Here is a 110,134-nt window from a genome sequence, read left to right on the forward strand (position 1 = left end):
GTCTGCGCCGCGGGTTTCGACGAACACCACCCGATCGAGCAGCAGTGCGCTGCCGGCGTCGTCCCATGAGCTGGACGCCGATTCGGTGAGGAACTGCCGGGCCGCCAGGTGCCGGTTCGCGGGATCGGCCGTGGCCTTGAGGAATTCACGCAGCAGCACGTCAGGGTCCATGCCCGGCGCCGGTTTGGGCAGGTTCGGTGGTGCCGGTCTGTCGACGGTGCCGATCGCTTGCGGGGAGGACGAATTCGGAATTCCCGCGCATCCGGACACCAGAACTACCAGACCGACGATCACCACCGTCAGCAGGCGCTTCACACGTTCTCCTCCGCATGCTCCCGGTCGGGACGCTGCCGCGACTTTTGTTGCTGCGAAACAGGTTTCAAAGGCAGCGGGCTGGTGGTCACCTTGTGTCCGCGCACCAGCGGCAGCGTCAGGCGGAAGCACGCTCCCTTGCCGGGTTCACCCCAGGCTTCCAACCGGCCCTGGTGCAGGCGCGCGTCCTCGATGCTGATGGCCAGGCCCAGTCCGGTGCCGCCGGAGCGGCGTACCCGCGACGGGTCGGACCGCCAGAACCGGCTGAACACCAGCTTTTCCTCACCGGGACGCAGGCCGACACCGTAATCGCGCACGGTGACGGCGACGGTGTCCTCGTCTGCAGCCATTCGGATGCGGACCGGTTTACGTTCGGCGTGATCGATGGCGTTGGCGATGAGGTTGCGCAGGATGCGTTCCACGCGGCGCGGATCCACCTCGGCGATCACCTCGTCGTTGGGCGTGTTGACGTCGAGCTCGACCTCGGCGTCGGCCGCCAGGTGCCCGACATTGTTCAATGCGCTCTGCACCGTGGTCCGCAGGTCCACCGACTCCACCGACAGCTCGGCCACGCCGGCGTCGTGGCGGGAGATCTCCAGCAGATCGGCCAGCAGGGTCTCGAACCGGTCGAGTTCGTTGACCATCAGCTCGGTGGACCGGCGCAGCGCGGGGTCGAGGTCCTCGCTGTGATCGTGGATCAGGTCGGCGGCCATACGCACCGTGGTCAGCGGGGTACGCAGTTCATGGCTGACGTCGGAGGTGAAGCGGCGCTGCAGATTACCGAATTCCTCGAGCTGCTGGATCTGGCGCGACAGGCTCTCGGCCATGTCGTTGAACGACACCGCCAGCCGGGCCATGTCGTCCTCGCCGCGCACCGGCATCCGCTCGGTCAGGTGGCCTTCGGCGAACCGCTCGGCGATGCGTGAGGCCGACCGCACCGGCTGCACGATCTGGCGGGCCACCACCAGGGAGATCGCCGCCAGCAGACCCAACAGCACCACGCCGCCGGTCGCCATCGTGCCGCGCACCAGGGAGATGGTGCTTTCCTCGTTGTTCAGCGGAAAGATCAGGTACAGCTCAAGATTGGGCACAGACGAGGACGCCGGGCTGCCGACGATCAGCGCAGGCCCGGAGAACGCATCGGTCGCGACCGTGGTGTATTGGTAGCTGACCTGCCCGGCCTTGACGAAGTCACGCAGGGCCTTGGGCACCTGTTGCACCGGCCCAGCCGCAGCGGCTTCGCGTGGCCCGTCGCCGGGAACCATGAGCACCGCGTCGAACGCGCCGGCCACATCCGCGCGGGCGTCGGCCTTGCGATCGATCAGGGTGTTCCGGGCCAACTGCAGGCTGCTGTCGAGCGAACGGCTCTCCTCACCACCGACGATGCCGCCGACCGTGACCCGGGCCCGTTCCACCTCCTCGGTGGCGGCCTTGACCTTGACCTCAAGGATCCGGTCCGTGATCTGGCTGGTCAGCACGAAACCGAGCACCAGGATGACGGCGAGCGAGAGCCCCAGTGTCAGCGTCACGACCCGTAGTTGCAGCGAACGACGCCACACCAGGCTGACCGCCCGACCAAGCGTCCCCAATCCGCGCAACAGCGGGCCGGATCCTCCCCAGCGACCACGAATGCGCCGTCTGGAGCTGAAGATCACGGGGGTCCGGCCTTGTATCCCACTCCTCGAACGGTCAACACCACCTGCGGGTTCTCCGGGTCTTTCTCAACCTTGGCCCGCAACCGCTGGACATGCACGTTCACCAAACGGGTGTCAGCGGGGTGGCGATATCCCCACACCTGTTCGAGCAGCACATCACGAGTAAACACCTGGCGTGGTTTGCGTGCCAGCGCCACCAGCAGGTCGAACTCCAGCGGTGTCAGCGAAATCTGCTCGCCCTGACGGGTCACCTTGTGGGCCGGCACGTCGATCTCGACATCGTTGATCGACAGCAGCTCGGCAGGCTCGTCCTCGTTGCGGCGCAGCCGCGCACGCACCCGGGCCACCAGCTCCTTGGGCTTGAACGGCTTCATCACATAGTCGTCGGCGCCGGATTCCAGCCCCAGCACCACGTCGACGGTGTCGGTCTTGGCGGTCAGCATGACGATCGGGACACCGGAGTCGGCACGCAGCACCCGGCACACGTCGATCCCGTTCATGCCGGGCAACATCAGGTCCAGCAGCACCAGATCAGGCCGCAATTCGCGGACCGCGGTGAGCGCCTGGCTGCCATCGCCGATGACGGCGGTGTCGAATCCCTCGCCACGCAAGACGATGGTGAGCATCTCGGCCAGCGATGGGTCGTCATCGACGACAAGGATCCTTTGCCTCATGGTGTCCATGGTGTCACCCGATCGCGATAAAACCGGGGTACCACACGCGGGTTTCTCGGCTTTATCTGCTGCTTAGCCGACCTGCCAGGGCTGCCGGGTCCACATCCGGGCCCGCGACCGCCCATCGACCGCACCAGTCGGCGGCCGCCAGCGAGGCATACACCGCTCCGGTGCGCTGCTGTAGCCCGCCGTCGCGCTCGTAAACGTCCTTGGCGCGGTCGGCCTCGGTGTTGGCGCGATGCTCGGCCCGCTGAGCGGCCAGCTCGGTCGGGACGTCGAGCAGTACCTGCCAATCCGGACTGGGGAGTTTGAGGCGGTCGAACTCGAGCTCACGCACCCAGCCCACCGCCTCACCGTCGGCACCCTGGTGCAGCCTCGCCGCGCTGTAGGCGGCATTGGAGGCGACGTAACGGTCCAGGATGACGACGTCGTAGGCGCCCTGCAGATGTTGGATCTCCTCCCGGGCGCCGGCGCGGTCGAGCGCGAACAGGGCGGCCATCGCATAGACGGAGTCGGCCAGATCGCCGTGGGCGCCGTGCAGCGCCTCGGCGGCCAGGTCCGCGGGCACCGACCGGTGGTAGCGCGGAAATGCCAGGCTGCCGACGGACCTGTGATCGGCCTCGAACGCCGCCCGCAGGCCGTTGGTCAACGTACGCTTGCCTGCGCCGTCGACACCTTCGATCGCAATGAGCACGCCGCGAGCCTATCCCTGAGGCCGGGCCCTGGCGTGACGACTATCGCTGCGAGGATGGCCGTTGTGCCGGCGGTACGTAGCCCGGTGTGAATCCACGTTCCTGCACAATCAGATTCAGGTCGCCGAGCGAGCATTCCTCGATGTCGTCGAAGGCGATGTCCGGTTTCAGTTCGGTGTGGAAGATCGGGTGCCCGTCGGCGTCGTAGCCGCCGTAGCCCTTGTCGGCGTAGACGTCGACGTACTTCACGATCCCCATCGCATCGGCGGCCCGACGTGCATAACCCTCACCGCCCCCGGACCAGAGCATGATCCGGGTGTTCTTCATGCTCGCCAGCGTGATCAGCAGTGTGCGGATGCGCTCGTTGGCCACATAGCCATCGGTGATCGTGTTGTCCCGCAACGTCCCGTCGATGTCGAAGGCGATCGTCACCTGCTTCATTGCCTATCCCCCTATTGACCGCTCAGCCAGCCGTAAACCCTCAGACTCACGGCCCCGAACAACAGCAACGGCCCCGAGACATCTGTCAACGGAGTCGATCCCACCACCACGGTGGCCACTCCGGCGACGATCGCGAACACCAGGAACAGTAGCCGGACGGCCAGGAAGGTTCGCTCGCGTAGCACCGCACGCAGTGTCGGGCGCGGCACGCTGCGCACCAGCCAGACGATCACCGCCACCAACCCGAGCGTCAGCAAGGCGGTGAAAATCCTTTGTACCACGGCCGGTTCGGAATCTTCGTGCATGGAGACGCGCAGTACCCGGATCCAGCCGGCCCGCCCCGAGGAATCCGTTGATCGACGTCGTCAACTCGCCCCACTTCAGCCTGGTGACCTGCATTCCTCCGGCCGCCAAGCCAGGGGGTGACACCACCAGGCCGACGTGCGTGCCGGTCCCGGCGGCACTTCTACTATCGTCTTATGAAGCGCGAGCAGCTCAGCGATTTCCTGCGAACTCGCCGTGCCCGGCTCAAGCCGGCCGACGTGGGGTTGGTGGTCGGCGGCCGGCGACGGACCCCGGGACTGCGCCGCGAGGAGGTCGCTCTACTGGCCGGTGTCGGAACCTCCTGGTACACGTGGCTCGAACAGGGCCGCGACATCAACGTGTCGTCGAGCGTGCTGGACGCGATCGGCACCGCCCTGCAGCTCTCGCAGCCCGAACGCTCGCACCTGTATTCGCTGTCGGGGATGAATCCCCCGCCTGCTGGTGAGCGCACGACCGAAGTCACTCCCGAACTTCTCCATCTGCTCGAGGCATGGTCGCCGCGACCGGCGATGCTGCAGGACCAGTACTGGAATCTGCTCGCGGTCAACGAAGCGACCCGGCTGGTGTTCGGCTACGGCAGCACCGATCGCAATTGCCTCGTCACGTTCTTCACCAACAGGCGCTACCGCGACATGTACCTCCACTGGGCAGCGGCCGCGCCGGGGGTGGTGTCCGCGTTCCGCGCCGACGCGGCACGGTATCCAGACGATGTCCGGTTCGCCGAGATCGTCGAAGATCTCGGCACGGTCAGCCCTGAGTTCGTCGAGCTGTGGGGACGGCACGACGTGGGTCGCCATTCACAGGCGATAAAGGCCGTGCTTCATCCTCAGACCGGCGAGCTGGTGTTCGACAAGACCACCCTGGCCGTCACCGATCATCCGGGCTGGCACCTGGTGCTGTACAACCCGAGACCCGGGACCGGTACCGACGAACGGCTCGACACCCTGATGCGGGCTCAGTCGCGGAACGGCCTGGTCAGCTCGGCAAGTTCGTCGAGATAGCGCAACGCCTCGGTCTCCGCGGCTGCGGCGTCGCGGAAGAACACGCAATGATCGACGCCGCCTTCGGCCAACACCTCGAGCTCGCGGTGGGTCAACGGCGTGATCGTGCTCTGCCGGTCGGGCCCCAGGTAGCCACGTCGGTCGGCACCGATCAGTGTCACCGGAATCCGGTCGCGTCCGCGCTCGTCGCCCCGGCGCCGAAGATCCTTCACCCGGGTCACCAATTCCTCGGGTGTGCCAACCAGATTCGGTGCCCACTGGTCACCGTATTCGAGTACCCGTTCCAACACGGTGGGACCGTTGCCGCCGACGAGCACCGGCAGATGGGGCCGCTGGACCGGTTTGGGCCATGAGTACATCGGGTCGAAATCGACGAACTCGCCGTGGAACTCGGCTTTCTCGGCGGTCCAGATCTCTTTCATCGCCAGCACCCGCTCGCGCATCAACGCCAGCCGGGTCCTCGGTTCGGTGCCGTGATTGCGCATCTCCTCACGCAACCAGCCGGCGCCGACGCCGAGCAGGAAACGACCGCCGGAGAGGTGGTCCACGCTCGCCGCTTCCTTGGCGAGCGTGATCGGATCCCGTTGCACCACCAAGGCAATCCCGGTACCGAGGAGCAGTCGATCGGTGACGACGGCCGCCGCCGACAGTGCCACGAAGGGGTCCAGCGACCGGTAGTAATCGTGCGGCGGCAGGTCGCCTTCGGGCGGTACCGGCCCGGCCACCGGCAGATGAGTGTGCTCGGCGACGAAAAGTGAGTCGAACCCCCGCTCCTCAAGGGCTATCGCCAGTTTCGTGGGCGCCAGGCCCCGGTCAGTGAGGAATGTGCTGACTCCGAACTTCATACCTCCACCGTGCCGCTCGGTCGCCGAGCCGAAAAGGGCGCAGTCAACCTGGGACCGGCACCACCACCTTCGGCGCCAGAACTGCCCGCAGTCGGGTGTGGTCGGTAATCCGTCCCCCCAACGCAAAAGCCCCCGACATCCATGGATGACGGGGACTTTCGCATCTGCTCGCGCAGAAGGGGAACTCAGTAGCGGTAGTGCTCCGGCTTGTACGGACCGTCGACGTCCACGCCGATGTACTCGGCCTGCTCCTTGGTGAGCTTGGTCAACGCGCCACCGAGCGCCTCGACGTGGATGCGGGCGACCTTCTCATCGAGGTGCTTGGCCAGCCGGTAGACCTCGTTGTCGTACTCGTCGTTCTTGGTCCACAGTTCGATCTGGGCGATCACCTGGTTCGAGAAGCTGTTGCTCATCACGAATGACGGGTGCCCCGTGGCGTTTCCGAGGTTGAGCAGTCGGCCCTCGCTCAGCACGATGATCGACTTGCCCGAGTCACCGAAGGTCCACTGGTCGACCTGCGGCTTGATGTTCAGCCGCACCGCGCCCGACTTCTCCAGTGCCGCCATGTCGATCTCGTTGTCGAAGTGGCCGATGTTGCCCAGGATCGCGTGGTCCTTCATCGCCTTCATGTGCTCGAGCAGGATGATGTCGAAGTTGCCGGTTGCCGTCACCACGATGTCGGCGTTGCCGATCGCGTCCTCGACGGTCACCACGTCGTAACCGTCCATCAGCGCCTGCAGGGCGTTGATCGGGTCGATCTCGGTGACCTGCACGCGCGCACCCTGACCGGCCAGCGACTCCGCGCAGCCCTTGCCCACGTCGCCGTAACCGCAGATCAGCACCTTCTTGCCGCCGATCAGCGCGTCGGTGCCGCGGTTGATGCCGTCGACCAGCGAGTGCCGGGTGCCGTACTTGTTGTCGAACTTGCTCTTCGTGACCGAGTCGTTGACGTTGATGGCCGGGAACGCCAGCTCACCCGCGGCGGCGAACTGGTACAGCCGCAGCACGCCGGTGGTGGTCTCCTCGGTGACGCCCTTGACCGACGCGGCGATCTTGGTCCATTTGTCCTTCTCGGTCTCGAAGCGCTTGCGCACCAGGGACAGGAAGACCTTCCACTCGGCCGAGTCGTCCTCGTCGGCGGGCGGGACCACGCCGGCCTTTTCGTACTCGGCGCCACGCAGCACGAGCATGGTGGCGTCGCCGCCGTCGTCGAGGATCATGTTCGCCGGCTCACCTTCCCAGGTGAGCATCTGCTCGGCGGCCCACCAGTACTCCTCGAGCGTCTCGCCCTTCCAGGCGAAGACCGGGGTGCCCTTGGGCTCCTCGGGGGTTCCGTGCGGACCGACGACGATGGCCGCGGCGGCGTGATCCTGGGTGGAGAAGATGTTGCAGGAAGCCCAACGAACTTCGGCGCCGAGAGCAACCAGCGTCTCGATCAGCACGGCGGTCTGCACGGTCATGTGCAGCGAGCCGGAGATACGGGCGCCCTTGAGCGGCTGCACGTCGTGGTATTCGCGACGCAGCGCCATCAGGCCGGGCATCTCGTGCTCGGCGAGGCGGATCTCCTTGCGGCCGAACTCGGCCAGCGACAGGTCAGCAACCTTGAAGTCGATGCCGTTTCGGATGTCGGCCTTCAACTCGGTCATGTAGAGCCCTCTTTCAGTCGTGATTGCTTGCTAGCGCACGTGGGCGCCCAGCGGCGACGCCACATGCAGATACCTCTAGCCTGCGGGCTCGCGGGACAGGCGCTCATGCGATCAAACAGCTGCGGCGCTCTGACAGCTACGGGGTATCTATGACACCGTAGCGCTCGGCGAATGGCGTCATCAGTCGGGCCAGGTCACCGGCCACATCGTGATCCGCCTCGGGCGGCATCGACACGTAACTCATCGCCAGCCGCACGATCGCCCGGGCCAGCACACCGGCGTCCTGATCGCTGGCCTTCATCCAACTGTTCTGAAAGGTTCCGGTCAGCCGCGCCGAGCATCTGGAGATGATCGGCCCGCTGCCGGTGGTGATGATCTGCAGCAGGTCGGGCTTGGACGCGCCGGTGAGCAACGAGATCACCAGGGGGTCGGCGGCAGATTCAAGGAAGAACGCCCGGAAGCCCTCCAGGAACGCCGCGTGCACCTCGCCGACGTTGTTGATGATCGCCGCGTCGACCGCGTCGACCAGCCGATCCGCCAGGCGCATCGCGTATCCCTCGGCCAGCCCCTGCCGAGAACCGAACTCGTTGTAGATCGTCTGACGGCTGATCCCTGCGACCTCGGCCACGTGCGAGAGCGTGATGGCCGACCAATCGCGGGTCAACAGCAGTTCCCGCATGCCGTCGAGAATCGAATCGCGCAGCAGCACCCTGGATGCCTCCGCATACGGGATGCGCTGTTTGTCTCGCGGCCGACTCACACGGGCGACAATATCGCTTTCCGGGCGGGTTTCGAGCGCGTCGCTCGAAGCGGTCAAGGCCGTGCGACCTCGACCATCTCGAAATCGGTCTTCGCTGCGCCGCAATCCGGGCAGCTCCAGTCCTCCGGGATGTCGTCCCATCGGGTGCCCGGGGCGATGCCGTCCTCGGGCCAGCCCTTGGCCTCGTCGTACTCGAATCCGCACTGCACGCAGACGAACAATTTGTACGGCTCGCTCATTTCACTACTCCTATCGACTCGAAATCGACCTTTTCCCGCACCGCGCAGTCCGGGCAGCACCAGTCGTCGGGTACCTGGTCCCACGATGTTCCGGCCGGGAACCCTTCTCGCGGAGCACCTTTGGCCTCGTCATAGATGTAGCCGCACCCGGGGCACTCGTAGGCACTCATGCGGCATCACCTGCGCCGTAGCGGGCCAGCATCTTCGCCCGCAGCCGCGGCTGGATGTTCACCCTGGTGATGTCACCGTCGTAGTGCTCCAGTACCCGGTGGTCCATCAGCTTGCGCCACAACGGCGGCAGGTAGGTGAGCCCGATCAGCGACGCGTACCCGCTGGGCAAGTTGGGCGCGCCGTCGATGCTGCGCAGAGTCTGGTACCGGCGGGTCGGGTTGGCGTGGTGATCGCTGTGCCGCTGAAGGTGATACAGGAACAGGTTGGTCACGATGTGGTCGGAGTTCCAGCTGTGTACGGGCGCGCAGCGCTCGTAGCGACCGTTCTCGTTCTTCTGCCGCAGCAGCCCGTAGTGCTCGAGGTAGTTCACCGATTCCAACAGGCTGAAGCCGTAGATGGCCTGGATGACGATGAACGGGATCAGTGCGGGACCGAACACCGCGATCAGGATGCCGAAGAACACGAACGACATTGCCCACGCGTTGAGTACGTCGTTGGACCAGTGCCACGGCGACTTGTCCTGCCGGCGCAACCGCTGGGCCTCCAGCTCCCAGGACGAGCGCAGGCTGCCGAACACGCTGCGCGGCAGGAACTCCCAGAATGTTTCGCCGAAGCGGGCGGATGCGGGATCCTCGGGGGTGGCGACGCGGACGTGGTGGCCGCGGTTGTGCTCGATGTAGAAGTGGCCGTACCAGGTCTGGGCCAGGGTGATCTTGGACAGCCACCGCTCCAGCGAGTCACGCTTGTGTCCCATCTCGTGGGCGGTGTTGATTCCCACCCCTCCGAGCACACCCACCGACAGCGCGATACCGATCTTGGCCGGCCAGCCCAGGCCACCGTCGAACCCGAGCCAGCTGAGGTCGGATGCGGTGAACAGATACGCGCCCATGATGACGCTCGCGTACTGGAACGGGATGTAGACGTAGGTGCAGTAGCGGTAGTACTTGTCGTTCTCCAGCTGCTCCATCACCTCGTCGGGCGGGTTCTGGCCGTCCGGACCGAATCGCAGGTCCAACAGCGGCAGCAGCACGTAGAGCAGGATCGGCCCGATCCACAACGGCGCCTGGGCTGCGGTGTGCCAGCCGAGCTGGTTGAGCGCCCAGACCAGCGGCAGCATCACGAAGATCGCTGTCGGGGCGATCAGTCCCATCAGCCACAGATGCCGCTTCTTGTCCCGCCACTGTCCGACATCTGCGACGTCCGGTCCATTCGAGAGTTCCGCCACCACGATGAGCCTCCTTATGTGAGAGCTGTCACTGCAATGACTTGACTATAAGTGTGCCTATGTCTCTTGTCTAGACATTAACCCGTGTTTTGTAAAGTAATCCGGGCATGAGAGGTCCACGATGGGCCGAACACCGATTTCAGCTACTGCTGCGTCTGCGCCGCCGCGACTTCTTTACCTGCCAGCGCGGAATGAGTCCGGCCGTACGCGGCGTACACCACCACACCGATCACCATCCAGACCAGGAACCGGATCCAGGTCAGCCCGGTCAGGTTGAGCATCAACCACAGGCACGCCAGGATCGCGGCGATCGGCAACACCGGCACCCACGGCACGCGGAATCCGCGCGGTAGGTCAGGCCGGGTCCGCCGCAGCACGATCACCCCGGCCGAAACGAGCACGAACGCGAACAGCGTGCCGATGTTGACCATCTCCTCGAGTCGGCCCATCGGGAACACCGAGGCAGCGATCGCCACCAGAACACCAACGATCAAGGTGATCCGGACCGGTGTGCCGTGGCTGCCGGTGACGGCGAGCCGCCGCGGCAGCAGACCATCACGCGACATCGCAAACAACACCCGGGTCTGCCCCAGCATCAGCACGATCACCACCGTCGTGAGCCCCGCAAGCGCGCCGATGGAGATGACCTTCGCCGCCCAGTGCACACCGTTGGCGTCGAATGCCGTGGCCAGGTTGGCGTGGCCGTCGGGCGCATCGCGCAGCACGGTGTAGGACACCATGCCCGACAGCACCACCGACACCGCGACGTACAGCACGGTGACGATGCCGAGTGAGGCCAGGATGCCGCGGGGCACATCGCGCTGCGGATCGCGGGTCTCCTCGGCGGTGGTCGCGACGACGTCGAAGCCGATGAACGCGAAGAACACGATCGAGGCGCCGGCCAGCACGCCGTACCAGCCGTAGTGGCTACCCGCCGCCCCGGTCAACAACGAGAACAGCGACTGGTCGGCCCCGGTGGCGCCCTCCCCGGCCTCGTTCGGCGGAATGAACGGGGTGTAGTTGGCGGCGTTGATGTAGAACGCACCGACGACTACCACCAACAACACGACCGACACCTTGATGATCGTGATCACCAGACTGAAGTGCGCCGACAACTTGGTGCCCACCACCAGCAGGATCGTCACCAGCACGATGATCACCAACGCGCCCCAGTCGACCGCCAGGCCGCCAAAATCTGCTATTCCGCCGCCGAACCCGAACACCGTCCCGAGGTAGCTCGACCACCCCTTGGCCACCACCGCGGACGCGACGGCGAACTCCAGGATCAGATCCCATCCGATGATCCACGCCGTGAATTCACCGAACGTGGCATAGGAGAAGGTGTACGCGCTGCCGGCCACCGGCACCGTCGAGGCGAACTCGGCGTAGCACAAGGCGGCCAAACCGCACGCCACGGCAGCGATCAGGAAGGCGATCGAGATCGCGGGCCCGGTCAAGTTCCCCGCCGTCGAGGCGGTGATGGTGAAAATGCCCGCGCCGATCACGACCGACACACCGAAAACCGTGAGGTCCCACCACGTGAGGTCCTTGCGGAGCCGGGTCGACGGCTCATCGGTGTCGGCAATCGACTGCTCGACAGATTTGATTCGCCGAAGGGCAGACATAATCGGTTTGCCTCTCATCCTGGCCGGGGTCACGCAATGTTCCCACCACGGTGGCCGCGAACTGAGTAGGACGCACAAAGTTTCCGTCGGAACGATCCCGTCGCGCCCACGTGGGGCCTACGTCACAGTCAATGCCGATCGTGATACGGTCCGCGCATGGCTGAGCTCCCCTACTTTGACCTGCTGATCGATGAACGGCAGGGCGGTGGCGAAACCGGTCAGCTGTGGGAAAACCAGGTGCACTGGGGTTACTGGGAAAACCCCAAGACCGCCAAGGGCACCCGGGCTGACTACATCGCCGCCATGGAGCAGATGGACCACGTGCTGTTCGCCGCCGGAGAGGTTGCTGACGGACAGAAGGTGCTGGACGCCGGCTGCGGGTTCGGCGGCACCATCCAGCAGATCAACGGCACCTACTCCAACATGGACCTCACCGGCCTGAACATCGATCCGCGTCAGCTCGCGGCGGCCGAGGCCCAGACCAAGCCGGTCAACGGCAACAAGATCGGCTGGGTCGAGGCCGACGCCTGCCAGCTGCCGTTCGAGGACAACTCCTTCGACCGCGTCCTGGCCGTCGAATGCATCTTCCATTTCCCGTCCCGTGAGAAGTTCCTCGCGGAAGCGGAGCGGGTGCTCAAGCCGGGCGGCTACCTGGCCGTGTCCGACTTCGTGCCGACCCTGATGTTCTTCGGCAAGACCCCGATCTGGATGGCGATCCGCCCCCGGATCGCAAAGTCCTACGGAACGCTCGGAAACGTCCCCCTGCGGGGCTACAAGTCCATGGGCAAGCGTGCGGGGCTCAAGCTCGCCGCGAAACGCAACATCCGGAAGAACACCTTGCCGACGTATCCCTTCCTGCTCAAGTTCTTCCGCGAGCAGGGGTCAGCGGATGCCCAGAAGACGATGATCGTCGGCACCCGGTGGATGAAGTGGCTGTCCAAGGTCGGCCTCATCCAGTACCGGGTGTACACGTTCCAAAAGCCTGCCTGACGGTAACTACCTCCCCCGAAGCCCCTGACCCGCGCGGCGCTCGTCGCCGACGTGGTCATCGGGGTGTGGTCGGGCGTGCCTACAGCGCGTGCGACGTTGAGAGGCCGCCGATTCGAGGTGGCCGGGTCACCACATCCGGCGCGAGGACTTGACGTCCGGTCACATGGTGGGCATGAATTCGGCAAGCGCCAGGATCATGAACACCACCAAGGCGAGGCCGATCAGCCCGCCCGCGGGAATCATGGCCACGCACACGGCAACCCACACGAAAAGCCGCGGCCATTCAAAGGGCTGGTTCCCCATCACGCCACCACGGCGTTCCCGGAGAGCGTGGTACGCCGCCCACACACCCGCACCGGCAGCGGCACACGCGATGATCTTCAGTCCGTCCGGTGCCACCAGCAGGGCCACACTCGCCATGACCGCCACACCCGTGAGGCGCGCCGCCACCGAGTTGCGGAGCGCGGCCACCCGTGCGACCGCAGAACCCCGGTCCGGCTCACCGCGGTATCGCGGCAGCCGCCCATCGATACCCAACATTCGCCAGATCCAGCGTGACCATGCCGTACGCAGGCCCAGATCCTCGGCTACCCGCCGAACGTCGGCCGCCGATTCCGCCATCATCTGACGCGACTGGGCACTACGCCAGAAGGCGGCCTTGAAGACCTGCCGTGGAACCCCGAACTGCCGGGCAAAAGTGCGCGGCGGACCCATCATCTCCCCGATCAACCACCGGAGAAAGAACGGGAAGAGAATTGCGTACCACGCCCGCTTGAATCGGCTGACGGTTTTGACCCGCTGAGCCAGAAGGTCGTCGGCAAACGATATGTGACGGGCTTCCTCGGCCAGGTGAATGTAGGTGATCTTGTTCAGCAGCGGAGGCACGTGCGCCGCGCCACGGTGCTGCAGCGTCTGTTGAAAGTGCAGTGGCTGTTCGCCACACAGCACCCCGATGAAATGGATGATGTTGGCGTAGCCGCCGATGAAGCCCAAGATCGGCCCGATCATCCGGGAGCCTCGCCGCATTCCCGGCACATCCTCACCGGTGCGGTTGACGAACTCCTGGAACATCTGGATGTGATTGCACTCGTCGATCAGTTCGTGGAGAAGGTACTGGAACACCGGCGAACCATTCGGCATCTTGCCGGCGTAATGCACCACGCCGCGGATGAGCATCATCTCGAACTGGAGCGTGACCTTGAGGGTGTTCGCGGTTACCCAGCGGCCCATGTCGATACGGCGCTGCAACGGCTGTTGGGCATACCAGTCGGTCGCCGCGAGCGGAGCGCTCTCCGGATCCAGCTGCCACCGCGGATCGTCGTCTTCCAACGCGTTCTCGGGCGCGTCCCAGTCGATGTCAACGTGGGGATCGAAGCGTCGTCGGACCGTCGCACGAGAGAGGGCCTCCACCCTGTCGAAATAGAGGTCCCCTGATGCTGCGGCGCCCGAGTCGCTGACCGTTGTCATTGCCCTATCCGTTGATTCTGTGAGGTTCCTTGCAGAGGGTATCAATCTGAGAGCCGAATCACGCCTCTAGCCACGGCATTGTGCCATGAGTTGTTGCACGTTCGTTAGACGTACGGCACCAAGCAAACTCAGGCAGCCCGTCGCCCGGTCGCGGTAGCCGATCCGCCCGCAGGTGAATGGCGCGGGGCCCCGATGCTGCGAGTGGCCTGGCAACCCCCGGATGCCCGGGCCCTCGCGGCGTTGGCCGCACGGCGAGTACGCGACGTACCCTGGCGAGGTCCTAAGAATTCTTCTCATTTCACGGACACCGTAATGGAACGCGGCGTACGCGGGACCAAAATGAGGGCAACGTAAATTTATTCCGGCCAGCGGAACGAGGGGTTGACAACAGAGGGGTCCCAAGGGACCCGACGCCGGGACCCGGTGGGGCCGACTAGATCCCGATGGTGACGCGGAACAGTTTCGTCGGCTCGGCGGCGGTCAACCGGATCGGGCCGTCCTCGGCTGCCACCCAGGCCGCCATGCCGCGCTCAACGGTCAGCTTGTCGTCATCGGCATAGATCACCGCGGCGCCTTCGATACACAGCAGCAACTGCGGACCATCGTGGTGGGAGTGCACGTCGATCTCGTCGCCGATGCGTTCGCCGTCGACGGTCAGCACCGACACCGCGAATTCCTGCGCGGGCGTCCGATAGATCGTTTCCGTTCCGTCCGTGACGGTTTCCGGGCGCAGCCGATCTTCAGGAGTCGGGGTGAAGTCCAGCACCCGCAGCAGTTCCGGAACGTCGACGTGCTTCGGGGTCAGCCCACCACGCAGCACGTTGTCGGAGTTGGCCATCACCTCGACACCGACACCGTGCAGATACGCGTGCAGATTGCCGGCGGGAAGGTAGATGCCCTCCCCCGGCCGCAGGCTGATGCGGTTGAGCAACAGGGAGGCCAATACACCGGCATCACCGGGATATCGCTCGCCGAGTTCCAGCACCGTCTTGACCTCGGCCGCGAATTTCTTTGCCCCGGAACGAATGTAGTGGACCGCCCCGTCGAGAACAGCCGGCACCAACACGTCGAGATCGGGCTGGGGCGCGGTGATCCAGGTGGTAAACAGGGCCCGTAACCCGTCGGCATCGGATTGATCCGACAACAGGTTGATGAACGGGTCAAGATCCGAGACCGCCAGCGCCCGCATCAACTCGACCGTGCGGTCAACCGTGCGGAATCCGGCTAGCGCATCGAAATGTCCTAGCGCAACCAGTAATTCGGGCTTGTGGCTGCGGTCACGGTAATTGCGAACGGGTGAGTTCACCGGAATGTCGAGCCGGTCCTCGCGGTCGAAGCCCTCCCTCGCCTGCACGGCACTGGGATGGGCCTGCAACGACAACGGTTCATCGGCGGCCAGAACCTTGACGAGGAAGGGCAGTGCGTCGCCGAATCTGCCGATCGCCACGCTGCCCAGTTGCCCCTCGGGGTCATCCTGGACCGCCTGCAGCAGCGACTCTTCACCGTGTTCGGTCAGCAGCCAGGCCGGGTCGCCCGGGTGCGCACCGAGCCACAACTCGGCCTCCGGATGGATTGTCGGACTCGGCCTTCCGGTGAACTCAGCGATTGCAGTACGCGAACCCCAGGCATAGGTCCGCACCGCTCCCCGTAGCAGATGCACTTCTTATCCTCGAACCAGTTTCATATAAACGGCCGTCATCTCCATGCGGACAGCCAGAACCGCCAGTTGTTGTTCCGGGCGCCCGACCGGCAGGGTCGTCCCAGCCTGGTCCGGTACGTCCTCGGCGCCGATCACCGCGATGTCGTCAAAGCCGCTGACCCTTGCCCCCACCAGTTGTCGTTCGGTGTCGGTGATCAAGGCGAACGTACGCATGCGGCGCGGCAGCGGTCCGTCGATCTCTTCGTCGTGGAACAGAGATCGGGCCGCGGGCAGCCCGACCGCTCCGCTGCCGATCGCGGCGAGGACGTCACCGAGTCCGGCGGCGGCCACCACTTCCCCGGCCAGGCGCAGCATCACCGTCGCCCCGTGCCGGGCCAGCGCCAGCGTGGCCGGATTGTCGCCGGCCAGCACGACGGCGCTGTCCGACATCCGTTCGGCCAGGGTCTTGGCCGGGTTGGTGAACAGTTCTCGCCCCACGCTGTTGCGCAGCGCCTCGGCGTCCAATTCGTCTGCCATCGCGGCCAGATCCACTCGCATACCGGGATCCACCAGCTGGAGCGCGGCCAGGCCGGCGGCCAGATATCGGGTCAGTCCGAAATCATCGGGGACCCACAGTCGGGGTGCCAATACCACCGCGCGCCCAGCCGCGATATCACGCAACGGACCCTCGTTCGGTGCCACGATCAACACCCGGGCACCGCGCCGCACACCGGTGGCCGCCGCGTTCACCAGAGCCGGATCGCCCGGATCGTCACCGGCCACGATCACCACGTCGAGTGCGCCCAGCCACGGCGGAGTCTCGGCGGCCACCACGATGGGGGCTGCGATCGATGCGCTCAGTGCACCGGCCAACATGGCGCCCGCATCCTCGGCGGCGCCGCGGCCGGCAACCCAAATCACTGTGCGCGGTGGGTGATCGGCGTGCAGCGGATCGAGCAAGCCTTCCGCCAGGGCCGCGGCGGTAGCCCGAACCTGGGCACCCGCCATGGCCGCCGCCCGCAGCAGACCGTTGCGATCAGCGGCGAGAAGTCCGTCGCCGTCGTCCAGGTCGACCGTGGCGTCCACGGCGTTCACGGCACCGGCTCGCTCACCCCACGGATCTGTGCCGAAACTCTGTCGACGAGGGCGGCGACGTCCTCGGCAGTGCGCGCTTCCACGTTCAGCCGCAGCAGCGGTTCGGTATTCGACGTGCGCAGGTTGAACCAACTGCCATCGCCGAGGTCCACCGTGACGCCGTCGAGGTGGTCGATGGACTGGATCGAGCTGCCGAACGATTTCAGTACGGCCTCCACACATGCCGGTGCATCGCTGACGGTGAAGTTGATCTCGCCGGACGCCTCGTACCGCTGATAGTCCGCCATGAACTCCGAGAGCGGGCGGTCCTGCTCGCCCAGTGCGGCCAGCACGTGCAGCGCCGCGAGCATGCCCGAATCGGCGCCCCAGAAGTCACGAAAGTAGTAGTGCGCCGAGTGTTCGCCGCCGAAGATGGCGCCGGTCTCGGCCATCAGCCCCTTGATGTAGGAATGCCCGACGCGGGACCGCACAGGAGTGCCGCCGCGCTCGATCACCAGCTCTGGAACCGCGCGCGAGGTGATCAGGTTGTGGATCACCGTGGCGCCGATCTCCCGGTTGAGCTCGCGGGCGGCCACCAATGCGGTTACCGCCGACGGCGATATCGGGCGCCCGAGTTCGTCGACGACGAAGCAGCGGTCGGCGTCACCGTCGAACGCCAGGCCGATGTCGGCGCCGCTGGCCAGTACGTGGGCCTGCAGGTCGATGAGGTTGGCCGGATTCAGCGGATTGGCCTCGTGATTGGGGAAGCTGCCGTCGAGTTCGAAGAACAGCGGGAGGATGGTGGCGCCAGGGATCGGCCCGAGAACCGCGGGTGTGGTGTGGCCGGCCATGCCGTTGCCCGCATCCACGGCGATACGCAGCGGACGCAGCGTGCTGAGATCGACCAGGGAGCGCAGGAAGGTGCCGTAGTCGACCAGCACGTCACGGTCGGAGATCACGCCGGCCGGGCCGTCATGGGCCGGCACCCCGGCGATCACCTCGTCGGAGATGACGGACAGTCCGGTGTCCTTGCCCACCGGCTTGGCCCCGGCGCGGCACAGTTTGATCCCGTTGTAGGCGGCCGGGTTGTGACTGGCGGTGAACATCGCTCCGGGGCAGTCCAACTGACCCGAGGCGAAGTACAGCTGATCGGTGGAGGCCAGCCCGATGCGAACCACGTCCAGGCCCTGGGCCGTCACGCCGTCGGCGAAGGCAGCTGCCAGCGTTGGCGAACTCTCCCGCATGTCATAGCCGATCACGACCTGTGCGGCGCCTTCGGCGCGGACCAGACGAGCGAACGCACCGCCGACCTCGGCCACGAACGCCTCATCGATCTGGCTACCGACCAGACCACGGACGTCATAGGCCTTGATGACATCGTGAACAGCCGCCGCTGGCCTAGACATATAGCTCCTTGTGAAACGGGATCGTTGGCGCCAGCTTAACCGCCGGGCGGCGTCGACACGTTCACTACTCTTGGGCCGGTCGTCGTCTAATCAGGTCTTAATCGGTGGGATCCGGCAACACCCGCAGGTGCCCGCGACGGCGACCGTTGGTCTCGGCGGGACGTACCTGCGGCGCCATCACCGCGCTGGTGCCCACACCGGTGGAGGGATCGGAGAATCCGGCCACCACCCCGCCGCGGGGAACCGCGCCGGGCTGGCCTTCCCGGACCGCGTCGGCCAGGGCCACCAGATCGTCCTCGTCGGGATGGGTGGGCAACGGACCGGCATGACGGACCAGCTCCCAGCCTCTGGGCGCGGTGATGCGGCCGGCGTGGCCGACACACAGGTCCCAGGAGTGGGGTTCAGACACCGTGGCCAGGGGTCCGACTACCGCCGTGGAGTCGGAGTAGACAAAGGTCAACGTCGCCACGGCATAGTGCGGGCACCCGGGCCGGCAGCAGCGACGGGGAACATTCACGCGACTGACATTACTTTGGACGATCGCTGTGCGGTGCCGGACACGCGCAGCCGTCGGGTCCCCGATCTCGAACCGTTACGATCATCGCCGTGGCCCAGCGCAACCCATGGCGATCGCGTCGCGGCCGCGATATGCGCGGACCGCTGCTTCCGCGCTCGGTTCCCGGCTGGCGTAGCCGCGCCGAGCGGTTCGACATGGCTGTGCTGGAAGCCTATGAGCCGATCGAGCGGCGGTGGGCGTCGCGGATCAAAGAACTCGATGTCGCCGTCGATGAGATTCCGCGGATGTCCCCGAAGGATCCCGACAGTGTGCAATGGCCACCCGAGGTCATCGCCGATGGCCCGATCGCGTTGGCGCGGCTGATACCTGCTGGGGTTGACGTCAGAGGAAATGCGACCCGGGCTCGAATTGTCTTGTTCCGCAAGCCCATCGAGCGCCGGGTCAAAGGATCCGATGAGCTAGCTGACCTGCTGCATGAAATCCTGGTGGCTCAGGTGGCCACCTATCTGGGAGTTGAACCGTCAGTCATCGACCCGACGATCGACGACGACTGACGTCGAGCGCTGCATCGTGTGATGAGCGCTCCGTCGGGGAGCGTCAGATGATGCCGCGTTTGAGCCGGCGACGCTCCCGTTCGGACAATCCTCCCCAGATGCCGAAGCGCTCATCGTGCGCGAGCGCGTAATCAAGGCAGGCATCCTTGACTTCGCAGCCTTGGCAGATGCGCTTGGCCTCGCGGGTAGACCCGCCCTTTTCCGGAAAGAACGCCTCCGGGTCGGTCTGTGCGCAGAGCGCACGTTCCTGCCATTGGTCGTCTTCGTCTTCCGGATCAACATCAATGTGTTCGGGTACTGAACTCACCGGAACCAGACTCAGTTGAGGACGTCCGGCCGCCCCCATCGGTGTCGTTCCCGTGTTGATGTGCGGTGCGTTGTCTACCGAGCCGAGTAGCCGATCGTCAAACCGGACCACATGATCGAAATCGCCGCTCTCATAAGACATTATCCCCCGCCTCCTCACTCGGTCTCGTAGATCCTAAGTGGAGCCCCACTATTGCGATGCGCGGTCACCCCATTCGAACAGTTGATCGAATCTCGGTCCGCGACACCGGAATCGGTCACCAACCGGGAAATGACACAACTGTGATTACACACGTGTTAGCTGCCGGGGTCAAGCGCCAGAGCGCGATTTCATACCATCTCGTTATGTCAAATCGGCGCGTCGCGACATCGGCGTGTCCTGGCCGTGACGACGTCGTTTCCATCCGCACGCACTCAACGCCTAGGGTCGGACGTTGTGAAGATCACCGTTCTGGTCGGCGGCGTCGGAGGCGCCCGGTTTTTGCTGGGGGTACAGCACCTGTTGGGCCTCGGCCAGTTCTCGGAGACCGACAGCAAGCATGAACTCACCGCGATCGTGAACGTGGGTGACGACGCCTGGATGCACGGCGTCCGGATCTGCCCGGACCTCGACACCTGCATGTACACCCTGGGCGGCGGTATCGATCCCGAGCGCGGCTGGGGCCACCGCGACGAGACCTGGCACGCCAAGGAGGAACTTGCCGCGTACGGCGTGCAACCCGACTGGTTCGGCCTGGGCGACCGGGACCTGGCCACGCACCTGGTCCGCACCCAGATGCTCCGCGCCGGCTACCCGCTGTCGCAGGTCACCGAGGCGCTGTGTAAGCGCTGGTCACCAGGTGCGCGACTGTTGCCCGTCACCGACGACCGCAGTGAGACCCACGTGGTGATCACCGACCCGGAAGACGGTTCACGACGAGCCATCCATTTCCAGGAGTGGTGGGTGCGCTACCGCGCGCAGGTGCCCTCGCACAGCTTTGCGTTCGTCGGTGCGGAACAGGCAACCGCGGCACCGGGTGTCGCCGAGGCGATCGCCGATGCGGACGTGGTGTTGCTGGCACCGTCGAATCCGGTCGTGAGCATCGGGCCGATCCTGCAGATCCCCGGCGTCCGCGGCGCACTGCGCTCGACCAAGGCGCCGGTGGTCGGCTACTCCCCCATCATCGACGGAAAACCGTTGCGCGGCATGGCCGATGAGTGCCTGTCCATCATCGGTGTGGAATCCACCTCACAGGCCGTCGGCCGGCACTTCGGCGCCCGGTCGGGCACCGGAATCCTGGACGGCTGGTTGGTACACGAGGGCGATGAAGCCGAGGTCGAGGGCGTTCAGGTGCGCGCGGTGCCATTGCTGATGACGGATCCGCCGACCACCGCCGAGATGGTGCGGGCCGGCCTGGACCTGGCCGGCGTTCCGCTGTGAGCACCGGAGTGAACGGCGATGTGAGCACGGAGCACGGATCGGCCGACCGGGTCGAGATCCTTCCCGTACCAGGGCTTCCCGAGTTCCGACCCGGAGATGATCTGGCCGCGGCCCTCGCCGAGGCGGCACCATGGTTGAGCGACGGTGACGTGCTGGTGGTCACCAGCAAGATCGTCTCCAAGTGCGAAGGCCGCATCGTCACCGCCCCGTCCGATCCCGACGAGCGGGACGCCATGCGGCGCAAGCTGATCGACGGCGAGGCGGTTCGCGTACTGGCACGCAAGGGTCGAACCCTGATCACCGAGAACGCCATCGGACTGGTCCAGGCCGCCGCGGGAGTCGACGGCTCCAATGTCGACTCGAACGAGTTGGCGCTGTTGCCAACCGATCCCGACAGCAGCGCGCAGGCGTTGCGCGAAGGCCTGCGTGAGCGACTCGGCGTCACCGTCGCTGTCGTGATCACTGACACCATGGGCCGCGCCTGGCGCAATGGCCAAGCCGATTTCGCGATCGGCGCGTCCGGGCTCACCGTGCTGCACGGTTACGCGGGCGCACACGACCGGCACGGCAACGAACTGCTGGTCACCGAAGTCGCGGTGGCCGACGAGATCGCCGCTGCAGCCGATCTGGTGAAGGGCAAGCTCACCGCGATCCCCGTCGCGGTGGTACGCGGGCTGGATCTGACCGATGACGGGTCGAACGCCCGCACGCTGTTGCGCTCCGGCGAGGACGACCTGTTCTGGCTCGGGACGGCCGAGGCGATCCAGATGGGGCGCAGCCAAGCTCAGCTTCTGCGTCGTTCGGTGCGCGCATTCTCCGATGAACCGGTCGATCACGCACTCATCGAAGCCGCCATCGGCGAGGCACTCACCGCGCCCGCACCGCATCACACCCGCCCGGTGCGCTTCGTCTGGGTGCAGGACGGTGCCACCCGACGGCGACTGCTGGACCGGATGAAGGACCAGTGGCGCGCCGATCTCACCGGGGACGGCCGAGATCCCGAGTCCGTCGAGCGACGCCTGAATCGCGGCCAGATCCTGTACGACGCTCCGGAACTGGTGATTCCCTTCATGGTTCCCGACGGAGCCCACAGCTATCCCGACGACGCCCGCACCCAGGCCGAGCACACCATGTTCACGGTCGCCGTGGGCGCGGCGGTGCAGGCCCTACTGGTGGCGCTGGCGGTGCGTGAGGTGGGCAGCTGCTGGATCGGCTCCACGATCTTCGCCGGCGATCTGGTCCGTTCCGAGCTCGATCTTCCGTCGGATTGGGAGCCCTTGGGGGCCATCGCGATCGGACACGCCGCCGATCCGCAGCCGCCCCGCGACCCGGTACCCACCGACGGCCTGCTGGTGGTGAAGTGAGCGCCGAAAGCCTGCACGCCTCCGCCGTCGAGGTGCTCACGCATTGGCAGACAGCCGATCCCGGTCAGGACACACTGCGGCATGCGGTGCTGTCATTTCTGGCTGCCCGCCCCGATGCCTGCCTTCGGGCGTGCGTGCCCGGTCACATCACCGCCTCGGCACTGGTTGTCGACCACACCGGCACCCGGACGTTGCTCACGCTGCATCCTCGCTTCGGCCGCTGGCTGCAACTCGGCGGGCATTGTGAGGAAACGGATTCCGACATTCGCGCCGCCGCGTTGCGCGAGGCCACCGAGGAGTCCGGGATCACCGGGCTCACCATCGAACCGCAACTGGCCGCCCTGCACGTGCATCCGGTGACGTGCTCGCTGGGGGTTCCGACCCGACACCTCGACATGCAGTTCGTGGTGCGGGCACCGGAAGGTGCCGAGATCGCCTGCAGTGACGAGTCTTTGGATCTCCGGTGGTGGCCGTTGGATGCGCTCCCCGAGGACACCGACTTCGGGCTGACCCAACTCGCCGGCTCCGTGACCGGATTCGCCTAGCCCGGAGCCTGCGTGCAGTACGCCCGGCGGGCAGCGCGCAGCGCAACCGCGGTTTGATCCGGGGTGGCACCGTACTGGCCCGCCATCTGGTCAATGACCGCCTGCGCCGGCGTACCGGTGTAGAGCTGGCGACACATCTCCCTGCCGACCAGCAGCAACTGATCGTCGTCGCCGGGGAACACGCCGCGCGTGGCCTTGAGATAGGTGTTGTCTTCCCAGGTCAGCGGGATGGGCCAGGCACCCGCCTCTGGCACGGTGGCCCCCAAACCCGCTCCGAGCACCACCAGAGCCGCGAGCGGCGCCACCGCTCTGCGCCGTAGTCCGTTGAATATGCCTTTGGACATGACCCCTCCCCTTCTGCCGATTGAAGCCTAAGGCTCAACAAGGGCCGGCAAACGCACTTTTTCAGCGCGAGATGCCTGCATAAGACCGGCTGAGCACCACCGAGACGACGCTTTCTGCCGCGATTCGCGCCGATTCTCGCCAAAACCCGTAGTTTCGGCGCGAATCCGGGTGTCAGACGTCGGTGGAGTACCGGATGCCGCCGTCCGGGATGGACACCCCGGGCCATACCCTGGCGCCGCGCAACAGTTCGCAGCGCGCACCGATGTCCGCGCCGTCACCGATCACGCCGTCGCGGATCAGCGCCCGCGGACCGATACGGGCACCGAAGCCGATGATCGAACGTTCAATCACCGCACCGGCTTCCACGCGAACCCCATCGAAGATCACCGCGCCGTCGAGGCGTGCGCCGGCACCGATCTCGGCGCCGCGGCCCACCACGGTGCCACCGATCAGCAATGCGCCCGGAGCGACCGCCGCGCCTTCGTGGACCAGCGACTCACCGCGCTGACCGTTGAGCGCCGGCGACGGTGCGATGCCGCGGACCAGATCAGCGGAGCCGCGGACGAAATCCTCGGGTGTGCCCATATCGCGCCAGTAGGAGGCGTCGACATATCCGCACACCTTCAGTCCGTCGGTGAGCAGGCCCGGGAACACCTCGCGTTCGACCGACACCGGCCGGCCCTTCGGAATCTGGTCGATGACATGCTTCTTGAACACATAGCAGCCGGCGTTGATCTGGTCGGTCGGCGGGTCCTGGGTCTTTTCCAGGAATGCCGTCACGCGACCGTCGGCATCGGTGGGCACACAGCCGAACGCACGCGGATCGCTGACGCGCACCAGATGCAGGGTGAGGTCGGCCTGGTGCGTGTGATGTGACTCCAGCAACGCGCCGAGGTCGGCCGCCGACAGCACGTCACCGTTGAACACCATGGCCGTGTCGTAGCGCAGCTTGTCCGCCACGTTGGCGATGGCACCACCGGTTCCGAGTGCCTCGGTCTCGGTGACGTATTCGATCTCGAGCCCCAGATCGGAGCCGTTCCCGAATGCTTCCTCGAATACCTCGGCCTTGTACGAGGTGCCCATCACGACGTGCTTGATGCCGGCCACCGAGATCCGGGCCAGCAGATGGGTCAGGAACGGGACGCCGGCCGTCGGCAGCATCGGCTTGGGCGCCGAGAGGGTCAGGGGCCGCAACCTGGTGCCTCGTCCACCGACGAGGACGACAGCGTCCACCTCCGCGGGATTGATCACGTCAGTGCCCTTTCGCCTGTTTACGTCGAGAACTACCGACCACCAGGCCCGCACGTGCTGCCAGCGCGCCCCGAATTGTCCACCGTAACGGCGCCTGCCAGGCCGCCGGGTATCGATCAGCCAAGAAAGTGTAGGTACTGCGGTGATGGGCGGCCAAGTTGCGCGCCGGGTCACGGCCGGTGGAGTGCCCCTTGTGGTGCAGCACCTCCGCCGACGGCACGTAGACGTTCTGCCAGCCGGCCCGGGCGACCCGGTCGCCGAGGTCGACGTCCTCCATATACATGAAGTAGCGCTCGTCGAACCCGCCCACAGCGTCGAAGGCGTCCCGGCGCATCAGCAGGCACGAACCGGACAGCCAGCCCACCTCACGCTCACTCGGCTGTTGCCGGTCCTGCCGGTAGGCCGCCGTCCACGGATTCGATTTCCAGAACGGGCCCACCACGGCATGCATGCCACCGCGGATCAGGCTGGGCTGGTGCCGCGCCGACGGGTAGACCGATCCATCGGGATCGTGGATCAGCGGTCCGAATGCCCCGGCCTGCGGCCACCGGCGGGCGGCGTCGAGCAGCAGGTCGATCGAATGGGGACCCCACTGCACATCGGGGTTGGCGATGATAAAAAATTCCGAGCACTCCGCATCCGTTATCTGGGTCGCGCCGCGGTTGACCGCACTGCCGTAACCCAGATTGCCCCCGGTGCGCAGGAGTTGGACGTTCGGGTAGTGCTTTTCGGCCCGTTCAGGCGCGCCGTCCGTCGAGCCGTTGTCGGCCATGATGACCTTCACCGGCCGCTCGGTGGCCAACGCCAGCGATGCCAGGAAACGGTCAAGATGTGGGCCCGGCGAGTATGTCACCGTCACCACCACGAGCGGGCGGACCGCATCCTCAGTCACGGCGTAGAGGGTAGCGGGCCGGACGGGTGCTCATTTCCAACCGCTGCCACCAGGGCTTCTCGCCAATCCCGCAGCGGGGCCAGCCCGGCCTCGGCGGATCGCAGGGCCGACAGCACGGTGTAGGCCGGGCGCGGCGCGGGGCGCGGATGGCGGTCACTATCGACCGGACGGACCCGCTCGGGATCCGCTCCGACGGCGGCGAACGTCTGTCGCGCCAGATCGAACCGGCTGGCCGGTCCGGTGTTGACGGCATGCAGCACGCCGGGCCGCACACCGCCGTCGGCGATCTGCAGCAGAGCCGTCACCAGGTCACCGGTGTAGGTCGGCGACCCGACCTGGTCGGCGACCACATCCACCGGGCCGTCTCCGGCCGCCAGCCGGCGCATGGTGGCCACGAAGTCTTTCCCGTCGCCGCCCCGGTACACCCAGGCGGTGCGGACGACGTGCGCGTCCGGCTTGGCGGCCAGCACCGCGTGTTCCCCGGCCAGTTTGGTGTGGCCGTAGACGTTGACCGGGCCGGTCACGTCGTCGATCTCATACGGCGTACGGCGCTCACGGGACGCGCCGAATACGTAATCGGTGGAGATGTGCACCAGACGGGCTCCGACGTGCGCGCACACCGTGGCGACGTTGCCCGGACCGACGGCGTTGACTGCGTTGGCCCGCACCTGGCCCGTCTCGGCGGCGTCCACCTGCGTATATGCCGCGCAGTTGATCACCACATCGCCGGGTTCGACGAATTGCCGGACCGAGTCGGGGTTGGTGATGTCACATTCCGCGGAGGTCAGGGCCAGCACGTCACGGCCCTGACGACGTCCCTGATCAGCCAATACCCGGCCGACCATGCCTCCGGCCCCGGTGATCACAATCCGTTGCGCCATGCGCCGAGTCTGGCACGCCGGTCGGCGTTACCCGGCTCACGTCCGAGCCGCAAGTAGCCTGGGCAGGTGCATATCCCCCTCCTTCGCTCCCTTGCTGTCGCCACGGCGTCGGCCGTGGTGCTCGGAACAGGGGTGGCCTGGACCCAGATCCGCTCGTTCGAATCCGGCATCAACCACATCAGCTCGGCGGCCCTCGGCGGAGGTGGCGACGACGGCGCCATCGACATCCTGCTGGTCGGGATGGACAGTCGCACCGATGCCCACGGCAACCCGCTGTCGGCCGAGGAGCTGCAGACGCTGCGCGCCGGCGACGACGTCTCGACCAATACCGACACCATCATCCTGGTGCGCATCCCGAACAACGGGAAGTCGGCCACCGCCATCTCCATCCCCCGCGACTCGTACGTCCAGGCGCCGGGCCGGGGAAAGATGAAAATCAACGGCGTGTTCGGCGATGTGAAGCTCGAAGAGATGAAACAGCTGGTCGAGGTCGAGGGTGAAGATCCGGCTGTCGCCGAGCCCAAGGCCACCGAGGCCGCCCGCGAGGAGCTGATCGAGACCGTCGCCGCACTCACCGGCGTCACGGTGGACCACTACGCCGAGATCGGGCTGCTCGGCTTCGCACTGATCACCGATGCCCTGGGTGGGGTCAATGTCTGCCTCAAAGATGCTGTGTACGAACCCCTCTCGGGCGCCGATTTCCCGGCCGGCTGGCAGAAGCTCGACGGTCCGCAGGCGCTGAGCTTCGTTCGGCAGCGCCATGACCTGCCGCGAGGTGACCTGGACCGGGTGACCCGCCAGCAGTCGGTGATGGCGTCACTGGCCCATGACGTGATCTCCAGTAAAACCCTGTCCAGCCCCAGCACCCTCGGCAAGCTGCGCGACGCCGTGCAGCGCTCAATGGTGATCTCCGAGGGCTGGGACATCATGGATTTCGTCCAACAGCTGCAGAAGCTGGCGGGCGGCAGCGTGGCGTTCGCCACCATCCCGGTCCTGCGTGAGGACGGCTGGAGCGACGACGGCATGCAGAGCGTCGTCCGGGTGGATCCGAACGAGGTCCACCAGTGGGTGTCGAGCCTGCTGCAAGACCAGGACGCGGGCAAGACCGAACAACTCAGCTACTCACCGGAAAACACCACCGTCGAGGTGGTCAACGGCACCGACATCAACGGCCTGGCCGCCGCGGTGTCACAGGTGCTGAGCAATAAGGGATTCGCGCCGGGTGCCACCGGGAATCACGACGGTGCGCCGCCGACGTCCAGCCAGGTGTTGGCCGCCAAGTCCGACGACCTCGGCGCCCAGGCGGTGTCGAAGGATCTCGGAGGGTTGCCGGTGAACGAGGATTCGTCGCTGCCGCCCGGCGCGGTGCGAGTGGTGTTGGCCGCCGACTACACCGGGCCCGGCTCCGACGGCATGGATCCGTCCGCGGGCATCGTGGATCCGGCCGCAGTCGGGGATACCTACAGCGATACCGGTGAGCAGAGCCCACCACCACCGCCGTCGCCGATCCTCAACGCGGGTTCGGACGATCCCAAGTGTGTGAACTGATCGTCCTCGAGTAAAACCAGAGGTTATGAGCACAGTCAGCGCTGCGGTCTTGGACCCGTTGTTGGCCGCGGACCCGGCCGGGCCGCGGATCACCTTTTACGACGACGCCACTGGTGAGCGGATCGAGCTGTCGACGGTAACCATGGCCAACTGGGCCGCCAAGACCGCCAACCTGTTGCGCGACGAGATGGGGGCCGGCCCGGGCACCCGGGTGGCGGTGCTGCTGCCCGCGCACTGGCAGACCGCAGCGGTGCTGTTCGGGATCTGGTGGATCGGAAGTGAAGTAGTGCTCGACGGGGACGCCGACATGGCACTGTGCACGCGGGATCGGCTCGATGAGGCCGATGACGCGGTGTCCGGAGGCGAGGTCGCGGTGCTGTCACTGGACCCGTTCGGCAAGCCGGCGCCGGATCTGCCGATCGGAGTCACCGACTACGCCACCGCGGTGCGGGTACACGGCGATCAGATCGTGCCCGAGCGGGTTCCTGGCCCAGCCCTGGCCGGAAGATCGGTGTCGGAGGTGCTTGAGGCGGCCCAGAATACCGCTGCCGCACAGGGTTTCACCGACCGTGACCGGGTGCTCTCCACCGCTTCATGGGCCACCCCGGATGAGCTGATCGCAAATCTGGTCGCGACCTTCGTCGCGGGCGCGTCGCTCGTTCAGGTCGCCAATCCCGACGCGGGCGCACAGGAGCGGCGTCGCACGACCGAGAAGGTCACCCGCGGCTAACGCCGCGATCCGCAGAACGCAAATGTGCCCGGCCTCCTCGGAGACCGGGCACATTCACGTTTACTCGTGGAGCTACTTGAGCAGGGCGCGGCTCATCACCACACGCTGAATCTGGTTGGTGCCCTCGTAGATCTGGGTGATCTTGGCGTCACGCATCATCCGCTCGACCGGGAAGTCCACCGTGTAGCCGGCGCCGCCGAACAGCTGCACCGCATCGGTGGTGACCTCCATGGCCACGTCCGAGGCCAGGCACTTGCTCGCCGCCGAGATGAATCCGAGGTTGCCCTCGCCACGCTCGGCACGCGCCGCGGCCGAGTACACCATCAACCGGGCGGCCTCGACCTTCATCGCCATGTCGGCGAGCATGAACTGCACGCCCTGGTTGTCGCTGACCGGACGGCCGAACTGCTTGCGGTCCTTGGTGTATGCGATCGCCGCGTCCAGCGCACCCTGAGCGATACCGACGGCCTGCGCACCGATCGTCGGACGCGTGTGATCCAGCGTCGCCAACGCGGTCTTGAACCCGGTGCCGGGATCGCCGATGATCCGGTCCCCCGGGATGCGGCAGTTCTCGAAATACAACTCGGTGGTCGGGCTGCCCTTGATGCCGAGCTTGCGCTCCTTGGGCCCGACGACGAAGCCCTCATCGTCCTTGTGGACCATGAACGCCGAAATACCGTTGGCACCCTTGTCGGGATCGGTCACCGCCATGACGGTGTACCAGGTCGACTTGCCGCCGTTGGTGATCCAGCACTTCGTGCCGTTCAGAAGCCAGCCGTCACCATCGGCCTTGGCGCGGGTACGCATGCCCGCCGCGTCGCTGCCCGCCTCACGCTCGGACAGCGCATAGGAGGCCATCGCCTCACCATCGGCGATCGATGGCAGCACCTGCTGCTTGAGCTCGTCGCTGCCACGCAGGATCAGGCCCATGGTGCCCAGCTTGTTGACGGCCGGAATCAGCGACGCCGAACAGTCCACGCGCGCAACCTCTTCGATCACGATGCATGCCGCGACCGAATCCGCTCCCTGGCCGCCGTACTCCTCGGGCACGTGCACCGCGTTGAAACCCGACGCGTTCAGCGCATCCAGGGCTTCCTGCGGAAAGCGTGCGTTCTCGTCGACGTCTGCAGCGTGCGGGGCAATTTCCTTCTCCGCCAGCGCCCTGATCGCCGCCCGAAGCTCCTGGTGCTCCTCCGGCAGCTGAAACAGATCAAAAGATGGGTTACCGGCCCAACCAGCCATGATCTTCTCCTTCGCTTTCAGCTCTTGGTTCCATCGTTGCCCGGACTGCACATCGAGTACATCGCCCTGCTACTTTTGGTACTCAGTACCATAGCATCGGAACTCAGTACCCGAGAAAGGTGCACCCAATGCCCGGCCTACCGAGCACTCGAGAGCGTCTGGTGAGCGCGGCATTCGACCTGTTCGAAGAACGGGGGTACGAGGGCACCAGCGTCGATGACATCGCGGCACGGGCGCAGGTGGGACGCACCACTGCGTTTCGTCAGTTCGGATCGAAAGAGGCGTTGATCTTTCCCGATCACGAGGCGTTGCTGCGCCGCGCCGACGAGAGGCTGTCGGCGGCGCCGGCCGAATCGCTGCCTGCCGAAGTCATTGCGGTGGCAACAACCTCGGTATTCGAGAACTATCTCGCCGAGGGCGAGCGTGCCCGGACGCGCTACCGGCTCACCCGCTCGGTACCTGCCCTGCGCGACTTCGAAACGGCCGTGGTGTCGCGGTATGTCCGGCTGTTCACCAAACACCTGCGGACCGCACAAACCGAGGATTGGACGGCGGACCTGCGTGCCGAACTATTCGCCAACGCCGTGGTCGCCGCACACAACCATGTTCTGCGCCGATGGCTACGCGGCGACGTGACCAACCCGCGGTCGGACCTGGCCGAGGCGCTGGCCGCGACGTGGCCGATCTACCGGGGCGGTGGCAGCCGCACCGCAGTTGTGGTGATGTCGACCGACGAACCGATCGAGTCCCTGACACCCCGCATTCGCGGGCTCATCGGCGATTGACTCAGCCGTCGCCCAACAGGCGGTCGCGCAGGGCGGCGTCCTTCTCCAGCACCATGGCTTCCAGGTCGGCCTGGAACTTCACCATCCGGGCCCGCAGCGCGGTATCGGACGAGCCCAGAATCCGCACGGCCAGCAGGCCCGCATTGCGTGCTCCGCCAATCGAAACCGTGGCCACCGGTACCCCGGCGGGCATCTGCACGATCGACAGCAACGAGTCCATGCCGTCCAGCCGGGCCAGCGGCACCGGCACCCCGATCACCGGGAGCGGTGTGGCAGACGCCACCATACCGGGCAGGTGTGCGGCGCCTCCCGCCCCGGCGATGATCACCTCGATCCCCCGGTCTGCGGCGGTCTTGGCATAGTCGAGCATCCGCTGCGGGGTGCGGTGCGCCGAGACCACTCCGACCTCGAACGGCACCTCAAATTCCGCCAGCGCGGTGGCCGCGTCGGACATCACCGACCAGTCGCTGTCGCTGCCCATGATCAGGCCGACCCGTGCACTAGGCATGTTCATCCCATCCGTCGGTCCACTCGCCGTGTGACAACCAGTGCGCCGCCCGCACCGCACGCTCGCGAAGTTCATCCACATCCGCGCCGATGATGTTGACGTGCCCGAGCTTGCGTCCGGGCCGTTCACCCTTGCCGTACAGATGCACCTTCGCGTCAGGGATCCGCGCGAAAAGGTGATGCAGCCGCTCGTCCATCGACATCGTCGGCGTCTGCGGCGCCCCGAGCACGTTGGCCATCACCGCGGCCGGCGCGACGGCCGAGGTGTCGCCCAGCGGGTAGTCCAGCACGGCCCGCAGATGCTGCTCGAACTGGCTGGTTACCGCGCCGTCCATGGTCCAGTGTCCGGAATTGTGCGGACGCATCGCCAACTCGTTGACCAGCAGCGTGCCATCGACCGTCTCGAACAACTCGACCGCCAGCACCCCGACCACGCCCAGCTCGTTCGCCACCCGCAGGCCGAGTTCCTGTGCAGCCGAGCCGAGTTCGTCGGACAGTCCGGGCGCCGGGGCGTACACCTCGACGCAGATGCCGTCGCGCTGAACCGTTTCCACCACGGGCCAGGCCGCGCCCTGCCCGAACGGCGAGCGCGCCACCAGCGCGGCGAGTTCCCGGCGCATCGCGACACGTTCCTCGGCCAGCACCGCCACCCCGTCGGCCAGGTAACCGGCCACGGTCTCGCGTGCGAAGGCCAGATCGTCGGCCATCACCACGCCCTTGCCGTCGTAGCCGCCGCGCACGGTCTTGATCACCACCGGACCGTCGATCTGCTGCACGAACGCCTCGATGTCGGAGATCGAGGTGATCTCGGCGAAGCGCGGCACCGGGACACCCAGGCTGTGCAGCTTGCGTCGCATCAGCAGCTTGTCCTGGGCGTGCACCAGAGCCTCTGGCGGCGGGTTGACCGTGACCCCTTCGGCCACGAGCGTCTCGAGGTGTTCGGTCGGCACGTGCTCGTGGTCGAACGTCAGCACCGACGCACCGGCAGCCGCCCGCCGCAGCGCGTCCAGGTCGGTGTGGGAGCCGATCACGAGGTCGGGAGTGACCTGCGCGGCGGATTCGTCCGGCCCGGCGGACAGCACCCGCAGGGTCTGCCCCAACGCGATGGCCGCCTGGTGGGTCATCCTCGCGAGCTGGCCGCCGCCGATCATCGCCACTACAGGTGACGCCCCGCTCGCGGGGGAAGGCGACGCCCCGCTCGCGGGGGAAGACGACGCCCCGCTCGCGGGGGAAGACGGCTTCTTGGGAGTTGTCGGCACGCCCTCTATGGTGTCATGCGCGAATTCATGACTTCGTCATGACCGGAGCATTGACCTGCGGTTAAGGTCCGGGGCCCGCAACGATGCGGCATCTAACGGTGCATTTACGTACACTGCCTAGTTGTGTCCTTTGCCGATGCGACAATCGCTCGATTGCCGCGGTTCGTCCGTCCCTATGCCGAGCAGCATCACGAGCTGATCAAGTTCGCGATCGTCGGCGCGACGACGTTTGTCATCGATTCGGCGATCTTCTACACCCTCAAGCTCACGGTGCTGGAACCCAAGCCGGTCACCGCCAAGATCATCGCCGGCATCGTCGCGGTCATCGCCTCCTACATCCTCAACCGGGAATGGAGCTTCCAGAACCGCGGCGGCCGCGAGCGCCACCATGAGGCACTGTTGTTCTTCGGGGTCAGCGGCGTGGGCGTGCTGCTGTCCATGGCACCGCTGTACTTCTCCAGCTATGTGCTGGGTCTGCGCGTTCCCGAGGTGTCGTTGATGGCGGAGAACATCGCCGACTTCGTCTCGGCCTACATCCTGGGCAATCTCCTGCAGATGGCCTTCCGGTTCTGGGCGTTCCGCCGCTGGGTGTTCCCCGACGAGGTTGTCGACAAGCCCGACCTGGCGCTGGAGTCCACGCTCACCGGTGGCGGCTTCGCCGAAGCGCTGGAGAATCACGCCGAGCTCCACAAGTCCGCGACCGTGACGCCCCTGCGGCGGCCGAGTCGCCGCTCGAAAGCGCGTCAGCTGGGCGATGATTCGAACGCGGTGTCGAAAAGCTCCTGACTTCTCAACCCCATCGGCACGCCGATCATCGGCGGTCGAGTTGCGGGAAGAGCGTCTCACGCACCAGTAGCAGGATGGCCGCAGCTATCGGGATGGCACCTGGACGGTCCGCCCGATGATCCGCGGCACCAGCAGATAATCCTCGACCGGTCGCAGCGCGGTTGAACCGCGGCCCCGCCTCGCCCAGCGGGTGGGCCGGTGAGCTGATCTGCGCCGCGTCTTTCTCCGCAGCGACGATCAGGGCGCCCTCGGCCTCCGCGTGGGGTCAGTCCTTGAAGGCGTCCTTGATCTTCTCCCCGGCCTGCTTCAGGTTGCCCTTGGCCTGGTCCTTGTGACCCTCGGCCTCGGTGTCCCTGTCGCCCGTTGCCTGCCCGACCTTCTCCTTGGCCTTTCCTGCCAACTCTTCGGCCTTGTTCTTGGCCTTGTCGACGGCGCTCATGTGCTTCTCCTTCAAACTGGTTTGGCCACGGGTTCGCGGCACGGGAATGACATAGCGCGGGAACGAGATTCGCCACGCAGTCACGCATCGGATACCCAACCCGGCGATATCTAACCCTTCTCGGGAGATCCACGCCGCCGGGTCAACCAGCTCCTGGCACCCCATTGCGCGCGGCGACGGATGCAGCGCTGTGGGTGTCGAAAACTTCGATGACCACATCGCGGTCACGGTAACCGCCGATCGAAATGAGCCCCGGCGTCGCCGCGATGACCCGGTTGGCCTGATCACCGCTGAGCGGATAGTCGGCCACCTCATGACGCCAGTGCGCCGCTACCACCGTCGCACCGCGGGCCAACTGCGGACACTCCCGGCGGAGTATCTCGGCCAGCAACGCCTCGTCTAGGTAGTACGCCACTTCAGAGAGCACAAGTAGGTCGAAAGGCCCTGGCGGCCAAGGATCGTCGAGAGACCCACGCGACAGGGTGACACGGTCCCGCATCCCGTCACGGCAGCCATCGGCACGCAGTCGGACGTCGGCGATCTCCAACGCGGCGCCGGCCACATCCATTGCGGTGACGTGATCGCAGCGGCCGGCGAGCAGCGCGGTGAGGGTGCCGATCGAGCAACCCGGCTCGAAAGCATGCCGATAGCGCCGCTGCGGCAGCATCGACAGCGTGATCGCGTACTTGCGTTGCTCATACCAGCGGGTCGCCAGCTGCCAGGGATCGGCCGAGTTCGCGTACATGCGGTCGAAATATGAGTCGGGCAGGCGCGCCGTCACCGGAACACCATCTCCCCGACCGCGAGCAGCCGAGGCAACACGAACGGTGGCAGTACTGGGCCCACACCAGGTGCCAGCGGGTGGAACTGACTGCGGAAGCATTGCGCGGCAACCTGCTTGAGTCCCACGGCGGAGGTCGTCAATGGCACCGTAAGCGCCCGATCCCAGGGCACTGCGGAATCTCCCGGCCTGGCCCAGTGCCACATCCAGACCGGGTACTCGAGCAGGACCGCGGCGGTGCGGTGCACAGCCGTGGCGGCGGCCCGTCCGACGGCCTCGTGATCGGGGTGCCCGTCACCGCGCCACGTTGTTGCACACCAGGTGCCGGGCGGGCAAGCCTGGAGTATCCCGGTCAGCAGATCGGTGATCGAGTCCTGGTGGCCGGCAAGTTCGCCGTCAGGAAATGCGAGGCTGATCGGCTCGACCACGCCGAGAACCCTTGCCGCCTTCCTCAACTCGGCGCTCCTGGTGCGTTCCAGTCGGAATCGGTCGAATGGGGTGAGATCGCCTTGGGCGGCCCCGCCGTCACTGACCGACACCACCTGGACGTCGATACCCCGCTCCGCCAGCAGCGCCATGGTCGCCCCGAAGCCAAGGGTCTCGTCGTCTGGATGCGGTGCGACCACCACCAGCGCAGGACATGTTCTGAGGTCCAGCTCGCCGAAGGAGCGGCCCCAGCTGGTCCAGACGTGACCGGGGGTGCCGCCGCAGCTCAGTGGCCGCGACCCGAACCGCGGTGCGTTGCCGCACGATTCAGCGGACTCCGCGGCAGTCATTGGTGCTCCCCCGCCAGCCTTCCGAGCGCGGCGAGGTCACGCTCGGCGTGGCTCTGCCGCACGTAGATCGTCAGATCCGCGACGCGACGTGCGTGTTGGGCATCCTGGCACAGCGGCGCGGGCCCGAGTGCGCGGCCAGTGCGGGTAATCACCGCGTCGACAGCGGTCTCGGTGACGGCGCGGGTCCGCCTGGCCAGCAACTGGGCGGACCCGGACCGGTCGAACGGGTCAGCGTCGGTCGCCGCAGCCGCCGCGGCCAACATCGCTTCGGCGGCCGCGATCGCAGCGTCGACAGCGCCGAGGTGGGCCAGCGCGTGCTCGTCGGCATCTCCGCGGGCGACGCGGGCGTACAAGGGCGCGGCGACCGCTCGGGCGGCACCGAGCCAACACGCCGCGACGCCGATCGCGCCATGCCAGAAGCCGGGACGATCCAGATAGTCGCCGGGATCGCCGACGGGTACACCGAGCGCGTCGGCGAATTGGACTGAGCGGGTGTCACTGGCCGCCATGCCGGCATTCCTCCAGGTACTGGGCAAGGGCTGTACCCCTGCGCTGCCAGTCGCCACCGCGTACAGCGCGCGTCGGCCGTCGTCGCGGCGAGCTGTCACCAACGCGTGTGTGCAGAGCCCCGCCCCCGAGCACCACGTTTTGGTGCCCGAAAGCCTCACTGTGTCTGTTTCGCGGTCTCCAGTGGTGTGGGCGTTGAGTACAGCGTCCGGGTCTTCGGCGGCCCACACCGCCCACAGCTCGCCTGGCGCAGGCGGTTTTGCACCAAGCTCGTCGAGGATCGCAACTGCGTCGACGTGAGCTTCCGCGAGTCGGCCGGCGACGACGTCGATCTCCGTCAGCTCCGCAAGCCGCTGCCAGCGCCGCGCCGTCGCACCGGAACCCGGCAGTGGCAACTCCAACCGGCGTGACTCCAACCAGCTCCGAACCAAGCCCGCCGTCATACGGAATCCCGTTCGGCCGAGGGAAATACGGATCGCGATAAATCGCGGAGGTATCCGGCGAAGCCGCCGGGAGCCCGGCCGTTCCGGCGCGCTGACGTGGTGACCGACAGCGACGGGTCCCGTCGTATCCGGTAGCCGGCGGTCTCGAACCTTTCGACCAATTCGACATCCTCGCCGTTGGTCAGGGGGCGGAAGCCGCCGAGCCGCCAGTACGCGTCGGCACGAAAACCCATATTGGCGCCGTGGATGTGGTTGTGACCGTTGATGCCCCGCGTATCGGACTCGTATGCATGCAGGTAGCGCTGGACCAGTGCGGCGGGGTGATGCCGCCAGTCGGCCACCCTCACCACGCCCAGCACCATGTCGACAGCGGGCGCGGTCTGACGCAACAGCCAGTCGGGGTCCACTCGGCTGTCGGCGTCGGTGGTGGCGTACCAGGCGCGGGAGTCGTCGACGTGGTTGCTCAGCGAGCGTGCATAGGTGAAACCGGCGGCCCGGCTCGCGCCGACGTTGCCCGCCTCGACACTGACGAAGTGGACGTCGTGGCCGAACTGGCCCGCCAACTCGGCGCTGCTGTCGTCACAGGAATCAAGGACGACAACGACCAGCACCGGCATCCGCCAACATGCCGCGGCGGTGGTGACCCCGCGAAGGCAGCGAGGCAACAATGCGGCTTCGTTGTGGGCCGGTATCACCACTATGGCCTGATCGAAGGCGGTCTCTAAGTGGTTCAGCCGTGCGGTCATGGCTGATAGATAGCCATTTCCACCGGATTCCACACCCACTGGCCCGAGCGGCGGCGGCAACCGGCCGGGCCGCCGCGCGAAAACGCGTCAGCTGGGCGACTCTTCAGATCCCAGAGTGTCGAAGACTTCGTGATACAGCAGTGAATGCACCTGCTCCACGCGCGGTATGTCGTGGAATTCCAGGGGATCCTGCGACGCCGATTCGATGATCAACGTGCCGGTGCGCATCAGCCGGTCGATCAGGCCATGCCGGAATTCGACGCTGTTGATCCGGGCGAGCGGGATGTCGATTCCCGAGCGGGTCAGTAGACCGTGCCGGAACATCACCCGCCGGTCGGTGATGACGAAGTGCGTGGTCCACCAGTTCAGGAACGGCCAGACCGTCAGCCAACCGACCACGATCAGCCAGATCGCGCCGATCACGATGAACAGGACGTTCTTGGCGGTGGCCTGCCAGTCCATGGTGTTGACCACGGCTGCGACGAACGCCGAGGCTGCGGTGACCAGGACGAGGACGAGGGCCGGACCGATCAGGCGTTTCCAGTGGGGGTGCCTATGCAGCACCACCTGCTCGTCCTCGGCCAGCACATTCTCCGGGTAACCCACGGCAGAACTCTACGACTCCTCAGGGCGCAGATGCGTGATGTCGCCCGCCGACAACGTGACCTGTTCGGTTGCGGTGTCGATGATCAGGCGCCCGAGGTCGTCGACGTCAGCGGCAGTGCCCACCAAGGTGTCGTCCCCCGGCAGGATCGCGCGTACCCGGCCGCCGATGGTGACGCTGCGGGCCCGGTAGTCAGCGGCGAGCGAGGGATCATCGTTGCGCCAGCCGGTGATACGGGCATCTAGATGCCGCAGCAGGGCCCGCGCCAGGGGCGCGCGGTCCACGGTCGCCGTGCCGAGCTGGGTGAGCGAGGTGGCACGCGGATCGGGCGCTTCCTCGGCGGTCATCGTCACATTCAGGCCGAGGCCGACAACGATGACCGGAGCGGGCGAGGCCACCTCGGCGAGGATGCCGGCCAGTTTTCCGCCGCCGGGGCCGACGAGGACGTCGTTGGGCCATTTCAGGCCGACCCGCGTCCCGGTGACCTCCCCGACCGCATCGACGATCGCCAGGCCCGTGGCCAACGGCAGCCACCCCCAACGGTTCGGGGGCACCTCCGACCCGTCGACGCCGAAGGACACGATCACCTGTGAGCGTGGCGGTGCCGACCAGTGCCTGCCGTGCCGGCCGCGGCCGGCGTTCTGGTGTTCGGCGAACAACACCGCACCGACGATGTCCTCGCCTGCCGCCGCCCGCGCCAGCAGGTCGGCGTTGGTGGATCCGGTCTCCTCGACAATGTCGACGCGCCGCCACGACAGGGCGTCGAGCCCGTCGCGCAAGGTCGTCACGTCCAGCGCTGGCCTTGTGTTCATCGCGGCCAGCTTACGGGGGTGCAGTGGCCGGCGGCCGCGTCGTCGGCCTCTGCGTCAGTGGGAGGCTTGAGCGGTTTTGAGCGCCGCCAGGTTGTCGGCGACCTCCTGATGCCAGAGCTCGTTGGCGTGCGTGGTGTCGACCTCCTGCTCGAAGCGGTCGGTCATCTCCGGTGTGACGTCGGCGAGATCGACGTAGAACTGTTCGTACCACCGGCGATGGTGGTAGACCGGTCCGTCCTCCTCGGTCAGCAGAGGGTTGTCGATGCGGGCCTTGTGTTTCCAGATCTCGACGTCCTCCATGAAGCCGTCCCCGAAACTCCGGCTCATCGTCGACGCGAGTTTCGCGGCCTTCTCCGCGGGCAGCCCGGGATTCTGCTGGACCGCGACTCCCCACTGCAGCACGAACGAATTGTGCGTCACCGGGTAGTGGCAGTTGATCAGGGCGATCTCGACGGTGAAATCGGGGGCGAGGTCGTTGTGCAGCCAGTTGATCATGTACGCCGGGCCGAAATACGTTGCCTCCGAACGCAGATAGGTGCCGTCCCAGAGTTCTCTGGTGGCGTAGTCGGGACGCGGTTTGGACTCCATGAACTGGCTCGCGGTGTGGCCTTCGATGACGTTCTTGAAGAACGTCGGGTAGGCGTGATGGATGTAGAAGAAGTGCGCCATGTCGACGTTGTTGTCGACGATCTCGCGGCAGTGCGACCCCTCGATCAGGATCGAATTCCATTGCCACGGTGACCAGATGCCGTCGTCGTAGCCCTCGATCGTGGGTGGGGTCAGCTCGGCCGGCGGGATCGAGCCTTCCGGATCGTGCCAGACCAGCAGCTGACCGTTGACCTCACAGGTTTGCCATTTGCGAGTGCGCGCCAACCGCGGGGTGCGCTTGGCGTATGGGACGAGCTTGCATTTTCCGTCGCCACCCCAGCGCCAGTCGTGGAACGGGCAGGCGAGGTTGTCGTCCTTGACCGATCCCATCGACAGGTCGCCGCCCATGTGCCGGCAATAGGAATCGAGCACGTGCAGTTCACCGGCGGAGTCGGCATAGACGACGAGCTTGGTGTCGAAAGCTTCGATGCCGTGCGGCTGCCCGTCACGGAACGTTTCAGCGAGCCCGACGCAGTGCCAGCCTCGGGCGAACCGCGTCATCTCCACGCCGGCGTCGATTTCCCGGATGTCGCTCATACATTCCTCCCTAGCATGTCTTTGATCGCCAGGTGGCTGAACAGCATGCTGGTTCCGATCGGATTTCCGCCGCCCGGATACGCGGTGCCACTGGGAGCGGCCATGGTGTTGCCCGCGGCATACAGACCGGCGATCGCCTGCCCGTCGACGTCGAGTACCCGGGCCGCGGTGTCGGTACGCAACCCGCCCTTGGTGCCGAGGTCGGAGATGCCGAAAGCGGCGGCGTGGAAGGGCCCCTTCTCGATCGCGACGAGTGGGGATGCGCCGCCGGAGAAGGCGCGGTCGTAGGCCTCGTCGCCGCGGCCGAAATCCTCGTCCGATCCGGATGCGACGAAGGTGTTGAAGCGCGCCACAGTGTCGGTGAGGTTCTCGGCCGGGACGCCGATCTTGGCGGCCAACTCTTCCAGGGTGTCGGCGGTGTGCCACAACCCGGCATCGACGTATTGCTGCGTGTCGACCATCGAGACGTTGGTGGCCTTGACGGGCGGCACCTCACCCTCACGGTCGTCGTAGATCATCCAGTACGGCAGCATCATCGAACCATCGGCCAGCCGCGGCAGGATCGCGCGGCCGATGCGGTCGTAGGCCGCCGACTCGTTGACGAAACGCTGTCCGTTCTGGTCGACGAAGATGCCGCCGGTGAACCACAGCGCGAACGCCGAGCGCCCGTCGGGGTGCGTCAGGCCCGGGGACCACCAGGCCTGCTCCATGAGGTCGACGTCGGCGCCGACGGCCATCCCCGCCTGATGCGCACGGCCAAGGTTGGCCGGTGGTCCCATGGTGTCGCGGGCGACGCCCGGCACGCCGTATTCACGGCGCAGTTCGTCGTTGCCTTCGAAGCCGCCCGCGGCGAGCAGTACGCCGCGTCGGGCCCGGATCGCGTGGCGCTCACCGTCGGATTCGACGATCGCACCGGTCACGGCCCCGTCCTCGACGACCAACTCCACCAGCGGGGTGTTGAGCCGCAGCGAGGTATTCGGGTACTGCTCAATGGCTTTCAGGAACCGGGCGATCAATGCCCGGCCTCCGATGAAGTAGTCATCGGGCTGTTCGGCGCCGAGCCGGTCGGCGTCCAGCGGCCCGCGCACCAGCTCGCGCAGGTGCGGGGCCTTTTCCACCTTGAGCGGCCGGGCGGCGATGTGGCGTTGCCCGTCGGTCCGTGCCTTGGGCGCCTTACCGAAGTAGTCGGGCCACGGCATCGGCGCGAACTTCAAGTTGTCGTCGGCTTCGAGGTACTCGATCAGTCCGGCGCCACCGCGGACGTAGGTGTCCTGCAGTTCCCGCGGCGTGCGGTCGCCGACGACGGCGTGGTAGTACTCCAGCGCGTCCTCGATGGTGTCGTCGGTACCTGCCCGGGTGAGCACCGGGTTGCACGGGAACCACACCCCGCCGCCACCGGAATATGCTGTGGTACCGCCGAATTTGTCGCTGGCCTCCACCAGGATCACCGACAGACCTTCGCGGGCTGCGGTGTAGGCGCCGGCCACACCGCCGCCGCCGGATCCCGCGACCAGGACGTCACACTCGTCGACCCAATTCATAGATAACGCTGCCTCCCGTACTGCGTGAACTCGGCGTCCAGCGACTTCTTGTCATCGTCGCCCATGGCCCGATACCCCGGTTCTCCGCGTCCCGCCCACCGGTACACCACCTCGACGGTGTGCCAGCGTTCCTGCTGCAGTTCGCGTTTGAGCACCTTGTTGGACCCGGTGACCGGCAGGTTCTTCGACACCCGCAGGAACCGCGGAATTGCCTTGGTACCCAGGTCATCCTGGTCGGTCAGGTAGGACACGAACGCTGCGGCGTCGAAGCCCGCGGGATCGGATACCTCGATCGCGGCCATCACCTGGTCGCCCGAGCGCGGATCGGGCACCGCGTAGACACCGGCCGCCACCACTTCGGGATGACGCCGCAGCACCCGCTCGATGTTGAGCGCCGAGGTGTTCTCACCGTCTACCCGGATCCAGTCGCCACGGCGGCCGGCGAAGTAGATGAAACCCTGCTCGTCGAGGTAGCCGAGATCACCCGTCCAGTACCAGCCGTTACGGATGCGTTCGGCGTTGGCCTCGTCGTTCTTGTAGTACCCCTCGAAGGTGCGGGTGCCGAACTTGTCGACGATCTCCCCGACCGCATCATCGGGGTTGAGCACCCGGCCGTGCTCATCGAAAACCGCCGGCACACAGTCACTCAGCGATTCGGGGTCGACGATCGCCACGCCTTGATGCGCGGGACGGCCCAGTGCGCCCGGCGGCATGTGGGGGGCCAGCACCACTGCCCCACCGCCTTCGCTGGAGCCGTAGCCCTCGAACAGTTCGGCGTCGAACCGGCGCCGGAACTCGTTCTGGTCGTCGGGTGACGCCTCGGTACCGAAGCCGCGGACCAGCGGGTTCTCGGCATCGTCGGCTTGTTCGGCGGTGGCCATCAGGTAGCCGAGCGCCTTGCCCACGTAGGTGAAGAAAGTGGCACCGAAATACCGCACGTCCGGCAGGAATCCGGACGCCGAGAACGACGGCGTCAGACAGACGGTGGCACCGACCGACAGCGCCGGCGCCCACAACGCCATGATGGCGTTGCCGTGGAACAGCGGCATGCAGCAGTACTCCACGTCTTCGCGCACGTGGCCGAACTTCTCGGCGGCCGCGTAGGCGATCCGGGCCAGCCGGCCCTGACTGCAGATGACCGCCTTGGAGGCTCCCGTCGTTCCCGAGGTGAACAGCAGCAGCATCAGGGAGTCCTCATTGACCCCGGGCGAGGCGACGGGGGTGACGCGATGCGCGTCGAGCTGCGCCGCGTAGTCCGGGCCGTCGACCACCAGGAACCGGTCAGGCGCCAGCCCGAGGTCGAGGTCACGCAGACGCTCGGCACCCGCGGTGTCGGTGACGATCAATTGGCAGTCGGCAAGCCGGATTTCGGCGGCCAACTCCGTGGCACCGCGGGTCGGGTTGATGCCCACGACGGTCGCCCCGACCAATGCGGCACCGCCCAGCCAGAACAGGAAGTCCGGCACATTGTCCAGCAGCACGCCGATGTGCAACGGGCCGTCCACCCGCATCGCCTGTGCCAGCGCGCCACGTGCGGCGGACTCGGCGACCACCTCGTCCCACGTCCAGTCCCGGTCGCGGGTGCGCAGGCCGAGGTGTTGGTCGCCGACCCGGTCGAGCAGCAGCGACGCGATGTCAGTCCGAGCGTCAGGCATGGGCTTCGGCGGCGGCGCGCTTCTGGTCGATGTAGGCCTGCGGCAGGTCTTCCTGGCTCAGCAGGGTCACGCTGACCGGGCCGGTCTGGTAGGCGTCCTCCCCGATGATCAGGCCGTCGGCGTCGATCGGCCAGTTGATGAGCTGACGGAACAGCAGCAGGTAGTCGCCGTCCGGGTCGTCGACGTCGACGCCGATCGCCTGGGCGGCCGCGCCCGGGTAGATCATCTTCATCCAGCCTTCGGTCATCACCAGATCATCGTCGACGGCAAGGCGATCGATCTCGAAAACGAGGTGGTTGGCACCGCTGGCCACGAATGCCTCGTAATAGGCGCGCACACCCTCGGTGGTCTTGGGGCCCATATCGGTATTGGCGTACCAGAAGTGGTAGTCCGGGTTCGGAGCCAAGGTCGCCATCAGGCGTTCCATATCGGGCTCAGCCTCGGCCTTCATGTGCTCGAGAACGACGCCGAGCACCTGACGGTGCCGCTCGTTGGTGGTGACGGCGAGACGCTCTTCCACGGGAACCCAGGTCTTGGTCGGGTCGATGATGGCCATGTCGGCCTCCTTATGTCGGTCTGCTTGCAGTGAGCTGGTTTGGGGGGCTGTTGTGAGCTGCACCGCAATCTTTGGCCAAAGAGGTGATGGCGGTCACCCGCCGTACGTCGATCTATTTCACCAATTCACCCGACAACTGTCGGGGTCCTCCACGTTCCGGATGCCGAAAGCAACGCCATGGTCGTTCATCGGCGCCCCGAACAGCCGTAGCGTTGTTTTCGAGGCCTGCGGGAGCCGAATTGCGGCGGTTTGCGTCCAACAAATGTGCGCGTTCCGTTCGTCGGTAGTGAGGCCGTGGCGGCCGGTCATCTCACCAGGAGCCAGCTGCGCACCCGGTATCGGCCGATCTATCGCGACGTCTACGTTCCTCGCGAGCATCCGATATGCCTGCGCGACAGGGTTGCCGGCATTGGTCTCGCATCGCCCGGCGCCGTGATCGCCGGCCTGGCCGCCTCCGCGATGCATGGCGCGCGATGGATCCACGACACCGCTCCGGTCGAGCTCATCGCGACCATCCGGCGGCAGCGGGGGTTGATCGTCCGCCGGGAGACCTTGCATGAGGACGAGGTCATGACCGTCGCGGGCATTCGTGTCACCACGCCCGCTCGCACGGTCTTCGACCTCGGCCGTCACCTGTCCAGGGATCGGGCGGTCGAACGAATGGACGCACTGATGAATGCCTGCCCGGTCGACCTTGAGGACGTCGCGCTCATCGCGAAGCGCCACGCGGGCACCCGTGGCCTGCGTCGGCTGCGGGTGGCGCTGCCACTGGCTGACGCGGGAGCCGAGTCCCCACCGGAAACGCGGCTGCGATTGTTATTGATCGCCGCTGGGCTTCCCCGTCCCACAACGCAATTCGTGATCTGTGACGAGTCTGGGCACTATGTCCGCCGGATAGACATGTGCTGGGAGCAGTACAAGGTCGGCGCCGAGTATGACGGGGAGCAGCACCTCACCAGCCGGCATCAGTATGTGCTCGACGTCCGGGTGAACCGGGTGCTGCAGCGGCTGGGCTGGCACGTCGTACACGTCATCAAGGAGGACCGGGGCGACGACATCATCGCGCAGGTGCGTGCAGCCCTGGCGTCGCGGGGTTGGCAACCCGATCCACGAAAGCAACGCTATGGCTGCTTGCCCGCGCTATGAGCGACCACAGCGTTGATCTGGAGCAGCCTCAGGCCCCTTACAGCAGGTCGGCGTCGGCGAGTTCTGCCGACGACATCGCGATCCGCCGGACCATGAGCACCAGCGTGCCAAGAAAGCGGTCCACCGGGTTCTCGAAATCCCACCCCATCGCGGCCTCCACGCGCGCCAACCGGGCGGCCACCGTGCTGTGGTGCACGTGCAGTTCGGCAGCGGTCCGCCGCAGCGAGCCATAGACGAAGAACGCCTCGGTGGTCCGCACGTCGAGATCCCCGGCATGCGTTGACGCAATCTCGTTGATACGGGCCACATCTCGATTACGTCGCACCCGGTCGATCGGGAGGTCGGCCAGAAGTTCCAGCGAGCTCAGCCGCTCGTAGGCCACCACGCGTCTGCCGAATCCGGTCGATGAGGCAAACCGCAACGCGCGCACGGCTTCATGCCATGAGGTCGATGCACTGAAGGCGTTGCCCACCGATCCGATTCCGACCCATGGTCCCGACGCGGTGCCGATGTTCACCACCGTCGGGAACTGCTCGACGATGACACGCTCCAGACGATCCGAGAACTCACGCATGTCGAACGACCCCTGGCACACAATGGCTGTCGCGTTACCGATGACCGCGGACCGCACCGCCGGCGCGGGCAGTTCACCGGTGATGAGGCGCACCGTCTCCCGCGGCGAATGCCCGGATGCCGCCAGCACACACGTCGGCCTGGTCTCGTCGAGCCCCAACAGCCGGATGGCCCGGGCCCGGTCTTCGCGATGCTCCTTGGCCGACAGCACGACCTCAAGCAGTGCCGGGTCGCCGAGGTGCGGAGTCCCGCTCACCCCGGTCCGCACGGCAACCCGCCCCAACACGCGTCGGAGCCGGTCGAGCAGTACTTCGTCCAGCGGGTGCCCGGATCCGTCACGTTCCACCCAGACGACCGTCTCGTGGCGATCCGATGTCGGCGCCGTGGCGTCATCGACCGGATCGAGGCGTCCGGAAGCGTCGTACCGGACGACGGTGCCCCCGGGCCATCGGACACCGACCGGGCACCCCGCCGTCAACGCGGCAAACCGCACGGCGGCGTCGGCGTTGACTTCCTGCTCCTCCAGCGCATCGAATTGCGCGATCAGCCGCAGCACCGATGCGGGATCGGTGCCCAGTTCGGACAGCACAAGCGGCCCGGTGGTCATGGTCGAGAGCGTAGGCCCAAGGCCCGGGCCGGCGTCGGTCCACAGCACACAAGGCGTAGCGGAGTGACGCGCGCCACGTCCACCTCTCTTAGACCAGTCTTATGGTTACCGATAGCATCGTGACTCATGACGAGCGTTACCGAGCCGTCCGCCGAGCACCAGGTGGACATCCACACCACTGCAGGCAAGCTGGCTGATCTCAAGAGGCGGGCCGAGGAGACGCTGCATCCCGTCGGCGAGGCCGCCGTGGAAAAGGTGCACGCCAAGGGCAAGCTGACCGCCCGCGAGCGCATCCTTGCCCTGCTCGACGAGGGGTCGTTCGTCGAACTCGACGCGCTGGCCAAGCACCGCAGCACCAACTTCGGCCTGGAGAACAACCGCCCGCTGGGCGACGGCGTGATCACCGGCTACGGCACCATCGACGGGCGCGACGTCTGCATCTTCAGCCAGGACGCCACGGTGTTCGGCGGCAGCCTCGGCGAGGTCTACGGCGAGAAGATCGTCAAGGTCCAAGAGCTGGCCATCAAGACCGGCCGCCCGCTGATCGGCATCAACGACGGCGCCGGCGCCCGCATCCAGGAGGGTGTGGTCTCCCTCGGCCTGTACAGCCGGATCTTCCACAACAACATCAAGGCGTCCGGCGTGATCCCGCAGATCTCGCTGATCATGGGCGCCGCGGCCGGTGGCCACGTCTACTCCCCCGCGCTGACCGACTTCGTCATCATGGTCGACCAGACCAGCCAGATGTTCATCACCGGCCCCGACGTCATCAAGACCGTCACCGGCGAGGACGTCACCATGGAGGAGCTGGGCGGCGCCCACACCCACATGGCCAAGTCCGGCACCGCGCACTATGTCGCCTCCGGCGAGCAGGACGCCTTCGAGTACGTCCGCGACCTGCTGAGCTTCCTGCCCCCGAACAACTACGCCGAGCCGCCGCACTACCCGGTGGCCCCGGCGCAGGGCTCGATCGAGGAGACCCTGACCGACGAGGACATCGAGCTCGACACGCTGATCCCGGATTCGCCGAATCAGCCGTACGACATGCACGAGGTCATCACCCGCCTCCTCGATGACGACGAGTTCCTCGAGGTGCAGGCCGGGTACGCCGGCAACATCCTGATCGGCTTCGGCCGGGTCGACGGCCGCCCGGTGGGCATCGTGGCCAACCAGCCGACCCAGTTCGCCGGCTGCCTCGACATCAACGCCTCGGAGAAGGCCGCCCGGTTCATCCGGACCTGCGACTGCTTCAACATCCCGATCGTCCTGCTGGTCGACGTGCCCGGCTTCCTGCCCGGCACCGATCAGGAGTACAACGGCATCATCCGCCGCGGCGCCAAGCTGCTCTACGCCTACGGTGAGGCCACGGTCGCCAAGGTCACCGTCATCACCCGCAAGTCCTACGGCGGCGCGTACTGCGTGATGGGTTCCAAGGACATGGGCGCCGACGTGGTGGTGGCCTGGCCGACGGCCCAGATCGCCGTGATGGGCGCCTCGGGCGCGGTGGGCTTCGTCTACCGTTCGCAGCTCAAGGATGCCGCCAAGAACGGCGAAGACGTCGATGCGCTGCGCCTGGAGCTGCAGCAGACCTACGAGGACACTCTGGTCAACCCCTACATCGCGGCTGAGCGCGGCTACGTCGACGCGGTCATCCCGCCGTCGCACACCCGCGGCTACGTGGCCAACGCGCTGCGGCTGTTGGAGCGCAAGATCATTCAGATGCCGCCGAAGAAGCACGGGAACATTCCACTGTGAGCGGGGCGAACGATTCAGCTCCTGTGAGCGAGGCGACTGTGGCTGACGAGACCGCCACCGAAGGCGTCAAGGCCGACCACGAGGCACACATCAAGGTGCTGCGCGGTCAGCCCACCGATGCGGAGATGGCCGCACTGATGGCCATCCTCGGCACTGCCGGTGGCGGCACTGCCGAACCTGAGGTTCGCGACCGCAACCTCTGGGGCCATCCGGTGGACAAGCTGCGCTATTCGATCTTCAGCTGGCAGCGGGTGACGCTGCTGGAGCGCACCCACTTGCGGCGCTAGTGAGCCGCTAGATGACCCGGGTCGTCCTGGGTTCGGCATCGACAGGCCGGCTTGGCGTTCTACGCCAGGCCGGCCTCGATCCATTGGTCGTGGTGTCAGGGGTCGACGAGGATGCCGTCATCGCATCATTGGCCGATGCCCCACCCGAGCGCGTGGTGAGCGGACTGGCCGCGGCCAAAGCCGACGAAGTGCTCACCCATGTTCCCGCCGCCATCGCCGCGGACTGCGTCGTGATCGGTTGTGACTCGATGCTGTTTCTCGACGGACGGTTGTGCGGTAAGCCCGGAGACGTCGATACCGCACGGCGGCAATGGCAGGCCATGTCGGGCCGGACGGCCCAGCTGTATTCCGGTCATGCCGTGCTCGTGGTCCGTGACGGATCGGTCACCCACCGGATCGTTGAAACCGGTGTCACCGCAGTACATTTCGGCTCACCAACCGAAACGGATCTGGAAGCCTACCTGCGCAGCGGCGAACCCCTCGCCGTCGCAGGCGGATTCACGCTCGACGGGCTCGGCGGCTGGTTCGTCGACGGCATCGAGGGAGACCCGTCCAATGTGATCGGGCTGAGCCTGCCGCTGCTGCGTCGGATGCTCGCCGCGGCCGGGGTGTCGATCGCCAAGCTCTGGAAAAGTTCCGCGCCGGCCTGACGGATCACCCACTTACGATGGCAGTTGTGCCGGTGTGGGTGGGGACCGGGCGACTGGGATGGGTCGCCGCGATTGTCGGTGTGGCTGTTGCGGTGGGCCTTCCCGCGGCCCATGCCTACCCGCCCGGGTTTCCCGACCTCGACACGTTCGACGAAGTCGACCCGGGGCCGTTCACCCACAGCTATGACTACGGCCGGGGCGGCAAGGGCACGTTGGTGTCGTTCGGCACTCCTGACGGGGTGCATTGCAACTGGCAGCAGTCGAGCAATGTTGCCGAACACCGGGAGATCAACTGCATCGGCAATGTCCCCGGTGTTCCGCCGTACGTTGTCGACCGCGACGAACCAGGGTGCACCGAGGTGCGATTCCGGGGGGACTGGTTGGGCGGAGCCGACACGTACGGATTTCTCCACAGCTATGCGAGCGGCGGCAGTTGCCCCAAGGCCGATGCCCCCCAGCCCTCCACCGTGCTCAAGCCGGGCCAGAAACTGACGTCGTCGAACATCACGTGCGCGGTCGCGCAGGGCAATGTCACCGCATGTATCGATCCCATCGTCAACCGTGGGTTCATGTTGACCCCGGCCGGAAGCTGGACGTTCTGATGTCCCGACGGGGCAGGTGGCTGGCCATCGGCGCGTTCGTGGCCGTGGTGGTCGTGGCGGTCGCAGCCGGTGTTGCCGTACCGAAGATGCGCGAAACCGCGGGCACACCGAAGGTTTCACGGTCCGCACCCGATGACGAGCCGGGTCAACTCGTGGCTTTTCCGCTCGATCGCGCGCTGGTTCCCGGTTGGCAGGTCACCGCCTCGTCATTGGGCCTGCCCGGCGGCACCTCGATCGGCGGCCACCCGTTCGCCACCCGTGGATATTTCGCGTACTTCCTCGCCGACTGTTCCGAGAACTGCGCCGCGAAAACCTGGTTGTTCGGGATCGATACCCACTCGGGCAAAGCGCTTTTCACGCCGGTGGAGTTGCCGGATTTTCCCGGCAGCAGATTTGGGACCTGCATGCGCAACGGTCCGTCGACGGCCCTGTGCCTGCCGTACGGGCAAGGTCGTGACGGCAAGACCAAAGTGACGATGGTCGATCTCGACCGGGGTGAGGTCAGCTACACCGGCGATGCCGGATTCGATGGCGACTTCCACAGTGTGGTGGCGACGGCCGGTGTCGGCGGCCACCCCACCTGGCTTGCCGCGAGCACTCCCGGTGAGGGACTGCACGGTATCGGGGAGCACGCCGAGTTGACGTGGTTCGTGCCCGGCGACGGAGCCGAACCGAACAAGCCGCAATCTACCGGCACCTCCGCGACGCTGGCGGTACAGCTGGCGAGTACCAAAGTTCCGGCATACCGCGTGTTCTCGGCCTCCGACGGTCACGAACTCACTCCGGCACCGCCCCCGGGCACCGCCCTCAAGCGCGCGGTGACCTACCCGGCCGGCTTCGCCTACCAGTTCGAGGCCGGCGCAACGGCCGGGGTGCTGTTCTACGACAACACCGGTCGGCTGCTGGCCCGTCGAGAACTCACGGGCTACGGCATCTACGCCATCGATTCTGTGCTGATCGCGATGGACCGGGACGTCTTCCGGGCTTTCCAGCCGGACGGACGAGAAGTCGCGACGATCCCGGCCACGCGCGACAGTCCGTCCTTCCTCAACGTGGGTTCGCAGCTTTACGTGCCGATCTCGGAGAAGCCGAACGACCACCGCTGGCAGCGTTGGGATCTGACCACCGGGGCGAGCGGTCAGACCTGCAGCGTGGACCTCGGCGATTACGTCGCAGGCAAGGCATCGATTGTCCTGACGACCACGGACAGCCCCAACGGCTTCAGTCTGGTGGCCACCGATATGGAAACCTGCCGGGTCCTCTGGCGTCAGTTCGTCGGTTACAACGGGGTTTTCCAGGTCGGCGACGCGCTCGTCTGGTACCGCTTCGATCAGCTCACTGGACTGCGGGCACCGCCATAGCATCCGAAACGGTCATTCCCACAACGCCTTTCACACTGCGACTGGTGATCGTCTCGGGATTGGCGACGCGATGGCAGCACCACCGCGCTGAATCCCCCTGACCCGCAGTGACCAAATTGCAACCTTCTTATTGGCGGCACGCCGCGCCGACGTCCCGAATAGTCTCAACCACGGGTTGACACTGGGCCGATGCCAGTCGAAGAAACAATGTGGGATGTCCGCGTGGCGCGCGACTTCGAAACATGCGATCTGGAGCGGCTGCGCGCTGCATTCGCCGACATCATCACCAAGCGGCTGTCGCCGGGCAAGCGACTGCTCCGCGTGGTGACCTGGTCCCAGAACGGCGGCTCCCTGTTCCGCGCCAACAACGGCGCCCGCCGCTACGCCGTGGCCTACGAGGTGGCGTTCACCGCGTAGCTCAGCGCCTGGGCGGTGCGTCGAGTTTCGGCACCTCGTTGCCGGGCTTGGCGGGCACGAGAACCGTCCCGTGCGCGTCGACGATGGGCGAGTCGGTGACCAGTCCCGCCCCGGGATCGACATAGACGGTTTCCGATTTGATCTCGTTCGACTTCGCGATATCGCGGGTGGTGCACGCATCGGACGCGGCGCTGTCGACCTGCGGCACATCGGGTTCCCAGCTCAGCTTGGCATGCACGGGAACCGGGTTCACATCTTTAGGCGCATATCCGCCGACGCGGGTGACGCACTGGTAGCGACCCTTGTGGGTGTACGTGAACTGCTTGAAGTCGGATGGGTACACGTTCGGCGGTTGCAGGTAGTACACCTCGTAGTCGACCCGGGGTGACGATGCCCGAGGTTTCTCCACGTAGCCGATGATCGGAAGCGCACCGCGGTCCTCGGGCTTCGGCGGCTTGTATGCCGCAACCGCAGCGTTCCAGTCGTCTTTCTTCTTCTGCTCGGCTTCGGCCGCCGTCTTGTCGCGCTCCGTCGACCAGGCCAGCCCGGCGAGAATCACCGCCGCGACGATGACAAACAGGCCGCCGAGGGCCTGCATGCCGTAGGCCGCCTCGCTGGGTTCGTTGGCTTCGGGGTTCTTGAACTTCCACGACTCGGTCGCCCACCAGATCTTCCTGGGCCGCAGCAACATGAACAGTCCGAGCGGTATGCCGATGACCAGGCACAGGATGGCAACTCCCACAGCAGCAGCCTAAGGCCGCAGAATGGGCCTCCAATACGGCAATCTGCGCCGGTCGTGGGCACTGCCACGCCGCGGATACCCGGCCCGACGGTACGCTCATGGTGTGCCGTTGCCTGCTGATCCCAGCCCCACTCTCGCCGAGTACGCCCATCCGGAGCGCCTGGTCACTGCCGACTGGCTGGCCAGCAATCTTGGCCGGCCCGGTTTGGCCATCGTCGAGTCCGACGAGGATGTCCTGCTCTACGACACCGGCCACATCCCGGGTGCCGTCAAGATCGACTGGCATCTCGACCTCAACGATCCCCACGTGCGTGACTACATCGACGGTGAGCAGTTCGCCGAGTTGATGGACCGCAAGGGCATCAGCCGCGACGACACCGTCGTCATCTACGGAGACAAGAGCAACTGGTGGGCGGCCTACGCGTTGTGGGTGTTCACCCTGTTCGGTCACCCCGACGTCCGCCTGCTCGACGGCGGCCGCGACCTGTGGGTCTCCCACGGCCGCGACACCACCCTTGAGGTGCCCACCAGGCAGTCCAGCGGCTATCCGGTCGTGGAGCGCAACGACGCCCCGATCCGCGCCTACCGCAACGACGTGCTGGACATTCTCGGCAAGCAGCCGTTGATCGACGTTCGCTCGCCGCAGGAGTACACCGGCGAGCGCACCCACATGCCCGACTACCCGGAAGAGGGCGCGCTGCGCGGCGGGCACATCCCCACCGCGAAGTCGATCCCGTGGGCCAAGGCAGCCAGGGACAGCGGCCAGTTCCGCAGCCGCGCCGAGCTCGAGGACCTCTACGGCTTCCTCACCGATGACGACAAGACGGTGGTGTACTGCCGCATCGGCGAGCGCTCTAGCCACACCTGGTTCGTGCTGACGCACCTCCTCGGACTGGCCGGTGTGCGCAACTACGACGGCTCGTGGACCGAGTGGGGCAACGCCGTGCGGGTCCCCGTCGCCGTCGGTCCGGACCCGGGCTCCGCACCGTGACGATGCCGGTTGCCCTGGCTGAGGTCGTCTCCGACTTCCAGGAGGTGGCCGGCCAGGACAAGCTGCAACTGCTGTTGGAGTTCGCCAACGAGTTGCCACCATTGCCGGCACATCTCGAGGAGTCGGCAATGGAGCCCGTGCCGGAGTGCCAGTCCCCGCTCTTTCTGAACGTCGACGCGTCCGATCGGGGCAAGGTGCGGCTGTTCTTCAGCGCTCCCCCGGAGGCGCCGACGACGCGGGGCTTCGCCGCCATCTTGGCGACCGGCCTGGACGGCCAGTCGGCCGAGGACATCTTGGCGGTGCCCGATGACTTCTACACTGCGCTGGGCCTGGCCGCGTTGATCAGCCCGCTGCGGCTGCGGGGTATGTCGGCGATGCTGACGCGGATCAAGCGGCGCCTGCGCGCCGCCTGAGCGGTAGAACAGGTCAGCTCCGCGGTACCCGATTCCCCGGCGCAGCGCCGGAAACCTCGGCACCAGCCCCGTCCGAGACGGGGCCATCGGTGAGAATCATTGTGCTATGGGCGATTTCACCCATCGACTGGTCTTCACTCGCACCCCCCGGGCCTCCGATCCGACACTCCGCCTTGTCCTTGTCGGGGTGCCCACCGGCGTCGGACCAACGCAGCCTCACGTTGACCGTCACAGTGGGAGTGCCCAGGCCGGACACCACGGGAACCACCTGACAGCCCCCAGACGGGCGGCTCGACGAAATCCCGTCGTCGACCTGGACGCCCTTCGGGACGAGAGACGACACCTCCAGGAATTGCGCACCCTTGTGGATGCCGCCGGATGCGGCCTGAACAGGGCACCACCGGCCTGGGTCATTCCGTAAGCCGTGTCGCTCGGCTCGTTGGCCTCCGGATGGCGAAATTTCCAGGACTGGGTGGCCCACCAGATCCTCCTCGGCGCCGCGGCCATCACGCCACCCACCAACACGCCCACGATAATCAGAAATATCCCCGCACCCACGGGCCAACAGTAATAGCGTCGGATTGCGGGCCGCCGCACGAATTCCGCTCGTCAACAGGACTGATGGGTTCGTCGACAGATTCAGCCCGAAACCTACTCACCGGTAACCGATACCGGTTTGGCAAGCGCCAAGGTGCGGCGCATAAACTGCCCGCGATAGATTCTTAAAGACGTTTCTTAGAGAACACTGCCGAGGAGGCACCGTGGCCAACCACGCCAGCTCAAAGATCTCCAAGGTGCTGGTCGCCAATCGCGGGGAGATCGCGGTCCGGGTGATCCGCGCCGCCAAAGACGCCGGGCTTGCCAGCGTGGCCGTTTACGCCGAGCCGGACGCCGACGCTCCGCACGTACGGCTTGCCGATGAAGCTTTCGCCCTGGGGGGACAGACCTCAGCCGAGTCCTACCTGGTCTTCGAGAAGATCCTGGACGCTGCCGCCAAGTCCGGCGCCAACGCCATCCACCCGGGTTACGGCTTCCTGTCGGAGAACGCCGACTTCGCCCAGGCCGTGCTCGATGCCGGGCTGATCTGGATCGGGCCGAGCCCGCAGTCGATTCGCGACCTGGGTGACAAGGTCACCGCGCGCCACATCGCCGCGCGTGCCCAGGCGCCGCTGGTTCCGGGCACCCCGGACCCGGTGAAGGACGCGGACGAGGTCGTCGCGTTCGCCGAGGAGTTCGGCGTGCCGGTCGCGATCAAGGCCGCCTTCGGCGGTGGCGGTCGCGGCATGAAGGTGGCCCGCACCATCGAAGAGATCCCCGAACTGTTCGAGTCGGCGACCCGTGAGGCCGTTGCCGCTTTCGGTCGCGGCGAGTGCTTCGTCGAGCGCTACCTGGACAAGCCGCGCCACGTCGAGGCCCAGGTGATCGCCGATACGCACGGCAACGTCGTCGTCGCGGGCACCCGCGACTGCTCGCTGCAGCGCCGCTTCCAGAAGCTGGTCGAGGAGGCCCCGGCGCCGTTCCTGACCGACGCGCAGCGCAAGGAGATCCACGAGTCCGCCAAGCGCATCTGCAAGGAAGCCGGGTACTACGGCGCCGGCACCGTCGAGTACCTGGTCGGTCAGGACGGCCTGATCTCCTTCCTGGAGGTCAACACCCGTCTGCAGGTCGAACACCCGGTCACCGAGGAAACCTCGGGCATCGACCTGGTGCGTCAGCAGTTCAAGATCGCCAACGGCGAGGCCCTGGACATCACCGAGGATCCGACGCCGCGCGGCCACTCGTTCGAGTTCCGCATCAACGGTGAGGACGCCGGTCGCGGCTTCCTGCCCGCCCCCGGGCCCGTCACCAAGTTCGAGGCCCCCACGGGCCCCGGCGTCCGCATGGACTCGGGTGTGGAGACCGGTTCGGTCATCGGCGGTCAGTTCGACTCGATGCTGGCCAAGCTGATCGTCACCGGTGCCACCCGTGACGAGGCGCTGGATCGGTCCCGTCGCGCCCTTGCCGAGTTCAACGTCGAGGGACTGGCCACCGTCATCCCGTTCCACCGTGCCGTGGTGTCCGACCCCGCCTTCATCGGCGACGAGGACGGTTTCACCGTGCACACCCGCTGGATCGAGACCGAGTGGGACAACACGGTCGAGCCGTTCACCGGTGGCGACCCGATCGAAGAAGAGGACACCATCCCTCGCCAGACCGTGGTCGTCGAGGTCGGTGGGCGTCGCCTCGAGGTGTCGCTGCCCGGTGACCTGGCGCTCGGCGGCGGCGGTGGTGCTGCCTCCGGCGCGATTCGCAAGAAGCCCAAGGCCCGCAAGCGCGGCGCCAGCGGCGGTGCGGCGGCATCGGGCGACTCGGTGACCGCGCCGATGCAGGGCACCGTGGTCAAGGTGGCCGTCGAGGAGGGCCAGGAGGTGGCCGCAGGCGACCTCGTCGTGGTTCTGGAGGCCATGAAGATGGAGAACCCGGTGACCGCCCACAAGGACGGCGTCATCACGGGGTTGGCCGTCGAGGCCGGTGCCGCCATCACCCAGGGCACCGTGATCGCCGAGATCAAGTAGTTTCGGTCTTTTTCGTCGAGGCTGTAGTCACCGCAATGCGGGTGACTACAGCCTCGCGGCGTTTCCGGGGACCGTCTGTGGAACGCTGGGCATGTGGAACCCGTAGAGATCAACAACGGCCAGTGGTATCTGCGCGGGCTGCGCGCCGATGACCGCGTCGACGACCGGCACGCACTCGCCGATCTGGGCGAGTCGGACCTGGACTACGTGCATGACGCCGTGGACGGCTGGGCCGATGACACGCGGTACACCTGGGCCGTCTGCGAGCCGACCACCGGCGAACTCCTCGCCGAGGTGGTCCTGGATCCCGTCACCGGATTCCTGAGCAGTCGGGGCCGTCCCGGCTTCGAGGACGCCGCCGCCATCTCGGAGGACACCGTGCGGCGGTACGCCACGGAAATCCTCGGGTTGGTGGTGCACACGTGACCACGCCCCCGAAAGTCGTCACGGTCACCGGCGCGGCCGGCCAGATCGGCTACGCCGCCCTGTTCCGCATCGGGGCCGGCGCACTGCTGGGACGCGACGTGCCGGTGAAGCTGAGGCTGCTGGAACTGCCCGCGGCGATCCGGGCGGCCGAAGGCGTGGTCATGGAGCTGGTCGACAGCGCCTTCGACGGGCTGGTCGACATTGAGATACATGACGATCCGGTGCGGGCGTTCGACGGCGTGGACGTGGCGCTGCTGGTCGGGGCTAGGCCCCGCAGTAAGGGCATGGAACGCGCCGACCTGTTGGCGGCGAACGCCGCGATCTTCGCCGAGTCTGGCAAGGCCCTGAACTCCGGCGCGGCCGGCGACGTGCGCGTCGTCGTGGTCGGCAACCCGGCCAACACGAACGCGTTGGTGGCCGCGGCCCACGCGCCCGACATCCCGTCGGAGCGATTCACGGCCTTGACCCGGCTGGACCACAACCGGGCGGTCGCGGCCCTGGCCACGCACGCGGGTGTACACGTCACCGACGTGTCCCGGGTGACCGTGTGGGGCAACCACTCTCCGAGCATGTACCCCGACATCTTTCACGCGGTGGTCGACGGGCGGCCGGGCGCCGAGTACGCCTCTGACACCGACTGGCTGACCAACGATTTCATCCCGGCCGTGGCGACCCGCGGTACCGCGATCATCGAGGCCCGTGGCACCTCGTCGGCGGCGTCGGCCGCCAACGCCGCCATCGATCACGTACGGGACTGGGTGGACGGCACCGACCCCGCTGACTGGACCTCGGTGGCACTGCCCTCCCCCGGGGTCTACGGGGTGCCCGAGGGTGTGGTCGCCTCACTGCCGGTCCGTGCAGTCGACGGCAGGTGGGAAATCGTCGAAGGCCTGGAGATCAACGAGTTCTCCCGGGCCCGGATCGATGCGTCAGTGGCCGAACTTCTGGAGGAGCGCCACGCGGTCGAACGACTGGGCCTGCTGTAGCGGTCAGCGCTCGTCGATATCGAGACCGGTGGCTAGGTCACCGCACTCCACGGCGACGACGTCGTCGCGGCCGCCTAGAAACGCCCGGGCCCCCTGGTCGCCATCCAGGGCCCCGGACAGCGCCACAAGGTGCCTGCGGGCCACGACGACGGGGTGTCCGGGACGCCCGTCATAGCGGGCGCGGGCCAGACCGGAACCGGCGCCACGCGCCGCGTGCAAGACCCGGCCGACGACGTCGGCGCCGATGTCCGGTGTGTCGACGGCGTGCAGGATGACCCATTCCGCGTCGCCGACTGCTGCCAGCCCTTCGCGTACCGACGCGCTCATACCGTCGGCCCAGCGTGCGGCCACCACGGCGCGAGCCGGGGCGGGCACGTCCACCACGGCGGCACCTAACACCACGATCACCTCGTCGCAGCCTCCGTCGGCGAGTGCGGCCACTGCCCGTCGGAGCCAGACACCCTCTTCAGCAAGAACTTTCGGCATTCCGAAGCGGCTGCCCGCACCGGCAGCCAGCAAAACCCCGGCGACCCCGTCGGTGTTGGACATGCGAACAGTCTGACCCGGGACTCTAAGAATCCACTCAGACAAATTGTCCGATGACCTTGATGACGGTAGGGTCCTTTACAGGTTGAGTTCACAGCCGCAGCGGGCGTCATCGGCATACGCGCGGGGACTCGCATCGATGTCGACAGACGCCGCACCAACAGTACGAATACACGTATTACGACTGATGGAGCTATCAAATGACCGTCTTTTCGACGAACGCACTGATCGACCGGACCGACGATTCGCCGGCGAGGTTCGCCACCCGCTGGCTGCCGCCGTCAACGGCGGTGATCAGCGCTCACGGCGAGATCGATGCCACCAACGCAGCCGAGTTCGCCGATTACGCATTACGGCACATCGGTAAGGCCGAGCGGGTAGCCATCGACCTCACAGAGGTCGAGTTCTTCGGCACCGCAGGACTTTCCGCTCTCAAGGCCATCGAAGCGCGATGCTCTGCAGGCAATATCGACTGGGTGTTGGCGCCCAGCAAGGCAGTAAACCGGCTGCTGCGCATCTGCGACCTCGATTCGGACTGGCACACGTGCTACAGCGTGGCCGCAGCCCTGTCCACGTTGAACGGCAAAACCCCGTTACTGCAGCTGGTCACGAAGTCGCGCTAGCGATTTCGCCAGCAGCCGGGATACGTGCATCTGCGAGACACCGACACGCTCGGCGATCTGCGTCTGCGTCATGGATTCGAAGAATCGGAGCAGTAGTACCGTTCGTTCCCGCTCAGGTAACTGAGCGAGCAACGGCCGCAACGTTTCTCGATTGTCGATTTGATCCAGGCCAAAGTCCAGGTCGCCGAGCGTGTCCACTATCGCCGGCGCATCCTCATCGCCACCACCACCGCTGTCGATCGAGAGGGTGTTGTACGAGCTGCCCGCCACCAGGCCTTCGATCACCTCTTCGCGGTCCATGTCGAGTTCCTCGGCGAGCTCGGAAGCCGTCGGAGCACGGCCCAGCCGTTGGGACAGCTCCGCCGTTGCCGCGCCGAGCCGCAGGTGCAGCTCCTTGAGCCGCCGTGGCACCTTCACCGACCAACTGTTGTCCCGGAAGTGGCGCCTGACCTCCCCCATGATCGTCGGCACCGCGAACGACACGAAGTCGGACCCGGCCTCGACATCGAACCGATTCACCGCATTGACCAGGCCGACCCGCGCCACCTGGACCAGGTCCTCGCGCGGCTCACCGCGGCCGTCGAATCGCCGCGCGATGTGATCGGCGAGCGGCAGGCACCGCTCGACAATCCGCTCACGTTGGCGTTCATAGGCCGACGATTCCTCGGACAATCCGCTGAGCTCACGAAACATGTCGCGAACGTCCGCATATTCCGACGTCACCGCAGCAGGCTCGCTCGCCTCGTCGTCAGGGCGATGCCGTGTACCTGCCCGGCGACGGGGCCGTCACCGTCGATGAAGGTGCTGACCTCGTCGGTCAGGGAGCTGAGCACATGCCAGCTGAAGCTGCCGGGCTCAACCACCGCGGCGCCGGTGCAGGCGGCCGAGGCGGTGATCACCACGGTGTCTTCACTCGGGTCGATGTTCAACCGCAGGCTCGAATCCGGCAATGCGGCCCGGATCAAGGCCGTGCAGGCCTCGTCCACGGCCAACCGCAGGTCGGCGACGACGTCGAAATCAAGGTCTTCGAACGCTGCCACTGCAGCGACAAGCGTACGTACCACAGCCAGGTTCTCCAGTCTGGCAGCGACCCGAATCTCCACCGACCGCTCTGGGCGGTCCGTGGACTTGGGTTGGCCTTGTTCGTCGGCCATCTCACCTCCCGGCATCTCGGGACCGAGAGTATCCCAGGCGGGCTCCCGGCCTCACGGCATCGCTCTGCTCGGCGTGCTCGCCCAGCCCTGAATCTCAACGCGCCGACCAGTTTCCATACGGCTCCGTGGCTCCTTTCCTGCGCCCCGATCGGTCCCCGCCCGGGACCTATCCCGCCAGGTATGCCCATCCCGGCTCCGCGGGAAACCTCCTCGGAACGTGGGATCATCGTGGGTATGGATCCGGACCGTCCCGAGCTGCATCAGCCCTGGGACCAGACCGCCCGCCACGAGACGGAGGCCGAACGGCTGGACCGCAACTGGAGCAGTCTGCTGCAGGAACTGCGCGTGGTGCAGACCGGTGTTCAGTTGCTCACCGGCCTCTTGCTGACTCTGCCTTTCCAGGAACGGTTTTCGATGCTCGACCAATCCATGCGGATCGTCTATCTGGTGACGGTGGCCTGCTCGGCAGCTGCCACTGCGCTCCTGGTCGCCCCGGTCGGCATGCACCGCATCCTGTTCCGTCGGCACCGGTTGAACCTGCTGGTCTCTGCGGCGCACCGGTGCGCGTTCGCGGGGCTGATACTGCTCGGAGTGGCGATGGCCGGGGTAACCGAGTTGATCTTCGACACCGTGGCCGGGCGCCCGGCTGGGGTGATCGCCGGGGTGCTCGCGCTGATGGCGTTCGTGGGTATGTGGCTGGCAGTGCCGTTGGCGATGCGTAGGGGCCATCCGATGCCGACGGGTTCCTCAGTCGAGTTCGGCGCGCAGCGCAGCCAGTAGCGGTTTTGCCGCCTCGTCGAGGAAGCGCTGCTGTCCCTGGTCACCGATCTGGACCAGCGCGATGTCAGTGAATCCCGCATCGAGAAAGGGCGCCACGGCGGCGACGATCGCGTCCAGGTCCGGGCCGCACGGGATGGCCGCGGCGACATCCTCGGGACGCACGTACCGGGTTGCGGCGGCGAACCCCGCCGGGGTCGGCAGGTCCGCGTTGACCGCCCAGCCACCGCCGAACCAGCGGAACTGGTCATGGGCCCGCTCGACGGCCACCACCCGGTCGGGATCCCAACACACGGGGACCTGACCGATCACCCGTCCCCCGGGCAGCGCGCCGGTGGCGTGGCGGCGCTCGTGCCAATCTCCGACTATCGCGCGGTCGGGCGCGACGTTGATCAGGTGATCGGCCGCCACGGCGAGCTTCTCGACGGCTTTCTCACCGGTCATCGAGACGGCGATGGTCACCGGCACTTCGGGCACATCCCAGATGCGCGCGGAGTCCACCTCGTAGAACTCGCCCCGGAAATCGATCAGATCTCCGGTGAGGAGTTCGCGAATCAGCTTGATCGCCTCGGCGAGCATGTCGAGGCGACGCTCGACGGTGGGCCATCCCTGACCCACCACGTGTTCGTTGAGGTTCTCCCCGCTGCCGACGCCGAGGGTGAACCGGCCGTCGGCCAGGATCTGCACGGTGGTGGCCTGCTGGGCGATGATCGCCGGGTGATACCTGATTGTCGGACAGGTCACGTACGAATACAGCTGCACGGCGTTCGTGGCATGGGCTACCGCGCCCAGCACCGGCCATGCGTTCGGGGCGTGGCCCTGGCTGGCCAGCCACGGGCTGTAGTGATCGCTGATCACTTCGAAATCGAATCCCGCCTGCTCTGCCGACACGGCATAGCCGACAAGCTGTCGTGGGCCGCTCTGCTCGGTCATCAAGGTGTATCCGAATCTGGCCATGCCGCACGAATACCCGTGCAGAAGTTCATGAAACTGGGTATGCGGAGCCAATGACCGAATCACAGACTGTGCAGACACAGGGCCAAGGCGGTCGCCGACTCCGGATCTCGATGACTTGGGTGCTGGCCTTGTTGACGGTGCCGGCGGCTGTCGCAGTGTTCCTGTACGGCATGGCTGCGGTGATGGGCATGGCCGGGTGCACCGGCGACGTGTGCGCGAGTAAGGGCCCGGGCGAATTCTGGTTCGGGATTCTGTTCTACGGCGCACCGGTGGTGCCTGTGGTCACGATCGCCGTATCGATATTCACCTCGCGGCTGCGGTACGGAGTGCTGGTGCCCCTGGCCGGATTAGCACTGCTGGCCATCGATTTCGCGGTGCTGGCACTCACCTTCTGAGCACAACCGCATCGCAAGACAGGGACCCGGCCGCATAGCGGCCGGGTCGCTCGGCAAGGGGCTCAGCTGCTGGGCCGCTGCCGCATCACGCCGGGATGGTCGGTGTACCACCGTTCCTCGATGCGCCGCACCCGCATGTGCTCGAGTGCCAGCCACATCGATCCGACGACAAACCCGGCGGCAGACAACGTGCCCACCATCAGGCCGACATCGGAATGGCCGGTGGCGAACGCCGCCAGGGTGCCGACGAACAGCACCAACCCCACGAGGATCAGTACCAGCGCGGGCATGATGACGTTGTCCTTCATCGACTCGCCGGCATGCGGCCGCGTTGTCCTGGCGTGGTCAACTGGATCTTTTGGGCCGTGCATGGCTGCTCCTTCCGCCATTTCTCGCCCCACCTGCCTACATGGGCTGCCTCCACGGTAGATCGCCTGGGCGGCTCTGGCGAGGAAATCATCGTGATCGCCTGGAGCCACTCTGACGACGACCCCAAAAAGCGCGCTGAGCAGGGCAAACCAACCGCACACCGGCAATCAATGATTGCGGAGCAGTCCGATCAGTTCGCGCTTGTTCTTGTCGGAATACCCTTTGATACCAAGCTCTTTAGCCCGCTTACGCAGATGATCGACCGTCCAGTCGGCATAGGAACCGGACTCACCGCCGGCGCGGCCCACACTCGAACGCCCCTTGGCGGCAGCGGCGTTGGCGATCCGCGCCGATTTCTCCTTCGAGTTCCCCTCGTCCCGCAGGTCTTCGTAGAGCTTCTCGTCCTTGATCGACGGATTCGGCATCAGGCACCCTCCTCGTCGTTGATGACGCTGTCGATTACCGCCGGTGTGTCAGTACCAACTTCTCCGGCCCGCGACCGGCCGCCCGATCGCTCCGAGCAGCCAGAACACGGCACCGATCACGAGCAGGACCACACCCACCACCCACAGCAGGTAGACGTTGAAGAGCAGGCCGAGTATGAGCAGAATCGCTCCGAGCACAATCATGACGACCTCAATTCGTGACAGCGATGGAGTACATCGCGCTGGGTTGCGGCAAATGGCACTCGTCCACCTTCGGGTTGACTCCGGCATAGTTGAGCGGCCCGGCGATGACCGTCAGCGCGATGGTGCCGGCCGTTGTGCAATTCGTTGATCCACCATGGAAATAGTCGCGTTGCCAGGCCGCCACCACACCGATGATCAGCCAGATGAGCACGAGTGTTCCGAATAATCCACCAAGTCTCATGGCATGCGAGGTACCCGGCTGACGCAGGGGTCAAACATTCGGGCAAACCGCCTCACCCGCCGGGGTTTTCACAGCTGAGTACCCCGAGGGCTCGACCGGAGACATCGGTAAGCGTAGACTTACCGTTCGTGGTGACTTACCCAGTCAGCGATCCTTGGGCCGCCCTGGCCGATGGCACCCGGCGGACCATCGTCAGGCGGCTGGCCGCGGGGCCGATGGCGGTGGGCGAGCTGGCCAGCGAGCTCCCGATCAGCCGGCCGGCGGTCTCACAGCACCTGAAGGTGCTGAAATGTGCTGGGCTGGTGGGCGATCGGGCCGCCGGCACCCGCCGCGTCTACCACGTCAACCCCGACGGCGTCGCGGCCCTTCGCGCCGAGTTGGACTCCTTCTGGGGCCAGGCACTGGACGCCTACAAGAACATCGTCGAGCAGGAGGTACAGGCGACGTGATACCCGCAGAAGTCGACCCCATCCGCAAGAGCGTCGTCGTCGACGCAGCGCTGGAGCGGGCGTTCACATTGTTCATCGACCGGTTCGACGCGATCAAGCCCCGCGAACACAACCTGCTCGCGGTACCGATCGCGCAGACCGTCTTCGAACCACGCGTCGGCGGCCACATCTACGACCTGGGGACCGACGGCAGTCGATGCGCGTGGGCGCGAGTCCTGGCCTACGAGCCTCCGACCCGGGTCGTCTTCTCGTGGGACATCGGACCTACGTGGCAGATCGAATCCGACCCGAATCGCACCAGCGAGGTGGAAGTCCGGTTCATCTCGGAGAGTGCCGATCGAACCCGGGTCGAGTTGGAGCACCGGCACCTCGAGCGCCACGGCGAGGGCTGGCGTTCCGTGGCCGACGGGGTCGGTGGCGACGCCGGATGGCCGCTGTACCTTGAGCGCTACCTCGACGTGGTCACACACGAGGCATCGCGATGAGCACCGACCAGCCGTCGCTCATGGATCTGGCCTGTGACGAGCGAACCGATCTCGCCGCGTTCCTGTCCACATTGACTCCTGACGAGTGGCGCACGGAGTCACTGTGCACCGGCTGGACCGTGAAAGACGTTGTGGCGCATGTCATCAGCTACGAGGAACTGAAGCTTCCCGGGTTGCTCAAGCGCTTCGCGAAGGGGCGGGTCGTGCGCACCAATGAGGTCGGTGTGGCCGAATACTCGGCCATGTCAACCGATGAACTGCTCGAGTTCCTCAACCAGCATCTGCGACCGCAGGGCCTGACCGCAGGATTCGGCGGCATGATCGGATTGGTCGACGGCACCGTCCATCATCAAGACATCCGACGTGCACTCGGCCGCCCCCGGGCTGTGCCGGCGCAGCGCCTGCAACGAATCCTGCCCACGGTCCCCGGCAACCCGCGGCTCGGGGCCGGCCGGCGGATCAAGGGACTTCGGCTACGCGCCAACGACATCGAGTGGGAACACGGCAGCGGCCCCGAAGTCACCGGCACCGCCGAGGCATTGCTGCTGGCCATGACCGGCCGCCCACAAGCCGCCCAGGAACTCACGGGCGCCGGCGCGGCAATCCTGCTCGGCCGCCTCTGACACCCCCGCCGATACCCTTGCCCCCCAAGGCATTCCGACCATCTGGCACCCCCATGTACCGCGTATCTACTACCCACTTGGTAGCGGTGTGACGCATGTGGCCGACGCGACAGAAGGGCCATATGAAGCCCCTCGATCGATTGTTCGAGCCCATGATGGCGCGTAGAGTCCGATGCAGGTTGAGTTCACAGCCGCCCCGGAATCGTCATCGGGTGCAGGGCCGTGAGGCTCTCGGTACCCAGGGGTTTTGAGCCCACAGAGCCTAAAAAGAGTGACGTGACCACAGTGTTTCTACTGAGGAGTCACCAATGTCCACCATGAACGTGGCCAAACGAGCCACACCATCTTCCAAGGACCACACGCGCGCGCAATTCTGTGCCCAATGGCTGTGGCCGGCCACCGCGGTGATCAGCGTCCAGGGCGAGCTGGATGCATCCAATGCCGCTGACCTGACCGAATGCGGAATCCGACATAGCAGGCCGAGCGGGCAGCTCATCCTGGACATGAGTGCGGTCGAGTTCTTCGGCGCAGGCTGCTTCGCCTGCCTGCACACTGTCAACGTGCGCTGCATCGGTGAGAACATCGACTGGGTGCTGATTCCCAGCATCGCCGTGTCGCGGGTTCTTGACATCTGCGACCCCGCCCGTGCGCTACCGACCTCCAGCGGGCTGCCTGCCGCCCTGTCGATGCTTCGCAATCAGCCACGGCAGATGCACTTGGCAAACGTGCACCGCTAGCCGGGTGCCGCGGCCCAGCGCCGCCGGACGGTCAGCGAGATGCCGAGCATCGGCCGACTCCCCTTGCGTTCGAAATCTGCATCGTCGACGAAGGTGTGGACCTTTTCGGTAAGGGCTTCCAGCACCCGGCGGCTGAAACCGCTCAGGACGACGCTGTCCGGGTCGTTGTCGACGCCCTCACAGTCCGTCGAAACCCGAACGTTGAGTTCGCGCGCACGGGGGTCTTCGACCAGCACAAGAGTGGCTCCGGGCGAAGCCATGCCGATCAGCACGGTGCACGCTTCGTCCACCGCCAATGCCAAGTCGGCGGCCGTGTCGCCGTCCAGTTCTTCATAGTCGGCCAGACACCCCGTCATTGCCCTCACCACGGCCAGCGCCTCAGTTCGAGCGGGCACCCGGAGCTCCACCGCCCGCAGTCCGGTGTAGCCGGATCCCCGGTGCGGTATTCGCCGACCGTGCAGCACAGTGAGCCGAGGCCCTGGTAATCGGTCAGACGAAGACATATATGTCGCGTACCCACGGTCGTCCGGTCGCTAAACCGAAGATCGCTGTCCTGGACGAACCCCGGAGCGTTTGATCAACCGGCCGCGGGGTATTCCGGCGGCATGACACACGAAGACGTGCCCGACGAGGTGCCGGTTGCCGATGCGCTCGAGCAGCAACGTGAGCAGAGCGAAGCGGTCCCCGACACCGAAGCCCCGGTGTCGGGCCTCGACGGCCCACCGCTGGAAGCGACCGATCCGGACTGGCAGGAACAACGTGAGGTGGTCGCCGACGACGCCGGCCGCGATGAGTTCGACCGCGAAGACGGCGAGACACTGCCCGGGTGAGGGAGGGCGTCATCACGCTGCGCGCCGGCGATAGCCGACGCTCGCCGGCCCTGCGGAGTCAGCGACCTCATCACCATGGCAGTGCCACAGCAATTCGCTCAGGGCGTACTCGGTGAGCGCCTGCCGATGCTGCCGGTCGATAACCTCGGCGATCTGCTCGAAGACGAGCCCTAACCCGCGCCGATCGGATCGTGCTACCCCGGCCATGGCTGACCTCGATTCTCGCCCCAATCCGGAATACCCGGACAGGGGCGCTGACAAACCGTGATCACGCTGCGACGGAGGGGTTTACAAACGCCGCGGACGGGAATACCTGACGCGCAATGATCACCTTTTCCGACACCACCCAACCGAGGCTCCCGTGCGCCCACGGGCCCATCTCCCGCGCAGTCATCGAGTGCCTGGGCGACCGCGCCCCACACAATCATCTCGAGCCGGTGTGGGTGCCGCTGCGCGACGCCGACCCACTCCAACTTGACCTGCAGCTGGCCCTCTACGTCTGCTACGAACTGCATTACCGCGGCTTCGCCGGCGTCGACGCGGCCTGGGAGTGGAACGCAGGCCTACTGCATTCGCGCGCGCAACTGGAACGGTCATTTCTGTCTGCCGTACGCGGCGAGGTCGGTGCGATCGATCCCGAGGACACCGCCGAGCGTGAGATGGCACGGCTGTCGGCTGAACCCGCCAACGGGTCCGGTCCGTCGTATCACCTGCGCGACGAGGGCACCTGGACACAGATGCAGGAGTACTTCGTCCACCGGTCGCTGTACCACCTGAAGGAGGGCGATCCACACGCCTGGCTGATCCCACGGCTGGGCGGGCAGGCGAAAGCCTCATTCGTCGCCGTCGAGTTCGATGAGTACGGGGCCGGGTCCGCCAGCCGCGTACACCAGCGGCTGTTCAGCGACCTGATGCACGCGGCCGACCTGGATGGCAGCTACCTGGGCTACTTGGACGCGGTACCGGCCGAGGCCCTCGCGGTGGTCAACCTGATGTCGATGTTCGGGCTGCACCGTCGGCTCCGCGGCGCCGCCACCGGACATTTCGCAGCCACCGAGATCACGTCCTCCCCCGGCTCTCAGCGCATGGTCGCCGCGTTGCAGCGACTCGAAGCGCCCGAAACCTGTGTGCGGTTCTACCGTGAGCACATCGAGGCCGACGCGGTACACGAGCAAGTCGTGCGCCACGATGTGGTGGGCGATCTGGTCAGCCGCGAACCCGAGCTGGACGCCGATGTGGTGTTCGGGATGCGAGCCTTCTGCGCCTTGGAAGACCGGCTGGCCGCTCACCTGATGGCGAGTTGGCAGGCCGGCCGCAGTTCGCTACGCCGACCGCTTGCGTGATCGCGCGATCTTGCGGTGGCTGGTGTCGCACAACGGATACATCTTGGACCGGCGACAGGTACAGATCGCCACCATGAAGCGATCCGATTCCACGGTGGTTCCATCGGGCAGTTCGATGCGCACCGGTCCCTCGATGAGAATCGGTCCTCCCTCGACGACCCGCACGACCCGGCGCTCGCTCATGGCTTGTCCGCCCGGATGACCACCAGCTGTTCCTCGTCACGACCGGACCGCCACCGTCCACTGTCCCGCAGCCAACCTACCTGCGCGTGCAACACAGGTCCGAAGGGAATTCGTTGCGTGGCACAGATTTTCGCGTCCAGACCGGCGGCGCCAAGCGATACCAGCGATTGCTCGATGCCGGCGAACTCGGACTGCACCAGAAACAGCGATCCACCCTCGGTCAGCATGGCGGCCGCTGATCGGCACAGCGGGTCCAGCACCAGCCGGCCGTCGGGACCGCCATCCCATGAAGCCATCGGACCGGTTGACGAGACCGTTCCCGGGGCGGTGTCCGGCCCGACCGGAACATAGGGCGGATTGCAGACCGCGACATCGAACGGTCCGTGCTCCAGCGCCTGGGTCCAGGAACCGAGCAGGACCTCGACATCGACCTGCGCGGCCAGCGCGTTGGCCCGCGTACAGCGCACCGCGCTGGGTGAAATATCCAGCGCCGTAACCGTACTGGCGCCCAACTCGGCTGCGGCGATGGCCACTACTCCGCTCCCGGAACAGAGATCGACCACGCCGCGGCCGGCCACTCCATCGCTGCGCACGAGTGCTTCGATCAGCAGCCACGAGTCGTGCTGGGGCCGGTAAACACTCTCGGCGCCAACGGCAATGGTCTCGGCAGCCATTTCGCTGCTTCCGGAAATCATCCCTATTCGGTACCCAACCGGGCGGTCCGCAAACTTCGTGATCTGTGACACTCGTTTCGTCACGTCACGTTTAGCGCCGCCGCATCCGGGAATCCGAGGGGGTGCGTGGAGAAGCCGCGTTGAACGACCAATCCACTCCCGTAGCGGAAAGGTAAAGCATGACCGAGAAGAACTCAGGACCTGAAGAAGGCATCAAGGGCGTCGTCGAGGACGTCAAGGGCAAGGCGAAGGAGGCTGTCGGTACCGTCACCGGCCGCGAAGACCTTGTGCGCGAGGGTAAAGCCCAGCAGGACAAGGCCGACGCCCAGAAGGACGCCGCCAAGAAGGAGGCCGAAGCCGAAGCCGCCCGGGCGGGTGCCAAGGCCGCCGAGAAACGTGAGCAGGCGAACCAGCGCCCCTAGCCCGGCTTGATTGAAGAGATGGCCCAGCCACCAGTGGCTGGGCCATCTCGCCTATTCAGGATCAACTGTTGGGAGCTTGTCTGATCACGTCGGGATGTTCTGCGTACCAGCGTTCTTCGATACGCCGCACACGCTGGTGAGCGATCAGGAGCCACACCCCGCCGCCCAGCAGGCCCACAGCGGCCAGGACCGCGAGCAACACCGCTATCCCGGTGTTTCCCGTCGCGAATCCGACCAGACACGCGACGAACATCACCACGCCCAGGCCGACCAGCACCAGCGCGGGCATGTTGCGGTTGTCCTTCATCGACTCGCCGGCGTGCGGCCGGGTTGTCCTGGTGTGGTCGACGGGGTCGTCGGGACCTTTCATCATTTCCCTCTCACTCGTAAACGAGCACACTGCTGGACTCGGCCGGCCTGCGCGCGCCGGGAGTCTTCCCAGGACGGGGTCTGGCTAAACCTCGGGGCGGACCCGCAGGTGGGCGGTGAGCAGTAACCGGTCCAGGACCGCGCGGCTGGGAAGTGACTCGGAGTAATCGAGGTTGAGGAAATCTTCTGCCAGCTGCTCGGCCAACAGGCGCAACTTGGTATTGGTTTCCTGCGACCGCCACTTCAGCAGTTCGAACGCCGCGACGGCATTGATCCGGTAGATCAGCATCAGCATGCCTTTGGCCTGCTCGATGGCACCGCGGGCCTCGGCGATCTCGGCCACCGCCTCGGTGAGGGCGTCCTCCCGTGCCTGCGAGATCGACGGCGAGACGTCGACGTAGAAGCCGTGCGTTCCGATGACGGCGCCGGTGTCGTCGAACAGCTGATCCCCGACCACGACAACGTGGTGGACGTCGCCGGCGGTGTCGATGATGCGGTGCCGGGTACTGAAGGCGCCCGAGGTCCGCCTGATCTCCAGCAGGGTCGCGGCCACCTGTCCGTAATCCTCAGGATGCTTGTGGGACAGCACCAGCTCGGTCGTCGGATGCACCGTACCCGGTTCATACCCGTGCATCCGCTCTACCTGCGGCGACCATTCCCAGCGCTCGTCGGCGAAATAGAACCGGAACCAACCGACCCGCTGCGCCTCGCCGCCGGCAAACGCATGCTCGATCGGTGACTCGGGGTTCCCCGCAGCCGCATCAGTCGTCACGGAACGAGATTATCGCGCCGAGGCGGCGGCGTTTCAACCGATTGTCAGAGGTGGCGTCTACATTCGGCGCCGTGAGACCGCTCCGGATCAAGCTCCTCATCGCAGCCGGTGCGGCGGCCGGGTGCGCCGGCCACCTGGCCGGGGTCGATGCGATGTGGAGCCTGGTGATCGCCGTCATGTTGCCGCTGGTCCTGGCGGCCACGCCGCGGCTCCTACTGGGCGCATTCCACGGCGCCCGCACTCCCGGCGCCCGCGAGCAGGCGGCCACCGAGATGACCGGGCTGGAGTTCGAGGACCACGTGGCCCACGTGGCGCGAAAGTGTGGGTTGCCAGTCATCATGACGCCTCTCACCGGCGACTGGGGGGTGGATCTTATCGTCGGGCACCGGCCGAACCGGGTTGCCGTGCAATGCAAACGGCTGTCACGGCCGGTCGGCGCGGGCGCCGTGCAGGAGGTCGTCGCGGGCGCGCCGATGCAGGATTGCGCCAGGACCATGGTGGTCACCAACAACGAATTCACCCCGGCCGCACGCAAACTCGCCGAACTTCACGGCTGCGAGTTGGTGGGCGGAGCCGACCTGCCCAGGCTGAAATCGATCCTGCGCCGCGCGGCCGCCGACACCGAACCCTAGCCCGCCAGGGGCGATCTCAGCGCAGCGCGCACAGCATCGAGACACGCGTCGATCTCCTGGCGGGTCACGGTCAGAGCCGGGCGGAACCGCACCGAGTCGGCGCCGCTCGGCAGCATGATGACGTTACTGTTCCACAACCGGCGAATCAGTTCGTCGCGAGCGGCAGGCGTCGGCAGACTGAAGGCACACATCAGGCCACGGCCGCGGGGATCGAGCACAGTGTCGGCGAAATCCGCTGCCAGCCTGCGTAACTGACTGCGGAGATAGTCGCCGGTCACAGCGGCGTTGCGCAACAGATCGTCGGACTCGATGACCTCGAGGATCCGCCGTGAACGCACCATGTCCACCAGGTTGCCACCCCAGGTCGAGTTGATCCGCGAGCTCACGGTGAAGACGTTGTCGGCGACCTCGTCGACCCGCCGGCCGGCCATCAGCCCACACACCTGGGTCTTCTTCCCGAACGCGACCACATCCGGAGCGACCCCTAATTGCTGGTAGGCCCAGGCAGTTCCGGTGATGCCGCACCCGGTCTGCACTTCGTCGAAGATCAGCAGGGCGTCAAATTCGTCGCACAGTTCCCGCATCGCCGCGAAGAACTGCGGACGCATGTGCCGGTCACCACCCTCACCCTGGATCGGCTCGGCGATGAAGCAGGCGATGTCGTGCGGGTTGGCCTCGAATGCGGCCCTCGCCTGACGTAGCGAATCAGCTTCGAGCGCAGCGATATCCGCCCCTGGACGCAGGTACGGGGCATCGATGCGTGGCCAGTCGAACTTCGGGAAGCGGGCCACCTTGACCGGGTCGGTATTGGTCAGCGACAAGGTGTATCCACTGCGGCCGTGAAAGGCCCCGCGCAGATGCAGCACCTTGGTACCGAGGGCGGGGTCGATCCCGTGGGCCTCGTTGTGGCGGCTCTTCCAGTCGAACGCCACCTTGAGTGCATTCTCGACCGCCAGCGCCCCGCCGTCGACGAAGAACAGATGCGGCAGGTCCGGGTCACCGAGCACCCGGCGGAAGGCGTCGACGAAGCGGGCCAACGGCACGCTGTAGATGTCGGAATTGCTCGGCTTGTTCACCGCGGCCCGGGCCAGCTCGGCACGGAAGTCTGCATCGTCGGCCAGCGCCGGATGGTTCATCCCGAGTGCGGATGAGGCGAAGAAGGTGAACATGTCCAGGTACCGGGCACCGGTGCGCGCATCCACCAGATACGACCCTCGGGAACGGTCCAGGTCGAGGACGAAATCGAAGCCATCGGTCAGGATGCTGCGCGCCAGGACGGCCCGCACCCGGTCAGGAGTTACGCATGGCGTGGACGTCAGCACTGCGGTCATGACGCCATATTAGCGGAATCTTTACGGTCAATATCGCGTCTCACCGTAACAGTTACGGAACATAGTCCCGTCCACTGTAAAATGTCTGCAAAATGATCGTGCTTCGGGTGCGGACGTTGGCAGCGGTCCTGATCCGCTGGAGCAGGTCCTCCAAGGCCCGGGCCGAGGCGACCCGGACCAGCAGGACGTAGCTCTCCTCCCCGGCCACCGAGTGGCACGATTCGATTTCGGGGATGCCCTGCAACCGGGCGGGTGCATCATCGGGTTGGGACGGATCGAGAGGAGTGATGGCGACGAACGCCGAGAGCATGTTGCCCAGCGCTTCGGGATTGAGCCGCGCCGCATATCCGGTCACCACTCCCCGCGACTCCAGCCGGCGCACCCGCGCCTGCACCGCCGAGACCGACAATCCGGCCGCCGCGGCCAACTGTGCCAGGGTGGCCCTGCCGTCAGCGGCCAGTGCGCGGACCAGGATCCGGTCGGTGTCGTCCAGCACGTGTTCGTCGGCTTCGCCCATGGCCCGCACTGTAACGCCGCCGCCAACCAGAAAGGCACACGATGACCACCACCGAACGGACCGACCTCCCCACCAGCGAGGAGCTGCGCCGGCGGGTGCGGCTGGCCCTCGAGGCCATCGGGGCACGAGCCGAATTGGGTGAGCCGACCGCCCCGGGCAGCGGCCTGCACGCGAGCACCCCGATCAGCGGTGATGTGCTGTTCACCCTCACCGAAGACAGCATCGAACAGGTCGATGCCGCGATCGCCGCTGCCGCACAGGCTTTCTCGACGTGGCGCACCACCCCGGCACCGGTACGCGGCGCACTGGTGGCACGCCTCGGCGAGTTGCTCATCGAGCACAAGGACGATCTGGCGACGCTGGTGACGGTGGAGGCAGGCAAGATCACCTCCGAGGCACTGGGCGAGGTGCAGGAGATGATCGACATCTGCCAGTTCGCGGTCGGCCTGTCACGCCAGTTGTACGGCCGCACCATCGCTTCCGAACGGCCCGGGCACCGCCTGATGGAGACCTGGCACCCGCTGGGCGTCGTCGGTGTGATCACCGCGTTCAACTTTCCGGTCGCGGTGTGGTCGTGGAACACCGCGATCGCCCTGGTCTGCGGCGACACCGTGGTGTGGAAACCGTCGGAGCTGACGCCACTCACCGCGATCGCATGTCAGGCCCTGATCGAGCGCGCCGCATCGGATGTGGGTGCCCCGGCAACGGTGAGCCGGCTCATCCTCGGCGGACGTGAATTGGGTGAACAACTGGTCGACGATGCACGGGTGGCGCTGGTCAGCGCGACCGGATCGGTGCGGATGGGTCAGCAGGTCGGACCACGTGTCGCGGCGCGGTTCGGCAAGGCGCTGCTTGAGCTGGGTGGCAACAACGCCGCGATCGTGACGCCCTCGGCCGATCTGGACCTCGCGGTGCGGGCCATCGTGTTCTCGGCCGCGGGTACCGCTGGACAACGCTGCACGACGCTGCGCCGGTTGATCGTGCATTCGTCGGTCGCCGACGACCTGGTGTCGCGGATCGTCTCGGCCTACCGGAGCCTGCCCGTGGGCGATCCGAGCGTGGACGGGACCCTGGTCGGCCCACTCATTCACACCAGGGCCTACCGCGACATGGTCGGGGCGTTGGAACAGGCCAGCGCCGACGGCGGAGAGGTGTTCGGCGGTGAGCGTCACGATTTGGGTGACGAGGGTGCGTTCTACGTCGCGCCCGCGGTGGTCCGGATGCCTGCGCAAACCGCCGTCGTGCACACCGAGACGTTCGCGCCGATCCTCTACGTCCTGACCTACGACGGTATCGACGACGCGATTGCCCTGAACAATGCGGTGCCGCAGGGGCTTTCGTCGGCCATCTTCACCACCGATGTGCGGGAGGCCGAGCGGTTCATGGCCGCCGACGGGTCCGACTGCGGTATCGCCAATGTCAACATCGGGACCTCGGGTGCCGAGATCGGCGGCGCGTTCGGCGGCGAGAAGCACACCGGCGGTGGCCGCGAGTCCGGCTCGGATGCCTGGAAGGCGTACATGCGGCGCGCGACCAACACGGTCAACTACTCCTCGGAGCTACCGCTGGCCCAGGGTGTGCATTTCGGTTAGCCGCGTCAACCTTCTGGTTCACACTCGACGTCGACGTACACGGTGGTGAACTGCAGCGCGGCAGTACGCGGCGCGGGCACCCCGTGGACATCGGTCACCGTGCACTGCGACAGCGGAACTCCGTTGTCCCCGTTGATCTGGACGGCGTAGCCGGCAGCTGTCAGGTCCCGCACCACATCCGGAGCTCTGGTGCCGCCTGTCGGTGCTGCCGACACCGGCGCGGCCGACCAGCCGGCTCCGACGAGTCCGGCAGCCACCGCTACCGCCCATATCGATCTGTTCATCTGGCGGACCTCCTGCATCCGTAGGTTTCACCTATCGATATGCGCGGTGGTTACACCAACTCAGGCCGGCCGGGCGGGCGGGCGCGGCGCCAACACCTCGATAATCCCGTCGCGTTCGCGGACATCGAAGTGCGGCAACGGTTTCGGCGCGATCGGAAGTTGATGCGTGAGCACCTGCCCGGCCGGCGAGAACGATGTCACATGGCACGGGCAGCGCAGGCTGTCCGCCGAGGCGTCGAACCACAGTTTGCAGCCCTGGTGGGTGCACACCCCGGACACCGCCTCGACCTTGCCCCCTACCGCCCGGCGCACAAATCCCGATACCGCCGGAAGGTCGAACGCAAGGACCGAACCCTCGTCCAGCTCAGCGCTCTTCGCCACCGGCAGCCACTCGCCGTCGTTGGGCACCAGTTCGGGCCCGTCGGCCTGGGCAGGCTCGATGGGCTGCTCGCGACCGGTCACCACATGGTCAATCGAGACGGCTGCGACGGCCGCGGTCGCCGCCGCGGCGGTGCCGACGATGACCTGCCGGCGGGTGGCCGACAGACCTTGACGAGTGGAGGCCGGTTCATCCGGTCCCTCGTGGGAAAGCTGTTGGGCGATACGGCTCTTGAGGTCATCCACGAATTCCGGCCTGGGCTCGCCGGCATCGGGCTGGGCCGCCCGCAGCTCGATCGCTGTGCGGATCTGGGCAGCCTCGAAGTCGTCGGCAGGGAAGGAATCCGGCCGTCGCCCGGCGAGTAGGTCGTCGACGTATTTGCGTACCCCGCGTCTCGTCACCCTGACTCTCCCTCGTTGATCTGAGCGGCCAACCGCAGTGCCCGGTGTTGGAGCACCTTGGCGTTGGCGACACTGACCCCCATGTCGTTCGCCGACTCACGTACCGAACGGCCCTGTAGGAACCGTAGTTCCAACACGCGGCGATACTGCGGCGGCAACTGTGCCAGGACCGCGGCGACACGCTGCGGCGCGGTGCTGACCTCGCTGTCCGGGGACCGCTCAACCGCGGCCACGTCGTAGGCGATCGTGGTGATCTCGCGCCCCATGGTGGCCCGCCAGTGTGCGGCGAGCACGGTACGGGCGGTGGCGCGCAGGTAGGAACGCACCTCGGCCACCGTCGCCGAGAGCCGCAGCGGCCGAAGCGCGGCCAAGAACACCTCCGAGGTGAGGTCCTCGGCGTCGGCACGGCTACCCAGCCGCGCGTAGAGCAACCGATACACCCAGGTCACGTTGTCGTCGTACACGGCTTCCCAGCTCGGATAGGACCCCTCAGACACGAGCCGCAGCTCCGGGCGGTCACGTCCGGCCGGCATCGAACATCCCCGGGATCGCCTGCAATGACCTCCGTACCGTCACCGGCCACCCGCCTTTCGTCGTGCGGGAGCCCGGACGGGGCCCCGCACACCTAGATAGGGCGGCGGGTTACACGCGAACGTCGTCCGCACGCCACAAGCATCCACCTCCGTGCCGGTCCCCCGTGCGGAAACACCCGTGACGGCCGGCGTGTAACCCCGCGCGCTATTTCGTGATGACCGCTTCGCGCCGCTCTCACAACGGAGGTCCATCGTGTTCCGACAATCCCGAACATGCGCTGTCATAGCCGCAGTCATGGCAACTGCTGCCTGCTCGAGTACGCCGTCCGCAGCACCACCGACGGTGGATTTCAGCGCCGGCGGCGGCACGTCGGTCGGCATGGCCCCGATGGACGGGATGGGGTCGATGGGCCCGGCCGCACCGTCGAGCACACCATCGGCACCGGTCTCCGGGACCGCTGTGAGCATCGACAACTTCGCGTTCGCGCCGACCACGCTGACCGTGCACCGCGGCGACACCGTGACGTGGACCAATCACGATGAGGAGCCGCACACGGTCGCTGCCGGAGACGGCTCGTTCCGCTCGCCCGGCATGGACGCCAATGCCACGTACAGCTTCACTTTCACCAGCTCCGGCAGCTATGACTACATCTGTTCGATCCATCCCGTCATGCACGGCACCGTGGTGGTGACGTCGTGACCGATCCGCACACCATGAACCGTCGCCAACTGATCCGGCACGGTGCCTGGTTCGGTGCCGCAGTCGGTCTCGCCGTGGTCGGCGGCGAGGTGATCTCCCATGCGGCCACCTCATCCTCCAAACCGACCGCGGACGTTACGCGCCCGACGGTGCGTTTCGCGCAGGTCAGCGACAGCCATATCGGCTTCAGCGGCACCGCCAACCCCGATGTGGCCGGCTCATTCGGCCGGGCCATCGACCAGATCAATTCACTGGACTACACACCGGATTTCGTCATCCACACCGGCGATCTCACCCACCTGTCCACCCCCGCCCAGTTCGACCAGGTCAAGCAGATGATGCACGGTCTCAACACACCGCACGTGTTCACCGTGCCCGGCGAACACGACTCCGTCGACGACACCGGCCAGAAGTACCGGTCGGTGTTCGGGGCGGGCACCCGCGGCGACGGGTGGTACAGCTTCGACATCGCAGGGGTGCACGTCATCGGACTGGTGAACACGTTGAATCTCAAGAAGCTCGGCCACCTCGGCGTCGACCAGCTCGAGTTCCTCGAGAAGGACGTCGCCCCGTTGTCCTCGGACACCCCGATCGTGGTGTTCAGCCACATCCCGTTGTTCGCCATGTACCCGGACTGGGGCTGGGGTACCGACGACGCCGCCCGGGCACTGAGTTACCTACGCCGATTCTCCTCGGTCACGTGCCTCAACGGGCATGTCCACCAATTGTTCTCGAAGACCGAGGGCAATGTGACGTTCTACAGCGGTACGACCACGGCCTACCCATTGCCTCATCCCGGCGATGGGCCGGCGCCCAAACCGCTTACCCTGCCGGCCGGTCGCCTTCACGACGCCCTGGGGATCCGGGAAGTCAGCTACACAAAAGGAACCACCGCGCTGGCGCTCAAGGAGGATCGGCTCAAATGACCGCTACGCATGACCGGTTGGTCCGGCTGCTCGACACGAGCCGTCCCCGGCTGAGCACCATCCGATCGTGCGGAGCGCCGGCCACCGCCTCTTCCAACGTTGACGACCGGATGGCCAAGAGATCAGCGGACAGCCCGGCACCCACCCCCGCCGCCGCAAGCCCCATGATGTCTCGCGCACCGTCGCCCACGGCACGGTAGGCCTCAGTCACTGACAGGTGGCCCGCCGTCACGAGCAGCATCGCCGTTTCCAGCGCGTCACTGCGGCCCAGCGGGTTGTACGGGTCGCGCACGTTGTCCGCGCCGCCGGCAACTCGCACACCGGCATCCAACAACGCTCGGACGGCGGTGAGGCCGCGCGGCGTGGCGACGGGATCGGCCCAGCCCTGCAGGTACAGATTGGTGATCGGGAGGCTGACGATCCCGATATCGCTGTCTTTCACCGCGCGGATCACCCGATCGAGCACATCGGCCTTCACCATCCCCAGGCTGACACAATGCCCGGCGGTCACCGGCATCGACTTCGGCCAGTCCCGCACCGAATGGGCGAGTTCTTCCAGCGTCAGCATCATCGGGTTGAGTTGTTCGTCGGTGTGCATGTCGACCCCGACGTTGCGGGACCGCGCAATCGCCAACAACCGCTGCAGGTTTCCACTCGGGTCAGGGGTCTGGTGCGGATGGCCGCCGACGAGATCAGCGCCGAGGTCCAGTGCCGCGTGGACCGCTTCATCGCCGACGACGTAGGGAGTCATCGCGACGATCTGAATGTCCATCACCCCGGCGAGTTCTTCACGCACCGCGACGAGTGCGCGGATGCCACGCAGCGGATCGTCTCCGCGTAACAAGTTGACATGTGAACGCACTGCCGTAGTTCCGTTGCCGAGCAGCAGCAGCGCCGCCTTACGGGCACGCGCGGCGATGCCGTCGACGGTCAGGGTCGGGCTGTGGTTCTCCCACGCGGCGATCGCCGCTCCCAGATCCCCCATGGGAGGACGGATCTCGTCGAAGGACAGCGCTTTATCCAGATGCGCATGTGGTTCGGCCGGTGCGGTCAGCAACAGATGTCCGGTGAGATCGAGTTCATCGCCCACCGGCGACCGACCCGCTGCCGGGATCACCTCGCGCACCCTCCCCTGCGCGAGGTGCACGTCAACGACGCGACCGTCCGGCAGCGTTGCATTGTGCAACACCGGTATCGCTCGCCCGTGAGCGGTTACGGGCGATGTCTGAGTCATGACACTCCTAGCCGAAGTCGGATTTGCGGATCGAGCAATGCACACCTTTGACGATGTCGACCACCTGGGTGACCGAAAAGTCGCCGGCTGCACTGAGATAGAGATAGGCCTCGCTGGGCGTCATGCCGGTGTGTGCGGACAGGAAGTCCACCGACAGTTGGGCACATTGGCGCATCGCCTCATCGAGGCTTTCGTCCATGCCGAGGATGATCCAGTGGTCGTCGGTGTCGACGAACGGCATCGCCGCGCGGGCCGGTGTCAGTGTGTGCACGACGGTCAGGCGCGCGGTGACCCGTAGCGATCCTTCGAGTGCGGTCAGGGCGATCTCACCGTTGCCCTGTGCGAAATGCGGGTCGCCTAGGTAGAACCCCGCGCCGGGCACCTGCACCGGCAGGTACAGCGAGGTGCCTGCGACGATGTCACGCACGTCCATGTTGCCCCCGAAGGGACCCGGCGGGATGGTGCTGCGTGGTTCCGCGCCGGCCGGCGTCACGCCACACAGTCCCATGAACGGCTGCATACCGATCGTGGCTCGGCCACCGGCGAATTCGAACACCGCACGCGTCCCGGTTCGATCGAGCCGGCAGAACTTGCTGAACACCGCCGCGACACTGCCGTCGGCCTCTCTTGGCAGCCGTTCCGGCAGTGCACCACGCTGATGCCGGCTCGAGACGACGCCGTACGGAACACGCGGTTGCAGGTCGAGGAAGTCGACGCGCAGCCAATCGCCCGGCTGCGCCCCGCGGACTTCGATGGGCCCGAGCACCACGTGTGGCGCCTTCGGCGGCACCGGCTTTCGCAGATCGGATGCTGCCAGATCGATGGCGTCGGTCAGTACGTCTGCGCGATCGACACCGTGCCGGCCGAAGTATGCGACCGGGTCGCGGCCCTGATCTTCCATCAGCCCTTCTTGCGACACCGTGTCGAAGGTGATCGTGCGGCCACTGTCCACAGTGAGCACCGGTGCGGTGTCGGGTGTGGGAAGGGTTCCCCAACTGATGGTTTCGGTGTTGCACCACAGGTAGTGGTCGGCGGTTCCTGGATCGACCCCGGCCTGAAGGACCGCCGTCACCTGGCCGACGCACCGAGGTGTTGGCGCCAACCCCCTGGCGCGGTGATCTCACGGACCTCTGCATCGCTGACAGGCAACGACCTGCACACCATGCTCAGCGCTCCGCGGCCGTCTTCCAGCTGGATCACCGACAACTCCAGTTCGGCGGGCTCACGCGGCAACAGCTTGTCACGCAGTTCTGCGTAGGTCAGTTCGTAGACCTCACCGGGTACCGACCAGCCGCCGTCGGGAACCCGCGCGAGCCCGGGAAAAACGTCGCCGAAGGAGAAGAACCGGTATGCGGGTGCGGTTCGCACCGGCCCGACGAACCGGGCAGAGGCCAGCGCATCGTTGAGTGGCCCACCACTCATGGCTTGGCCGTTGACGAACATCAGGACAGTTTCGTACGACATGCACACTCCATCTGGAAAGTTGGGTCAGCTCAGCGTGGTGTTGCCGTGCCCGCGTAGCGCGTGCACGCGCATTGCGGTGGCGGCCCGCTCAAGGTCGCCGCCGGCGAGATCGTCGAGCAGGGTGCGGTGCTGGGAAATCGGCTCATGGCCCGACTGCTGCACATAGTCGTCCGTCGGGTACAGGAACGCCTGACGCTCCAGGAACGACGAGGTGATCGGGCAGAACGCAGCCCGGTTGATGGCCATGTGAAACTCCAGATGTGCCATCGCGTACTGCGGACTACCAACCCCGTGGTCGCGCAGCGCAGCCTCCATCGGGATCAGCCCGCTGTACAACGAATCCCAGTCCACCTCAGAGCATTTGGCGGTGATCAACTTGGCGGCAACCTGGTCGAAAGCAACCCGCAGTTCGTGCAGTTCCGCGCGGGCCGCGGTATCGACCTCCACCACGATGAGCTGACCACGTCGCACTCGCTCGACGAGACCTTCGCTGGTCAACCGCTGCAACGCTTCTCGTACCGGTGTGCGGCTCACCCCGAGGTCCTCGGCGATCTCCTCCTCGGTCAGCCGGATACCACCGGCATATTCGCCGGTCGTGATCTGCTGCCGAAGGTAGCGGTACACGCGCTCGCGGACGCTCAAGGGCTCACCGGTCGTGGATGCGCTGGTGATGGCACTGTCCAACAAGCTCATCTCGCCCTCGCTTTCGACAGAGCGGCCCGGCAGGCGTTGGTCGCGCGTTGCATGAAAGTGCCTGACATCACGTTCATACCCGCTTGCAGCGCCGATGTCTGCAGTGCGCTCACCCGGTTGTTCAGGTCGAAGAACTGGTTACCCGGCGAAGTCAACGTCGCGAAGTCGAACACGAACGGCGTTTCCTCGGACGCGTCGGTCTCCCCCCAGGTCGTGGTGTTGACGAGCAGCGACGGCGATTCGGCTCCCAGTAGGTCATCGAGCCCAGTCGGACTTGCGTACTCGGCCCCGAATCTCTGCGCCCACGCCGACAGCGCCTCGGCGTTGCGCGCCGACCCGATCAGCCGGGCGGCGGGCCAGGCCCGGCGGCAGGCCAGCGCCACCGAGTTCGACGAACCGCCGGAGCCGAGCACCAGGATCGACGCCGGAGTCCGGCCGCCCATCAGGGTCTCCATCGCCGCCTGGGCAGCCCAACTGTTGGTGTTGACACCCACGGCTCCTTCGGCTTCACCGACGATGGTGTCAACGACGCCGGTCTCCCCTGCCGACGCGGTCAGGGTCGGGATCAGCGGTGCAACCTCTTGCTTCCACGGGCTCAGCACCAGAGCCAGGGTCCAGCTCGAATCACTCAGCAGCTCAGCGGGATTCTCGAAGAACCGGGTGCCGGCCAGGTCGATGCCCTGCTGAGCCAGCGCATCTTGCAGAAGTCTGCCCTTCAACGCGTGGGCGGCGGTGGTACCGATCCCCGCAATTACCGTCGGACCGGGTGCCGCCGATCCGGCGGTCACACCACGGACCTCGTCGACGCAGTGGCCGACCGCCGTGCGGATGGTCGTCGCACCGTCGGCACCCAACAGGGCCAACTGGGTCATCTGACGCTCGTTCATGCGTTCTCCCGTGCCGGCTTCACCTGACGACCGGCGGGCTCGCCGACCACCTCGCCTTTTTCGTAGACCAATGCGCCGCGCAGATAGGTGGCCACCACACTGCCGGTCAGTTCCCACCCGTTGTAGGGGGTGACGTTGTGCTTGGAGTGCAGGTTGGCCTGGTCGAGCACCACCTCGGCACCGGGATCGACGAGCACGAAGTCGGCATCGAAGCCCGGTGCGATCTGGCCTTTGTCGACCATCGACCATCGGCGTGCCGGAGCGTACGAGCACAACCGCGCGATGTCCTCCACGGTCAGCCTGCCCTGGGCTGCGGCCGTCAGCATCAACGGGAGCATCGTCTCGACACCGATGAATCCGCCGTAGGCCTTCCACACATCGGTCTCGGCCTGTTCGGCGACGGTGTGCGGGGCGTGATCGGTTGCCACGACGTCGACGTCACCGCGGTCGATGCCCGCCCACAGTGCGGCGACGTCAGCCGCCGGGCGGATCGGGGGATTGAGCTTGATCAGATTTCCGTAGGTGTCATAGGCGTTGTCGTCGAGGAAGAGATGGGAGACCAGGGCCTCAATGCTGACCCGGTGGCCCTGGGCCCGTAGATCCATCACCCGCTGCAGACCCACGGCCGTGGACAGATGATGGATGTGCAGCTTCGTCTTGGCCTCGGTGGCCATGGTGATGATCCGGGTGATCGCCTCGACTTCCACGAACGCCGGCCTGCCCTCCAGATGGGCTCGGGGATCCCGCCGGCCCTGGGCCTGCAACCGGTCCCCGAACATCCGGAGCAGGTGGTCATTCTCGGCGTGAACTCCGACAACGAGATCCACGTCGGCCGCGGCCTCCAGACCACGGAATATGGCGGCGTCGTTGGGGCAGCGGTTGTCACCCGTCGTCTGCCCCATGAAGAGTTTGAACCCCATCGCACCCAGTTCCGCCATCCCGGCGATCTCGTGCGCGTTGTCGTGGTCCAGCATCCCGTAGAGCCCAAAATCCACGTACGCCTTGTTCTTCACCAGGTCCAGTTTCTGCTGGTAACGCTCCGCGGTAGCGACCGGCGGCTTGGTGTTGGGCATGTCGACCACGGTGGTGACCCCGCCCGCCGCTGCGGCCGACGTGCCGCTCGCGAAGTCTTCCTTCTCGGTCATCCCCGGTTCCCGAAGGTGGACGTGTACGTCGACCAGGCCTGGGAGCACCAGCAGCCCCGCCGCATCGACAGTCGGAACCCCCTCGAACGCAAGGTCATCGCCGACTGCGACTACGCGGCCATGTGCCACGGCGATGTCCTGGCGGCGGCGGCCGTCGTGGGACACCACAGTTCCTCCGGTGACGACGAGGTCCGGGGTGATCGGAGCAGTCATATCAAGACCTTTCTGTGTGTGGTCGGTCGGTGCGGCGAAAGGTGAGCTATGTCAACGCCAGGTCTGGGTTCTCTTTGTAGACTTCGCGAATGGGGTCGTGGTCGAACAGATCGCTGACCGACAGGTTCAACCCGCCCGCGGCGATGGCCTCGATGTTCGCGGCGGCAGTCTCATCCGAGACGGCCACGATCTGTTGTCCGGCTTTGCCGTTACGGATCAGGTCGTTACCGGCGACGCAGCAGTCGTAGCTCGACTCCGGGTTCAGGTGGAGGTCCTTGCCGTACTCGTTGACGGTCAGATCCGTCGCATACTTCGGATCGGCCAGCACGTCGCGCCACCCGCGAATCTCGGCGTGCAGGAACGCCTTCAGCTTGTCGCGGTTCTTGTCGATGTTCTCCTGCGTGGTGATATAGACCTCGCCGACGAGCGGAAAGCCGACATCGGCCAACAACATGGTGCTGATGTCGAACCCTTTGTGCCGGAGGTCGATGACCTGACTGTTGATGAACCCCAGATAGCCGTCGATCTCACCGACTGTCATCCCGATCGGGTCGCCCTGTACCGGCACCGTCTTGATCCGGGACTGGTCGAGTTTGAGGGCGGCCATGAAGTTGCGCCAGACCGGCTCGCTCGATGAGGCACAGCCGATTGTCTTGCCGTACAGGTCTTCCGGTGTGCGGACAGGCTTGTCCGCCATGGTCATGATGCATCCGGCGTAGCGGTTGTAGACCGCACCGACGATTTTCAGCGGGGCCCCCTTGGCGACCGCGGACCCGACGATCGGGACCTGGGACACGCCGGCGAACGTGCGGGACAGTACGTCGGATTCGATGGGCGGGGCGGTGGGACCGCCGGAGACCAGATCGGCACCGCTGAACCCGGCGTCGCGGTAGTAGCCCTTCTTGTCGGCGACGTAGCTGCCGGCGAACTGGGTGTTCTTGATCCAGGCGAGTCGCTGCGACGCCACCCCGAACCCGGCTGCGGCTCCGTTGGATTCACCTGACACGCAGGCGGACAGAACGGCAGGGCCGGCCAGCGTGAGGCCACCGAGTGCGAGCCCCCGGGTGAGAAACTGTCGACGGTCGAGATGCTTGTTCATCGGATATGTCCGTTCGATCGGAGGTGGCGTGCTCAGCGGGGCGCACTCATACGGGCGGCGACAGCGGCCTCGATGACGCTGACTACCTGATAGACGACAATGCAGGTGACGGTCAGCACCACGACCGAGGACCACAGCCGCGCGAACTCGAATTCGTTGGCATCCCTGAGCATCTCGCCGCCGAGCCCTTCGCCGCTGGCCAGCCACTCGGCGAGCAGGGCGCCGACCACCGAGGTGGTCACCGCGACACGGGCCGCCGCGAACCAGGTCGGGATCGCATGGGGCAGGGCAACCTTCCAGAACGCCGACAGCGTCGAACCGCCATACGCCACGATCATCTCGACGTCGGTTCGCGGTGCGCTGCGAATCCCGTGCAGCATGGTCAGCAACGCGGGCACCACGACGATGGCGGCGCCGATCACTGCCGTCCCGACCACTCCGCGGTCGAAGATCAGTACCAGGATCGGGGCGATGGTGACCATGGGGATCGCGTGCAGTGCGGTGACGGAAGGCAGAAACATCTTCTCCACCGTCCGGGAGAAGTAGAAGAGCAGGGAAACGCCGGCTGCCAGCGCCAATCCGGCGACGAATCCGTACGAAGCGTCCAGGAGGGTGCGGGCCAAATTGGACGCGATACCCGCCCGGTGGGCCGCAGCATCAGTGTCGGTGAACAGATAGTTCCACACGTCGACAGGCGATTTCGCGACATACGAGCTGACATCGGCCAGGCCGATGAACAGCGTCCAGACCACGAGGATGGCCAGCACGGCGCCGGCCGAGGTCAGCAGCGTGCGTACGGCGCTGCGGGCCGCCGGGGCGGGTGCTTGCAGAGTTGTTGTCATGCGCTGCCTCCGGCCACTCCGGCCGACCACGGCGTGGCGATCTTCTCGATCGCGCTCACCACCACGAAGGCCAGACCGGCGATCAGACTCGACACCAGGGTGATGCCCCACGTTCGGACGACATCACTGGAGGATTGGGCGACCACCAGCGCTGCCCCGAGGCCACGCTCCTGTCCCATGAACTCACCGATGATCGCACCCAGAATCGCCGCTGGAACAGCGACTTTCAGCGCCGTCAGGATGCTCGGAAGCGCGGAGAGCAGTTCGACCTTGCGCAATACCAGGTACTTGCCACCGCCATAGGCTCGCACCAGGTCCTTGCTGAGCGAATCCGCATGGCGCAGACCGTTGATCGTTCCCACCAGGGTGGTGAAGAAGACCGAGACGGCCGCCATGATCGCCGAGGTGAACATGCCATCGAAACAGGCCGCGAGGATGGGGGCGATCGCGATCAGCGGAATGCACGCCGACGCGATTCCGGCCTGCAGCACCAGCTTCTCCAGTGCGGGCACGGTGGTCACCAGGGCCGCACAGCCAATGGCGGCGAGGTTGCCCCAGAAGTACCCCACTGACGCCGACGCCAAGGTGACGGGGATGTGTATGCCGTAGAAGGCTGGGCCGTCGGACATCACGCCCGCAAGGATCTCGGTCGGTGCGACGATGCCGGGTCCGAGGATCCCCGTCATGCCGACCAATTGCCACCCGACGAGCACGATGAGCGAACCGGCCAGGCCCGCGTAGCGGTGGTAACTGTTGTGCCTCATCGCCGCGCACTCGCCGCGGGTACTCGTGTCTCGGTCTCTTCAGCACGAGAGCCGAACAGGATGGACGACAACAGGTCGACGTATTCGTGAAACTCGCTGGTGCGCATCATCTCCGGCAGCCGCGGTCTGGGCAGGTCGATCTGCACCGACTTCACCACCCGACCCGGCCGGGCGCTCATGACCACGACGGTGTCGGAGAGGAACACCGCCTCGGCGATGCCGTGGGTGACCATCAGGGTGGTGGCGGGCCGCTCGGTCCAGATGCGGAGCAGTTCGACGTTGAGCGTTTGGCGGGTCATGTCGTCGAGGGCGCCGAACGGCTCGTCGAGCAGCAGCACTCGAGGTTTGACCACGAGGGCACGCGCGATGGACACCCGCTGACGCATGCCGCCGGACAACTGGGCCGGGCGTGCCGCCTCGAAGCCGGTGAGCCCGACGAGATCGATGAGTTCTTGGACGAACTCATCGGATACCGACTGTTTCGACACCTCGAGTGGTAGCCGGATGTTGGACCGAACGGATCGCCACGGCAGCAGTGCCGAGTCCTGGAAAGCTATCCCGAGGTGGTGATGTCTGCGCATGTCCTGAGGGGTCTCCCCGTGGACGAGGGCGGTGCCCGCGTTCTGCGTCTCGAGGCCGGCGAGGATCCGCAGCACGGTGCTCTTGCCGCATCCGGACGGCCCCAGGAGCGTCACGAACTCACCCTCGTCGGATTGGATATCGACTCCGTCGAGCGCGGTGACGTCTGATCGGCCCACCCTGAACTGCTTCGTCAGGCCGGCTATGTGAATCCCGGGTGCCGTCGGGGCGATCATGTGTTCTCCTCTGGTGGGAAGCGATTCATGTTCGGATCCAAGCTTGGATCCGTAACTTAGGGACGTTTTGTTTCCGCCCGATGACCTCCGAACACAGTCGCGTTACAGATGCCAAGCCCCTTTGTCGCGTGTCCGCGCACAGACCCGCGTGATTTTCGGTAGGGAGAGGCATGGACATCGAACAGAGGGTGGCAGTCATCACCGGCGCCGGATCAGGCATCGGCCGGGCACTGGCCGAATCGTTCGCGGCAGCAGGTGCCCGGGTGGTGGCCGCCGACCTCGACCCGGAGTCGGCCGAGCAGACCGCCGCGCAGATCCGTTCCGGCGGCGGGCAGGCTCTGGGAATCCGGGCCGACGCCGGTGTCGCGGCCGACATCGAGGCGCTGACCGCCACCGAGTTCGGACCGGTCGACATCTACGTCGCCAACGCCGGAATCATCGGCGCGCCGGGCCTCGGCACCGAGGAGAGCTGGGACGGGATTCTCGACGTCAATCTGCGCTCCCACGTCCGGGCGGCACAAGTGCTTGTCCCGCAATGGCTGTCGCGCGGCGGCGGGTACTTCGTTTCGGTCGCCTCGGCGGCCGGTCTGCTGTCCCAGATCGGGGCGGCCGGATACTCCGTCACCAAGCACGCGGCGGTCGGATTCGCCGAATGGCTGGCCATCACGTACGGCGATGACAACATCGGAGTCAGCTGTGTGTGCCCGCTGGGCGTGGACACCCCACTGCTCGATGCGGTGCGCGCTTCGGCGGATCCGGATTCCGCGGCCGGCGCCGCATCGATCGTGCAGTCCGGTGAGGTGATCAGTGCCCAGGACGTCGCGGCGGCCACGGTCGAGGCCGTGCAGTCGGACCGGTTTCTCGTGCTACCTCACCCGCAGGTCCTCGACATGTACCGGCACAAGGGTTCCGATTACGACCGGTGGATCGCGGGGATGCGCCGCTACCAGCGGTCACTGCGCGCCGGCCGATGACCGCCCGGCCGACGGCAGCGATTGCGGCGGGACGTACACGCCCAGCGAGATGCGGTGCCACCAGACGTGGTCCCGCCGCAGCTCGGTCCAGGTGCTGAACTCGTACCGGTACAGCCTGGCGCGCACGTAACGGGGCGGGTCGTCGGGGAATGGATTGCACCGCAGCAGCTTCAGTGTGTCGCGGTCGTTCTCCAACAGTCGGGTCAGGAGCATGCGGAGCCACCCGTGGGCGTATGCCGGTGAGATCGCGGCGAACCACATCAGCCAGTCCAGCCGCAGGTGATAGGGCGCGAACTGCCGGGGCCACCGATGCACATCGCCGGGCTTGCCCTTGAACTCGTATTCCTTCCACACGGTGTGCTCTCCCAGGCTGGTGTCCGAGGTGCCCTCCAACACCACTTCGTCACGGGTGCGGCCGACGGTGCCGAACGCGCCGTAGGAGTTCACCAGGTGATACCTGTTGTAGGAGGCGTTCATCCGCTGCCGTCGGGAGATGAGGTTGCGTGCCGGCCAGTAGCTCAGGCAGGCCACCGCGACGGCGAACCCGATCACCACGACGACGAACCACAGTGGGGTCTGGCCGAATTGGTGGTGCGGCACGGGAAGCAGTGCTGCCGCGGTGGAATCCGAGAGCGCGCTGAACGCCAGAACGATGGTGATCCAGTTGAGCCAGGCGAAGTTGCCCGACGCCACCAACCACAGCTGGGTGATCATCACCACGATCGCCGCCCCACTGGCCACCGGCTGCGGGGCGAACAACGCAAGCGGCACGACGAGTTGCGCAAAGTGGTTGCCCGCCACTTCGACTCGGTGCAACGGCTTGGGCAGGTGATGGAAAAACCAGCTCAGCGGGCCGGGCATGGGTTGGGTCTCGTGGTGGTAGTACAGACAGGTCAGATTGCGCCAGCACGGGTCACCGCGAAGCTTGATCAGCCCGGCGCCGAACTCGACGCGGAACAGCAGCCAGCGGGCCAGCCACAGCACCAGGAGCGGGGGGCCGACGTCGTCGTTGCCCAGGAAGGTCACCAGGAACCCGGCTTCCAGCAGCAGGGATTCCCAGCCGAACGAGTACCACGTCTGCCCCACGTTCACGATCGACAGGTACAGCACCCATACGAGCAGCCAGGTCGGCATCGCGGCCCACAGCGGCACCACGTCTCCGAAGCCGGCGAGCAGGGCGGCGGAGAGCACGGCCCCGGCTACGCACACCGCGGCGAAGAAGCGGTCCGAATAGTGGAGTTGAAACACACTGGGGGCGCGCCGGAACGAGTTGGCAGCCAGGAATCGGGGTATCGGCAGCAGGCCTCGCTCACCGAGGAGCCCGCGGAACTGCCGGGCCGCCACGATGAACGCGATCAGGTAGATCGCGGCGGTCCCCCGCTGCAATACCTGTCTGGCCAACCAATATTCAGGTGCGATGAACCATTCCATGCGCGGACCTGCCGACGTTGCGGGTCTGTCCACGAAAACGGTACCCCGAATCGGGGCATTTCATGCGCGGTACCGGCGGCTATCGTCGCCGCAGGCCGAGCCGGAAGCCGGACGGCATCATGGTCAGGCGCTCCTGCACCTGCAAACGGTAGTCCGGTTCGGCAATCAGGTCGTAGCGGCGGACCAGCACCGCCAACATCAACACCGCTTCGTGGAGCGCGAACTGTCTTCCAATGCAAGATCTTTCGCCCGTCCCGAACGGCTTGTACAGACCACCGGGACGGGTCCGCACCTGCTCCGGCGTGAACCGGTCCGGGTCGAATACCTCCGGGTCGTGCCCCCAACGCGGGTCACGGTGCAGGGTCGAGGTCAGCGCCAGCGCCCAATCGCCCTTGCGCATCGGGTGGATTCCGGCGAGCACGGTGTCCTGGCGGGCAGCCCGGTAGTAGGCCGGCACCGTGGGCTGCAACCGCAGCGACTCGTCGAGAACCCGCCGGACATACCGCAGTTTGGCGATCTTCTCGAACTCTGGCCGCTGCTCGTCACCCCACACCTCCTCGACCTCGTCGCGGGCACGGGCAAGCACCTCCGGGTGTTGTGACAGGAAGTACAGCGCGAACGACAATGCACCGGAAGTAGTTTCATGTCCGGCGATCAGAAAGTTGATCAGCTGATAGCGGATGTTGGCGGCGTCGAGATCGGACTCCAGCATGATCTGCAGCAGGTCGTCATGGCTGCCCGATGGTTGCGCCCGCCGCGCCGAGACGATGTCGTCGGCCAGCCCGTGCAGATAGTGCGCGTCGCGGCGGAGCCGGCGCTCGTAGCTCCGGAAGGCGAAGGCGGGCAGGAAGGTCTCGCGCAGCACCCCGAGGCGATCGGCACCCAGTAGCGCCGACACCATGTGGGCGACGAACGGGTGCACAGTGTCGCTCTGGAAACACCTGAACGAATACCCGGCCGTGCACCGCCCGATGGTCTCCAAGGTGACCCTGGTGGTGTCGGCCGAGACATCGACTGTTTCACCCCGATCGGCCTGCTCATCCCAATGGCCGGTCAGCTCATCGGCGACGTCGAACATCACTGCGTGGTAGCGACGCATCGCAGCCTGGCTGAACGCAGGCATCAGCAGCTCATGGGCCTTGAGCCAGTTCGGCTCGTCGTTGTAGGCGGTGAACAGCCCATCGCCGGCCACGATCCGCAGGGCCTCGATGTCGGGGCCCACATGCTTGCAGAACCGGGTTTCGTCGTTGAGATCGTTGACCGCGTCGGCGCCGGCGGCCACCACGTAGCGGGCACCGAGGAACCGGAATTCACAGATCGGCCCCAGCTCGGCCATGCCCATCGCGTTCTGCATCGACGAGTCGGGCTGCAGACCGAAGACGTCACCGAGCAGGGGCACCCGCCACGGCGGGTGGGGCAGTTTCGGATACTTGGCACCCTCGGGTGAGGTCCGCGCGCCCACGACGGTCATGACACCAAGATTCCGCCTTGTTATACATGTGTCAAGTAAGGGCTTTAGCGTTAGGCTGCAGTCGTGGGTGCCGAGTCGAGACGCCGGCTGTCCCCCGCCGACAGACGTAACGAGCTGTTGGCGCTGGGAGCCGAGGTGTTCGGCCAGCGGCCGTACGACGAGGTCCGCATCGATGAGATCGCCGAGCGTGCCGGGGTGTCGCGGGCCCTGATGTACCACTACTTCCCCGACAAGCGGGCGTTCTTCGCCGCCGTCGTGCGGGCCGAGGGCGAGCGCTTGTTCGAGGCCACCAGCACCCCTCCCGAACCTGGTCAGAGCCTGTTCGGCCAGCTGCGCGCCGGGGTGCTGGCCTACCTGCGCTACGACGAGGAGCACCCCCACGGCGCCTGGGCGGCCTACATGGGTCTGGGCCGCACCGATCCGGTGCTACGCGGCGTCGACGACATCGACAACGACCGCCAGGCCGACCGGATCATGGGCCGGATCAGCGACGCGGTATCCGAGCCCCTGGACGCCAAGATCGAGCGCGATCTGCGGGCCACCGTCTACGGCTGGCTGGCCCTGACCTTCGAGATGTGCCGACAACGGCTCAAGGACCCCTCGATCGACGCGGGATTCGTCGCCGACAGTTGTGCGCACGCCCTGCTCGACGCCATCGGCCGTGTCCCGGGACTGCCCGCCGATCTGGTCTGTGCGGCCGCCCCCGAACACCGCTGACGCCGGCTTGTCGGTGCTGCGCGGCAGTATGGCTAGATGACCACCACGCCGGCCGATCCGCTGGCCCGGTTCAGTGCGCTGACCCGGGAGTGGTTCACGGCTGCCTTCCCAGCGCCGACAGCGGCGCAGGACCAGGCCTGGTCCGCCATCGCCGAGGGCCACAACACCCTGGTCATCGCGCCCACCGGGTCCGGCAAGACCCTCGCCGCGTTCCTGTGGGCCATCGATGAGCTGGCCCAGTTGCCGCCCGATCCTCGCTCCGGCACGACGGTGCTCTACGTGTCGCCGCTCAAGGCCCTGGCCGTGGACGTCGAACGCAACCTGCGCACCCCATTGACCGGGATCACCCGGGTGGCCGAACGTCACGGGGTGCCGGCCCCGTCGATCAGCGTCGGTGTTCGTTCCGGGGACACCCCGCCGAGTCAGCGCCGCGCGATGCTGAGCAAGCCACCCGACGTTCTGATCACCACCCCGGAATCGCTGTTCCTGATGCTGACCTCGGCTGCCCGCGAAACACTGACCAACGTACGGACGGTGATCGTCGACGAGGTCCATGCCGTCGCTGCCACCAAACGCGGTGCACACCTGTCCCTTTCACTCGAACGGCTGGACCAGCTGCTCGACAAACCCGCCCAGCGGATCGGGCTCTCGGCGACGGTGCGTCCGCCCGAGGAGGTGGCCCGGTTCCTTTCCGGGCAGGCCCCCACCACGATCGTCGCCCCACCGTCCGGCAAGACCTTCGATCTCTCGGTGCAGGTCCCGGTTCCGGACATGGCCAACCTCGACAACAACAGCATCTGGCCGGATGTCGAGGAGCGCATCGTCGATCTGATCGAGTCACATCAGTCCTCGATCGTGTTCGCCAACTCCCGGCGGCTGGCCGAACGGCTGACGTCACGCCTCAACGAGATCCACGCCGAACGGGCCGGCATCGAGCTCTCACTCGACCGCAACCCGCAGGTGGGTGGGGGTGCACCGGCCCAACTCATGGCCAGCGGCCAGGCCAACGGCGCACCGCCGCTGCTGGCCCGGGCGCACCACGGTTCGGTCAGCAAGGAGCAGCGGGCCCAGGTCGAAGACGACCTCAAGAGCGGCCGGTTGCGCGCCGTCGTCGCCACCTCCAGCCTGGAACTCGGCATCGACATGGGGGCGGTCGATCTGGTGATCCAGGTGGAGTCGCCGCCCTCGGTGGCGAGCGGGCTGCAACGCATCGGACGTGCCGGGCATCAGGTCGGTGAGATCTCCCAGGGTGTGTTGTTCCCCAAGCACCGCACCGATCTCATCGGTTGCGCGGTGGCGGTGCAGCGCATGCGCTCCGGTGACATCGAGACCATGCATGTCCCGGCCAATCCACTCGACGTGCTGGCCCAGCACACAGTTGCGGCGGCTGCCCTCGAACCGGTGGACGCCGACGCCTGGTTCGATGCGGTACGGCGGAGCGCGCCGTTCGCCACGCTCCCACGCAGCGCGTTCGAAGCCACGTTGGATCTGTTGTCCGGGAAGTATCCGTCCACCGAGTTCGCCGAGCTGCGCCCACGGCTCGTCTATGACCGCGACCACGGAACCCTGACCGCCCGCCCCGGCGCCCAGCGCCTTGCCGTCACCTCCGGCGGCGCGATCCCCGACCGCGGGCTGTTCACCGTCTACCTGGCCACTGATTCCGAAAAGCCTTCCCGGGTGGGCGAACTCGACGAGGAGATGGTCTACGAATCGCGTCCCGGCGACGTCATCTCCCTGGGCGCCACAAGTTGGCGGATCACCGAGATCACCCACGACCGGGTGCTGGTCATCCCCGCACCGGGTCAACCCGCCCGGCTGCCGTTCTGGCGAGGCGACAGCGTGGGCCGGCCCGCTGAGCTAGGTGCGGCGGTCGGGGCGTTCACCGGAGAACTCGCCGCACTCAATCGCGCCGAGTTCGATGAACGCTGCCACGCAATGGGTTTCGCCGGGTTCGCGACCGACAACCTGTATCAGCTGTTGCACGATCAGCGGGAGGCCACCGGCGTCGTTCCCAGCGACAGCACCTTCGTGGTGGAACGCTTTCGCGACGAGCTCGGTGACTGGCGGGTGATCCTGCATTCCCCGTACGGCCTTCGGGTCCACGGGCCGCTGGCCCTGGCAGTGGGCCGACGGCTGCGGGAACGCTACGGCATCGACGAGAAGCCGACCGCTTCTGACGACGGCATCATCGTGCGACTGCCCGATGCGGGCGAAACCCCGCCCGGTGCAGACCTGTTCGTGTTCGACGCCGACGAGGTCGAACCCATCGTCACCGCCGAAGTGGGCGGGTCGGCGTTGTTCGCATCCAGGTTCCGCGAATGCGCCGCGCGCGCCCTGCTGCTGCCACGCCGACACCCCGGCAAGCGGTCCCCGTTGTGGCATCAACGGCAACGCGCCGCGCAACTGCTCGACATCGCCCGCAAGTACCCGGACTTCCCGATCGTGCTGGAAACCGTGCGTGAATGTCTGCAGGACGTCTATGACGTCCCGGCCCTGACCGAGTTGATGCGCCGGGTGGCTCAACGTCGGCTGCGGTTGGTGGAGGTGGAAACCGCTACCCCCTCGCCGTTCGCGGCGTCGCTGTTGTTCGGCTACGTCGGGGCGTTCATGTACGAGGGCGACAGCCCGCTGGCCGAGCGGCGCGCCGCCGCACTGGCACTGGACACCGTGCTGCTGTCCGAACTGCTCGGCCGGGTGGAACTCCGCGAACTGCTGGATCCGGCGGTGGTCGCCTCGACGTCGGCACAGCTCCAGCATCTGACCGAGGAACGGGCCGCGCGCGACGCCGAGGCGGTGGCCGACCTGCTGCGGATGCTGGGCCCGCTCACCGAGGCCGAGATCGCCGCGCGGGCCACCACCGACACCATCGGGGGCTGGCTCGACGGGCTGCACGCCGCCAAGCGCGCACTCCCGGTCACCTATGCCGGCCAGACCTGGTGGGCAGCGGTGGAAGACATCGGCCTGCTGCGCGACGGGGTCGGCGCGCCGGTCCCGGTCGGGGTGCCCATGGCCTTCACCGAATCCGTCGACGACCCGCTCGGGGATCTGATCGGCCGCTACGCCCGCACCCACGGTCCGTTCACCACCACCGAGGTGGCCACCCGGTTCGGGCTCGGTCTGCGGGTGACCGCAGATGTGTTGGGCCGCATGGCCGTCGACGGCCGGTTGGTGCGCGGGGAGTTCGTCGATGACCTTCCCGGCGACCAGTGGTGCGACGCCGAGGTGCTGCGCATCCTGCGCCGTCGTTCCCTGGCCGCGTTGCGCGCCCAGGTCGAGCCGGTCAGCACCGCGGCCTACGGCCGCTTCCTGCCGTCGTGGCAGCACGTCGGGTCCAGCCAGAGCTCGGGTATCGACGGGCTGGCGGCGGTGATCGAGCAGCTGGCCGGCGTCCTCCTTCCCGCGTCGGCGGTGGAGTCGCTGATCTTCGGCCAGCGGGTGCGTGATTACCAGCCGGCCATGCTCGATGAGCTGCTGGCCGCCGGCGAAGTGATGTGGTCGGGCGCCGGGCAGATCGGCAGCAGCGACGGCTGGGTGGTGTTCCACCTGGCCGAGACAGCACCGCTGACGCTGCCTGCCCCCGCCGAGATCGAGTTCACCGACACGCACCGGGCCATCATGGAGACACTCGGGCACGGCGGGGCGTACTTCTTCCGCCAACTCACCGATCAAGCTTCCGAATCGGAGCTCAAAACGGCGCTGTGGGATTTGATCTGGGCCGGCTGGATCACCGGGGACACGTTCGCCCCGATGCGGGCGATGCTGTCGGGTCCCCGCCGGTCGGGGGCACCGGCCCACCGACAGCGTCAGCGTCCGCCCCGACTCAGCCGCTACAGCGTCGCACGCCCGCACAGCCGCGCGGCTGATCCGATGGTGTCCGGCCGATGGTCGGCATTGCCTGGCGCCGAACCGGATTCAACCGTGCGGGCGCATTTCCAAGCGGAGGTGCTACTCAACCGACACGGGGTGCTGACCAAGGGGGCGGCGGCGGCCGAGGGCGTGCCGGGCGGGTTCGCCACGTTGTACAAGGTGCTGAGCGCGTTCGAGGATGCCGGCCGCTGCCAGCGGGGCTACTTCGTCGAGTCACTGGGCGGGGCGCAGTTCGCGGCGGCCTCGACCGTCGACCGCCTGCGGTCCTATCTCGACGGGGTCGATCCGCAGCGTCCCGAGTACCACGCCGTCATGCTCGCCGCGACCGACCCGGCCAACCCGTACGGGGCCGCTCTGGCCTGGCCCGATCGGAAGGGCGACACCGACACGCACCGGCCCGGCCGCAAGGCCGGTGCGCTCGTGGCACTGGTCGACGGAAAGTTGGTCTGGTTCCTGGAACGCGGCGGCAAGACTCTGCTCAGCTTCACCTCCGATACCGAGACGCAACGGGCCGCCGCGGCCGCACTGGCCGAACTCGTGAGCGGCGGGAGGATCCCGTCGCTGTTGGTTGAGCGGATCAACGGGGTCGCCGTACTCGACCCCGGGGTCGACGAGGACCGCGCCAGCGTGCAGGAGGCGCTGACCGGGGCCGGGTTTGCCCGCACCCCGCGCGGTCTACGGCTGAGGTAGACGGCCTCACAGGAGACCTGCGACCTTGTAGAGCGCGAGCGATCCCGCAACGGCAACGTTGAGACTGTGACCGGTACCCACCATCGGAATCTCAACCGCGAGATCGAGCAATTCCATTGCATCGGAGGGTATGCCGCTGCCCTCGTTGCCGAGAACCACCACGGTGCGGGTGCGCGCCGCGGGCAGGTCCGCCAGCCGGATCGACTCGTCGGTGAGTTCGACACCGATGATGTGCGTCGACCGCTCCCGCTGCTTCTCCAGCCAGCCGATGACGTCGCCGTAGATCCAATGGACGCATGACCTGTGCCGCAGAGTATTTCCCTTGCGCAGAGCCTCGGGAACCCACGGCAGGCGCGGTACGGCCAGACATGCACCCACGGCGTCGCACGTGCGGAGCATCGTGCCGAGATTCACTCCATGCTTGGGCCACAGCGGCGCGACGATGATGTGGTTCCAGCATTGGTGACGACCGGAGCGTCGCTGCCGGTGGATCTCCTTACGCGTACGGATACGAGGCGCCTGATGCGGCGCTGCCGCGCCGCTCACTGGAGGGCGGGAACGCCCCTCCCGCTGAGTCGATAATTGATCACCGGCCGATTATGCCATCAACTGGTTCAATGAGAATATGCCCGAGGGCGACACCGTCTACCACACCGCCGCGGCACTACGCACCGCGCTGGCGGGAAAAACCTTGACGCGCTGCGATATTCGAGTTCCTCGGTATGCCACCGTCGACCTCACCGGGCACGTGGTCGATGAGGTGATCAGCCGCGGCAAGCATTTGTTCATCCGGGTTGGTCCGGCCAGCATCCACTCCCATCTGAAGATGGAGGGTAGTTGGCGCGTCGGATGGTCCAAGGGCGCGGCGCATCGCATCCGCATCGTGCTGGAGACTGCCGACAGTCGGGCCACCGGGATCGACCTCGGCGTGCTCGAAGTGCTCGATCGTGACACCGATATGGCAGCGGTGGGGCATCTGGGCCCGGATCTACTCGGCCCGGATTGGGAGCCCCGCACCGCGGCCGCCAATCTGGCCGCCGATCCGGACCGGCCCCTGGCGCCGACGCTGCTCGACCAGCGGGTGATGGCCGGCGTCGGCAACGTCTACTGCAATGAACTGTGTTTCGTCTTCGGACGGCTGCCCACCTCACCGGTGGGCTCGCTGACCGATCCCCTACGCGTCGTGCAGCGTGCACGGGACATGCTGTGGCTCAACAGGTCCCGCTGGAACCGCACCACCACCGGGGATACCCGGCCCGGACGTCAGCTGTGGGTGTACGGCCGCGCGGGTGAGCCATGCCGCCGGTGCGGAACCTTGATCGAGACCGACGCCACCGGCGAGCGCGTGACGTACTGGTGCCCGAGCTGTCAAACGTAGAGCCGTTGCGCGACAACGCAAGCAGCCAACGAGCGAGACCATCCTCACTCGGCCCTTAGGCAGAAGTGTCACCACCAACACCACCCGAACCGTCACCGATGTCCTGATACAGAACTGTCACCGATGTCTTGAGAGATAACACCTTGGCTTGTCGGGATGGCGTGGCACGATCGAACATGTGTTCGATTCCGATTCCGATGCGGCGGTCCTGATCGACAGGATCAGTGGTGCGGCCCGCGCGGAGTCGACGGCGATCGCGGGACGGCTTTCGGCGATCGGGGAATTGGATACTCTCCGCGAACAAGAGCTGGCCGAGTCGATCTTTTGGCGTACCGATCCGTTCGAGGCGGTCGCCGCCGAAATATCGGCGGCACTGCGGATCAGCAGGGGCCGGGCCGGTACGCAGATTCATCACGCCCGGGTGCTGCGCGACAAGTTGCCGTTGGTGGCGGCGCGGTTCGCTGTCGGGGATATCGACTATCGGGTGGTGCGGATGATCATCGCCCGCACCGGCATCGTGGACCCGGCGGTGTGGGCGGGGATGGATGAAGAGCTGGCCGCCCGTGCGCACCGGTGGATGCGGCTCTCGGAACGGCAGTTGCGGGATCGGGTGGATCAGTGGATCGCCAAACTCGACCCGAATGGGGTGCGGGTCCCACCCACTGTGGACGATGAGCGGTTCGTTCAGGTCGAACCGAGCAGCCCGGGCATGGCCTCGGTGTGGGCCAATGTCCACGCTGCCGATGGGGTCGCGTTGAGTCAGCGTCTGGATGCGGTGGCCGACACCGTGTGTGAGCACGATCCGCGCACCCGTGAGCAGCGCCGCGCTGATGCGGTCGGGCCGGTGGCCCGGTTGGAATCGCAGTTGCCGTGCCTGTGTGGTCGTGAGGATTGCCCGGCCACACAGAAACGGGCCGCGGCCGATGCGGCGATGGTTCACGTGCTGGCCGGCCAAGCCACCGTGGACGGCACCTCTGATGATCCGGGGTATCTGGCCGGCCATGGGATCTTGCCCGCCGAGTCAGTGCGCGACCTGGCCGCCACCGCCAAGATCAAACCGGTGGTGGTGCCCACCGAGCCGACCGAACCCAGCGAGCCTGCTGAGTCGGGCGATCCCGGCGACCTGGCCCCGCCGGCCGCCTCTGATTCGGCCAATTCTGAGCCGGGGTACCGCCCGTCGGTGGCACTGTCGGAGTTCATCCGGTGGCGGGATCTGACGTGCCGGTTCCCGGGCTGTGACGCCCCCGCCGAACGTTGCGATATCGACCACACCGCACCCTGGCCCGCCGGCCCGACGCATCCGTCGAACACCAAACTGTATTGCCGGGCACACCATTTGGTGAAAACGTTCTGCCCCGGTTGGACGGATCGCCAATTGCCCGATGGCGCCGTCGAGTTCACCACCCCCACCGGACACACCCACATCACCGATCCCCACGGCGCCGCCATGTTCCCGACCCTGGCGCAACCCACCGGGCAACTCGATCTCCCCCAACCGCAAGCCCCGCACCCCGACCGCGGCGCGAAGATGCCCACCCGCAGCAAGACCCGCGAACAAGACCGCCAAGACCGCATCGCCGAAGAACGACACCTACGCGCCGAACTCAACAACGACCTCGCATACGAACACCAATACCAAGCCTGGCTCGCCGAAGAATACGGACCACCACCACCCTTCTGAGCGACGCTGTGGGCGACTTCCTGCGCCACCCGCAGGCCGGCTGCCCGGACCGTGGAGGACGATCAGCTCGCCACCCTTGCGCTGCCTCCAGAACGTGCGCGTTCGGGTCAGTCGACCGACCGGGTCAACGCCCCTTAGGGTGACAACATGAGCAACGTCGTCGTCCGCGTCACCTCATCGGGTGACCTCGACGCGATCAGCGCCATCTACGCCCACCACGTCGAGACCGGCGTCGCCACCTTCGAGCTGACCCCGCCGGCTCGCGAGGAATGGGACCGCCGACTGGCGACGGCCCGGATGCATGAATTGCCTTTCCTCACCGCGATACTCGACGGGCAGCTCGTCGGCTATGCGTACTGCGCACCGTGGAAGCTACGACCCGCGTATCGGCACACGGTGGAGAACTCGATCTACCTTTCGCCGCAGGCGGCCGGCCTCGGCATCGGAACCCTGCTGCTGCAGGGGCTGATGGACGGCTGCGCTGCAGCGGGCGTCCGCGAGGTCATCGCCGTGGTGGTCGACACCGACGAGGCGGCGGCATCCCTTGCCCTGCACCGCAAGCACGGATTCGTCGAGGCCGGGCGACTACGTGCGGTCGGGTACAAGCACGGACGATGGCTGGACACGGTGCTGCTGCAACGCAGCCTGCCGGTCAGCAGTTGACGAGTTCCGGCTCGCAGATCGGCTGCGAATCCGATTCCGGTGCAGTTTCTTTGACCTCGGGCTTTCCGCCCCACGGGAACGCCAGCCGCACGATCTTGCGCACCACGGAGGCGAACTGCTTGTGGATCGGGCCCGAGTTGTAGGGCAGGCCGTAACGCTGGCAGATCTCCTTCACCTCACCCGAGAGTTCGGCGTAACGATGCGCCGGAATGTCGGGGAACAGGTGGTGTTCGATCTGGAAGGACAGGTTGCCGCTGAAGATGTGGAACCACTTGCCGCCACTGAGGTTCGCCGAGCCGAGCAGCTGACGGAAGTACCACTGCCCGCGAGACTCGTTCTCGGTCTCCTCGATGGTGAACTCGTGGGTGCCCTCGGGGAAGTGCCCGCAGAAGATGATGGTGTAGGACCACACGTTGCGCATCAGGTTGGCGGTCATGTTGCCCGCGAACACAAATGGCGCGAACGGCCCAGCCAACAGCGGGAAAGCCACGTAGTCCTTCACGGTCTGCTTGCGCACCTTTTCCCACATCTCGCGCAGCATGTCCTTCTTGTCCCGCAGCTTGATCTCGCCGGTGCGAATGCGCTCGGTCTCGAGCTCGTGCAACGCAACGCCGTACTGGAAGAACACCATCAGCAGGAATGCGTACAACGGATTGCCCAGGTAGTACGGGCTCCACTTCTGGTCCTCGCTCATGCGCAGGACGCCGTAACCGATGTCGCGGTCCATGTCGACGATGTTGGTGTACGTGTGGTGCATGTAGTTGTGCGAGTGCCGCCACTGATTCGACGGGCATGCCGAATCCCATTCGAAGTTCTGGCCGCGCAACGCCGGATCGCCCATCCAGTCGTACTGGCCGTGCATGACGTTGTGGCCGATCTCCATGTTGTCGAGGATCTTCGACAGTCCGAGCATCACGGTGCCGACCGGCCAGGCCGGCGGCAGGAACAGCAACGCACGGCCGCCGATCTCAAGCTTGCGCTGCATCTTGATGATGTCGCGGATGTAGGTGGCGTCGCGCTCGCCGAGATCGGCGATGGCGCGTTCACGGATGACGTCGAGTTCGCGGCCGAATTCCTCGAACTGGTCAGGGGTCAGGGTGTACTTCTTCAGCTCGGGCATGACAGTGCCTTTCGGAGTGAGAGTCAGAGGTCGATGTCGACGTCGCCGATTGGGGCGGTGACGCAGATCTGGATGTCTTCGCAGTCGGCGCTGGATACCGCACCGGTGATCAGGTTGCGCACTGCTCCGCGGCTCTTGGACCGCGTGCAGCTGTGGCAGATGCCCATGCGGCATCCGCTTTCCGGGTTCAGTCCCGCGGCTTCGGCCTGCGCCAGCAGGGTCTGACCGTCGTCGGTCACCGTGACGGAACTGTTGGTGAATGTGACTGCGCCACCAGCGGATTCGCCGGAAACACTGAACACGGGCGGAACGAAACTCTCCGAGCGCGCATCGGGGCAGTGCGTGCGGACGGCGTCGACGAGCGCCGGCGGACCACAGACGAACACCGCGTCGGGCTCGGTATCGGGAAAGGCGGCGGCCAGGTGCGTCGGTCCGAAATACCCGTCGAGATCGCCAATGGTCCCGTCACCGTCGCCGCCCCGGGTGTATCCGTGCAGCACCCGCACACCTGCTCCGGCCATCGCCGTGAGCTCCGAGCGGTAGCAGGCCTCCTCAGCGCCGCGTGCGTAGTGCACGAACGCGACCTCCCCGGTGAACGCCTGTGCACGCAGGGTCCGCAACATGGACATCACCGGAGTGATTCCGCTGCCGCCGGAGACGAACAGGATGCGCTTCGGCAGTACCGCCGGGAGGACAAAATCTCCGCCGACGGAGTCCAGCCCCAGCACCATGCCCGGGTACGCGTGGTCGCACAGGTAGGTCGAGACCAGGCCGCCGTCATGGCGGCCGATGGTCAGCTCGATGCGAGCCGCACCTTCGGCGCTGGCCGGCGAGTAACACCGGGTGCGGCGTCGGCCGTTGATCTCGACGGAGAGGTTGATGTGCTGGCCCGCCCGAAAGCCGGCGAAGGCGGCATTTGGTTCGAGGGTCAGCGTGACGCTGCGCGGCGTCTGCCGCCGCACTGCGATCACCTTGGCGCGGGCGTCGCCGCGGGTCCAGGTCGGTTCGACCAGCTCGGTGTAGCGGTCAACTCCATGGGGACCGGTCAGCAGGTTCGCGAGCGCACTCATTCGGGGGCCGGCCAGCAGTCGCCGCCCGACGCCTTCAGTCAATGTTTGAGTGAACATGTGTACACAGTGCGCGTGCACACATGACTCTGTCAACGACAAAAATGCAGGAAGTGGTAGGGTTCACATCAGTGAACAAACGTACGCCCAATTCACGAACACCCACGTCACGAACACGACGGCCGGACTCGGCGTCGCGGTCGCGGGAGACGCTGTCCAGGGAAGAACGCAAAGAGGCCACCCGGCGCGCGATCATCACCGCCGCGCTGACCCTGCTGGAAGACCGCAGCTTCAGCGCACTGTCCCTGCGGGAGGTCACCCGCGAGGCGGGCATCGTGCCCGCCGCGTTCTACCGGCACTTCGACTCGATGGATGCGCTCGGTCTCGTCCTCATCGACGAGTCGTTCCGGGCCCTGCGCGACATGCTGCGGGGCGCCCGCGCCGGCAAGCTCGACCCGCACCACATCATCGAATCCTCGGCCGAGATCCTGACCGGCAGTGTCAACGAGCGTCGCGAACACTGGCGGTTCATCGCCCGCGAACGCTCCAGCGGGGTCTCGGTACTGCGCTACGCGATTCGCACCGAGATCCGGCTGATCACCTCCGAACTCGCGATCGACCTCGCCCGTTTCCCGGGCCTCAAGGACTGGAGCAGCGAGGACCTCAACATCCTGGCAAACCTGTTCGTCAATGCGATGATCTCGACGGCCGAGGCCCTCGAAGACGCAACTGACGCACAGTCTGTCGAGGCCATCCACTGCGCCGCGGTCAAACAACTGCGAATGATCGCCGTTGGCGTCAACGGGTGGCACAGCACCGGCTAGGGTCCGGCTCATGTCCCTTGCAGAGCCACTCGACCTTGCCTACCCGCGACCCGACATCGCCGTCATCACCCTCAATCGGCCCGAGAAGCTGAACGCGCTGTCGTACGAACTGGTCGAGGCCCTGCACGCCACCCTCGATGCCCTCGCCGACAACAACGAGTGCCGCGTCGTCGTGCTCACCGGCGCCGGCCGCGGCTTCTGCTCGGGCCTGGATCTCAGCAATCCCAATCCGCCCGAGTCAGGTGGCGGCACCGAGTTTCCCCGCTCGGGCATGCGCTGGCAGGAGCGCATCGCGAATCTGACGGTCAAACTGCACCGGCTGCGCCAACCCGTCATCGCCGCGGTCAACGGCGCGGCCTACGGGGGCGGCTTCGCCCTGGCCGCAGCCAGCGACATCCGCATCGCCGGCCCGGCGGCGAAGTTCTGCACGCAGTTCATCAAGCTGGGCATCGGCGGCTGCGACATCGGTGTGAGCTACACCCTGCCCAGGATCATCGGCTCGGGTCCGGCATTCGACCTGATCCTCACCGCGCGGGCGGTCGAGGCGGCGGAGGCGCTACGGCTCGGTCTGGTCACCCGCATCGTCGACCACACCGACACGTTGCTCGATGCGGCCCTTGAGATTGCCGAAACCCTCTGCAGTTATGGCAAATTCGGCCTGGAATCGACCAAACAGGTGCTCTGGGCCAATCTCGACGCCGGCTGCCTGGAAACGGCGCTACACGTCGAGAACCGCAGCCAGATCCTTTCGGTCGGCACCGGTAGCCTCGCCGAGGTCAGCGAGGTGTCCCGCCACCGTCGACGATGATCACCTGCCCCGTCATGTAGCTGCCGGCATCCGAACACATCAGCAGGGCCGCGCCGACCATCTCGTCCGGGTCGGCCAGGCGCTTCATCAAGGTCCCGCCCTTCATGAGGTCAATCGCCTCCTGCGGGTTGTTGCGCATCATGTCGGTGTCGACGGGTCCCGGGGCCAGGGCGTTCACCCGGATTCCCAATGGAGCGAACTCGGCCGCCATCGACCGGGTCACCGACATCAGCGCGGCCTTGCCCGAGGCGTAGATCGACAACGCCGGCGCGAAGTTGAACGCCCCGACCGACACCATGTTCAGCACCGCGGCCTTCGCGCTGGCCTTCAGATGCGGCAGGGCGTGTTGCACCAGGAACACCGGCCCGCGCAGGTTCACCTCGTAGGACTTGGCCCAGGCTTCCGGTGTCATCTGCCCCAGCGGCTGGGCCAGGGCATTGGCAGCATTGTTGACCACCACATCGATCCCGCCGAACTCGGCGACCGTGCGCTCCACCAGCGCGCCGAGCTCGTCGATGTTCCCGCTGTGCGTGGGAACCCCGATTGCCTCTCCCCCAAGCCCGCGAAGGTGCTCGGCCGCCCGCTCGCAGGCCTCGGGCTTACGGCTGGCGACCACCACCCGGGCGCCGGCCAGCGTGAAGCCCTCGGCGAGAGCCAATCCGATACCGCGGGTGCCACCGGTGACGATCACGGTGCGGTCGGTCATGTCGAACAGATGGTCAAAGGCCTCACGGTTCACCCCGTCAGTAGACCATCACCACGGTCCGGTCACGCAAGGCTTCCGCCCAATCTCCGGGCACTCACGAATTCGCGGTCCTCGCCGGTGATCGGGTCGGTGAACTCCAGGCGCTGCGCCAACAGCTGCAGCGGATGGTCGAAATCATCGGGAGCTACCTCGATCACGTTGGGATACAGGGAATCACCGATGATCGGCAGCCCGATGGAGGCCATGTGCACCCGTAGTTGATGGGTCCGCCCGGTGCGAGGCGACAGTCGGTAGAGCCCCCGTCCCATATCCTCGACATATGTCTCGGCATTGGGCTCACCGGGTTCCTCGAAGGCCTGTAACTGCCCGCGGTGCTTGATGATCCGACTACGCAGTGTGACGGGCAACGACACCATAGCTGCGCCGGCCGCGCGGGCCAGATACGTCTTGCGCGTCCCGCCCTCGGCGAACATCCGCTGATAACGGCCGCGGACCTCGCGACGCACGGTCAGCAACAGCACACCCGCGGTCAGCCGGTCCAGCCGGTGCGCGGGACTCAGGTCCGGCAGGTCCAGTTCACGCCTCAGCCGCACCAACGCGGTCTGCGCGACGTGGCCTCCGCGGGGCATGGTGGCCAGAAAGTGCGGCTTGTCGACCACGAGGATGTCGTCATCGCGGTACAGCACCGGGATGTCGAACGGCACTGCCACCTCGTCGGCCAGGTCGCGGTAGAAGTAGACGTGCGCACCTGCGGGCAGCACGGTTGCCACATCGACGGCTGTGCCGTCGGGCAGAACCACCTCTCCGGCAACCACTTTCGCGCCGATGCCGAACCGCTCCTGCAGCTCGTCGTGGACGTTGCCGCCCAACAGCCGCAGCCGCGCCGGGCCAAGTCCGTCACGCACCGGCAGCGGCGGCGATGAGCGCCTGCGCGAAGAGCGTTGGGACCCGGCCTTTCTCAATTGAGCGGCACGGGCTCGAGGATCTCGGCGCGGGCCTCGGGCGCGGCCTGGCGCAGGGCATCGGCGGACTCGTCGTCGGGCTGGGTCTGCGACAGCACCTCAGCCTCCACCCTGGCGATGTACGTGGCGACTTCACGATCGATGTCCTCGGCCGTCCACCCCAGCACGGGCGCAACCACTTCCGCGACCTCGCGGGCGCAATCGACTCCTCGGTGCGGATACTCGATCGCGACCCGCATCCGGCGGGCCAAGATATCTTCCAGGTGAAGTGCGCCTTCAGCCGCGGCGGCGTAGTAGGCCTCGACCTTCAGATACACCGGCGCATCGCTGATCGGGGCCAGCAGTTCTGGCCGGCCCTCGGCCATCTTGAGCACCTCACCGATCAGCGACCCGTAGCGGTCCAGCAGGTGCCGGACGCGGTACGGGTGCAGCCCGTATTGCTTGCCGACGTATTCGGTCTGATTGATCAACGCGAAGTACCCGTCGGCACCCATCAGCGGGACCTTCTCGGTGATCGACGGCGCCACCCGGGCCGGAATGAACTCTGCGGCAGCGTCGATCGCGTCGGCCGCCATCACCCGGTAGGTGGTGTACTTCCCGCCGGCGATCGCCACGAGCCCCGGAGAAGGCACCGCAACGGCATGCTCCCGCGACAGCTTGGAGGTCTCTTCACTCTCGCCGGCCAGCAGCGGACGCAACCCGGCGTAGACCCCGTCGATGTCGTCGTGGGTCAACGGGGTCGCCAGCACGGTGTTGACGTGTCCGAGGATGTAATCGATGTCGGCCTTGGTCGCGGCGGGATGCGCAAGATCGAGATTCCAGTCCGTGTCGGTGGTCCCGATGATCCAGTGCGTACCCCACGGAATCACGAACAGCACCGACTTCTCGGTGCGCAGGATGATCGCCACCTCGCTGACGATCCGGTCCCGCGGCACCACGATGTGCACGCCCTTGGACGCACGCACCCGGAACCGGCCGCGCTCCTTGGACAGTGCCTGAATCTCGTCGGTCCACACCCCGGTGGCGTTGACCACGACATGGCCCCGCACCTCGGTGGTGGCCCCGTCCTCGGAATCCCGCACCTGCACGCCGGTCACCCGGTCACCTTCGCGCAGGAGTGCCACCACCTGCGTCGAAGTCCGCACCACCGCGCCGTAGTGGGCCGCGGTGCGCGCCACGGTCATCGTGTGCCGGGCGTCGTCAACCACGGTGTCGTAGTAGCGGATACCACCGATCAGCGAGCTGCGCTTGAGCCCGGGAGCCAACCTCAGCGCGCCGGCTTTCGTCAGATGCTTTTGTGCAGGAACTGATTTCGCTCCGCCGAGCTGGTCGTAGAGGAAGATCCCCGCCGCCATGTATGGCCGTTCCCACCAACGGTTGGTCAACGGGAACAGGAACGGCAACGGTTTGACCAGATGCGGTGCCAGCGTGGTCAGGCTCAGTTCCCGCTCGTACAGCGCCTCGCGTACAAGTCCGAATTCCAGCTGCTCCAGATACCGCAGCCCGCCGTGGAACATCTTGGAGCTGCGACTGGATGTGCCGGAAGCGAAATCGCGCGCCTCGACGAGCGCCACCGTGAGTCCACGGGTCGCGGCATCCAACGCCGCGCCGGCTCCAACTACACCGCCGCCGATGACTACTACGTCGAATTGTTCACTGCCGAGTCGTTGCCAGGCTTGCGCCCTGTGCTGCGGTCCGAGGAGGGTTTGCCCGTCGCCCGGTGCTGAGATCGGGTCAGTCACGATCCCCAGGCTACGTGGGTGGCGTGGGATCCGCCCGATTCTGCCCGTCCTCGGCCAGCCCAAGTCATCCACTGCGCTCACTGTGAGCGGTAGGTTCCCTGTCGTGTCGACTCAACCCCCGGGCTTGCCGGGCCAGCCATTTCCTGGGCCGCAGCAGTTCCCCGGCCAGCAATTCCCCGGCCAGCAGTACCCGCCCGGCGGCGTCGCACCGACAGGATATTTTCCCGGTTACCCGCAACCGAAGGCGCCGCCAAGGAAGCGTTGGTACGGCGTCGGCGCGGCACTGCTCATCGCCGGGTTGGCGGTCGCTGTGCTCGGGGGCGTGGGGATCGGCGGGCTTGCCGACGCCACGCCGGATGCCGAAAACACCTTCGGGAACCGCGAGATGACGACGGTGCACTTCGACGCCGGTGAGACCAAGGTGATCTTCGTCGCCAATCCCGGTGAACACCACAAGGTGCGGTGCAACGTCGGCAATCAACGCGGTTCTGACGATAAAGCGAAGATCGACAACTACGACGGCAATCTCACGATCAACGAGTGGCAGGCCGTGTTCACCGTGACCGCACAACAGTCGTCCGACTACGCCGTCACGTGTGAGGGTGCGCCGTCAGACGAGTTCGGGGTGGGCGGTAACGCCAAGCCCAGTTCGCTCATCGGCGGTATTTTCGCCATCTTGGGCGGCGGCTTCTTGAGCGTCCTCGGGATCGTGACGATCATCATCACGGCGATATCGCGACGACGCCGCAAGGTGTGACTTCGGCACCGGCATCTAGTCCAGGTCGTCGTGCTTCATCAACTGGCGCGCGGCCTCGGTGATCGATCCGGACAGCGACGGGTACACCGAAAACGTCTGGGCCAGCTCATCGACCGGGATGCCGTTCTGCACGGCCAGGGCGATCGGCAGGATCAGCTCAGAGGCGATCGGCGCGACCACCACCCCGCCGATCACCACCCCGGTCGCCGGGCGGCAGAAGATCTTCACGAAGCCGCGGCGCAGGCTGGACATCTTGGCCCGGGCATTCGTGCTGAGCGGCAGGGTCAGGGTGCGGGCCGGCACGGAGCCGTCGTCGATCGCGGCCTGGGGCACCCCGACCGCGGCGATCTCGGGACGGGTGAACACCGCCGCGGCGACCGTTCGCAGCCGGATCGGAGCCACGGCCTCACCCAGGGCGTGATACATCGCGATGCGGCCCTGCATGGCCGCCACCGAGGCCAACGGCAGCAATCCGGTGCAGTCGCCCGCCGCGTAAATGCCCGGTACCGAAGTTCGCGACACCCGGTCGACGTTGAGATAGTTGCCCGGCCCGAGTTCGATGCCGACGCGGTCCAGGCCCAGGCCACCGGTGTTGGGGACCGAGCCGACCGTCATCAGCGCATGGCTGCCTTCGACAGTGCGCCCGTCGGCCATGGCGACACGCACCCCGTGCTCGGTGCGGGTCACCGACTCGGCGCGGGCGTTCTTGACCAGGGTGACACCGCGTTCGGAGAACACCTCCTCCAGCACGGCGGCGGCGTCGGAGTCCTCGTGCGGCAGGATCTGGTCGCGGCTGGCCACGACCGTCACGGTCACCCCGAGTTCGGTGTAGGCGTTGACGAACTCGGCGCCGGTGACACCCGACCCCACCACCACGAGATGCTCGGGCAGTGCTTCGAGGTCGTAGAGCTGCCGCCAGTTGAGGATGCGTTCCCCGTCGGGCGCGGCGTTGGGCAGCACCCGCGGGCTGGCACCGGTGGCGATCAGCACCACATCGGCGGTCAGCTGGCTGACCGCGCCGTCCGGGCCGGTGACCTTGACGCGGTGCTGGGCCATGCCCGGGACATCGTCGATCAGCTCGCCGCGGCCCGCGATCAGCTCGATGCCTTCGTTGCGCAGCCGCTCGGCGATGTCGCCGGACTGCGCCGTGGCCAGGGTCTTCACCCGCTCATTGATCTGCGGCAACGAGATCTTCGACTGCTCGAAATCCAGCGAATATCCCAGGTTGGGCGCACGCCGCAGCTCGGTGCGCACGCCGGTGGAGGCGATGAAGGTCTTGGACGGCACACAATCCCACAGCACGCACGCGCCGCCGATGCCGTCGCAGTCGATGATGGTCACATGAGCGACCTCAGGGCCACGGGCTGCGGCGACCAAGGCCGCCTCATATCCGGCGGGGCCGCCGCCGATGATCACGATGCGGGTTGCCACCGCACTAACCTAACCAACTTTGCGCACTAAGCTGTCTTACCGTGCCGCTGTACGCCGCCTACGGGTCCAATATGCATCCGGAGCAAATGCTCGAGCGGGCTCCGCACTCGCCGATGGCCGGAACCGGGTGGCTGCACGGCTGGCGGTTGACGTTCGGCGGTGAGGACATCGGCTGGGAGGGCGCGCTGGCGACCGTCGTCGAGGACCCGCTGTCGAAGGTTTTCGTCGTGCTCTACGACGTGACGTCAGCCGATGAACAGAGCCTGGACCATTGGGAAGGTTCCGAGCTCGGGTTCCACAAGAAGATCCGCTGCCGGGTGGACCGGTTGTCGTCGGACACCAACAAAGACCCGGTGCTGGCCTGGCTGTATGTGGTCGACGCCTGGGAGGGCGGCCTGCCCTCGGCCCGCTATCTCGGGGTGATGGCCGACGCCGCGGAGATCGCGGGGGCACCCGGTGCTTACGTGCACGATCTGCGCACCCGCCCAGCGCGCAACATCGGCCCCTAGTCTTGGGAGGCTAGGCGGAAGCCTCGACGATGTTGACCATCGTGCGCACGCCGACACCCAACGCACGCTCGTCGATGTCGAACGTGGGCTGATGCAGATCAAGTTGTGGCCCTTGTCCACTCCACACACCGAGTCGGCCCATCGCGCCGGGCACATCCTCGAGATACCAGGAGAAGTCCTCGCCGCCGCCGGACTGGTGAGTGTCGGCGAGTACGTCGGGGCCGATGGCCTCGATGGCGTGGGTGAGGATGCGGGTGGACACCTCTTCGTTGACCACCGGGGGCACGCCCCGCCGGTAGTTGAGGCTGTGCGAGATGTTGAGCGGCGCGAGCAGCGCGGTAACCGTCTCTTCCACAATCGATTCCAGCGTCAGCCAGGTATCGCGACTTGCGGTGCGGATCGTCCCGGCCAGGGTGCCGATCTGCGGGATGGCGTTGGCGGCCACGCCGGCATTGACTGCGCCCCACACCATCACGGTGTCGTGACGGGGATCGATACGACGGGACAGCACGCCGGGCAAGCCGGTGATCAGGGTCCCGAGCCCGTAGACCAGGTCACCGGTCAGGTGCGGCCGGGAGGTGTGCCCGCCCGGCGAATGCAGGGTGATCTCGATGGAATCAGCCGCCGAGGTGATCGGTCCGGGCTTGGTGGCCACCTGGCCCACGACCAGCCGGGGATCGCAGTGCAGCGCGAAGATCCGGCTCACCCCGCTCAGCACGCCCGCATTGATCGCGTCGATCGCGCCGCCCGGCATCAGTTCCTCGGCCGCCTGGAACAGCAACCGGACCCCGACCGGCAACTCCGGCACCGACGCCAGAGCCATCGCCGTGCCGAGCAGTACGGCGGTGTGGGCATCGTGTCCGCAGGCGTGCGCGACATTGGGCACCGTGGACGCATAGGACGCGCCGGTCCGGTCCGCCATCGGCAAGCCGTCCATGTCAGCGCGCAGCGCGATCCGCGGACGGTCCTCCGGCCCGAAGTCACACGTCAATCCGGTGCCACCGGGCAACACTTTGGGATTCAACCCGGCCTCGGCCAGATGACGGGCCACGAACTCGGTGGTGGCGAACTCCTGACGGCCCAGTTCCGGGTGGGCATGCAGGTGACGACGCCACGACACCATCTCGTCGTAGTTGAGCGACAACCAGCGGGCAGCGGCATGCTGCAGCACACTCATGAAGCCCGCCTCCTCTGCAGCGCCGCCAACACGCGGTCCCGCTGCGCAGGCGTCTCAGCCAGCTGAACGACGCTGCGGGCCAACATGATCGCGCCTTCAAGGACAGCCTTGTCGGCGCTCGGACCCGCCGCTGCAGCGGTGAAAGCCGGCTGATGGATCGCCGCGCCACCAGAGTCGATGCCGATCACCGGATGGATGCCGGGCATCACCTGACTGATGTTGCCCATATCGGTACTGCCCAGTGGCACACTTGCCTCCACGTTCTCCGGCAACGGGTTACGGCCCAAGCGCAGCATCTCGGCGCGGATGGTCTCCGAGAGCCACGGATCGGGCACCAATTCGGCGTAAGGCGGGGCGATCTCGGTCACCCGGTGCTCACAGCCCGTCGCCAGTGCTCCGGCCGAAAAGCAGCCGGCCATCCGGTCCTCGAGCTCGCGCAGCGCCGACATGTCGGTC

126 protein-coding genes (2 of these 126 cut by a window edge) are annotated in these 110,134 nt (G+C 66.4%); 46 read left to right on the plus strand and 80 right to left on the minus strand.

Annotated elements, in window-relative coordinates; all coding sequences use genetic code 11:
* The 6 genes in view from lpqB to AB0I14_RS10390 are tightly spaced (at most 52 nt apart) and all read right to left on the minus strand, a layout consistent with a single transcriptional unit that may run on beyond the window.
* Positions 1–315, minus strand: the 5' end (the start) of a protein-coding gene (gene lpqB, locus AB0I14_RS10365; protein ID WP_358019850.1) for an MtrAB system accessory lipoprotein LpqB. The gene continues 1,446 nt to the left of window position 1, outside the view; 315 of the gene's 1,761 nt are visible here — the first part of the coding sequence; the start codon lies at positions 313–315; the stop codon falls past the left edge of the window.
* Entirely contained in the window at positions 312–1,967 is a 1,656-nt protein-coding gene (mtrB, locus tag AB0I14_RS10370) for an MtrAB system histidine kinase MtrB (protein WP_358019853.1), read from the minus strand. Before mtrB ends, lpqB begins: the two co-directional genes overlap by 4 nt.
* Positions 1,964–2,650 (minus strand): two-component system response regulator MtrA, encoded by a 687-nt coding sequence (gene mtrA / locus AB0I14_RS10375; protein ID WP_019343547.1) that lies wholly within the window; start codon positions 2,648–2,650, stop codon positions 1,964–1,966. The genes mtrB and mtrA overlap by 4 nt, the downstream gene beginning before the upstream one ends.
* Positions 2,651–2,702: 52 nt before the next feature.
* Positions 2,703–3,335 carry a dTMP kinase gene (locus AB0I14_RS10380; protein WP_358019859.1) on the minus strand — a complete coding sequence of 211 codons (633 nt, stop codon included), beginning with the start codon at positions 3,333–3,335 and terminating at the stop codon, positions 2,703–2,705.
* A 40-nt stretch (positions 3,336–3,375) separates the two neighbouring features.
* A complete protein-coding gene (locus AB0I14_RS10385; protein ID WP_358019862.1) occupies positions 3,376–3,774 on the minus strand; it encodes a hypothetical protein in 399 nt (132 codons plus the stop codon).
* Positions 3,775–3,785: 11 nt separating this feature from the next.
* Positions 3,786–4,079 (minus strand): hypothetical protein, encoded by a 294-nt coding sequence (locus AB0I14_RS10390; protein ID WP_358019865.1) that lies wholly within the window; start codon positions 4,077–4,079, stop codon positions 3,786–3,788.
* A gap of 174 nt (positions 4,080–4,253) precedes the next feature.
* Between AB0I14_RS10390 and AB0I14_RS10395 the strand changes: the two genes are divergently transcribed.
* On the plus strand, positions 4,254–5,099 hold the full coding sequence (locus AB0I14_RS10395; protein WP_358019868.1) for a helix-turn-helix transcriptional regulator: 846 nt from the start codon (positions 4,254–4,256) through the stop codon (positions 5,097–5,099).
* Here AB0I14_RS10395 and AB0I14_RS10400 read toward each other — a convergent pair.
* The 7 genes from AB0I14_RS10400 to AB0I14_RS10430 form a co-directional block, all read right to left on the minus strand.
* Entirely contained in the window at positions 5,054–5,944 is an 891-nt protein-coding gene (locus tag AB0I14_RS10400) for an LLM class F420-dependent oxidoreductase (protein WP_358019871.1), read from the minus strand. The genes AB0I14_RS10395 and AB0I14_RS10400 overlap by 46 nt on opposite strands.
* Positions 5,945–6,129: 185 nt before the next feature.
* Positions 6,130–7,590 (minus strand): adenosylhomocysteinase, encoded by a 1,461-nt coding sequence (ahcY, locus tag AB0I14_RS10405; RefSeq protein WP_358019874.1) that lies wholly within the window; start codon positions 7,588–7,590, stop codon positions 6,130–6,132.
* 136 nt (positions 7,591–7,726) lie between these two features.
* Positions 7,727–8,350: a TetR family transcriptional regulator gene (locus AB0I14_RS10410; RefSeq protein WP_358019877.1), complete on the minus strand. Its 624-nt coding sequence runs from the start codon at positions 8,348–8,350 to the stop codon at positions 7,727–7,729.
* A 53-nt stretch (positions 8,351–8,403) separates the two neighbouring features.
* On the minus strand, positions 8,404–8,589 hold the full coding sequence (locus tag AB0I14_RS10415; protein WP_358019880.1) for a rubredoxin: 186 nt from the start codon (positions 8,587–8,589) through the stop codon (positions 8,404–8,406).
* Positions 8,586–8,759, minus strand: a complete 174-nt coding sequence (locus tag AB0I14_RS10420) for a rubredoxin (RefSeq protein ID WP_358019883.1) — start codon at positions 8,757–8,759, stop codon at positions 8,586–8,588. The genes AB0I14_RS10415 and AB0I14_RS10420 overlap by 4 nt, the downstream gene beginning before the upstream one ends.
* Complete coding sequence (locus AB0I14_RS10425; RefSeq protein ID WP_358021212.1) at positions 8,756–9,910, minus strand: alkane 1-monooxygenase; 1,155 nt, start codon at positions 9,908–9,910, stop codon at positions 8,756–8,758. The genes AB0I14_RS10420 and AB0I14_RS10425 overlap by 4 nt, the downstream gene beginning before the upstream one ends.
* A 218-nt stretch (positions 9,911–10,128) precedes the next feature.
* Positions 10,129–11,610, minus strand: a complete 1,482-nt coding sequence (locus AB0I14_RS10430) for an amino acid permease (RefSeq protein ID WP_358019886.1) — start codon at positions 11,608–11,610, stop codon at positions 10,129–10,131.
* Positions 11,611–11,766: 156 nt separating this feature from the next.
* On the opposite strand from AB0I14_RS10430, the gene AB0I14_RS10435 reads away from it, so the two are divergent.
* Entirely contained in the window at positions 11,767–12,600 is an 834-nt protein-coding gene (locus AB0I14_RS10435; protein WP_358019889.1) for a class I SAM-dependent methyltransferase, read from the plus strand.
* A gap of 159 nt (positions 12,601–12,759) precedes the next feature.
* Here the strand turns inward: AB0I14_RS10435 and AB0I14_RS10440 are convergent, their stop codons facing one another.
* The 5 genes from AB0I14_RS10440 to AB0I14_RS10460 form a co-directional block, all read right to left on the minus strand.
* Complete coding sequence (locus AB0I14_RS10440; RefSeq protein WP_358019892.1) at positions 12,760–14,067, minus strand: diiron oxygenase; 1,308 nt, start codon at positions 14,065–14,067, stop codon at positions 12,760–12,762.
* A gap of 433 nt (positions 14,068–14,500) precedes the next feature.
* A complete protein-coding gene (manA, locus tag AB0I14_RS10445; RefSeq protein ID WP_358019895.1) occupies positions 14,501–15,727 on the minus strand; it encodes a mannose-6-phosphate isomerase, class I in 1,227 nt (408 codons plus the stop codon).
* Between the two features lie 3 nt (positions 15,728–15,730).
* Positions 15,731–16,801, minus strand: coding sequence for a TobH protein (locus tag AB0I14_RS10450; RefSeq protein ID WP_358019898.1), 1,071 nt, complete (start codon positions 16,799–16,801; stop codon positions 15,731–15,733).
* The gene (locus AB0I14_RS10455; RefSeq protein ID WP_358019901.1) at positions 16,798–18,186 is read right to left on the minus strand and encodes a phosphomannomutase/phosphoglucomutase; all 1,389 of its coding nucleotides are present in this window, start codon (positions 18,184–18,186) and stop codon (positions 16,798–16,800) included. The genes AB0I14_RS10450 and AB0I14_RS10455 overlap by 4 nt, the downstream gene beginning before the upstream one ends.
* 97 nt (positions 18,187–18,283) lie before the next feature.
* Positions 18,284–18,703: a DUF3499 domain-containing protein gene (locus AB0I14_RS10460; protein ID WP_358019904.1), complete on the minus strand. Its 420-nt coding sequence runs from the start codon at positions 18,701–18,703 to the stop codon at positions 18,284–18,286.
* A gap of 131 nt (positions 18,704–18,834) precedes the next feature.
* Between AB0I14_RS10460 and AB0I14_RS10465 the strand changes: the two genes are divergently transcribed.
* Positions 18,835–19,257, plus strand: a complete 423-nt coding sequence (locus AB0I14_RS10465; RefSeq protein WP_358021215.1) for a metallopeptidase family protein — start codon at positions 18,835–18,837, stop codon at positions 19,255–19,257.
* Positions 19,258–19,300: 43 nt separating this feature from the next.
* Here the strand turns inward: AB0I14_RS10465 and AB0I14_RS10470 are convergent, their stop codons facing one another.
* On the minus strand, positions 19,301–19,705 hold the full coding sequence (locus tag AB0I14_RS10470; RefSeq protein WP_358019907.1) for a WhiB family transcriptional regulator: 405 nt from the start codon (positions 19,703–19,705) through the stop codon (positions 19,301–19,303).
* Positions 19,706–19,999: 294 nt separating this feature from the next.
* On the opposite strand from AB0I14_RS10470, the gene cofD reads away from it, so the two are divergent.
* The 3 genes from cofD to AB0I14_RS10485 are packed head-to-tail and all read left to right on the plus strand — an operon-like array spanning position 20,000 to position 22,892.
* Positions 20,000–20,983, plus strand: a complete 984-nt coding sequence (cofD, locus tag AB0I14_RS10475) for a 2-phospho-L-lactate transferase (protein WP_358019910.1) — start codon at positions 20,000–20,002, stop codon at positions 20,981–20,983.
* Positions 20,984–21,003: 20 nt separating this feature from the next.
* The gene (locus AB0I14_RS10480; protein WP_358021218.1) at positions 21,004–22,347 is read left to right on the plus strand and encodes a coenzyme F420-0:L-glutamate ligase; all 1,344 of its coding nucleotides are present in this window, start codon (positions 21,004–21,006) and stop codon (positions 22,345–22,347) included.
* A complete protein-coding gene (locus AB0I14_RS10485; protein WP_358019913.1) occupies positions 22,344–22,892 on the plus strand; it encodes an NUDIX hydrolase in 549 nt (182 codons plus the stop codon). Before AB0I14_RS10480 ends, AB0I14_RS10485 begins: the two co-directional genes overlap by 4 nt.
* On the opposite strand, the gene AB0I14_RS10490 is transcribed toward AB0I14_RS10485, so the two are convergent.
* The 4 genes from AB0I14_RS10490 to rfbD form a co-directional block, all read right to left on the minus strand.
* Positions 22,889–23,236, minus strand: coding sequence for a DUF732 domain-containing protein (locus AB0I14_RS10490; protein ID WP_358019916.1), 348 nt, complete (start codon positions 23,234–23,236; stop codon positions 22,889–22,891). The genes AB0I14_RS10485 and AB0I14_RS10490 overlap by 4 nt on opposite strands.
* Before the next feature lie 172 nt (positions 23,237–23,408).
* On the minus strand, positions 23,409–24,485 hold the full coding sequence (locus tag AB0I14_RS10495; protein ID WP_358021221.1) for an NDP-sugar synthase: 1,077 nt from the start codon (positions 24,483–24,485) through the stop codon (positions 23,409–23,411).
* Positions 24,486–24,489: 4 nt separating this feature from the next.
* The gene (locus AB0I14_RS10500; RefSeq protein WP_358019918.1) at positions 24,490–25,380 is read right to left on the minus strand and encodes a glycosyltransferase family 2 protein; all 891 of its coding nucleotides are present in this window, start codon (positions 25,378–25,380) and stop codon (positions 24,490–24,492) included.
* Positions 25,377–26,261, minus strand: coding sequence for a dTDP-4-dehydrorhamnose reductase (rfbD, locus tag AB0I14_RS10505; protein WP_358019920.1), 885 nt, complete (start codon positions 26,259–26,261; stop codon positions 25,377–25,379). Before rfbD ends, AB0I14_RS10500 begins: the two co-directional genes overlap by 4 nt.
* A 66-nt stretch (positions 26,262–26,327) precedes the next feature.
* Here rfbD and AB0I14_RS10510 point away from each other — a divergent pair, with 66 nt between their 5' ends.
* Positions 26,328–27,809, plus strand: coding sequence for an LCP family protein (locus tag AB0I14_RS10510; RefSeq protein WP_358019923.1), 1,482 nt, complete (start codon positions 26,328–26,330; stop codon positions 27,807–27,809).
* Between the two features lie 25 nt (positions 27,810–27,834).
* Positions 27,835–28,539, plus strand: a complete 705-nt coding sequence (locus tag AB0I14_RS10515; protein ID WP_358019926.1) for a TIGR03089 family protein — start codon at positions 27,835–27,837, stop codon at positions 28,537–28,539.
* 72 nt (positions 28,540–28,611) lie between these two features.
* Here AB0I14_RS10515 and AB0I14_RS10520 read toward each other — a convergent pair whose 3' ends face one another.
* Positions 28,612–29,781, minus strand: a complete 1,170-nt coding sequence (locus AB0I14_RS10520) for an acyl-CoA dehydrogenase (protein WP_358019929.1) — start codon at positions 29,779–29,781, stop codon at positions 28,612–28,614.
* 128 nt (positions 29,782–29,909) lie between these two features.
* On the opposite strand from AB0I14_RS10520, the gene AB0I14_RS10525 reads away from it, so the two are divergent.
* Positions 29,910–30,566, plus strand: a complete 657-nt coding sequence (locus tag AB0I14_RS10525; RefSeq protein ID WP_358019932.1) for a TetR/AcrR family transcriptional regulator — start codon at positions 29,910–29,912, stop codon at positions 30,564–30,566.
* Position 30,567: 1 nt separating this feature from the next.
* Here the strand turns inward: AB0I14_RS10525 and purE are convergent, their stop codons facing one another.
* Both purE and AB0I14_RS10535 read right to left on the minus strand, forming a co-directional pair.
* A complete protein-coding gene (gene purE / locus AB0I14_RS10530) occupies positions 30,568–31,080 on the minus strand; it encodes a 5-(carboxyamino)imidazole ribonucleotide mutase (RefSeq protein WP_358019935.1) in 513 nt (170 codons plus the stop codon).
* A complete protein-coding gene (locus AB0I14_RS10535) occupies positions 31,067–32,224 on the minus strand; it encodes a 5-(carboxyamino)imidazole ribonucleotide synthase (RefSeq protein WP_358021224.1) in 1,158 nt (385 codons plus the stop codon). Before AB0I14_RS10535 ends, purE begins: the two co-directional genes overlap by 14 nt.
* A 231-nt stretch (positions 32,225–32,455) precedes the next feature.
* Between AB0I14_RS10535 and AB0I14_RS10540 the strand changes: the two genes are divergently transcribed.
* Complete coding sequence (locus AB0I14_RS10540) at positions 32,456–33,118, plus strand: GtrA family protein (protein WP_358019938.1); 663 nt, start codon at positions 32,456–32,458, stop codon at positions 33,116–33,118.
* A gap of 265 nt (positions 33,119–33,383) precedes the next feature.
* Here the strand turns inward: AB0I14_RS10540 and AB0I14_RS10545 are convergent, their stop codons facing one another.
* From AB0I14_RS10545 to AB0I14_RS10595, 11 genes are all read right to left on the minus strand, one after another.
* A complete protein-coding gene (locus tag AB0I14_RS10545) occupies positions 33,384–33,557 on the minus strand; it encodes a CsbD family protein (RefSeq protein ID WP_064928941.1) in 174 nt (57 codons plus the stop codon).
* 142 nt (positions 33,558–33,699) lie between these two features.
* On the minus strand, positions 33,700–34,338 hold the full coding sequence (locus AB0I14_RS10550) for an SAM-dependent methyltransferase (RefSeq protein WP_358019941.1): 639 nt from the start codon (positions 34,336–34,338) through the stop codon (positions 33,700–33,702).
* Complete coding sequence (locus tag AB0I14_RS10555) at positions 34,335–35,114, minus strand: PIG-L deacetylase family protein (RefSeq protein WP_358019944.1); 780 nt, start codon at positions 35,112–35,114, stop codon at positions 34,335–34,337. The genes AB0I14_RS10550 and AB0I14_RS10555 overlap by 4 nt, the downstream gene beginning before the upstream one ends.
* Entirely contained in the window at positions 35,111–36,064 is a 954-nt protein-coding gene (locus AB0I14_RS10560) for an acyl-CoA dehydrogenase family protein (RefSeq protein WP_358019947.1), read from the minus strand. The genes AB0I14_RS10555 and AB0I14_RS10560 overlap by 4 nt, the downstream gene beginning before the upstream one ends.
* Positions 36,061–36,810 carry a glycosyltransferase gene (locus AB0I14_RS10565; protein ID WP_358019950.1) on the minus strand — a complete coding sequence of 250 codons (750 nt, stop codon included), beginning with the start codon at positions 36,808–36,810 and terminating at the stop codon, positions 36,061–36,063. The genes AB0I14_RS10560 and AB0I14_RS10565 overlap by 4 nt, the downstream gene beginning before the upstream one ends.
* An 87-nt stretch (positions 36,811–36,897) precedes the next feature.
* Positions 36,898–37,416, minus strand: coding sequence for a PH domain-containing protein (locus AB0I14_RS10570; RefSeq protein WP_358019953.1), 519 nt, complete (start codon positions 37,414–37,416; stop codon positions 36,898–36,900).
* Between the two features lie 9 nt (positions 37,417–37,425).
* On the minus strand, positions 37,426–38,226 hold the full coding sequence (locus AB0I14_RS10575) for a biotin--[acetyl-CoA-carboxylase] ligase (protein ID WP_358019956.1): 801 nt from the start codon (positions 38,224–38,226) through the stop codon (positions 37,426–37,428).
* A 54-nt stretch (positions 38,227–38,280) separates the two neighbouring features.
* Entirely contained in the window at positions 38,281–39,411 is a 1,131-nt protein-coding gene (locus AB0I14_RS10580) for a Rieske 2Fe-2S domain-containing protein (protein ID WP_358019959.1), read from the minus strand.
* Entirely contained in the window at positions 39,408–40,952 is a 1,545-nt protein-coding gene (locus AB0I14_RS10585; protein ID WP_358019962.1) for an FAD-binding protein, read from the minus strand. The genes AB0I14_RS10580 and AB0I14_RS10585 overlap by 4 nt, the downstream gene beginning before the upstream one ends.
* Positions 40,949–42,607, minus strand: coding sequence for an AMP-binding protein (locus AB0I14_RS10590; RefSeq protein ID WP_358019965.1), 1,659 nt, complete (start codon positions 42,605–42,607; stop codon positions 40,949–40,951). The genes AB0I14_RS10585 and AB0I14_RS10590 overlap by 4 nt, the downstream gene beginning before the upstream one ends.
* On the minus strand, positions 42,600–43,163 hold the full coding sequence (locus AB0I14_RS10595) for a nuclear transport factor 2 family protein (protein ID WP_358019968.1): 564 nt from the start codon (positions 43,161–43,163) through the stop codon (positions 42,600–42,602). Before AB0I14_RS10595 ends, AB0I14_RS10590 begins: the two co-directional genes overlap by 8 nt.
* A gap of 264 nt (positions 43,164–43,427) precedes the next feature.
* On the opposite strand from AB0I14_RS10595, the gene AB0I14_RS10600 reads away from it, so the two are divergent.
* Positions 43,428–44,309 carry a hypothetical protein gene (locus tag AB0I14_RS10600; protein WP_358019971.1) on the plus strand — a complete coding sequence of 294 codons (882 nt, stop codon included), beginning with the start codon at positions 43,428–43,430 and terminating at the stop codon, positions 44,307–44,309.
* A gap of 37 nt (positions 44,310–44,346) precedes the next feature.
* Here the strand turns inward: AB0I14_RS10600 and AB0I14_RS10605 are convergent, their stop codons facing one another.
* On the minus strand, positions 44,347–45,489 hold the full coding sequence (locus AB0I14_RS10605) for a helix-turn-helix domain-containing protein (protein ID WP_358019974.1): 1,143 nt from the start codon (positions 45,487–45,489) through the stop codon (positions 44,347–44,349).
* 126 nt (positions 45,490–45,615) lie between these two features.
* Here AB0I14_RS10605 and AB0I14_RS10610 point away from each other — a divergent pair, with 126 nt between their 5' ends.
* The 6 genes from AB0I14_RS10610 (at position 45,616) to AB0I14_RS10635 (ending at position 50,561) form a co-directional block, all read left to right on the plus strand.
* The gene (locus AB0I14_RS10610) at positions 45,616–47,244 is read left to right on the plus strand and encodes an acyl-CoA carboxylase subunit beta (protein WP_358019977.1); all 1,629 of its coding nucleotides are present in this window, start codon (positions 45,616–45,618) and stop codon (positions 47,242–47,244) included.
* Positions 47,245–47,282: 38 nt separating this feature from the next.
* The gene (locus AB0I14_RS10615; protein WP_358019980.1) at positions 47,283–47,531 is read left to right on the plus strand and encodes an acyl-CoA carboxylase subunit epsilon; all 249 of its coding nucleotides are present in this window, start codon (positions 47,283–47,285) and stop codon (positions 47,529–47,531) included.
* Between the two features lie 11 nt (positions 47,532–47,542).
* On the plus strand, positions 47,543–48,181 hold the full coding sequence (locus AB0I14_RS10620; RefSeq protein WP_358019983.1) for a nucleoside triphosphate pyrophosphatase: 639 nt from the start codon (positions 47,543–47,545) through the stop codon (positions 48,179–48,181).
* A 17-nt stretch (positions 48,182–48,198) separates the two neighbouring features.
* Positions 48,199–48,783, plus strand: coding sequence for a hypothetical protein (locus tag AB0I14_RS10625; RefSeq protein WP_358019986.1), 585 nt, complete (start codon positions 48,199–48,201; stop codon positions 48,781–48,783).
* Positions 48,783–50,144 carry a hypothetical protein gene (locus AB0I14_RS10630; protein ID WP_358019989.1) on the plus strand — a complete coding sequence of 454 codons (1,362 nt, stop codon included), beginning with the start codon at positions 48,783–48,785 and terminating at the stop codon, positions 50,142–50,144. Before AB0I14_RS10625 ends, AB0I14_RS10630 begins: the two co-directional genes overlap by 1 nt.
* 189 nt (positions 50,145–50,333) lie before the next feature.
* Positions 50,334–50,561, plus strand: a complete 228-nt coding sequence (locus AB0I14_RS10635; protein WP_231965657.1) for a hypothetical protein — start codon at positions 50,334–50,336, stop codon at positions 50,559–50,561.
* A 1-nt stretch (position 50,562) separates the two neighbouring features.
* Here the strand turns inward: AB0I14_RS10635 and AB0I14_RS10640 are convergent, their stop codons facing one another.
* Positions 50,563–51,303, minus strand: a complete 741-nt coding sequence (locus AB0I14_RS10640) for a DUF6199 family natural product biosynthesis protein (protein ID WP_358019992.1) — start codon at positions 51,301–51,303, stop codon at positions 50,563–50,565.
* 103 nt (positions 51,304–51,406) lie between these two features.
* On the opposite strand from AB0I14_RS10640, the gene AB0I14_RS10645 reads away from it, so the two are divergent.
* Together AB0I14_RS10645 and AB0I14_RS10650 are read left to right on the plus strand one after the other, a co-directional pair.
* A complete protein-coding gene (locus AB0I14_RS10645) occupies positions 51,407–52,294 on the plus strand; it encodes a sulfurtransferase (RefSeq protein WP_358019995.1) in 888 nt (295 codons plus the stop codon).
* Between the two features lie 2 nt (positions 52,295–52,296).
* Positions 52,297–52,707 (plus strand): SufE family protein, encoded by a 411-nt coding sequence (locus tag AB0I14_RS10650; protein ID WP_358021227.1) that lies wholly within the window; start codon positions 52,297–52,299, stop codon positions 52,705–52,707.
* Positions 52,708–52,935: 228 nt separating this feature from the next.
* On the opposite strand, the gene AB0I14_RS10655 is transcribed toward AB0I14_RS10650, so the two are convergent.
* Positions 52,936–53,304, minus strand: coding sequence for a DUF6199 family natural product biosynthesis protein (locus tag AB0I14_RS10655; RefSeq protein ID WP_358019998.1), 369 nt, complete (start codon positions 53,302–53,304; stop codon positions 52,936–52,938).
* A gap of 164 nt (positions 53,305–53,468) precedes the next feature.
* Here AB0I14_RS10655 and AB0I14_RS10660 point away from each other — a divergent pair, with 164 nt between their 5' ends.
* From AB0I14_RS10660 to AB0I14_RS10670, 3 genes are all read left to right on the plus strand, one after another.
* Positions 53,469–55,262, plus strand: a complete 1,794-nt coding sequence (locus AB0I14_RS10660) for an acetyl/propionyl/methylcrotonyl-CoA carboxylase subunit alpha (RefSeq protein ID WP_358020001.1) — start codon at positions 53,469–53,471, stop codon at positions 55,260–55,262.
* A 93-nt stretch (positions 55,263–55,355) separates the two neighbouring features.
* Entirely contained in the window at positions 55,356–55,688 is a 333-nt protein-coding gene (locus AB0I14_RS10665; protein WP_358020004.1) for a hypothetical protein, read from the plus strand.
* Positions 55,685–56,674: a malate dehydrogenase gene (locus tag AB0I14_RS10670; RefSeq protein WP_358020007.1), complete on the plus strand. Its 990-nt coding sequence runs from the start codon at positions 55,685–55,687 to the stop codon at positions 56,672–56,674. Before AB0I14_RS10665 ends, AB0I14_RS10670 begins: the two co-directional genes overlap by 4 nt.
* A 3-nt stretch (positions 56,675–56,677) precedes the next feature.
* Here the strand turns inward: AB0I14_RS10670 and AB0I14_RS10675 are convergent, their stop codons facing one another.
* Positions 56,678–57,223: an NTP transferase domain-containing protein gene (locus AB0I14_RS10675; RefSeq protein WP_358020010.1), complete on the minus strand. Its 546-nt coding sequence runs from the start codon at positions 57,221–57,223 to the stop codon at positions 56,678–56,680.
* A 197-nt stretch (positions 57,224–57,420) separates the two neighbouring features.
* Between AB0I14_RS10675 and AB0I14_RS10680 the strand changes: the two genes are divergently transcribed.
* Positions 57,421–57,843, plus strand: coding sequence for an STAS domain-containing protein (locus AB0I14_RS10680; protein WP_358020013.1), 423 nt, complete (start codon positions 57,421–57,423; stop codon positions 57,841–57,843).
* Here the strand turns inward: AB0I14_RS10680 and AB0I14_RS10685 are convergent.
* Together AB0I14_RS10685 and AB0I14_RS10690 are read right to left on the minus strand one after the other, a co-directional pair.
* Positions 57,814–58,536, minus strand: coding sequence for an RNA polymerase sigma factor SigF (locus AB0I14_RS10685; protein ID WP_358021230.1), 723 nt, complete (start codon positions 58,534–58,536; stop codon positions 57,814–57,816). The two genes, AB0I14_RS10680 and AB0I14_RS10685, sit on opposite strands and share 30 nt — an antisense overlap.
* 26 nt (positions 58,537–58,562) lie before the next feature.
* Positions 58,563–58,997, minus strand: coding sequence for an ATP-binding protein (locus AB0I14_RS10690; protein ID WP_358020016.1), 435 nt, complete (start codon positions 58,995–58,997; stop codon positions 58,563–58,565).
* A 234-nt stretch (positions 58,998–59,231) separates the two neighbouring features.
* Here AB0I14_RS10690 and AB0I14_RS10695 point away from each other — a divergent pair, with 234 nt between their 5' ends.
* Positions 59,232–59,777: a DUF6328 family protein gene (locus AB0I14_RS10695; RefSeq protein WP_358021232.1), complete on the plus strand. Its 546-nt coding sequence runs from the start codon at positions 59,232–59,234 to the stop codon at positions 59,775–59,777.
* Here AB0I14_RS10695 and AB0I14_RS10700 read toward each other — a convergent pair.
* Complete coding sequence (locus AB0I14_RS10700; RefSeq protein WP_358020019.1) at positions 59,745–60,731, minus strand: LLM class F420-dependent oxidoreductase; 987 nt, start codon at positions 60,729–60,731, stop codon at positions 59,745–59,747. The two genes, AB0I14_RS10695 and AB0I14_RS10700, sit on opposite strands and share 33 nt — an antisense overlap.
* A gap of 50 nt (positions 60,732–60,781) precedes the next feature.
* Here AB0I14_RS10700 and AB0I14_RS10705 point away from each other — a divergent pair, with 50 nt between their 5' ends.
* Positions 60,782–61,126 carry a hypothetical protein gene (locus AB0I14_RS10705; protein ID WP_358020022.1) on the plus strand — a complete coding sequence of 115 codons (345 nt, stop codon included), beginning with the start codon at positions 60,782–60,784 and terminating at the stop codon, positions 61,124–61,126.
* A gap of 62 nt (positions 61,127–61,188) precedes the next feature.
* On the opposite strand, the gene usfY (AB0I14_RS10710) is transcribed toward AB0I14_RS10705, so the two are convergent.
* The 4 genes from usfY (AB0I14_RS10710) to AB0I14_RS10725 all read right to left on the minus strand — a co-directional run bounded on the left by usfY (AB0I14_RS10710) (position 61,189) and on the right by AB0I14_RS10725 (position 62,365).
* Entirely contained in the window at positions 61,189–61,497 is a 309-nt protein-coding gene (gene usfY / locus AB0I14_RS10710; RefSeq protein WP_358020025.1) for a protein UsfY, read from the minus strand.
* Between the two features lie 165 nt (positions 61,498–61,662).
* On the minus strand, positions 61,663–61,920 hold the full coding sequence (locus AB0I14_RS10715; protein ID WP_358020027.1) for a Rho termination factor: 258 nt from the start codon (positions 61,918–61,920) through the stop codon (positions 61,663–61,665).
* A gap of 48 nt (positions 61,921–61,968) precedes the next feature.
* The gene (locus tag AB0I14_RS10720) at positions 61,969–62,124 is read right to left on the minus strand and encodes a DUF6131 family protein (protein WP_358020030.1); all 156 of its coding nucleotides are present in this window, start codon (positions 62,122–62,124) and stop codon (positions 61,969–61,971) included.
* A gap of 7 nt (positions 62,125–62,131) precedes the next feature.
* Positions 62,132–62,365: a hypothetical protein gene (locus AB0I14_RS10725; protein ID WP_358020033.1), complete on the minus strand. Its 234-nt coding sequence runs from the start codon at positions 62,363–62,365 to the stop codon at positions 62,132–62,134.
* A gap of 128 nt (positions 62,366–62,493) precedes the next feature.
* Between AB0I14_RS10725 and AB0I14_RS10730 the strand changes: the two genes are divergently transcribed.
* From AB0I14_RS10730 to AB0I14_RS10745, 4 genes are all read left to right on the plus strand, one after another.
* On the plus strand, positions 62,494–62,814 hold the full coding sequence (locus AB0I14_RS10730) for a metalloregulator ArsR/SmtB family transcription factor (protein ID WP_358020036.1): 321 nt from the start codon (positions 62,494–62,496) through the stop codon (positions 62,812–62,814).
* On the plus strand, positions 62,811–63,299 hold the full coding sequence (locus tag AB0I14_RS10735; protein ID WP_358020039.1) for an SRPBCC family protein: 489 nt from the start codon (positions 62,811–62,813) through the stop codon (positions 63,297–63,299). The genes AB0I14_RS10730 and AB0I14_RS10735 overlap by 4 nt, the downstream gene beginning before the upstream one ends.
* Entirely contained in the window at positions 63,296–63,922 is a 627-nt protein-coding gene (locus AB0I14_RS10740; RefSeq protein ID WP_358020042.1) for a maleylpyruvate isomerase family mycothiol-dependent enzyme, read from the plus strand. The genes AB0I14_RS10735 and AB0I14_RS10740 overlap by 4 nt, the downstream gene beginning before the upstream one ends.
* 308 nt (positions 63,923–64,230) lie before the next feature.
* Positions 64,231–64,659, plus strand: coding sequence for an STAS domain-containing protein (locus tag AB0I14_RS10745; protein ID WP_358020045.1), 429 nt, complete (start codon positions 64,231–64,233; stop codon positions 64,657–64,659).
* On the opposite strand, the gene AB0I14_RS10750 is transcribed toward AB0I14_RS10745, so the two are convergent.
* On the minus strand, positions 64,656–65,054 hold the full coding sequence (locus AB0I14_RS10750) for an anti-sigma factor (protein WP_358020048.1): 399 nt from the start codon (positions 65,052–65,054) through the stop codon (positions 64,656–64,658). The genes AB0I14_RS10745 and AB0I14_RS10750 overlap by 4 nt on opposite strands.
* Before the next feature lie 210 nt (positions 65,055–65,264).
* Between AB0I14_RS10750 and AB0I14_RS10755 the strand changes: the two genes are divergently transcribed.
* Complete coding sequence (locus tag AB0I14_RS10755; protein ID WP_358020051.1) at positions 65,265–65,489, plus strand: hypothetical protein; 225 nt, start codon at positions 65,265–65,267, stop codon at positions 65,487–65,489.
* 12 nt (positions 65,490–65,501) lie between these two features.
* Here AB0I14_RS10755 and AB0I14_RS10760 read toward each other — a convergent pair whose 3' ends face one another.
* On the minus strand, positions 65,502–65,696 hold the full coding sequence (locus AB0I14_RS10760; RefSeq protein ID WP_358020054.1) for a hypothetical protein: 195 nt from the start codon (positions 65,694–65,696) through the stop codon (positions 65,502–65,504).
* A gap of 116 nt (positions 65,697–65,812) precedes the next feature.
* Here AB0I14_RS10760 and AB0I14_RS10765 point away from each other — a divergent pair, with 116 nt between their 5' ends.
* On the plus strand, positions 65,813–66,832 hold the full coding sequence (locus AB0I14_RS10765; RefSeq protein WP_358020057.1) for an iron-containing redox enzyme family protein: 1,020 nt from the start codon (positions 65,813–65,815) through the stop codon (positions 66,830–66,832).
* Here the strand turns inward: AB0I14_RS10765 and AB0I14_RS10770 are convergent.
* Together AB0I14_RS10770 and AB0I14_RS10775 are read right to left on the minus strand one after the other, a co-directional pair.
* Positions 66,812–67,015: a CDGSH iron-sulfur domain-containing protein gene (locus tag AB0I14_RS10770; protein ID WP_358020060.1), complete on the minus strand. Its 204-nt coding sequence runs from the start codon at positions 67,013–67,015 to the stop codon at positions 66,812–66,814. The genes AB0I14_RS10765 and AB0I14_RS10770 overlap by 21 nt on opposite strands.
* Positions 67,012–67,689 carry a HemK2/MTQ2 family protein methyltransferase gene (locus tag AB0I14_RS10775; RefSeq protein WP_358020063.1) on the minus strand — a complete coding sequence of 226 codons (678 nt, stop codon included), beginning with the start codon at positions 67,687–67,689 and terminating at the stop codon, positions 67,012–67,014. Before AB0I14_RS10775 ends, AB0I14_RS10770 begins: the two co-directional genes overlap by 4 nt.
* Before the next feature lie 179 nt (positions 67,690–67,868).
* Between AB0I14_RS10775 and AB0I14_RS10780 the strand changes: the two genes are divergently transcribed.
* Positions 67,869–68,111 (plus strand): CsbD family protein, encoded by a 243-nt coding sequence (locus tag AB0I14_RS10780; protein WP_358020066.1) that lies wholly within the window; start codon positions 67,869–67,871, stop codon positions 68,109–68,111.
* A gap of 61 nt (positions 68,112–68,172) precedes the next feature.
* On the opposite strand, the gene usfY (AB0I14_RS10785) is transcribed toward AB0I14_RS10780, so the two are convergent.
* Positions 68,173–68,481, minus strand: a complete 309-nt coding sequence (gene usfY, locus AB0I14_RS10785; RefSeq protein ID WP_358021235.1) for a protein UsfY — start codon at positions 68,479–68,481, stop codon at positions 68,173–68,175.
* An 84-nt stretch (positions 68,482–68,565) separates the two neighbouring features.
* Positions 68,566–69,252: a PAS and ANTAR domain-containing protein gene (locus tag AB0I14_RS10790; protein WP_358020070.1), complete on the minus strand. Its 687-nt coding sequence runs from the start codon at positions 69,250–69,252 to the stop codon at positions 68,566–68,568.
* Between the two features lie 71 nt (positions 69,253–69,323).
* Here AB0I14_RS10790 and AB0I14_RS10795 point away from each other — a divergent pair, with 71 nt between their 5' ends.
* On the plus strand, positions 69,324–69,884 hold the full coding sequence (locus tag AB0I14_RS10795) for a restriction endonuclease (protein WP_358020073.1): 561 nt from the start codon (positions 69,324–69,326) through the stop codon (positions 69,882–69,884).
* Here AB0I14_RS10795 and lat read toward each other — a convergent pair.
* Positions 69,881–71,215: an L-lysine 6-transaminase gene (gene lat, locus AB0I14_RS10800; RefSeq protein ID WP_358020076.1), complete on the minus strand. Its 1,335-nt coding sequence runs from the start codon at positions 71,213–71,215 to the stop codon at positions 69,881–69,883. The two genes, AB0I14_RS10795 and lat, sit on opposite strands and share 4 nt — an antisense overlap.
* 52 nt (positions 71,216–71,267) lie before the next feature.
* A complete protein-coding gene (locus tag AB0I14_RS10805; RefSeq protein ID WP_358020079.1) occupies positions 71,268–71,732 on the minus strand; it encodes an Lrp/AsnC family transcriptional regulator in 465 nt (154 codons plus the stop codon).
* A gap of 41 nt (positions 71,733–71,773) precedes the next feature.
* On the opposite strand from AB0I14_RS10805, the gene AB0I14_RS10810 reads away from it, so the two are divergent.
* The gene (locus tag AB0I14_RS10810) at positions 71,774–73,324 is read left to right on the plus strand and encodes an aldehyde dehydrogenase family protein (RefSeq protein WP_358020082.1); all 1,551 of its coding nucleotides are present in this window, start codon (positions 71,774–71,776) and stop codon (positions 73,322–73,324) included.
* A 5-nt stretch (positions 73,325–73,329) separates the two neighbouring features.
* Here the strand turns inward: AB0I14_RS10810 and AB0I14_RS10815 are convergent, their stop codons facing one another.
* Genes AB0I14_RS10815 through AB0I14_RS10825 form a run of 3 tightly spaced genes read right to left on the minus strand, consistent with a single transcriptional unit; the run spans position 73,330 to position 74,921 of the window.
* Positions 73,330–73,608: a hypothetical protein gene (locus AB0I14_RS10815; RefSeq protein WP_358020085.1), complete on the minus strand. Its 279-nt coding sequence runs from the start codon at positions 73,606–73,608 to the stop codon at positions 73,330–73,332.
* A gap of 60 nt (positions 73,609–73,668) precedes the next feature.
* Positions 73,669–74,388 (minus strand): Rieske (2Fe-2S) protein, encoded by a 720-nt coding sequence (locus AB0I14_RS10820; protein WP_358020088.1) that lies wholly within the window; start codon positions 74,386–74,388, stop codon positions 73,669–73,671.
* Positions 74,385–74,921 (minus strand): RNA polymerase sigma factor, encoded by a 537-nt coding sequence (locus AB0I14_RS10825; protein ID WP_358020091.1) that lies wholly within the window; start codon positions 74,919–74,921, stop codon positions 74,385–74,387. Before AB0I14_RS10825 ends, AB0I14_RS10820 begins: the two co-directional genes overlap by 4 nt.
* A 295-nt stretch (positions 74,922–75,216) precedes the next feature.
* On the opposite strand from AB0I14_RS10825, the gene AB0I14_RS10830 reads away from it, so the two are divergent.
* Together AB0I14_RS10830 and AB0I14_RS10835 are read left to right on the plus strand one after the other, a co-directional pair.
* Positions 75,217–75,621: a cupredoxin family copper-binding protein gene (locus AB0I14_RS10830; RefSeq protein WP_358020094.1), complete on the plus strand. Its 405-nt coding sequence runs from the start codon at positions 75,217–75,219 to the stop codon at positions 75,619–75,621.
* Positions 75,622–75,635: 14 nt separating this feature from the next.
* On the plus strand, positions 75,636–76,547 hold the full coding sequence (locus AB0I14_RS10835) for a metallophosphoesterase (protein ID WP_358021238.1): 912 nt from the start codon (positions 75,636–75,638) through the stop codon (positions 76,545–76,547).
* On the opposite strand, the gene AB0I14_RS10840 is transcribed toward AB0I14_RS10835, so the two are convergent.
* Genes AB0I14_RS10840 through AB0I14_RS10885 form a run of 10 tightly spaced genes read right to left on the minus strand, consistent with a single transcriptional unit; the run spans position 76,540 to position 85,703 of the window.
* On the minus strand, positions 76,540–77,781 hold the full coding sequence (locus AB0I14_RS10840; protein WP_358020097.1) for an amidohydrolase family protein: 1,242 nt from the start codon (positions 77,779–77,781) through the stop codon (positions 76,540–76,542). The two genes, AB0I14_RS10835 and AB0I14_RS10840, sit on opposite strands and share 8 nt — an antisense overlap.
* A 7-nt stretch (positions 77,782–77,788) precedes the next feature.
* Positions 77,789–78,853 carry an acetamidase/formamidase family protein gene (locus AB0I14_RS10845; RefSeq protein WP_358020100.1) on the minus strand — a complete coding sequence of 355 codons (1,065 nt, stop codon included), beginning with the start codon at positions 78,851–78,853 and terminating at the stop codon, positions 77,789–77,791.
* The gene (locus tag AB0I14_RS10850) at positions 78,850–79,245 is read right to left on the minus strand and encodes a gamma-glutamylcyclotransferase (protein WP_358020103.1); all 396 of its coding nucleotides are present in this window, start codon (positions 79,243–79,245) and stop codon (positions 78,850–78,852) included. Before AB0I14_RS10850 ends, AB0I14_RS10845 begins: the two co-directional genes overlap by 4 nt.
* 24 nt (positions 79,246–79,269) lie before the next feature.
* Entirely contained in the window at positions 79,270–79,938 is a 669-nt protein-coding gene (locus AB0I14_RS10855) for a GntR family transcriptional regulator (protein ID WP_358020106.1), read from the minus strand.
* Complete coding sequence (locus tag AB0I14_RS10860; RefSeq protein WP_358020109.1) at positions 79,935–80,825, minus strand: hypothetical protein; 891 nt, start codon at positions 80,823–80,825, stop codon at positions 79,935–79,937. Before AB0I14_RS10860 ends, AB0I14_RS10855 begins: the two co-directional genes overlap by 4 nt.
* Complete coding sequence (gene allB, locus AB0I14_RS10865) at positions 80,822–82,183, minus strand: allantoinase AllB (protein ID WP_358020112.1); 1,362 nt, start codon at positions 82,181–82,183, stop codon at positions 80,822–80,824. Before allB ends, AB0I14_RS10860 begins: the two co-directional genes overlap by 4 nt.
* A gap of 46 nt (positions 82,184–82,229) precedes the next feature.
* Positions 82,230–83,282, minus strand: a complete 1,053-nt coding sequence (locus tag AB0I14_RS10870) for an ABC transporter substrate-binding protein (protein WP_358020115.1) — start codon at positions 83,280–83,282, stop codon at positions 82,230–82,232.
* A 32-nt stretch (positions 83,283–83,314) separates the two neighbouring features.
* Entirely contained in the window at positions 83,315–84,124 is an 810-nt protein-coding gene (locus tag AB0I14_RS10875; protein ID WP_358020118.1) for an ABC transporter permease subunit, read from the minus strand.
* Entirely contained in the window at positions 84,121–84,888 is a 768-nt protein-coding gene (locus AB0I14_RS10880; RefSeq protein WP_358020121.1) for an ABC transporter permease subunit, read from the minus strand. Before AB0I14_RS10880 ends, AB0I14_RS10875 begins: the two co-directional genes overlap by 4 nt.
* Complete coding sequence (locus tag AB0I14_RS10885; RefSeq protein ID WP_358020124.1) at positions 84,885–85,703, minus strand: ABC transporter ATP-binding protein; 819 nt, start codon at positions 85,701–85,703, stop codon at positions 84,885–84,887. Before AB0I14_RS10885 ends, AB0I14_RS10880 begins: the two co-directional genes overlap by 4 nt.
* Before the next feature lie 170 nt (positions 85,704–85,873).
* Between AB0I14_RS10885 and AB0I14_RS10890 the strand changes: the two genes are divergently transcribed.
* A complete protein-coding gene (locus AB0I14_RS10890; RefSeq protein WP_358020127.1) occupies positions 85,874–86,677 on the plus strand; it encodes an SDR family NAD(P)-dependent oxidoreductase in 804 nt (267 codons plus the stop codon).
* Here the strand turns inward: AB0I14_RS10890 and AB0I14_RS10895 are convergent.
* Positions 86,657–88,108: a lipase maturation factor family protein gene (locus tag AB0I14_RS10895; RefSeq protein WP_358020130.1), complete on the minus strand. Its 1,452-nt coding sequence runs from the start codon at positions 88,106–88,108 to the stop codon at positions 86,657–86,659. The genes AB0I14_RS10890 and AB0I14_RS10895 overlap by 21 nt on opposite strands.
* Before the next feature lie 79 nt (positions 88,109–88,187).
* Positions 88,188–89,579, minus strand: a complete 1,392-nt coding sequence (locus AB0I14_RS10900; RefSeq protein WP_358020133.1) for a cytochrome P450 — start codon at positions 89,577–89,579, stop codon at positions 88,188–88,190.
* Between the two features lie 63 nt (positions 89,580–89,642).
* Between AB0I14_RS10900 and AB0I14_RS10905 the strand changes: the two genes are divergently transcribed.
* Together AB0I14_RS10905 and AB0I14_RS10910 are read left to right on the plus strand one after the other, a co-directional pair.
* The gene (locus AB0I14_RS10905) at positions 89,643–90,296 is read left to right on the plus strand and encodes a helix-turn-helix domain-containing protein (protein WP_358020136.1); all 654 of its coding nucleotides are present in this window, start codon (positions 89,643–89,645) and stop codon (positions 90,294–90,296) included.
* A 36-nt stretch (positions 90,297–90,332) separates the two neighbouring features.
* Complete coding sequence (locus AB0I14_RS10910; protein ID WP_358020139.1) at positions 90,333–94,853, plus strand: ATP-dependent helicase; 4,521 nt, start codon at positions 90,333–90,335, stop codon at positions 94,851–94,853.
* Positions 94,854–94,859: 6 nt separating this feature from the next.
* Here the strand turns inward: AB0I14_RS10910 and AB0I14_RS10915 are convergent, their stop codons facing one another.
* A complete protein-coding gene (locus tag AB0I14_RS10915; protein WP_358020142.1) occupies positions 94,860–95,399 on the minus strand; it encodes a TrmH family RNA methyltransferase in 540 nt (179 codons plus the stop codon).
* 79 nt (positions 95,400–95,478) lie between these two features.
* Here AB0I14_RS10915 and nei2 point away from each other — a divergent pair, with 79 nt between their 5' ends.
* The 3 genes from nei2 to AB0I14_RS10930 all read left to right on the plus strand — a co-directional run bounded on the left by nei2 (position 95,479) and on the right by AB0I14_RS10930 (position 98,575).
* Positions 95,479–96,231 carry an endonuclease VIII Nei2 gene (gene nei2, locus AB0I14_RS10920; protein WP_358020145.1) on the plus strand — a complete coding sequence of 251 codons (753 nt, stop codon included), beginning with the start codon at positions 95,479–95,481 and terminating at the stop codon, positions 96,229–96,231.
* A gap of 178 nt (positions 96,232–96,409) precedes the next feature.
* Complete coding sequence (locus tag AB0I14_RS10925) at positions 96,410–97,912, plus strand: HNH endonuclease signature motif containing protein (protein WP_358020148.1); 1,503 nt, start codon at positions 96,410–96,412, stop codon at positions 97,910–97,912.
* A 147-nt stretch (positions 97,913–98,059) separates the two neighbouring features.
* On the plus strand, positions 98,060–98,575 hold the full coding sequence (locus AB0I14_RS10930) for an N-acetyltransferase family protein (RefSeq protein WP_358020150.1): 516 nt from the start codon (positions 98,060–98,062) through the stop codon (positions 98,573–98,575).
* Here AB0I14_RS10930 and AB0I14_RS10935 read toward each other — a convergent pair.
* The gene (locus AB0I14_RS10935; protein ID WP_358020153.1) at positions 98,565–99,695 is read right to left on the minus strand and encodes an acyl-CoA desaturase; all 1,131 of its coding nucleotides are present in this window, start codon (positions 99,693–99,695) and stop codon (positions 98,565–98,567) included. The genes AB0I14_RS10930 and AB0I14_RS10935 overlap by 11 nt on opposite strands.
* Before the next feature lie 23 nt (positions 99,696–99,718).
* Positions 99,719–100,822 carry a ferredoxin reductase gene (locus tag AB0I14_RS10940; protein WP_358020156.1) on the minus strand — a complete coding sequence of 368 codons (1,104 nt, stop codon included), beginning with the start codon at positions 100,820–100,822 and terminating at the stop codon, positions 99,719–99,721.
* A gap of 44 nt (positions 100,823–100,866) precedes the next feature.
* Between AB0I14_RS10940 and AB0I14_RS10945 the strand changes: the two genes are divergently transcribed.
* Entirely contained in the window at positions 100,867–101,586 is a 720-nt protein-coding gene (locus AB0I14_RS10945) for a TetR family transcriptional regulator (RefSeq protein WP_358020159.1), read from the plus strand.
* A 10-nt stretch (positions 101,587–101,596) separates the two neighbouring features.
* The gene (locus AB0I14_RS10950) at positions 101,597–102,394 is read left to right on the plus strand and encodes an enoyl-CoA hydratase-related protein (protein WP_358020162.1); all 798 of its coding nucleotides are present in this window, start codon (positions 101,597–101,599) and stop codon (positions 102,392–102,394) included.
* On the opposite strand, the gene AB0I14_RS10955 is transcribed toward AB0I14_RS10950, so the two are convergent.
* The 3 genes from AB0I14_RS10955 to AB0I14_RS10965 are packed head-to-tail and all read right to left on the minus strand — an operon-like array spanning position 102,363 to position 105,804.
* Positions 102,363–103,133: an SDR family oxidoreductase gene (locus tag AB0I14_RS10955; protein WP_358020165.1), complete on the minus strand. Its 771-nt coding sequence runs from the start codon at positions 103,131–103,133 to the stop codon at positions 102,363–102,365. The two genes, AB0I14_RS10950 and AB0I14_RS10955, sit on opposite strands and share 32 nt — an antisense overlap.
* A 29-nt stretch (positions 103,134–103,162) precedes the next feature.
* A complete protein-coding gene (locus AB0I14_RS10960) occupies positions 103,163–104,005 on the minus strand; it encodes a pseudouridine synthase (protein WP_358020168.1) in 843 nt (280 codons plus the stop codon).
* Positions 104,006–104,058: 53 nt separating this feature from the next.
* Positions 104,059–105,804, minus strand: coding sequence for a glycerol-3-phosphate dehydrogenase/oxidase (locus tag AB0I14_RS10965; protein ID WP_358020171.1), 1,746 nt, complete (start codon positions 105,802–105,804; stop codon positions 104,059–104,061).
* Positions 105,805–105,907: 103 nt separating this feature from the next.
* Here AB0I14_RS10965 and AB0I14_RS10970 point away from each other — a divergent pair, with 103 nt between their 5' ends.
* Positions 105,908–106,561 (plus strand): hypothetical protein, encoded by a 654-nt coding sequence (locus AB0I14_RS10970; protein ID WP_358020175.1) that lies wholly within the window; start codon positions 105,908–105,910, stop codon positions 106,559–106,561.
* A gap of 15 nt (positions 106,562–106,576) precedes the next feature.
* On the opposite strand, the gene AB0I14_RS10975 is transcribed toward AB0I14_RS10970, so the two are convergent.
* Complete coding sequence (locus AB0I14_RS10975) at positions 106,577–107,992, minus strand: NAD(P)H-quinone dehydrogenase (RefSeq protein WP_358020178.1); 1,416 nt, start codon at positions 107,990–107,992, stop codon at positions 106,577–106,579.
* A gap of 41 nt (positions 107,993–108,033) precedes the next feature.
* On the opposite strand from AB0I14_RS10975, the gene AB0I14_RS10980 reads away from it, so the two are divergent.
* A complete protein-coding gene (locus AB0I14_RS10980; protein ID WP_358020181.1) occupies positions 108,034–108,501 on the plus strand; it encodes a gamma-glutamylcyclotransferase in 468 nt (155 codons plus the stop codon).
* A gap of 10 nt (positions 108,502–108,511) precedes the next feature.
* Here the strand turns inward: AB0I14_RS10980 and AB0I14_RS10985 are convergent, their stop codons facing one another.
* Together AB0I14_RS10985 and AB0I14_RS10990 are read right to left on the minus strand one after the other, a co-directional pair.
* Positions 108,512–109,678, minus strand: coding sequence for a M20 family metallopeptidase (locus tag AB0I14_RS10985; protein ID WP_358020183.1), 1,167 nt, complete (start codon positions 109,676–109,678; stop codon positions 108,512–108,514).
* Positions 109,675–110,134 carry the 3' end of a M20 family metallopeptidase gene (locus AB0I14_RS10990; RefSeq protein WP_358020186.1) on the minus strand. It continues 725 nt past the right edge of the window, so the window shows 460 of its 1,185 coding nt (coding positions 726–1,185); its start codon lies beyond the right edge, outside the window — the gene reads right to left on this strand; the stop codon is at positions 109,675–109,677. The genes AB0I14_RS10985 and AB0I14_RS10990 overlap by 4 nt, the downstream gene beginning before the upstream one ends.

The organism is Mycobacterium sp. NPDC050441, assembly GCF_040655355.1.
Classification (GTDB): domain Bacteria; phylum Actinomycetota; class Actinomycetes; order Mycobacteriales; family Mycobacteriaceae; genus Mycobacterium.

Bases quoted from the DNA above. Each gene is read 5' to 3' on its own strand.
- mtrA (WP_019343547.1), bottom strand. From the start codon at position 2,650: ATGGACACCATGAGGCAAAGGATCCTTGTCGTCGATGACGACCCATCG.
- AB0I14_RS10385 (WP_358019862.1), bottom strand. From the start codon at position 3,774: ATGAAGCAGGTGACGATCGCCTTCGACATCGACGGGACGTTGCGGGAC.
- AB0I14_RS10390 (WP_358019865.1), bottom strand. From the start codon at position 4,079: ATGCACGAAGATTCCGAACCGGCCGTGGTACAAAGGATTTTCACCGCC.
- AB0I14_RS10395 (WP_358019868.1), top strand. From the start codon at position 4,254: ATGAAGCGCGAGCAGCTCAGCGATTTCCTGCGAACTCGCCGTGCCCGG.
- AB0I14_RS10400 (WP_358019871.1), bottom strand. From the start codon at position 5,944: ATGAAGTTCGGAGTCAGCACATTCCTCACTGACCGGGGCCTGGCGCCC.
- ahcY (WP_358019874.1), bottom strand. From the start codon at position 7,590: ATGACCGAGTTGAAGGCCGACATCCGAAACGGCATCGACTTCAAGGTT.
- AB0I14_RS10415 (WP_358019880.1), bottom strand. From the start codon at position 8,589: ATGAGCGAGCCGTACAAATTGTTCGTCTGCGTGCAGTGCGGATTCGAG.
- AB0I14_RS10420 (WP_358019883.1), bottom strand. From the start codon at position 8,759: ATGAGTGCCTACGAGTGCCCCGGGTGCGGCTACATCTATGACGAGGCC.
- AB0I14_RS10425 (WP_358021212.1), bottom strand. From the start codon at position 9,910: ATGGGACTGATCGCCCCGACAGCGATCTTCGTGATGCTGCCGCTGGTC.
- AB0I14_RS10430 (WP_358019886.1), bottom strand. From the start codon at position 11,610: ATGTCTGCCCTTCGGCGAATCAAATCTGTCGAGCAGTCGATTGCCGAC.
- AB0I14_RS10435 (WP_358019889.1), top strand. From the start codon at position 11,767: ATGGCTGAGCTCCCCTACTTTGACCTGCTGATCGATGAACGGCAGGGC.
- AB0I14_RS10440 (WP_358019892.1), bottom strand. From the start codon at position 14,067: ATGACAACGGTCAGCGACTCGGGCGCCGCAGCATCAGGGGACCTCTAT.
- AB0I14_RS10455 (WP_358019901.1), bottom strand. From the start codon at position 18,186: ATGTCTAGGCCAGCGGCGGCTGTTCACGATGTCATCAAGGCCTATGAC.
- AB0I14_RS10465 (WP_358021215.1), top strand. From the start codon at position 18,835: ATGCGCGGACCGCTGCTTCCGCGCTCGGTTCCCGGCTGGCGTAGCCGC.
- AB0I14_RS10470 (WP_358019907.1), bottom strand. From the start codon at position 19,705: ATGTCTTATGAGAGCGGCGATTTCGATCATGTGGTCCGGTTTGACGAT.
- AB0I14_RS10490 (WP_358019916.1), bottom strand. From the start codon at position 23,236: ATGTCCAAAGGCATATTCAACGGACTACGGCGCAGAGCGGTGGCGCCG.
- rfbD (WP_358019920.1), bottom strand. From the start codon at position 26,261: ATGGCGCAACGGATTGTGATCACCGGGGCCGGAGGCATGGTCGGCCGG.
- AB0I14_RS10515 (WP_358019926.1), top strand. From the start codon at position 27,835: ATGAGCACAGTCAGCGCTGCGGTCTTGGACCCGTTGTTGGCCGCGGAC.
- AB0I14_RS10520 (WP_358019929.1), bottom strand. From the start codon at position 29,781: ATGGCTGGTTGGGCCGGTAACCCATCTTTTGATCTGTTTCAGCTGCCG.
- AB0I14_RS10525 (WP_358019932.1), top strand. From the start codon at position 29,910: ATGCCCGGCCTACCGAGCACTCGAGAGCGTCTGGTGAGCGCGGCATTC.
- purE (WP_358019935.1), bottom strand. From the start codon at position 31,080: ATGAACATGCCTAGTGCACGGGTCGGCCTGATCATGGGCAGCGACAGC.
- AB0I14_RS10535 (WP_358021224.1), bottom strand. From the start codon at position 32,224: ATGATCGGCGGCGGCCAGCTCGCGAGGATGACCCACCAGGCGGCCATC.
- AB0I14_RS10545 (WP_064928941.1), bottom strand. From the start codon at position 33,557: ATGAGCGCCGTCGACAAGGCCAAGAACAAGGCCGAAGAGTTGGCAGGA.
- AB0I14_RS10555 (WP_358019944.1), bottom strand. From the start codon at position 35,114: ATGACTGCCGCGGAGTCCGCTGAATCGTGCGGCAACGCACCGCGGTTC.
- AB0I14_RS10560 (WP_358019947.1), bottom strand. From the start codon at position 36,064: ATGACGGCGGGCTTGGTTCGGAGCTGGTTGGAGTCACGCCGGTTGGAG.
- AB0I14_RS10565 (WP_358019950.1), bottom strand. From the start codon at position 36,810: ATGACCGCACGGCTGAACCACTTAGAGACCGCCTTCGATCAGGCCATA.
- AB0I14_RS10575 (WP_358019956.1), bottom strand. From the start codon at position 38,226: ATGAACACAAGGCCAGCGCTGGACGTGACGACCTTGCGCGACGGGCTC.
- AB0I14_RS10580 (WP_358019959.1), bottom strand. From the start codon at position 39,411: ATGAGCGACATCCGGGAAATCGACGCCGGCGTGGAGATGACGCGGTTC.
- AB0I14_RS10585 (WP_358019962.1), bottom strand. From the start codon at position 40,952: ATGAATTGGGTCGACGAGTGTGACGTCCTGGTCGCGGGATCCGGCGGC.
- AB0I14_RS10590 (WP_358019965.1), bottom strand. From the start codon at position 42,607: ATGCCTGACGCTCGGACTGACATCGCGTCGCTGCTGCTCGACCGGGTC.
- AB0I14_RS10595 (WP_358019968.1), bottom strand. From the start codon at position 43,163: ATGGCCATCATCGACCCGACCAAGACCTGGGTTCCCGTGGAAGAGCGT.
- AB0I14_RS10605 (WP_358019974.1), bottom strand. From the start codon at position 45,489: ATGACCACCGGGCCGCTTGTGCTGTCCGAACTGGGCACCGATCCCGCA.
- AB0I14_RS10610 (WP_358019977.1), top strand. From the start codon at position 45,616: ATGACGAGCGTTACCGAGCCGTCCGCCGAGCACCAGGTGGACATCCAC.
- AB0I14_RS10620 (WP_358019983.1), top strand. From the start codon at position 47,543: ATGACCCGGGTCGTCCTGGGTTCGGCATCGACAGGCCGGCTTGGCGTT.
- AB0I14_RS10625 (WP_358019986.1), top strand. From the start codon at position 48,199: ATGGCAGTTGTGCCGGTGTGGGTGGGGACCGGGCGACTGGGATGGGTC.
- AB0I14_RS10630 (WP_358019989.1), top strand. From the start codon at position 48,783: ATGTCCCGACGGGGCAGGTGGCTGGCCATCGGCGCGTTCGTGGCCGTG.
- AB0I14_RS10635 (WP_231965657.1), top strand. From the start codon at position 50,334: ATGCCAGTCGAAGAAACAATGTGGGATGTCCGCGTGGCGCGCGACTTC.
- AB0I14_RS10650 (WP_358021227.1), top strand. From the start codon at position 52,297: ATGCCGGTTGCCCTGGCTGAGGTCGTCTCCGACTTCCAGGAGGTGGCC.
- AB0I14_RS10675 (WP_358020010.1), bottom strand. From the start codon at position 57,223: ATGTCCAACACCGACGGGGTCGCCGGGGTTTTGCTGGCTGCCGGTGCG.
- AB0I14_RS10680 (WP_358020013.1), top strand. From the start codon at position 57,421: ATGACCGTCTTTTCGACGAACGCACTGATCGACCGGACCGACGATTCG.
- AB0I14_RS10685 (WP_358021230.1), bottom strand. From the start codon at position 58,536: ATGTTTCGTGAGCTCAGCGGATTGTCCGAGGAATCGTCGGCCTATGAA.
- AB0I14_RS10690 (WP_358020016.1), bottom strand. From the start codon at position 58,997: ATGGCCGACGAACAAGGCCAACCCAAGTCCACGGACCGCCCAGAGCGG.
- AB0I14_RS10695 (WP_358021232.1), top strand. From the start codon at position 59,232: ATGGATCCGGACCGTCCCGAGCTGCATCAGCCCTGGGACCAGACCGCC.
- AB0I14_RS10700 (WP_358020019.1), bottom strand. From the start codon at position 60,731: ATGGCCAGATTCGGATACACCTTGATGACCGAGCAGAGCGGCCCACGA.
- AB0I14_RS10705 (WP_358020022.1), top strand. From the start codon at position 60,782: ATGACCGAATCACAGACTGTGCAGACACAGGGCCAAGGCGGTCGCCGA.
- usfY (WP_358020025.1), bottom strand. From the start codon at position 61,497: ATGCACGGCCCAAAAGATCCAGTTGACCACGCCAGGACAACGCGGCCG.
- AB0I14_RS10715 (WP_358020027.1), bottom strand. From the start codon at position 61,920: ATGCCGAATCCGTCGATCAAGGACGAGAAGCTCTACGAAGACCTGCGG.
- AB0I14_RS10720 (WP_358020030.1), bottom strand. From the start codon at position 62,124: ATGATTGTGCTCGGAGCGATTCTGCTCATACTCGGCCTGCTCTTCAAC.
- AB0I14_RS10725 (WP_358020033.1), bottom strand. From the start codon at position 62,365: ATGAGACTTGGTGGATTATTCGGAACACTCGTGCTCATCTGGCTGATC.
- AB0I14_RS10740 (WP_358020042.1), top strand. From the start codon at position 63,296: ATGAGCACCGACCAGCCGTCGCTCATGGATCTGGCCTGTGACGAGCGA.
- AB0I14_RS10745 (WP_358020045.1), top strand. From the start codon at position 64,231: ATGTCCACCATGAACGTGGCCAAACGAGCCACACCATCTTCCAAGGAC.
- AB0I14_RS10755 (WP_358020051.1), top strand. From the start codon at position 65,265: ATGACACACGAAGACGTGCCCGACGAGGTGCCGGTTGCCGATGCGCTC.
- AB0I14_RS10760 (WP_358020054.1), bottom strand. From the start codon at position 65,696: ATGGCCGGGGTAGCACGATCCGATCGGCGCGGGTTAGGGCTCGTCTTC.
- AB0I14_RS10765 (WP_358020057.1), top strand. From the start codon at position 65,813: ATGATCACCTTTTCCGACACCACCCAACCGAGGCTCCCGTGCGCCCAC.
- AB0I14_RS10770 (WP_358020060.1), bottom strand. From the start codon at position 67,015: ATGAGCGAGCGCCGGGTCGTGCGGGTCGTCGAGGGAGGACCGATTCTC.
- AB0I14_RS10775 (WP_358020063.1), bottom strand. From the start codon at position 67,689: ATGGCTGCCGAGACCATTGCCGTTGGCGCCGAGAGTGTTTACCGGCCC.
- AB0I14_RS10780 (WP_358020066.1), top strand. From the start codon at position 67,869: ATGACCGAGAAGAACTCAGGACCTGAAGAAGGCATCAAGGGCGTCGTC.
- usfY (WP_358021235.1), bottom strand. From the start codon at position 68,481: ATGAAAGGTCCCGACGACCCCGTCGACCACACCAGGACAACCCGGCCG.
- lat (WP_358020076.1), bottom strand. From the start codon at position 71,215: ATGACCGCAGTGCTGACGTCCACGCCATGCGTAACTCCTGACCGGGTG.
- AB0I14_RS10805 (WP_358020079.1), bottom strand. From the start codon at position 71,732: ATGGGCGAAGCCGACGAACACGTGCTGGACGACACCGACCGGATCCTG.
- AB0I14_RS10810 (WP_358020082.1), top strand. From the start codon at position 71,774: ATGACCACCACCGAACGGACCGACCTCCCCACCAGCGAGGAGCTGCGC.
- AB0I14_RS10815 (WP_358020085.1), bottom strand. From the start codon at position 73,608: ATGAACAGATCGATATGGGCGGTAGCGGTGGCTGCCGGACTCGTCGGA.
- AB0I14_RS10825 (WP_358020091.1), bottom strand. From the start codon at position 74,921: ATGCCGGCCGGACGTGACCGCCCGGAGCTGCGGCTCGTGTCTGAGGGG.
- AB0I14_RS10830 (WP_358020094.1), top strand. From the start codon at position 75,217: ATGGCAACTGCTGCCTGCTCGAGTACGCCGTCCGCAGCACCACCGACG.
- AB0I14_RS10835 (WP_358021238.1), top strand. From the start codon at position 75,636: ATGAACCGTCGCCAACTGATCCGGCACGGTGCCTGGTTCGGTGCCGCA.
- AB0I14_RS10840 (WP_358020097.1), bottom strand. From the start codon at position 77,781: ATGACTCAGACATCGCCCGTAACCGCTCACGGGCGAGCGATACCGGTG.
- AB0I14_RS10850 (WP_358020103.1), bottom strand. From the start codon at position 79,245: ATGTCGTACGAAACTGTCCTGATGTTCGTCAACGGCCAAGCCATGAGT.
- AB0I14_RS10855 (WP_358020106.1), bottom strand. From the start codon at position 79,938: ATGAGCTTGTTGGACAGTGCCATCACCAGCGCATCCACGACCGGTGAG.
- AB0I14_RS10860 (WP_358020109.1), bottom strand. From the start codon at position 80,825: ATGAACGAGCGTCAGATGACCCAGTTGGCCCTGTTGGGTGCCGACGGT.
- allB (WP_358020112.1), bottom strand. From the start codon at position 82,183: ATGACTGCTCCGATCACCCCGGACCTCGTCGTCACCGGAGGAACTGTG.
- AB0I14_RS10870 (WP_358020115.1), bottom strand. From the start codon at position 83,282: ATGAACAAGCATCTCGACCGTCGACAGTTTCTCACCCGGGGGCTCGCA.
- AB0I14_RS10875 (WP_358020118.1), bottom strand. From the start codon at position 84,124: ATGACAACAACTCTGCAAGCACCCGCCCCGGCGGCCCGCAGCGCCGTA.
- AB0I14_RS10880 (WP_358020121.1), bottom strand. From the start codon at position 84,888: ATGAGGCACAACAGTTACCACCGCTACGCGGGCCTGGCCGGTTCGCTC.
- AB0I14_RS10885 (WP_358020124.1), bottom strand. From the start codon at position 85,703: ATGATCGCCCCGACGGCACCCGGGATTCACATAGCCGGCCTGACGAAG.
- AB0I14_RS10890 (WP_358020127.1), top strand. From the start codon at position 85,874: ATGGACATCGAACAGAGGGTGGCAGTCATCACCGGCGCCGGATCAGGC.
- AB0I14_RS10895 (WP_358020130.1), bottom strand. From the start codon at position 88,108: ATGGAATGGTTCATCGCACCTGAATATTGGTTGGCCAGACAGGTATTG.
- AB0I14_RS10900 (WP_358020133.1), bottom strand. From the start codon at position 89,579: ATGACCGTCGTGGGCGCGCGGACCTCACCCGAGGGTGCCAAGTATCCG.
- AB0I14_RS10910 (WP_358020139.1), top strand. From the start codon at position 90,333: ATGACCACCACGCCGGCCGATCCGCTGGCCCGGTTCAGTGCGCTGACC.
- nei2 (WP_358020145.1), top strand. From the start codon at position 95,479: ATGCCCGAGGGCGACACCGTCTACCACACCGCCGCGGCACTACGCACC.
- AB0I14_RS10930 (WP_358020150.1), top strand. From the start codon at position 98,060: ATGAGCAACGTCGTCGTCCGCGTCACCTCATCGGGTGACCTCGACGCG.
- AB0I14_RS10935 (WP_358020153.1), bottom strand. From the start codon at position 99,695: ATGCCCGAGCTGAAGAAGTACACCCTGACCCCTGACCAGTTCGAGGAA.
- AB0I14_RS10940 (WP_358020156.1), bottom strand. From the start codon at position 100,822: ATGTTCACTCAAACATTGACTGAAGGCGTCGGGCGGCGACTGCTGGCC.
- AB0I14_RS10945 (WP_358020159.1), top strand. From the start codon at position 100,867: ATGCAGGAAGTGGTAGGGTTCACATCAGTGAACAAACGTACGCCCAAT.
- AB0I14_RS10950 (WP_358020162.1), top strand. From the start codon at position 101,597: ATGTCCCTTGCAGAGCCACTCGACCTTGCCTACCCGCGACCCGACATC.
- AB0I14_RS10985 (WP_358020183.1), bottom strand. From the start codon at position 109,678: ATGAGTGTGCTGCAGCATGCCGCTGCCCGCTGGTTGTCGCTCAACTAC.